Below are 113,973 nucleotides of genomic sequence, written 5' to 3'. Positions count from 1 at the left end.
GAGCAGGAAAGTCTTGCCCATACGCGGGATGGCGCCGATGATGCCCGCGATGTACATGAGCGTGACCTCAACCCAGCGTCCGCGCTGGTCGGTGCCGTAGGCGACGGGCTTGAACAGGTTCACGCTGCCGCTGGTCAGCAGCGGCCACTTGGGCTTGCGGGACGTCGACATGTCCTGATCGCCGACCCACAGCACGAGATGGCCGGTGTGCTCGTTGGGGACCGCCTCGGGCCACACGCAGCCCAGTGGCCGGCGCAGGCCGGAGGCGAGCCGGTCGCGACGCTCGATGACGTCGGTCACGGTGACGCCGTAGGGGAGGTTCCCCTCCGCGCGCCATCCGGGACCGTCGCGGGTGATGGGGGCGGTGAACTCGAAGCCGTCGCGGCCCTTGCCCTGTGCCTGGTTGATGGCGGGGATGCCGAGCGAGCCGAGCGCACGCAGCACGATGTCACTGGTGAGCTTGACAGCCGTGGGCAGCTCCACCGCCCGGTGGATGACCGGGTCGTCCGCCTTGCGGCCTGCGGCCCCGAGCGCCATCACGACCGCGCCGGCCGACAGGGCCTGAAGCCAGTCGGGGGCGAGGACGTAGATGGCGAGTGCGGAGCCGAGCCCGATGAACATGGCGAGCACGGCAACGAGGGTGCGGAGTCGGACCCGTCCGTCGCGCTGCCGCGACAGTTTCAGGTACTCGGCTGCGTCCTCGCGTCGGACGGCGGCGAGTCGGACCGGCTCGCCCTCGCGGTCGGCCATCCACCGCATGGTGCCGCCCACGAACTTCGCGGCACCGGACGGCGCCTGAAGCGTGAGGCGTGCGGCGTAGACCGGGGAGCGCAGCGCGTGGTAGCCGACCGAGTGGGCGTAGTGGCGCGCCACCCATCCGGTGGCGGTCTTCAGCTCCGCCACGGACTGAAGCCAAGGCGGAACGACCGGACGGCGCTGTGCGGCGAGCAGCCGACCGAGGTAGCCCGGACCGGTCGCCTTGGCGGTCGGAAGATCGACCATCACACGGGCGGTCGGGTCGCCCGACTCGGCACCCGACCGGTCCGGCATGAAGTCGGGCGACGGGTCGGCGTCGGGTCGGGTGGTCGGATCGGCCGACTCGGTACGGGCCGACCGTGCCTTGTCGAGGTCGACTACCTCGCCCCCGGAGTCGGGTCGGAGGTCGGAGGTCAGTTCGGCTTCGAGCCGGTTGAACAGTTCGTTCTCGTCGTCGGGGTGCTTCACTGAGGGTCCCTTCCAAGGGGAGGAAAGGCGGGGTCCGGCCGTCGCTGTAGGAGGTGGGCGGACGGACCCCGCCGGATCGTCGTGCAGGGTGTTCAGGCGGCGCGCTGTTCCTCGGGGTAGGCGCAGGGCACGCACATGCCGAGCGAGGTCGGGATGACGTATCCCGCGTCGGTGCGGCACTGCGGGCAGGTACGGCGGGCGCACATCGCCTTGGCGAGCGCCGCCCGCTTTCCGGGCGTCATCGGCCGGACGGGCTTGGCACGGTCGACGCGGTAGAGGTAGGCGACCAGCGGGCCGCGCCGGTAGCGCGGTCGCAGCACCTGAGCCGCGATCGGCTGACCGCCCGGACGTAAGCCACGGGCCCGCAGTTGGCGGCGCGTGGCGAGCCCGTCCGGGGCGTAGCGCCACGGGTAGGTGGGGATGCCGAACTGGCTGCCGGTCGGGTCGTAGCACTTGCTGAATGCCACGGCCATCAGGCGGCCTCAGCCTCGGACCCCTCGCCCTCCGCGTCGTCCACGGAGTGCAGCGGGCGGCCGTCGGCCCGCTCGGACTTCAACGCGTCACGCAGGTTGCGGGCGTTGGCCTGCGAGACGTGCACCGCCGTGCGGATGCGGTCCGCGGTCAACTCCGTGTCCGGCCACTGTGCGGTGACCGTGCGCGCCTCGGTCAGCAGTTCCTCGAAGGTGCGCTGTGCCTTGGGCTTGCCCTTGGCGGGGGTCCGGCGGCGCGGGCGCGGCTTGGCCTCGACCGGGGGCGCCGGCGGAGTCTCCGCCGGGGGCGGTGCGGGTATCTCCTGTTCGGTGGCGGGGGCAAGGTCGCCCATGCGCAGCATCACGCGCTCGCGCCGCGGGGTCTTCGTCCGCCACTGGCGGCCGTAGCGCTCGCGCAAGTCCGCACGGGCCAACTGCCGTTCCTTCTCCCGTGTCAGCGCCTCGGAGTAGGAGGTGACCTCCCACAGCGTCATGCGGCGCCACAGCGCGAAGGTGGACGGGAACGCCAACAGCCAGCGGGAGAACCGGATCTTCTCCATCCGGCGACCGGTGGCCGCGCCGATCCGCACGGCGTAGACGTGCGCGCCGATCTCGGAGAAGACGACCCACAGCAGCGGCATCGTGCCGTGCGCGACCTTCGCGGACAGGGAGTGTCCGGCCGCGATGTTCAGCCCGCACGTGATGAGCGTCAGCACCCAGGGCACGAACCGCACCCAGGCCAACGCCATGTCCATCCGGATCAACAGGAGATTGGCGACGGTGAACACCGGGATGGACACGTCGATGCCGACTGGCAGCATCCACGGAGCGGAGAATCCCCAGCTCGCCGCGGCAGCGGACACCGCGTCGAAGGAGGAGATCAGACCGAGCGCGCCGACGCCGGCCGCGGCGAGCGCGCCGATACCGGCGAGGCCCATTTCCGGGCGGGTCAGCGGCGGCACCCCGGTCGGCTGGGCTTCGGGGGCGGGGGTCGTGGTGGTCATGCCGCTGTCTCCGTTCCGCCGTGTGTACCCGGGCGTCCGGCGCGGCGGCCGTTGGCCGTCTCGCTCTGCGGGGTCAGGTCCAGGGCGGTGAGCCAGTCGGCACCGGAGCGCTTGGCCGCGTACATCTGCTCATCCGCCAGGCGCAGCAGCGTGGACAGGTCCACCTCGTCGGTACGGGGGTCGTAGGCGACCGCGCCCACGGAAGCACCCACCGTGAGGGAGCGGCCGTCGACGGTGACCGGCTGCTCGATGGCACGGGTCAACTCACCCAACGTCCACGACAGATCAGCCAGGCTGAACACACGGGCGACTGCGGCGAACTCATCGCCCCCGAGGCGCACGACGATGCCCCCGTTGACGTCGGCCCATTCTGCGAGCCGCCCACCGGTGGCCGCGATGACCGCGTCCCCGGCAGCGTGCCCATAGGTGTCGTTGATCCCCTTGAACCTGTCGAGGTCGAGGACGTAGACCGCACTGCGACCGCCCGCCAACACCTTCGGGGCACGCTCAGCGAACGCGTCACGGGTGAACAGGCCCGTCAGCGGGTCACGGCGCGCGGCCTCGATACGGCGGCGCAGGCGTACCGCGTGCAGGGACCATCCGGCTGCCGTCGGCAGTCCGGCCGCCGCGGCAATCAGCAGCTCGCTCATGCCGCACCCCCCTGGAACGGCGGGTTGACCAAGCCAGTCAGGGCGGCGATCTCGTCGCCGGTCAGCACGGTGTGTTCGTCCATGGCGTGCGCCACGGTGCGGATCTCCCGCCACAGGTAGCCGATCTTGCGGCGTGCCATCCCGCGCACCATCCCCCACGACTTGCCGCCCTCCGGGGCGGCGCAGCGTCCGAGGCGGTAGCCGAACTGGGCGAGCACGTCGATAGCCAGCTCACGGTCATGGTCGGCGGCGCACGCGGCGGCGCGCTCCGGGGTCCACAGCCCGTAGGTCATGAGGTACTGCGCGTGCGTGATCTCTCCGGCCGCGCACTGCGCGGCGTAGTGCCAAGGCGGGGTGTCGTGCGTCTGATGCTTGGTGCTGCCGGTGACGGCGAACATGCCGGGTTCCGGCTCCCACGCGATGACCTCGGACGTGATGATGTGCATGCCGTAAGCCATGGACAGCACGGCGTGCCCAGCCTCGTGAAAGGCCATGCCCAACCGGGCCTGTTCGTAGGTCAGCGGCATGTCGAGGATGGGGCGCGGCTTGCCGGTGTGGTCGGTCAGTTCCTCGGGAGCGGGGGCGGTGTTCCTCATGCCGCAACCCCCCTGCGTGCCGAGCGGCGGCGGGCGGGACGGGCCAGCGGGATGACGTCGAACAGGTCCGGGTTGTCCTCGATGACCTGCGCGGCCATGCGGACCAGGTCGTCGGCAAGGTCCGGGCTGTCGGCGAGGATGTCGCGCGCCGCGTCCAGGCGGGCGGCGCGCTCTTCGTCCGTCTCACCGTCGACCCCGAGCCACAGTTCAACCGGGGTGCCGAGTGCGAGTTCCGCGAAGTCCTCAGTAGAGATGGCCTGTTGGCGGCCGATGAACGTGCGCATGGCGGTTCTCCTGACATCGAAGGGATGCCGAGGCGGTCGCGGTCTTGGGCGAGAGGCGACCGCCCCGGATGAGCACCCCGGGCCGCGCGTGCGGCGGGGTAGTGCCCCGTCCGGGAGTCGAACCCGGCTTGGCCATCGGGGCGCTTGAAGGAAGAGGGCGTCAGCGCTGGACGACGGGCTTGTCCAGGTCGCGGTGGTGGACGGTGACGCTGTGTCCGGCCGCGGCCAGCCGCTCGGCAAGCGCGCGAGCGAAGGTGGGGGCGCGGTGACGGCCGCCGGCGCAACCGTCGGCGACAGTCACCGTTCCGGCGCTGGGACCGGACACGAACGCGGCGACCGCCGTGGCGGTGGCCTCCACCAGGTCCGTGATACCGGGCGTGTTCAGGACTGCCGTGCGGACCGGCTCGTCGTTCGCGGTCATGTACCGCAGCTCTGACGACACGTGAGGGTCGCGGAAGTGGTGGCGCAGGTCGATGGTCAGGTGTGTCGCGGGCGGCTCGTCGTGCAGGTAGCCGAACGACACGATTTCAACAGCAGCGCTCATGAGGACTCCAGGAAGCGAAGGGATGTTCCGGTTCCCCTCAGCCCCGCTCGTACGAGACGAGCGGAGGAGGCAACCGGCCGCCGCAGGAAGCGCGGCGGCGAGGTGAGGTGGTGCGCTGTCTCCTTCGGGAACACGAGCTCCCGTTACAGGCGTATGGAGACGTGACCTTTCGGTCCAAGCCCTCCGGACTGCCAAGGGGTCCGGGTCCCTCGCCCCCGCCGTAGCGGGGCCTCATGACCCCTCTCGGGGCCCTTTCCGTGCGCTCGTTCGGTTCACCGAAGCGACCCGAGTGAGAGGAACATGTATTACGTGTTCCTCATCTTGTAGAGAGGAGTTCGCCCCGTCAAGCCCTTCGACTGTTTGGAGTTCGGCAAGCCCTCGCGCTCGATGTACCTACAGACTGGCGTCGGCGCCGACGACGATCGACTTCGCGGATGTACAGCTCGGGTCGTACTTGGCTACCGTGAAGTCGTACCAAGTCGTCCCAACGAGGCGGGGGTTGGACGTGGCGAATGAGCGACTGCGCGGCGCGATAGTGGACTTGGGCCTGACGCTCGATGAGGTCGCCCAACGGCTCGGGGTCGCGGCCAAGACGGTCGAACGATGGATCAACGAGCCTGAACGCAAGCCATATCGCCGCTTCCAGTACGCGACCGCATCGCTTTTGAAGTGCGAAGTGTCGTACCTGTGGCCGGACGAACGCACATCAGCCGAGGTCACTGCCTCTGGCAACGCGGAGTTGGTCAGGCTCTATCCGCACCGGTCGGTCGTGATGCAAACCCTCTGGACGAACCTCTACTCCAAGGCGACACGTCAGTTTGACCTGTTGGTGTACTCCGGGTTCTGGCTCACGGAAGATGCGTCGTTCCACCGCATCGTGAAAGAGAAGTCAGCCGACGGAGTGCCCATCCGCTTCATCCTGGGAGAGCCCACCTCGCCGGCCGTAGCGGTGCGCGGCGAGGACGAAGGGATCGGTGCGGCGATGGCAGGCAAGATCCGGAACGCCCTCATCAACTACGGCCCGCTCTTCGGCCTCCCCGGGGTGGAGTTCCGGTTGCACGGTACGACTCTCTACAACTCGATCTACCGGGCCGATGACGAGATGCTGGCGAACGGGCACCTCTACGGCGTCGGCGCCTACATGGCCCCCGTGCTACACCTGCGGCGCGTGCCCGGCGGTGAACTCTTCGACGCATACGCTGAGAGCGTTGAGAAGGTCTGGGAATCGGCCCGCCCGATCTCTTCACCTGCCGATTGGGAAGGCACTGCCTGATGAGCCGCATCGACTACTTCCGCGACCCGAACGCCCCTCAGGCAAACTCGGTGGTGCCCTCGGTCACCGCGGTCGTCCGAGACGACACGGGGCGGTTGCTGCTCATCCACAAGACGGACAACGATCTGTGGGCACTGCCCGGTGGCGGCCACGACATCGGCGAGCGCATCGGTGACACCGCCGTCCGTGAGGTCGCGGAAGAGACCGGCATTGACGTTGAGGTAGACAGCATCGTGGGGCTCTACACCGACCCTGAACACGTGCTGGCGTACGACGACGGAGAGGTCCGGCAACAGTTCTCCATCTGCTTCCGAGCCCACCCTGTCGGGGGTTCTCTGCGTACGAGCAGCGAGTCAAAAGAGGTCCGTTGGGTTGACCCAACGGACCTTGACGGGCTGGACATTCACCCGTCGATGATGCTGCGCATCCGCCACGGGCTCGACGACTCGCGGCGAGAGCCCTACATCGGCTGACCCTCCGCAGAGACCTGCGCCAACCGGACCTCAACACGATTCGCAGCCGCATGGATCTCGGGGGCCGCGCGCTGAATGAACCGCCCGACGATCGTGTCCGGGCCGTACCGCTGCACGATCTCGTCCAGCCGCTCGGCCGGCGTGGTTTGCGTCCCGTCCGGCGTCGTCGTCATGTCGCAGTACAACAGGGCGTCGACCAGGTCCGGACGCTCTAGCTCGAACTCCCCCTCTAGCTCCTGCCTCAGTCCGCGCTCCTCGGCTTCCAGCAGGGCGCAGGAGTGGTGGGCCACGAGACGAACGACCCGCCCGTCTGCCTTCTCCTGGTCCCGGAGGAACCGCGCACCGTCCAGGGGGTGAAAGCCGGTCGTGGCGATGGCCGGCGAGTACCCGATGTCATGCAGCACCGCGGCAGCTTCCAGCAACTCGGCATCGTCACCCATGATCGGGCCCAAGGAGCGAGCGCGCTTGGCCACCCCCAGCGAGTGCGCCCACCGACGCGGCAGCGGATCGGACAGCAGCGATTCGGAGAGCGAGTACGCCCACTCAGTCAGTCCCATGGCGGCCAAGACTACGGCCGGGTTGTGGGGGTCGGGAGAGCGCGCACGGTTCGCCCCTTGCCATGAACGGTGGCCAACAGGCCGTTTCCCTCCATCTGAGCAAGGACACGACGCACGGCGGTGCGGGAGGCGCCGAACCGCTCGCAGAGCTTCGCTTCGGATGGGTACGTGTCGCCGACTGAGAGCGAGCCCTCTGTGATCACGTCAGTCATCCGTTCCGCGAGGGACCGGCGGTCACCACTCCGAGCAACGCGCCACCCGATCCCGGGAGCAGACTCAACAACCCCGTCGACTTCGAGAACCTTGAGAGCGCGACGGATCGTGTTGCGGGAGACCCCGTGCGAGCTCATCAGGTCAGCCTCTGACGGCAGGACGTCGATACCCTCCCCCTCTTCGATCTCGTTTCGCAGCGCCTCCGCAATGACCAGGTAGGTTCCACGCGGACTGGCCTCCGGCACTTCGGCTCCTCTCGTGTCGCTCCATCGCTCGACGCCAAGGATCCCACGGGCCACGCGGCACGCGTATGGATCTCTCTCAACCAGTCACGATGACTAGTCGGTAACCCGTGACCGCCCTTGCCTAACTTAGGCGGAGCCCGTGCCTGACTCTGCGCGACGGCATCAGGGACTGACCACCTACCCAGGTGGGCCGCCCCTGTCCATCGAATCTCGCTTCCCGGGGTCACTAAAGCCGCTACTCTGCCTATCTGCGGACGTCCGAGGACTGCCCTGCCTCGCATGCACCACAACACCGCTAGGTAGAAACTTAAGGTGAAGCATGGATCGCATTACCCAAGGACTTGTCAAGCAATTCCAACAGGAGCGAGGACTTCGGAACCTTACAGAATCTGAGTCTTTTGAAGATTTTGCAGGATTTTGCGTAATCAGTAGCTACTTTGAGGACGAATTTGACCCCGAAGAATTCCGAATGGGCGCAGGGGGCGACCTTGGCGTAGACGTCGCCGCGATCATTATTAACGGCGACCTCCTCTTGGATGCAGCCGACGTTAGAGCCGCCGCAGCCCAGGCCAGGACACTTGATGTCAGATTCATTATCGTTCAAGCCAAAACAACTCAAGGCTTCGAGGCAAAAGTCTTCACCGACCTAGCAGACAACCTTGTTGAATTGTTCACATCGGACACCCTTGATTATCCCGCATCACCAGAGATCGCGAATCTGCGAGAATGTATCGATGCGATTTATTCAGACCTAGGAAAACTTTCCCGCGGTCTACCTGCCCTTTCCGTCCGGTATGCCTCAACAGGCACAGTGGGCGACAACATGCTTGAGGCAAAACGAAAGACTGCGATCAAAAGACTGGACCGGACCAACTTTTTTAGCGAGGTTGACGCAGCACCGTTCGGGGCACGAGAATTGCGCGATCTGTACCAGCGCGCGACGTCAGCAGTTTCTGCCGAGTTCTCTATGCCAAAGCGAATCACCCTCCCCAAAATGCCGCTCGTGGATCAGGCATTTCTCGGAATTTTGCCGGCGACAGATCTGGTGAGAGTCATCACTGACCCTGGGGGAGGCATCCGAAAGACCCTCTTCTTTGAGAACGTTCGAGATTTCCAGGACTACAACCCCGTAAATCTGGAGATCCAGCAAACGGTTAGGGATCCGGAGAATCGTGATCGCTTCGCTGTCCTGAACAACGGCATCACCATCGTTACGCGAGAACTTACACTCGCGGGCGACGATATCCACATCCGCGACTTTCAAATCGTGAACGGCTGCCAAACATGCCATGTCCTATTTGACGAGAAGACCAACTTGACTGAAGGTATCCACGTCAATGTGCGGATCATTCAATCCCGAGAAGAGAATGTAATCACGGGAATCACAACTGCCACCAACAGGCAGACAGCCGTAACCGACGAGGACCTTCAAGCCCGAGAAGTCTTCCACAAGGAGCTAGAGGGACTTTTTCAGTCATTCACAGAAGGTGAGCGACTCTATTATGAGCGGAGGTCTCGCCAGTACAGCTCTCAGCAGACCGTGGAGAAGACACGGATCATCACCAGGTCCCTTCTAACTCGAACATATGCATCCATGTTCCTGAATGAACCATCGCGCGCAGGTCGCTACTACAAGGAACTCAAAGAGACTCGCGAATCTGACCTGTTCCAACCGACTCAGAGCGCACTCGCCTACTACACAAGCGCAGCCACTTCATACCGAGTTGAATGGCTTTTCCGAAACAAGAGGATCGACCGCAAATATGCACCGAGCAAATATCAACTCCTAATGGCCGTCAAGGTCTACCTGCTAGGGGCAGGAGATTTGCCACAGGGCAACAGGCTAGCCGACCGCGAGTGCAAAAAGATTCTCGACGTTGTGTGGGATCCGATCGCATCTGAGGAATTGATTCAGAGGCTCCTTCCTGCCGTAGACCAAGCAGCCTTGGGAGAAGACTCCAGCGGGGTAATCACCCGTGACACGGTCCGCACTCAGCGATTCGCTGAGACCCTTCGCCGTGAGGTTCAGCGGTTGGACGGTGCCAAGGGAAAATGAGGGATGTCCACCGAGGCCTGGGGTCGCCCGAGAGCCGTCGCCGTCTCCTGGAGAGAGGAGACAGCGACGGCTCTTGCATCGTGGAGGAGGGATCCTCGCCGGCAATCACCGATCGCTGGCGTTCGCCCCGCCAGGCGACAAGCCATCAGGGTTCCTAAGTCGCGCTTTGAGCATCCGCGTCAAATCGGATTGGCTGCGCTGCCGATCGTCCCAAGCTCGAATGAAGTCCTCAGGTGCTACAGGGATAGGTTCTTCGCGCTGCCACGCACCCAGGCACTCGATTGCATGAGTTGCAAGAGCCTGAGCAGTCCACTGCCGACGTATCGGCGTCTCCCTGACAAGCTCGCGCCAGTCCTCCAAAAGATCCAGTGTGCGGATTAGTCGCTCGCGCAATCTGGCATCACGGATGACATGAGCCGCAATCTTCGCTGGCCCCAAGGAATCGCCCAGGACGGGACCCCACTCACGCGCACTCCTGGAGTAAGCGTCTCGCGTCTCTTCGCTGATCGGATCAGGCGCTGACTCTGGGGGCAGGTCTGGTTCCCAGGGCATGGTGCGCAGGTGCCTTTCGATCTGCACAAATGCTTCGGCGAGTGCGGCAACGGCCGCGTCTTGCCGAGCTTCCAGTCGCTCGCCTTTGGCCCGCTTCGCCTCCCAGAGGTGCGCGAGATAGCTGGCTCCAAGCGAAACGCCAGCACCAAGCAGCACAAGCCAAAACTCCGTCATGTGCTCAGTGTGGAACCGCCCGCGATGTTTGGTCTACACGGGCGCGCGCCTACCCCTGTGGCCGCGTCGCTCGCGACCACCCCGACGTGCAGGGCAGACACAGCAACAGAGTCACGCAGGGGCACCGTGCAAGGTATGCGATAGAGATCGATGCTTCGTCTGGCACCGTAGGGAGAACATCCAGGTCAACTGGGTTTTGGTGACGAGTCTAGGCATGCTCTCCGGAGCCGTGTGCGCAGGTTCGAATCCTGCCGGGGGCACCCTTCACACGGTGCCCAAAGACCCCGTCACCAGCGGAAACGCTGAGGCCGGGGTCTTCGCGTATGTGCAGGCGGATGCCGCCCGGAGCGGACGTATCTCGGGGTCCGTGGACGAGGCGTGGACGGGATCTTGGAGCATCGCCGCGGGTGGCGCGTCATCTGGACGCCATGCCGCCGCCCTCCCCGCTATCTTCGTCCCGATGTCGGACGGTGCTGGGGTGGGGAGCCCAAGCCTTGATGCGCCTGTCACGCCGTCTTAGGCCGTCGCAGGCGGATGAATGGACGAGTTGGGGGATCTCGTGGACGTGACCACGCTTGCCGTCGCAGTCATCGGAGTTGTGGGAGCACTGGGCGGGACCCTCGGTGGGGCAGTGCTCAGCCAGCGCGTCACCCGCGAGCAGCACCAGCGGGCCGATCGTGAACGGGCAGAAGACCGACACGACCGAGCGCAGCAGGCACGACGGGATCTCTATGCACGATTGAACACCACGGCTCGCGCCTACCGCGTCGCTGCCCGAGACGCAGTCCGAGCGGCCGAGCGCGGTCAGGCCGCGGAACCCGCAGTCCTTGACGCTGCCAAGGACGCTTGGTTGGAGAACTACTCGGTGGCACAGATGGCTCTCCCGAAAGACGTCCATGAGATCGCCTCGGCCCTCAACCGGGCGCTCGGAGTCGGGTACACCGTCGTAAAGCAGTTACCGACCAGTCCCGATCTCATAGCGGCGTACACCCGTGCCGGAACGTGGTTCAGCGGTCCGCTGTCCGACGGCGTGTACCTCCTGCGGGTCACTCTGCGCCATGACCTCGGTGTCGAAGTCCAGCCCGACTTCGCGCAAAGTAGCTCTCGGATGCTTGCTGAGCTCAATAGCGAGCGAAGGAGCCTTAGACGTCTGCTCACCTCGGAGCAAGCCCAGGCCACTCGCTCGGCTTGACGGCCCAGACAAACGACGACGCCCCCCGGCACCCTGCCGAGGGTGTCGATGCCCTTGGCCGTGCCGAACACCTTCAAGTGGGCGCGGAGCATGGCCACGAGTGGCGGGGGATCGGGACCGGTCGGTCTTCCTTGGGCTCCTTCGACTTCAGTCGACGCTTGTCGTTGCGCTCTCCGCCTTCTGTCCACTGCTTACCCGACACGGTGTGTGCCGTGTGCCGGCCGACGAGGAACCGGGCCACTCCGAACGCCTGGGATCCGGCGCGCGATTCGGCGCGCGCACGATGACGAGTCCGCGCTTCAGGCCGGTGCATACGTACCGCTCGGTGTGGCGGCAGCCGGAGGCAACGGTCCCGGTCCCAGTCGATGTCGACGCGGTCGGGGACGGAAGCGACCACGCGACCGAGGTTCTGCAGCTTCGGCGCGATGGGCACCGGCGCTGAAGAGCGCTCCGGGACGCGTGTGAACCTGGCTGACAGGGGGTCAGCCGGCACCGCTCAGTTTCCAGCCATCACCGACGTCACGGGGCCGGCCGCACCGCAGTCACGAGTCATCTGTGCAGCCACTGCCAAGACCACCAGGAAGGCATCCAGCAGTCGGATCAGCGACGCGCGGTGAGGCAACTCATGGGAGGGAACACGCCACTTCACCCGGTACTGCGTTGCGTCTGCAACCAAGGATGCGACAGGATGTTCGACGGACTGTGAGGCGGGTGTGACGCACGGGCACACTGTGGTGGCCGAACAGTCGTGGCACACAACAGACTTACGGGGGTGGGTGGATGAAGTTCGACATGGGGTCGTCGACCCTGGCGGATCTCGGCAGGAGCACGCTCGGGTCGACTGACGACCTGGGCACGCTGATCGGGTGGCTGGTGCTGGCGGCGGAGCCGCTGGAGGGGAAGTTCAACGGGGCGGGCAAGGCCGCGTTCGACTCGTTCAAGAACCATGCGGACGAGATCACCGACGCGCTGAACGGATCGCTGGGCGCGATCCTCGGCGGCCAGGGCGGTATGGACAACGCCTTCGGCACCGGTGACGTCGAGCAGCAGGACAACGCCCACCAGAACATGGGCCAGGCGAACTTCGACGCAGCCCGCTTCGGCGCCCGGTAACAAACACACAGGGGGAATGTGACCATGGGGCAGAACCAGGACCGCCGCTCGTACGACACCGCTGCCTCCACCGAGGTGCAGGGCAGCCTGCAGGGCATCATCGGGCAGCTGGAGCGCGTCCTCGGTGACCGCGACCGCGCAGTGAAGGCCGCGATGGCCGAGTTCCAGGCCGACGGCGTCTCCGACGAGTACCACGGCAAGGAAGTCCGCTGGAACCGCGCGGCCAACGAGGTCCGGGACATCATCCGCCTCGTACGCACCACCCTGGAGCAGAACGACGGCACCGCGCAGTCGACCCTCGCCAAGGCGCGCTCCGCGGTCGACAACATCGGCTGACCGGCGTCACCTGCCGAGATGAGAAGTACCGGGCCGCGTTGCGAGTTGGCAACGCGGCGTACGGGGCTACGGGGCTACGGGGATCAGGGGGCTGTTCGTGAGGGGTTGGGACGTCACTGCGTCCGGGGTCGGGGCGGTGGTCTCCCAAGTGGGAGACGTGATGGGGGTTCTGGACGAGATCATCCAGGCGTACTGCGGTGACATGGAAGGCGCGGCCACAGCTGCCGGCACCATCGCCCCGGGCGGGGCGAGCGGTGACGGCAAGGCACAGGGCGGCCTGGTGGCCGCGGCGCTGGCCGAGTTCATGGAAGGCACCGCGAGCGAGGTGCAGTTCATCGGGGTGCGCCTGGGCAAGTCGCTCACCGGTGCGGTGGAGGCCACTACGGCCTATCAGGCCGGCGATCTGGAGATGGCGGCCGAGGTACAACAGCGGGCTGCCGGCGTGGTGGAGCCGGACATGCCGTCGGGCTGGAAGCGGGGCCGGCTGTGATCAAGCCGGATGACATTCCGCAGTTCACCGGCGACCTGGGGCAGTTGGAGCAGCACATCTGCGCCCTGCGGAGCGAGGCTGACGGCATTCGTCAGGCCGGAGCTGCGGCTCACACCCGTTTCCAGGGACTGTCCGCGTTCTATCAGGCGCCCGAGGCGGACGATCTGTTCGCCTCCACGGCTCCGGTGCGCGACGGGGCCGACGGCTTCGCCGACAAGGTCGCCACCATCGCCGGCGCGCTGACCACGTATGCCATCGAGGTCACGCCGGTCATCGCGCGGCTGAAGAACCTGCAGAGCAAGGCAGCCACCTTCGTGGCCGGTCAAAGGACCAGCAGCGGAGCGTTCGACGACGACTGGATGCGCGACCAGGACAAGGTCGACGAGCACGCGGCGCTCATGAACGACGTGGCGGCCGCACAGGCCGCGTTCACCGCCGCCGAGATCGCCGCCAACAACACGATCACGGCGCTGGTCGGCGGCACGCAGTACGTCATGAACACCGGCGACAAGCAGTTCATCCCACGTGGCGCCGAGCTCTACGGCTACAGCGCCGAGGTACTGCAGCAGGCCCAGGAGCTGCCCTGGGGGACGCCGGTCAGCACGTCCCACCGCTGGTGGGATCCCGATGACCTCGGCTACTACTCCAAGAGCTTCCTGTGGGACGGGCTGATCGTCGACAACGTGTGGGGCACCGTCGACGGCGTCGCCACCCTGGTCGGCCTCAACGGCGCCGACGCCGCCTCGGGCGCCTGGACGGGCCTGGTCCGCGGCCTGCTCGGCGCGGAAACGTATCTCATGGAAGCCGACGGGCGGAAGCCCACCGGCTTCCTGGCCAGTGACTACGTCCAGGACAGCAAGGTGTACGCAAAGGAGTTCGGCAAATCCTTCGTCGCCTGGGACACCTGGAAGGAGAACCCGGCACGCGCCGCGGCCACCGTCGTCTTCAACGGTCTGACCCTCGGTGCCGGACCGCTGAAGATCGCCTCCGCCGGACGGGTGGGCACCGCCGCCAAGGTCGCCTCCGTCACCGCCAGGATCGGCGACGCCATCGACCCGGTCAGCGCGGCCGCCAGGGTCACCACCAGAGGCATACCCAGGATCGCCGAGGTGACAGCCAACCTCCGCGGTGTGAACGACATTCCCGACCTGCGCACCCCGCACAGCGTGCTGGAACTCGCCGATGGTTCCAAGGTCCGCATCGAGGACGGCACGTTCATTCCCGTCGACAAGCATGGCCACGTCATCCATGACGCGCCGCACCAGGAAGCCACCGCGCAAGCGCGGGCCACGCCGGAGGAGACACCTGCGCGGCAGCGGGAGCCCGCCGGAGTCGGCGCCGCCTCACGCACCCCCGGGGCCACGGCTCACGTCGGGGAAGCATCCGGCAGGGCCGGAGCCTCGCGCCCCGTCGGCCCTGGGACCCCGAGGTCCGGTGCCGGGCCGGCCGGCAACGGCCATGCCGGCACGGGCTCCGGCAGCCACGGAGGCGGTGGCTCGGATGACCTCGGTCGGTTCGGCGACGAAGCGCTCGGGGACGGAGTGAACGGCGCAAACAGGCCGGACGGTGACGTCCCTGGTCAGCGTACTGGGATCGAACGCCCCAGTTTCATGCGTGAGGGAGCCGATCCTTACGGACATCGCGGATCGCTCACGCTGGAGCAGATCGAGGACATCCAGGTCTACCGGGCCAACCACGAGCCCGGTTACTTCGAGCACTACTACCGCAAGGACGGCACCCGAAGGCTCCTGGAGCGCTACGACGAGAGCGGACATACCCCGCCGCAGCTCACGCGGCTGTCCGATGACGCACCACTCACCCGCGCCAAAGACGCACCGGCACCGCCCAAGCCGCATTTCCTCGACGACGATTACATCTCCGCGAGGTCCGACACCGTCACGAACAAGGCACGGCGTCGGATCCTGGAGGAGGCTGCACGAATCCGCCACTTCGCCATCAAGTGGGACAACCTCGTCTCGGACTGGAAGAGGGAGACGGGCAAGGCCCACGAGCTTCACGGAACCATCGATTCTGCCGCGCAGTGGGGTGAGGCCCGGGGCGCGTACAAAGAATCCCACACCCTTATGGGGGAAAAGGCCGAAGACTTCGGCGAGACAGCGGCCGAGTACCACTACATCGCCGAGAACCACCCGGACTTCACGAAAGAGACCCTCCTCGGCCCGAAGAGCGGAAACGACCAGTTCGACCAGGTGTGGACGCATGAGGACGGCCGTGTCGTCGTCATCGAGGCCAAGAGCAGCCCCACCACTGAGCTGGGAAGACGTACCCTGCCGAACGGTCGCCAAGTCTCGCAGGGGAGCAGGGAGTACTTCTTCGACATCATCGAGGCCATGAGGAAGCGCGGCGAGCGGGGGCTCGCCACAGATCTCAGAAAGGCGCTTCGCGACGGCAAGCTGGAATACGTGGTCGTGAAGGGAGGCAAAAACACCGGAACATACACTGGCTACGAGTACCGACGTTTCGACATCAGCAAGGGGACTCTCCCGTGACAGTGAACATTGCCCGGCATATTGCACCGCGTCCTGATGCCGTGCAATTCGCGGAGCAGTTGGGTGACGACCTGGCCGAAGAGATCGACGATCTTGAGAGTTCGCCGGAGATGATCGACTTCACGCTCAACTCCGCGGTCATGAACCTGCGTGCGCGGTGCGTCGTCGACCCGCGAGCGGCGGCTGTGGAGACATGGGAAGCCGCGGTCACCGCGATGCAGCTGGGCTCTGCGCTGTTCGCCGTGACGGGCGCCAGCGAGGGCATCATCGAGTCTCGTATCGACCGCAAGATGCGTAGTCTGCCCGCCATTGGCGAGCGTTCCACCGCCGACGCCGGCAACTGGCTGACGGCGTTCTGGCTGGCTGTCATCTGCCGCGAACAGGACCGGATGACGCAACTGTGCGAGATCCCACTGGAGCGCCTGCGTGCGCCGGAGGGGCAGTACGACGAGTACATCTACCACTGGGTGGACACCCTGCAGACGTACTGGCTGCGACGACCGGGGCTGGTGGAGAAGCTCACCGCCACATTCGAGGCGTCGAACTCCTCGGTGGCGCGGATCGCCCCGCGCGACCTGCTGGACGGCGTGCTCTACCCGCCGATCAACCTCTTCTATCACTTCGTACGCAAGGACGAGGAGGGCTTCAGCCCAGCCTTGGTGGAGGCGCTCAAGCTCCACAGGCTGTACTGGACCTTGAACGAGGACCGGGAGGCGGACATCGACGGCAGCATCGCCCTGGGCCCGCTGGCCATCGCATGCCTGGCCTACGACGGAGAAATTCCCATCGAGGTCGAGTCCGACTACCTGCCCAAACACCTGCTCCAGCACAGCTGGCTCGGCGAGTTCCCCACCTGAGAACTGAAACGGACAGCAAATACCTGTGGCAGCCCAGGATTACGACAGCCAATTGCTGGAGTCGGTGTCGGTTCGGCGCCGGCGGCTGCGGGATGCCGTGTTGTTCGGAACGCAGCGGCAACGGCGGTCGGTGGATGAGCGGTTGGGGAAGGTGTTCGCCGGGATCGTGGTCGCGGCGGTGTTGTGCGCGGGGTGTGTGGGCTGGTCGTTCGTTTCGCACCGGGTCATGGGGAAGAGCCCGTACGGCAGCCCTGTGCCCTCTTCCTCGGCTTCCGCGGCGCCTTCGGCGACACCGGCGCCTTCGGTGACACCGGCGACACCGGCGTCTGCGTCCTCGGCGTTCTCGGCGTCGTCGGCGTCCTCCACCCGATGACCGAACGACTCGATGATAGGTTCGAACGCGTGATATCTGCGGGGTCCCTGAGCCGTACGGCGTCGAACCGGACGGCTTTGAGCCGGGTCACTCTGATCGGCGAGCGGCGACGCGTTGATCTCGTCCTCCCCTCTCAGGAACCCATTGGGCTGCTGCTGCCCGAAGTGATGCGGCTGCTGGACGACCGGGTGTCCGTCCGGCCCGAGTTGCGGCATCTCGTCACTGCGGAGGGTTCGGCGCTCGCGCACGACAGCACGCTGGAATCGGCCGGGGTTGCGGACGGCGCCGTCCTGCGCCTCGTGCGGCTGGAGGACGCCCCCACGGCGCCCGTGGTGCACGACGTCACCGATGAGGCCGCTGACGATCTGAATGTACGTCCGTGGCGGTGGAGCCCCGCGTCCCGCCGCGTCGTCGCGGGAGTCGCGACGGTCGGATGGGCCGTCGCGGCCGGGTTCCTGGCGCGTGGCGCGTTCACGCTGTCGGCGGTGGGAAGCGTACTGGCGACCGTTGCCGCGGTGGCCGCACTCGCCGGGGCGCTCTTCGGGCGGGCCGGGCAACGAGGCCTGGCCACCACGCTCCTCGTCACCGGAGGGGCCCTTGGTGCGCTCGGGGCATGGACCGCGGCTGACGCCCATGCCTGGTCCGGCGCGGTGCGGCTGGCCGCCGTGGCGGTCGCTCTCGTGGTGGCGCTGCTTCTGTTGGGCTGGTTCACGGCACTGGGCCGCGGTGGGCTCGTCGGTGCCGCCGCAGTGGCCGGCTGTGTCGTCTGCTGGCAGGTGGCGGTGGCGTTCCAGTCGGGCGCCGGTACGCCGGTGGAGCAGGCCCGTGCGGGTGCGTTGCTGAGCGTCGTCTCGGTTGTCGCCCTGGGTGTGCTGCCGCGGCTCGCGCTCATGGCGTCCGGTCTGTCCGGGCTGGACGACCGGCGATCCAGCGGCACGTCGGTCAGCCGGTATCAGGTGAGCACCGCCCTGACCGCCACTCATCGTGGCCTGGCACTCGCCACGATCGTCCTGGCGGTCTCGGCCATGGCGGCGGGGCTTCTCGTACTGCGCGCTCCCTCGACATGGACCGTGCTGCTCGCGGTGGCTGTCACGGGCGTTCTGGCGCTGCGCGCACGTGCCTTCCCGCTCGTCCACGAGGTCGTGGCGCTGTTCGGGGCCGGTGCCGTGGTCGCCGTCCGGCTCGTCGGGGTGTGGCAGGAGCACTCCGGCGCCGCGGGACCGCTGGCTGCGCTCGTCACGCTGTCCGTCCTGCCCCTGCTGGTGCTGGCGGTGCAGCCCGCCGAGCATGTGCGGGTGCGGCTGCGGCGCTTCGGCGATGTGCTGGAGTCGCTGGGAGTCATCGCCCTGTTCCCGCTCGTCGTCGGGGCGTTCGGCGTGTACGGGCGTCTGCTCGGCACCTTCGCGTAGGGGTAGCTCATGGCTCAGGGAGGGGACTGGCAGCAGGACGTGCTGCGGCAGTTGGGGCAGCACGGTACGCCGGACGAGGCGACCAGACCCGTCTCCACCTCGGCCGAGCCCACAGCGCCCCGGCTGCCGTACTCCGCCCAGGAGCCGCCCGCTGACGCAGCTGGCGCTGCCGGCCCGGATCGCCCTCGGCGCACCACCCCGGCGCCGCAGTCGGAACCCGCCGTCCGAGCGCCTCGCACCGTCCGCCTCCCCCTGCACACCCCGGAATCCGTACCGACCGTCGACCCCCGCCTGGCACACGCCCTGGGGCGCCCCCAGCACGGCGATTCCCTGCCCCGCCGGACCGGACGCACGCTCCGCGGGCTTGCCGCGTCAGCCTCCCAGGATGTCGCCGAAGGGACGCGGATCGCACGGGAGTTGCAGCAGCCGGTCACCACCGGACGGGTCATCGCGGTGACGTCCATCCGGGGCGGGGTGGGCAAGTCGACCGTCTCCGCCCTGCTGGGCCGCACGTTCAACCACTACCGCCACGATCCGGTGCTCACGTTGGAGGCAGACGCGGCACTCGGCACGTTGCCGGTTCGCATGGGGGCGGAATCGGTGCGCTGGTCGTGCGCCGACCTCGCGCAGATACTCACCCCCGCGATGCAACTCACCGACGTCACCGGCTACTTGGTCCCGGTGACAGATGGCGGCTGGCTGCTGCCCGCGAGCCAGGGCCGGGTCGGCGCGCCCATGGACGTACGCACGTATCGCACGGTCACGCTGGCGCTGCGGCGCTACTTCGCGGTGACGGTGGTGGACTGCGAAACCCTGCCGGGCGAGGTGGCCCGTACGGCGATGGACACCGCGCACGCCCGGGTGGTGGTCGCCCCGATGACCGCGGAGGGGGTCAGCGGGACCCGGCAGGTGCTGGACTGGCTGGCGCAGCTGCCGCATTCCGCCCTGGCCGACACCGTGGTGGCGCTGTCCGCGAGCTCCCCCGACACCACGCTCGACGAGAAGACGGCCGCCGCGCACCTTCGGGAGACAGGCGTGATCGTCGTCCCGCTCCCCTATGACCGGCACCTGGCCCAAGGGGGCCCCATCCACACCGCCATGCTGGGCCGGGCCACCCGCGATGCCGCCGTTCGCCTGGCCGCGGAAGCGATGCACCGCGCGGCGCGGGTGCGATGAACACAAGCCAGGTGATCACGCCCCGAACCGCCGCGGCTACAGGACCCGTTCAAGAGAAGGCCCGTCCGTGACCCAGCACCTCGTCCACCGGCCCGCGCGCTCCACCCGCCCCCTCGCCTCCACCCCACCGCGCACCATCGAGCCGCCGCCGAACCTGCCGGAAGGAAAGACCGGCAACGCGGCCACCGCTCTGCTGCCGATGGCCGGCGTCATCAGCTCGGTCGTGATGATGACCGTCATCCGCAACAGCCAGTTCGCGGCGCTCGGCGCGATCGTGCTGGTCTTCGCGCTGCTGGGCGCGGTTGCGCTGTTCCTGTCACAGCGAGGCAAGGCGCAGCGCACCCGGCGTACCCAGCGCGAGCGCTACCTCGAATATCTGGAGGAGTTGCGCGAGGAGCTCGGCACCGGTGAGCGGGAGTGGCGCCGACAGTCCCAGCTGCTCGATCCGCCGCCCGAAGCCCTGTACGACCTGGTGCGGGATCCGGCACGGCTGTGGGAGCGGCGCCGCCAGGATGCGGACTTCCTGCGGGTGCGGGTGGGCACGGGGGACGTACCGGTGCAGGAGCTGGCAGTCGGGCAGAACGGTGCCGGTGGGGTGCTGACCCCGCCGGACCCGTTCATGCTCAACGAGGCCCGCGCCCTGCAGCAGCGATTCGCTACCGCGACGGACTTCCCGCTCACTGTGCCGCTGGACCGGGCCGGCAACGTCAGCGTCGTCGGGGACCGCGATGGCGTGCTGCGGGTCGCCCGTGCGCTGCTGGTCCAGACGGCGGTCACGCACGCACCGGACGACGTAGCCGTCGCCCTCGGCATACCGGGCGAGCGGCTGGCCGAGTGGGAGTGGGCCAAGTGGCTTCCCCACGTACTCGATCCGAGCCGGCACGACGGTCCGGTCGCCGCCCGCCGGATCGCGCCGAGCCTGGCCCAGCTGGCCACGCTGTGCCGTCATGAACTGCGGCAGCGCGCCTCGTACGCCGCGGAGGTGCGGCGCGGGCTGTCGGACCGGGGCGCGCTGCGGATGACCGGCCGGCTGCTGGTCGTCAGCGATGCGTACGGCGGGACAGCCGCCGAACTGCCCCGACCGGACACGGCAGTTGGCCTGTCCGACATGGGCGTCACGGTGCTGCACCTGTTGGAGCAGCAGGTGCACGAGCCGGACCAGGTGAGCGTCCGCATCACCGTCGACGGCGAAAGAATCAGCGTAGAGGAGCTGCGTGCGCAGCCTGTCGCTCACGGAACGTCGGACGCGGTCGGCGTCGCGGGCGCGGAGGGAATCGCCCGCCTGCTGGCCCCGCTCAGGCTGTCGGCCGAGTCCGCGGCCGAGGGGGCCCCTGTCTCCGGCCCGGTGGACTTCCCGGCCCTGCTGGGCATCGAGGACCCTGCGGCACTTGACCTCGAAAGGCTGTGGGCACCGCGCAGCGAGCGTGAATTCCTGCGCGTACCCATTGGCTTGACGGATCGTCATGAACCGGTGCTGCTGGACCTGAAGGAATCCTCCGAGCTCGGCATGGGCCCGCACGGGCTGTGTGTGGGCGCGACCGGCTCCGGCAAGAGCGAACTGCTGCGCACCCTCGTCCTCGCACTCACCGCCACCCACTCCCCCGAGGACCTGGCCCTCGTCCTGGTCGACTACAAGGGCGGCGCCACCTTCGCCCCCTTCACTGAACTGCCGCACGTGGCCGGGGTCATCACGAACCTGGAGAACCAGGCCGGACTCGTCGAACGCGTCCACAGCAGCCTCGCCGGCGAGGTCAGGCGCCGCCAGCAGGTACTCAAGGACGCGGGCAACATCGCCGACACCGGCCACTACGCCGCCCTGCGCGCCACCGGTCGTCCCGACCTCGAACCCCTGCCACACCTGTTCGTCGTCATCGACGAGTTCGGCGAACTGATCACCGCCAAACCGGATTTCATCGACCTGTTCCTGTCCATCGGCCGCATCGGCCGTTCCATCGGCGTCCATCTGCTGCTGTCCAGCCAGCGCATCGAAGGCGGCAAGCTCAAGGGCCTGGACACCTACCTCTCCTACCGGCTCGGGCTGCGCACCTTCTCCGCCGACGAGTCGCGCACCGTGCTGGACACCACCGACGCCTTCCACCTGCCACCGCTGCCGGGCTTCGGCTACCTGAAGGTCGACACCTCCACGTACGAGCGCTTCAAGGCGGGCTACGTCTCCGGCGCCTACCGCGGCCCGGCCCCGCACGACCAGCAGGACGAAGAGCCGCTCGCCTGGCCCTACCCGACGTACAACACGATCGACGGGACCCAGGGGGACGCGGCCGAGGAGCCGGCGGCCACGAAGCGCGAGACCGGACCGACCGTGATGTCCGTGATGGTGGGCCAACTCGCCACCGCCGCCCCGCCGGTGCGCCGGATCTGGCTGCCCCCGCTGCCGGACACCATCACCCTCGACACCGCGGCCGGGCCTCTCCGAGCCGACACGGAAGGCCTCCGGCTCGCCCGTCGCGAGGGCCCGATGTGCGTTCCGCTGGGCATCCTGGACGACCCGGCCAAGCAGTGGCAACAGCCCTGGCTGCTGGACCTGACCGTCGCCGGCGGCCACACGGCGGTCATCGGCGGCCCGCAGTCCGGCAAGACCACCCTGCTGCGTACCCTCGCCCTCTCCCTTGCCCTCACCCACACCCCCTACGACGTCGCCGTCTACGGCCTCGACCTGGTCGGCGGCGGCCTGTCCGCCCTCGCCGGACTGCCGCACGTCGGAGGCATCGCGGGGAGGGCGGACCACGAGCGCGCCGCGCGCACCGTCGCCGAGGTCCGCGGCATGCTCGGCGAACGCGAGGAGCTCTTCCGCACGCACGGCATCGACTCCGTCGACCAACTGCGCCACCTGCGCGCCCAGGGCCGGCTGCCTCAGCTCAGCTCGACCGACATCGTGCTGCTCGTCGACGGATTCGGCGCGCTGCGCGACGAGTTCGCGGAACTCGACGACGCCATGGCCGACCTGCTCAAGCGCGGCGGCGGTTACGGCATCCACGTCGTCGCCGGAATGCTGCGCTGGAACGACGTCCGCATCGCAACCCAGTCCGTGTTCGGCACCCGTGTCGAACTGCGCCTCAACGACCCGGCCGACTCGTCCATCGACCGCAAGCTGTCCGAGACGCTGTCCCCCGACACGCCGGGACGGGCCCTGACCGACGGAAAGCTGTTCGCTCAGGTCGCGTTGCCCCGTATCGACCACCGCCCCGGCACGGGTGACCTCGCAGCCTCGCTCGAACGGACCGCCCGCACGATCCGGGCCGGCTGGCACGGTGACGTCGCCGCCCCGGTCCGGGTGCTGCCCACCCACCTGCCCGCCGCCAAACTCCCGTCCCTGGCCGCCGAGCCCCGGACGGTCCCCATCGGCGTGGACCAGGACGCGCTCGCTCCCGCTGTCCTGGACCTTTTCGGGAGCGACCAGCACCTGCTGATCCTGGGCGACACCGAGTGCGGCAAGACCAACCTGCTCAAACTGATAGCCCGTCAACTCGTCGACCGGTACGGCGAAGAGGAGCTGGTCTTCGGCGTCTTCGACCCGCGGCGCGGGCTGCGCGGCGTAGTCCCGGAGCCGTACCGCGGGGGCTACGCCCACAACGCGAAGCTGGCCGCCGCGCTGTCCACCGGTATCGCCACGGAACTCGAGAAGCGCCTGCCGGAGACGGCCGACCCCGACGCGGTCGGCGCGGAGCCTTCGTTCACCGGACCGCGGATCGTGATCCTGGTCGACGACTACGACATTCTCACCGCCGCCGGCCAGCAGCCCCTGGCCCCGTTCCTGCCGTACATCTCCTCGGCCCAGGACATCGGCTTGCACTTCGTCATCGCCCGCCGCACCGCCGGTTCCTCCCGCGCCCTGTACGAACCACTGCTGACCACGCTGCGCGAGACCGGCACCACCGCCCTGCTCATGACCGGCGACCGCGCCGAGGGCCAGCTCTTCCCGGGTCTGTACGCCTCCGCACAACCGCCCGGCCGGGGCACCCTCGTCCGCCGCGGCCGCCGGCACCAGCTCATCCAGACCGCCCTGACCGACACAGCAGACGAAGAGCCGGGATCCGCTCCGTGACCAAGGACGTCATCGCCCTCACCCCCAAGATGCCGGACCTGCGCACACTCCTCGCGGGCCTCTACGCCGGCGGCCCCGACCTCGGCGTGAACACCTTGGCCGACGGCGCCGTAATCCAGCTCTGCGCACCCGACGGCCGCCCCCTGGTCTCCGTCGAGGCGCCGGTTCTCGTACAGGTGCCGGGCGAGGCCTTTCGTCTCCTCGGCAGTGATGTGCCCGTGCCGTTCTGGTGGACCGAGGCCCGCGCCTCCACCGCCGTCGCGGAGGGCGGCCGGCTGGCGGGCTCCTTCGCCGGACGCCTCGCCACCGTCCTGGGCGGCGCGGTCTGGCCCCCGGAAGCTGCCTCCACCGATGTCGTCCCGCTCACGACCGACGTCTCGGCGGTCCCTGTCCCCACCACGTCGGCCCCGGCGGTGGACGTCCTCACCGCCGAGGCAGCAGTCGTCATCCAGGACCGCCCGCTCGTCGCCATGACCAGCTGGCTCACCGACGCCCTCCGCGACGCGACCGCCGCCGACCGCGCCCTGCAGATCGTCACCCCGCCCACCACCCGCCTGACCCTCCCCACCCGCACCGCCCTCCACGGCCACCCCAACCGATGGGTCATCCAGGACCCGGAGCACGGCTTCTACGACGGCCTGTCCGGCGCCGTACTCCACTGGAAGGGCGGAACCTTCATCCCCGTCCTCGACGAGAACGACGCGGCCTCCGTCGCCGAGGCCTTCACGGCTGCCACCCCCGCCACCGGCGAACGTCAGCTCGTCCTCTCCCTGCGCACCCGGCACCCCGCCGACGCGGACCTGGTCCTGGGCCATGCCCTGGAAACCGCCTGGCAGCATCTCACCGGGGCCCCGCCCGCCGGCTGGAGCACCGCCGAACCCGTCAACCTCCCCTGGTCGACTCGCCAGTTGACCGACCTCGCGCGCACCCGCGCACCCCGGCCGACCTGGCTGATCGCCGTCGGCCACCCGGACCGCCCGGCCATCGCCACCCTCCGCGTCACCCGCACCCCCGCCGGCGTCGAGGAAGACATCACCCTCACCCTCGGCTACGGCAAGGACGAGACACCGCCCCTCGACACCATCGAGCCCCTCGCCGCGGCTCTCTGCGCCGAGCACGGCCTGACCAGCATGCTCACCTCGCTCCGGACCGCCCACCGCGACCTGACGATTCCCCCACACTTCGGGACCCCGCCCATCCCGGTCTCGTTCACGCTGGGCCCCGAACCGGTCCAGGACATCGGCCCCGACCAGGCCCTCCGCCCACTGCACAACCTCTCCCCCACCCGACTGGGCCCTCCATCGCAACCCGCCCTCCACTACCTGCTCGGCGACGGAACCGACCCACGTACCTGGAACACCTTCCAGCAACTCACCCAGCACCTGAAGCCCTCATGAACGCGGACTTGGACGACGCGGCACCAGGCGCCCGCAACACGGTTCGCCTGCGATGCCCGACGCAGCCGGAGGCAGCGTGGCGGCCGGAAGCAGCGTCGCGGTGACGGCCCGGAGGCAGCGTCGCGGCCACGGCCCGGAGGCAGCTCGCGGCCGCCGGCCAGGAACGCCAAGCCTTCGAGCCCGCCCCCGACAACTTCGCCGGCCCCGAACACGCGGGGCCGTGGCACGGCTGCGAGCGTCACTCCGTTCGGCGCAGCCGGAGGTGCGACCGGCTCGCCGGGATGGTCGGCTGGGCCTGACTCTGCACACCTGCGCGCGAGGGAGCCCAGCATGGCGATCATGGCGGTCTTGGATCAGCCCGGAATGACTCAGGCCCAGTACGAGCAAGTCGCCGACAAGGTGAACGGCGGTCGTGGCCTGGTCGAGAAGAGCACGGACTGGCCCGTACCAGGTCTCATCTCGCACACCGCTGCCCCCACTCCCGACGGCTGGATCGTCGTCGACGTCTGGGAGTCCGAGGAGGCGTTCCGGCGGTTCGGTGAAGTCCTCCTGCCGATCCTGCGTGAGGCCGGTACTCCAGAGGTGGAGCCGAAGATCTACCCGGTCTTCAACCTGGTGACCCCGTAGCCGTCGGCCTTCTGCAGCGCGATGTGCCGAGGATGACCTACAGCGGTGTTCGAGGGGGTGCCCCGGCGCCCCCTCAACGCCCGTCCTCCAGGGAACGCCGCGACCTCGACGCGGGGGCGCCACGGACGCGGATCCGCAGAACCACGGAGACGCCGCTCGCGCAAGGGACCCACGATCCGTCGGCAGTTCCGATCTGGCACGACACCGGACCCGGACATACACCAGCGACTCTGTCCGGCAGCCGTCGCACGTGACCGGAACTGTGGCTTCCATCATGGCCGATGTGATCTTGTTCTGGTGAGATCACCGGATGCTCGGTTTCCTCCTGCGTCTCCTGCCGTTCTGGGTTCGCGAGCCCCTGCTCATCGCGCTCGGGGCTGTTCTCGGCGTACGCATCCTGTATCTCGCCGGCCGCGACCACGATCGGGTCGCGGCCGGTCTCGGCGTGGTGTTCCTCGTGTTCACCGCGATACGCGTCCACACGGTGATCCGGGCCCTGCGCGCACGCCGGAACCCGAGCCCGACAGCCTCCTCCGCAGACGGGGCGGAAGTCGATGCTGCCGCCCTGCCCCAGGCGCAGGTCCAGCTTCAGGCCCAAGCCCAGCCCCAGGTCGAGCTTCAAGCCCAGCCCCAGGCCCAGGCTCAGGTCGAGGTCGGGACCGGGGCCGGGGCGCGTCCCAGGCCGGGCACGCCGGAGAAGGAGCACAACCCATGGAGCCAGGCCGTCGCGGCCGTGGCCTTGTTCGGGGCCATCGCGGCCGCGCTGTGGCTGGGCCCGCGCTTCATGCCGTCCGTCGACAGCGCCCCGCAGCCCGCCTCGTGTTCGGACAGTGCGCACGAGAAGCTTCCGAAGGCCTACAAGGACACGCCCCGGTCTGTGACCGGTGAAGAGCTGTGCCAGGCGCTCAACCGGCCAGACCTGGCCGAGCTCCTGGGAACGCCGGGAGAGACCGCGACCACTGTTTCCAGCACCAACAACACCGCTCCTCTGACTGACGGGAAGGTCGCCCAGCCGGAGGCCGAGGTCACGTTCGACACGTACACCGTGAACGTCTCGGCCACTTACAACGAGCTGACGACCGACCAGTACGTGAAGCTGATGAAGTACGGGGACGAGCGGGACATCAAGACGCTTACGGTTCTCGGTCGGCCCGCGGTCTTCTCCTCGGATCACACCATGAGGCTCGAGATCGATCTCGGGAGTGGCGGATCCGGTGGACCGGTCGAGGAAGGCCCACTGGCCAGGACGCTGTCCGTGGCCCTCGACCGCAAGGACCGGGGCGGCTCCTGCGACATCACCGTGTGGAGCTCGTCCGGAACCCTCCCGGACGACAGCGTGCTTTTCAACATCGCCGAGAAGGTTCTTCCGAGGATCCCCGAACGACCTGTCCGGTGAGACGCCGAAAACATCCCGGTGACAAGATCGTTGATCTAGGTATACAGACCTGCGTCTTCCCGCACCTTGCCCCTTAAACTGATCACGCGAGATGCTGGTGTGCCTCCGTTGCACCCATGGCCCACCGAATAAGCAGTCCGAGGCAATCAACTCTCGCGAGACGGGGACCGCCTATGGAAATCCTCATGGGGCTTTTTACGGCATTACTCGGTGGCACCGTGTGGGAAGGATGCAGAGCCCTTTTCATAGCCAGCGGCGAGAGGAACGGCACCCTTGCCGGGCATTGGTACCAAGTTACTTATGATCCGGACGACGAGGGGCGGATCTGGTCGATCGAGTGGGTTGAAGTAAAGCATCGCAAGGGGTCTGTCAGCGGAACCATGTGGCGGGTCTACTCCAGAAATTTCGACCGCAGATGGAAATTTGAGGGTCGATATTTGGATTCTTTTGTCATTTCCTCGTACTGGGCCGACCGCGGTGATGGAAAGAACGGGTCCATGCTTCTTTACCGACACAACCATTCGGGTTGCATCGGAAGATTCATGCAGGCACAGCCGAGGAATATCGACTTCAATCTCCGGCATGACGGGTTTTCGGCCCATGTGGAGTGGATTCGACTGGGCAGCGACTCAGAAGTCCTCGTACTCGGAGTGCTATCCGACGTGGACCGTGAACAACTTCGCCACCATCTCCCCGCCAGAATATATAAACGCCTCGTGCGTCAATTGGCCCTGGAGGCCGAACCAAGCGAATTTTGGCGGAGCCTGTCGTACGGGTCGGCATTGGTTGATCTCTCTGGCCCCCTGGCGGCGGAAGAGGAAAGGCGTCGACTGCGCGACGGCGGGGACGGGGATCGTGACTGACTGGCCAACCCCTCCCCCAGTTGAACGTGCCCGGCCCGCCCCTGGACGCGGGCGCGTTCCATCGTTCGGTTGAACGGGACTTCAATCTCCAGCGCGTTGGCCGCTCCGTACGGGCGACGCGCGGGGTCTGTTGGCGGGATCAGAATCAGGGATGACCATGGCGCCGTGGTCTGTGTGATCTGAACTTTTCCCTCAGAGAGGTGCCCGGAGTGTCTCGCTTGTTCAGCAGACGACATGTACTTGCCACCGGTTCCGCCCTCGGTCTCGGCGTGCTCGGTGCCACCGCGGCCCCCGCCGCCGCGGACTCGGCCGCACGGTCCGCGCCCGGTGCCGGGACGGGGGCCGGGACCAGCGCCGGTGCCGGTGCCGGTGCCGGTGCCGGTGCCGGTGCCGGTGCCGGTGCCGGTGCCGGTGCCGGTGCCGGTGCCGGTGCCGGTGCCGGTGCCGGTGCCGAGGAGACCAGGACGCTCGACGAGCTCTATCAAGCCGCGCTGGCCGAGGGCGGCAAGCTTGTCATCTACGCCGGCGGGGACACCCAGGCGCAGCAGGAGTCCACCAGGGAGGCGTTCCGCGGCCGGTTCCCCGACATCGACCTGACGCTGATCGTCGACTACAGCAAGTTCCATGACGTGCGCATCGACAACCAGTTCGCGACCGGCACACTGGTCCCGGACGTCGTACAGATGCAGACGTTGCAGGACTTCCCGCGGTGGGACGAGCTGGGGCGCCTGCTGCGCTACAAGCCGGCCGGTTTCTCGAAGGTCCATGACGGTTTCAAGGACGCGAACGGCGCCTGGGTCGCCATTCAGACGGTCGCCTTCAGCTTCATCTACAACATCGCCGAGGCCGGTTCGGACGTACCGAAGACCCCGCTCGATCTCATCGACCCGAAGTGGAAGGGCAAGCTGGCGGCGCGTTACCCGCACGACGACGACGCGTCCCTCTATCTCTTCACGCTGTACGTGGAGAAATACGGCAGGGACTGGGTGGCCGCGCTCGCCGCACAGGACGTCCAGTTCCAGCGCGGCACTCTGCCCGCGGACGCGGTCGCCGCCGGTCAGCGCACGGTCGCGATCGGCACGGGCGGTACCCCGCTCTCCTCCACCACGTCTCCGACGGCGTGGGTGCTGCCCGACGGCCACCCCTTCATGTCCTGGGGCACGCGGGCCGCGGTCTTCAAGCAGGCCAAGAACCCGACCGCCGGCAAGCTCTATCTGAACTGGCAGCTCTCCCGGCAGGCGACCGTCAACGGCTGGTCCGTACGCACCGATGCGACGCCTCCCGCGGGGCTGAAGCCCCTCTGGGAGTACCCGAACGCGAACATCGACGGCTTCCGCCAGTTCATGTCGGACCGCGCCGAGGTCGAGCGCTGGAAGCAGACCTTCGCCCTGTACTTCGGCGAGGTGACGGGCCCTGACACGGCGGGTTGGCTGGGACTGCACCCCGGGGCCCGGTAATCGGCTCCGGATTGCCGGGCTGTTGGTCCCCGTACCTGACCGGGGGGACCAACAGCCCTGCTCTTCACGCGAGTCATACACACGGCCGATAAACTCAGGCGCCTGACCGATCGGGTGAGTCCGCCGGAGGGATGTGCCGTGCCCGACAGCGCTCAACCGGCCGTTCGTGGCAAGAGGCTCTCGCTGGAACACGTATCGCATGTCGTGTTCTTCCTCGTGCTCGGCGGCGCTCTCGCGCAACTCGCGCGGCTCCACCACCCGTTGTGCTGGTATCTGGTGACCGTCAGCGCGCTGCTGGCTCTGGTGTACGCGACCGGACTGGCGCTGCTCGACCGGCTCGGTCCGCTCGGCCGGGGGGCCTGGGTCCCGTCGCTGCTCCTGCTGTGGGGCGTCCTCGTCTTCATCTCTCCGGCGCCGCTGACGCCCGCCTACGGGTGGTGTTCCGTCCCGCTGGCCTGTGCGGCACTGCGCGTGCTCGGTCGCCGCTCCGCGCCGGCGGCCGTGGCCGCGATCACCGTCGTACTCGGTGGGGCGTTGCTCCGCTCCGAGGGCTGGTCCGGCCTGGAGGCCGTGCTGGTCCCCGTCGCGGCCGTCTGGGGAACCGTCGCCCTCTACCGGGCCCAGCAGCGCGATGCCGCGGCCCGTCAGCGCCTGGTCGAGGAGCTGCGGGACACGCGCGATGTGCTCGCGAAGCAGCAACGCCAGGCGGGCGTTCTGGCGGAGCGGACCCGTATCGCCCGCGATCTGCACGACACGCTGGCCCAGGAACTCGCCGGCAGTCTGATGCTGTTGCAGGCCGCCGAACGGGACTGGGAGAAGCGGCCGGAGGTGGCACGGACCCGCGTCCGCGCCGTGACCGAGGGCCTGGACGGCAACCTCGCCGAGACCCGGCGGATCCTCCGGGACCTGACCCCGGCCGATGTCGCGGAGGCGGGTCTGGACAGTGCGCTGCGTCTGCTGTGCGCCCGTTTCCCGGGGGACGGGACCGCGGCCCGGGTGCAGTTCCGGTCGGTCGGCGAGCACCGGCCCGTCCTCGACGAACACGCGGCCGGCGCCCTGTTCCGTGTCGCGCAGAGCTCGCTGGCGAACGTCCGCGAACACTCCCGTGCGGTGAACGTACTGGTCACGCTCCGCCGGCAGCCGGGCCAGGTGGACCTCGAAGTGTCCGACGACGGAATCGGTTTCGACCCGGCCGAGGTCTTCGCCGCCGCCCCGCGGACGGGCCGCGGTTTCGGTATGCCCGCTGCCCGGGCCCGACTTCGCGAATACGGCGGTGATCTCGAGGTCAGCAGTTCCCCGGGGCAGGGCACCACCATCCGGGCCTCGGTCTCGGTGGGGGCCGGCCTTCGGGCCGCCGCGCAGGTCACCCAGGTGACCGCCGGATGACCGCCGTACGTCTGCGCGTGCTGATCGCGGACGATCACGGAGTGGTACGGGCCGGGCTGCGCGCTCTGCTGGAGGGTGAACCGGATCTCGAGGTGATCGCCGAGGCCGGCAGCGGCGAGGAAGCCGTCCGTCTGACCGCCGGCCTGATGCCCGATGTCGTGCTGATGGACCTTCGGTTCGGGGGGTCGGGGGGCGGGATCGACGGCGTCGAGGCCACCCGGCGGCTTGCCGTCGCGGCGCCGGAGGTGGCGGTGGTGCTGCTGACCAGCTACGCCGGACGGGCCGATGTCGTCCGCGCGCTGGAGGCGGGCGCCCGCGGCTACGTGCCCAAAGCCGGGCCGCCCGAGGAGCTGTTCCGGGCGGTCCGCACGGCGGCGAGTGGTTCCGTGGGGCTGGCACCGGAGGTCATCGGTGCTCTCGTCGGCCAAGTGGTCAGCCCTGACCATGAGTTGACCGGGCGCGAGATCGAGGTCGTCCGGCTGATGGCCGAGGGCCGCAGCAACCGCGCCATCGCCGAAGCGCTGGTTCTCAGCGAGGCCACGGTCAAGACCCACCTCGTCCGCATCTACCGCAAGCTCAAGGTCGACAACCGGGCGGCAGCCGTGTCGGAAGCCGTACGCCGGCACATTCTCGAACTCACCTGAGGCGCAGCGCCACTTGAGAACGCCGGTCCATGTGAGAGACCGGCCCGAGCACAGGGGCCCGGTCCAGGTCCATATGGGACCACTTGTGCCGACGGATCCGGGCGACCAGCCCGACGGCCTGCGGGCGCCGAGGGTTGTGGGCGAGTGCGGAGGCAGGCACGCGGGCATCGAGGCCGGCGAGCGGGCGTCGAGTAGCCGGCGCGCGGGCGTCGAGTAGCCGGCGCGCGGGCGTCGAGTAGCTAGCCCGAGTTGCCCGGGTTGACCGACTTGCCCGAGTTAAAGATCCGAAATGCCCGGATCGTGATATTCGGCACACGCGTCGTGCGGCTTGGCACTGAAATGGCTTCGGGGTGCGGCCAGTTGGGTTATTTGCGGACCGGGAGACGTAAGCGGGGTATTGCGCGCGCGAGGCACACTGCAATTTCCGCTCTCTTTCCTCCCCCACATGGAGCAGCACGTCATGCGCCATTTCTCGGAAACCCCCGTCCAGCCCCATTCCGTCAGCGCCGCCGAGGTAATTCCCGGTGATCTTCTCGCGCTCTCCGAAAAGGACGTCGCCGGAGACCGCTGGTACGTCGTCATGCACACCGTGCCCGAAACGCCGGAGCTGATTCGGGTCACCTTGCGGCCGCCGCTCGGGGGGACGGACCGGGACGAGGTCCTGGGGCGGGCGCGACAAGTGACCGTTGCCTGCCGGCGGGTGGACATCGCCCGGATTCCCGAGATCGTTTCCGACGATCTCGGCACGGTGGAATTCCGTGACGGGGATCAGGTCTCCGTCCTGCGCGTCGTGGATCCGGAGGCCGCGGAGGTCTCGTACGCCCGGCGCTGGGGGACCTGGCACCGGGCTCCGGCGGGCCTCGCCGAGCAGACCGTCTCCGACGAGGAGCTGCGGGCCCGGGCCTCGGGGGACGCCCGGCACGAGTACGTCGTCCGGCACCGGCCTCGGGCCGCCGCGGAGCCCTCGGTGCGGGGGCCGCGGCGGGTCGTGGTGACCGGGCTCGGGGCCCTCACCCCGCTCGGTGCCGGCGTCGGGGAGCTGTGGGAAGGGCTCCTCGAGGGGCGGTGCGGGATACGGGAGTTGGAGGGCGAGGAGTTCGCGGAGCTGCCGGTGCGGGTGGCGGGGACCGTGCCGGTGGACCCCATGGAACTGCTGCCGCGGCCGCAGGCCCGGCGGATGAACCGGGCCGCCCAGTTCGCGGTGCTCGCCGCGCGCGAGGCCTGGCAGGACGCCGGGTTCGACGAGGCGGGTACGCGCGAGAGCGGGCTGGATCCCGAGCGGGTCGGGGTCTGTGTCGGTGCCATCCTCGGTGACGCCTCCGTGCTCGTCGGCGGCGACCGGCGGCTGCGCGAGAAGGGGCCGCGGGGCGTCTCGCCGCTCACCACGCCGATGACCGTGCCCTCGCAGGCCGCGTCCCAGGTGTCCCTCGCGCTGCACATCACCGGCGAGGCGCGCACCGTGACCAGCGCCTGCGCCTCGGGCACCGAGGCCATCGGGCAGGCCATCGACCGGATCCGGTACGGCCGTGTCGACGTCGCCCTCGCCGGCGGTGCGGAGGCCGTCGTCACGCCCGCGATCATGGCCTCCTTCGCCGCCATGAAGGCCCTGTCGAACCATCCCCTCGGGTCGGGCAGTCCCTCCCGGCCCTTCGCCGCGGACCGGGACGGGTTCGTGAACGGGGAAGGCGCCGGTTTCCTGCTGCTGGAGTCGGAGGAGCACGCCCGGGCGCGGGGCGCGCGGATCTACTGTGAGGCCGCCGGCTGGGGGCTGTCCGCGGACGCGCACCACATGGCCGCGCCGGATCCGTCCGGCAGCGGGGTCGCGCTCGCGCTGCGGCGGGCCGTACGGGACGCGGGCGGCCGCATCGCCGACGTCGTGCACGTCAACGCCCACGCCACTGCCACGATCGACGGCGACCTCGCCGAGGCGAGCGCGCTGCGAGCCGTACTGGACGGGCCCGTTCCGGTCACCGCGCTGAAGGGGCACCTCGGGCATCTGCAGGGAGCCGCCGGCGGGGTGGAGGCCGTGGCCACCGTGCTCACGCTGCACCACGGGATCATCCCGCCCACCATCGGCTGCGAGGAGCAGGACGACGCCATGGGACTGGACGTCGTGACGAAGACCCCGCGGCCGCTGCCGGCCCTGGGTGACCTCGCGCTGAGCAACTCCTTCGGCTTCGGCGGCCACAACGCCGTACTGGCGCTGCGCCGCGTCGGGTAGCCGCACGCGCGGCCGTACTCCCACCGCACCCCGTCACGCAGCCGCGCTCGCAGCCGCGCTCTCGGCGCACCACGTCGGTCAGCCGCACCGCAGCGGACAGTCCCACCACGGCGCACAGCCGCACCGCGGCGGGCACCGCTCAGGCGGACGCCCGCTTGCGCGGTGCGGCCTTCTTCGCCGTGGTCTTGGCCGACGTCTTGGCTGCCGTCTTGGCCGTCTTGGCGGTGGTCTTGGCCGTGGACTTCTTCGCGGTCGTCTTCTTGGCAGCGGCCGTCTTCTTCTCCGTGGTCTTCTTCGCGGACGCCGTCTTCTTGGCCGCCGTCTTCTTCGCCGCGGAGGTGGACTTCTTCCCGCCGACCTCCTTGGGGGCCGAACGGGACGACTTGCCGGCGGCCTGCTTGCGGGACCGCAGGGGCGTGACCTCGGCGGACGTGTCGTCGTCCGCGGAGCCGGCCGCCCCCTCGGCCTCCTCGCCGCGGGACTCCTTCGCCGCGCGCACGCTCTTCTCCAGGGCGGCCATCAGGTCGAGGACCTTGCCGCCGGTCTTCTCCCGGGCGGGCGGGCCGGGCGCCTCCTCGCCGGAGGCCTTGGCCGCGATGAGTTCCTCGACGGCCTCGCGGTAGTCGTCGTGCAGCTCTTCGAGGTCGACCTCGCCGAGGGTGTCCATCAGGGCGTCGGCGAGGTCCAGCTCCTGGTCGCGCACGGTGACGTTCGTGTCGGGGGCGACGCCCTCGGGCACCCGGATCTCGTCCGGCCACAGCAGCCCGTGCATGGCGATCACGTCGTCGACGACGCGCAGCATGCCGAGCCGCTCGCGCCCGCGCAGGGCGAACTTGGCGATGGCGACCTTGTTGCTGCGCTTGAGGGCCTCGCGCAGCAGGGTGTACGGCTTGGCGGCGGGGACGCCGTTCGCGGAGAGGTAGTACGCCGTGTCCATCTGGAGGGGATCGATCCGCTCGGCCGGGACGAAACCCACGATCTCGATGGTCCTGGCGGTCGGAATGGGCAGCTGGGACAGGTCGTCGTCCGTGATCGGGATGATCGTGCCGTCCGCGTCCTGGTATCCCTTGCCGATCTCGGACGTCGTGACCTCGCGGTCCTCCAGCTCGCAGACCTTGCGGTAGCGGATGCGGCCGCCGTCCTCCAGATGGATCTGGCGGAAGGAGATCGAGTGGCTCTCGGTGGCGTTCACCAGCTTGATCGGGATGCTGACCAGGCCGAAGGAGATGGCGCCGTTCCATATCGATCGCACGTGCCGCACCTTTCCGATCGGTATCACCCAGTTTCGTGGGATTGTCATCGTATGACGCCGATCACCGAGGTGGAGGGGCGGCGGCTCGCGCTCAGCAATCTGGAGAAGGTCCTGTATCCGGCGACCGGCTTCACCAAGGGCGAGCTGCTGCACTACTACGCGACGAACGCGGGCCCCCTGCTGGCGCACCTGCGCGACCGGCCGCCGTCCTTCCTCCGCTATCCGGACGGGCCGGACGGTCAGGTCTTCTTCGCCAAGAACGTGCCGCCCGGTACGCCCAGCTGGGTCACCACGACCGAGGTCCCCCGTTCGGAGGGGCCCGCGCGCATGGTGCTGATCCAGGATCTGGCCAGTCTGATGTGGGCGGCGAACCTCGTCACCGAGTTCCACACCCACCAGTGGCGGATCGGGGAGCCCGGTGCCGCCGACCGGATGGTCTTCGACCTCGATCCAGGAGCGCCGGCGACGATCGTCGAGTGCTGCGAGGTGGCGCTGTGGCTGCGGGAGCGGCTCGCGGCCGACGGGATCGAGGCGTACGCGAAGACGTCGGGGTCGAAGGGGCTGCACCTGCTGGCGGGGCTGGTGCCCACGCCGTCCGAGGACGTCACGGCGTACGCGAAGCGGCTGGCCGTGGAGGCGGAGGGGGCGTTGGCCGGGCTGGTGACCCATCGGATGACCAGGAGTCTGCGGCCGGGGAAGGTGTTCGTCGACTTCAGCCAGAACGCGGCGCGGAAGACGACGGCCACTCCTTATACGTTGCGGGCTCGGGCGGAGCCGACGGTTTCGGCGCCGGTCACCTGGGACGAGGTGCGCGACTGTACGGACCCGGGAGGACTGGTGTTTCTTGCCGGGGACATCGAGGGGCGGCTCGAGCGGTACGGGGATCTTTTGGCGCCGTTGTTTGATGCCGGGCAGGCGGGGTCACTCCCCTGAGCCCCGGCACCCGGCACCCGGCACCCGGCACCCGGCCCATGAGCCCCGGCACCCGGCTCGTGAGCCCCGGCACCCGGCTCGCGTGGGCACGCTCCCCCGGCTCGCGTGGGCACGCTCCCCCGACTCCCGTGGCGCCCGGTGCTGGTGGGTCGCCGAGCCCGTCACACCCGTGACCACGTCCCCCGGTCGCGGGCCATGGCGTGGAGGGCCTCGACGTCGGCCGGTTTGAGGACTCCGCCCTGGCGGGACAGGGTGGCGATGTCGGTGTCCTGGAGGACGCGGACCGCTCGGACGGGGGCCGGGACGGACAGGTCGGCGGGGCCGGACAGGGCGAGGACCGGGTGGACCTCGGCCGTGAGGGCGTACGAGGCACGGTCGGCGTCCGCGCGGACGCGCCGCAGCAGCGGATACGGCTCGCGTCGCCCCAGCGTGACCATCGGGTCGCTGACGAGAACCCGCTGCTTACGGGCGTACAGCGTATGGACGCAGAAGAGGCCGCCTGGGCCGATGACGAGGTGGTGGATGCGGTCGCCGCCGGGCAGGGGCAGCGAGTGCAGCGTGTGCCAGCCCGCCCCCTCCAGGGCGTCGAGGGCCGCCCCCACCGTCTGCTCGGCGACCAGTGCGCGCCGGCGCGGATCGGGACGCAGCCGGTGCGGTGCGACCGGATCGCGGTCGAGGGCGATCAACAGCGCCTCGCCCGGCCGGTTCGGCGCCAGGTCGTCGTCCGGATGGAGCGTGAGCCGGGCCAGCTCCGCCGGTGTGGGCACGGGCGGCGGTCCCACCGTCACGCGCCCGGTCAGAAAGGGGCCGAGCGCATCGAGCACGTCCTCGCGCCGGTCCTCGCTGAGCAGATTGACCCTGGCCGTCTCCCTGTCGTACCAGGCGACGTTCCTCCCGTCGGTGAGACAGACGTACAGCCGCTCCTGGCCGTGCCGCCAGGTCGGTATGACGCGCAGTCCGGTCATGCCCCATCACCCCATGACCATGGGAACAGGCAGGGTGCTCCAGGGGCAAGAACCCGGTTACCTTTGGGAGGACTTGGCAGGGGCGCTGAGCTGGACGCGTCCCGGGGGGAGGCGTTGTTGCGGGCCCGCAGGAAGCTACCCGACGTGCCGGTTCCGGACGACCCCTGGAACGAGATCGTGCCCGGCCTCTGGATGGGCGGTCATGAGTTCAGGGGAGACTCCGGACAGACGGAATTCGCCGTCGTGCACGATGAGTTCGACCTGGTCCTGACGTTGCTGCGGCTTCCGGGGCACGGTCCGGACCCCGGGGTCGAGCACCATGTCTGGCCGGTCCCGGACGGCCCTCTGGACGGTACGCAGCTGACCGGTGTGATGCGTCTCGGGCAGGCCGCGTGCGACGCGCTCGACGAGGGCCGCCGGGTGCTGGTGCGCTGTTTTCACGGCTACAACCGCTCGGGGCTCGTCGTGGCGCACGCCCTCATTCGCGCCGGTCGCGCCCCCGACGACGTGATCCGGCTCATCCGCGCTCGCCGCTCGCCGTGGGCCCTGCACAACGAGCTGTTCGTGGACTATCTGCGCACCGGCCTCCCCACGGCCCGTCTCCTGGAGGAGCTCGCCGAGTAGGGCAGGCACGCGTCACGGCGTGGGCCGCGCCACCGCCCGGCCCACGCGAACAAAAAGGACTTCCCTACGAATATGGTGTACGGGGCGACCGACCGCCCCCAGCCGTGCCCGCGCCCGACCGTCCGGGGGCGGGCCCGGCCGGGACGGTCACCGCGCCGACGGCAGCAATCTCCACGCCGGCCTCGTGCACCGAGCACTCCGAGGGCGAGACCGGCCCGTACGCAGGAGCGCAGTGACCCCGAGCCGCCCCCGCCGCCCCGAGTCCCCGGGAAGTCACCCCGCACCCGGGGCAGGCCCCCGTACCGCCCTCGCCGCCGCGGTCGCCGCCGTCCTGCTGGCGACCGTGGCCGGCTGCGGGGACGCCGGTGACCTGCGGGGCGCCGGCTCCACGCCGACGGCGGTCGGGCCGGCCACGCTGTGGCCCGAGGTGTCGCCCGCCTCGACGCCCGCCCTCGACTACGGGGAGGCGGACACCGAGACGGTCAAGGGGATCACGGCACCCGGCGACGACATCCACCGCGTGGACCCGCTGGACGTGGTGCGCGCCGAGGTGGCCGCGCATCCGGACGACTACAGCGGCCCGCACGCCCTGTACGCCGAGACGGCCGACCAGCTCAAGGACTGCGGCGACAAGGGCGCGCGCGGCGGCAGGTGCCCGCTCCTCCAGGCGTACTACCGCGACCTGACCGGCGACGGGAAGGACGACATGGTGCTCGGCATCCGCTTCCCCGACCACCAGCTGGCCGTGCGCGTGTACACGTTCCTGCACCACCGGCTGGTCCAGATCATGGGGACCTCGGACAGCACGATCAGCGTCGAGCTCGCGGGCCGTGACGTGATCATCCGCTCGCCGTCGACGCTGCCGGGGTACGAGTACCGGACGGTGTGGACGTGGGACGCGCACCAGCACGCGATGCTGGCGACCCGTGACGAGATCCTGCGCGTGGGCACGGCCCCTCCGTCGACGTCCCCGGCACCGACCACGACCCCGCCGCCCGGCACGTCCCCGGGGCCCACCACGACCGCGGGACGCACCGGCTCCCCGTCCACGAGTGCCTCATGAGAGCGAACCTCCCGCAGTGGACCGCCGCCCTCACCTGGAAGGCGGCCGCCTTCATCACGGTGATGTGCTGCGCCCTCGCCGCCCTTCTCGGCCTGCTGGTCCATGTCTCGGTCACCGACCAGACCGTCGGCGAGGCCCGCGACCGCGCGCTCACCCGGCTCACCGAGGTGACGGAGTCGTACGAGGCCGGGGACCGGCTGCCGCCCGGCGCCGGTGTCGATCTCACCGGGCTGCCCGTGCGCCTGAAGAGCCTCGCGGCGCACGGGCAGCGCGGCACGATGGTCGGCGATCACGACCCGCACCCCACGATGTGGGCGGCCGGGCCTGCCGACGACGGCCGCGCGCTGGCCGTCCAGGTCGACTACGCGCAGGGCGCCCACACCATCGACGCGCTGGACGGGGCGATCCTGTGGTCGTCGGTGCCGGCCATCGGCGCGACGCTGCTCGTCGGGGCGTTCGCGGTGACGCGGGTGACCCGGCGGCTGCACGCGACGGCGCGGGTGGCCCGGCGGATCAGCGCGGGCGATCTGGACGCCCGGGTGAACGATCCCCGTACGAAGGATCCGACGCGGCCGCAGGACGAGGTGGCGGCGGTCGCCGCGGCCCTCGACACGATGGCGTCGACGCTGCAGGGCAAGCTGCTGAGCGAGCAGCGTTTCACCGCGGACGTGGCGCACGAGCTGCGTACCCCGCTGACGGGGCTGCACGCGGCGGCCGAGCTGTTGCCGGCGGGCCGCCCGACCGAGCTGGTCCGCGACCGGGTCGCCGCCTTGCGGACACTCACCGAGGACCTGCTGGAGATCTCCCGTCTCGACACCGGCGGCGAGCGGCTCGACGTGGCCGAGGTGCTGCTCGCGTCCCTGTCCGAACGGGTGGCGCGGGGCTCGGGCACCGAGGTCCGCGTCGTCCGGGACGTGTGCGTGGAGACCGACCGGCGACGGCTCGAACGGGTGCTCGGGAATCTGGTGGCCAACGCCCACAAGCACGGCCGGGACCCGGTGACGCTGACCGTCGACGGGCCGGTCGTCACCGTGCGGGACCACGGCGACGGCTTCCCGGACTACCTCGTGGCGCACGGGCCGCAGCGGTTCCGTACGGAGGGCGGGGCGCGCGGGCACGGGCTGGGGCTCACCATCGCGCTCGGCCAGGCCGAGGTGCTGGGGGCGCGGCTCACGTTCGACAATGCCCCGGACGGCGGAGCGGTGGCGACGCTGACGCTCCCTCAGACCGGAAGCGCCGTGACCGGGAGCGCCGCGGTCCCCCAGACGGACGGCACGCCCTCCGGGCCCGGGAGCACACGTCCGCGGGACGGGGCCGCGCCCCCGGAGACCGGCACCGGCACCTAGGCAACCCCACCGGGCCCTGGCCAACCGCTCTCGCGCCCGTTCAAACCTGGTCGAGCCGGAACGGAGTAGCCGCGCCTCCCGATGGCGCAGTGTGGCGGGCGTGCCACCGGGCCCGCTCCTAATGTGGCGATTAGTCAGCTTCGCCCCTTCCCTGGAGGAGCCCCTCATGACCCTGCGGTCCACGCTCACCCGCCTCGGCATAGCCGCCGCCGGCGGCGCCCTCGCCACCCTCGCCGCCACCACCCCGGCCCTCGCGGACGACGACTGGGAGTCGGACGGCTCCGCCGAGAGCTACAGCAACAGTCAGGACTGGAACAACGACAACCAGGACGGGAACAACGACGGCCGCGACTGGGACCACCAGAACAACCACAACCCCCGCCTGTACAAAGGCCGCGTCGTCGCCCGCGGCGGTCTGACCCTGCGCGACGCGCCGACCCGCGGCAGCGCGGTCATCCGCGTCGAGCCGTACGGCTCGATCGTCCACATCTTCTGCAAGACGAGCGGCCAGCGGGTCGAGGGCAACAACCTCTGGTACCTCCTGACGGACGGCACCTGGGCCTGGGGCGCGGCGTTCTACATCGACAACATCGGCCCGGCTCCGCGCTGGTGCTGAGCGGGCGCCGAGCCCGGTGGTGAGCCCGATGCCGGGCCGGTGCTGAACCAGTGCGCGAGCCGTCGCCACGAGCACACCATCAGGTCCACCGCAATGGCCCGATTGTCGCGAAATAACGGGACATCAGGTGTCCTGCTTGCTACGTTCCGGACATGACCAAGGCCGGAACGACCGTGGCGGCGGACCCGAGCCCGCCCGCTGTCCGCCTCCCCCGGCGCCGTGGCATCGAGTTCAGCCTCATCGTGGTCGCCGTCCTGCTCTCCGTGTACGGCTACTGCGCTGTCGGTCTCGCGAAGAGCGGCACCGTCCCGCCCGGCGCCGCCGGTTACGGCGCCGGGCTCGGCGTGCTCGCGCTGCTCGCCCATGCCGCCGTGCACTTCCGGGCGCCGTACGCCGATCCGCTGCTGCTGCCCATCGGCGTCCTCCTCAACGGCCTGGGCCTGGTGCTGATCTACCGGCTCGACCTGGAGACCCCGGACGACCAGGCGGCCCCCACCCAGCTCGTCTGGTCCACGCTCGGGATCGCGTTCTTCATCGTGGTCGTCGTCCTGCTGCGCGACCACCGGCTGCTCCAGCGCTACACGTACGTCTCGGTCGTCGCCGCGCTCGCGCTGCTCACCGTGCCGATCTTCTTCCCGTCCGTGAACGGCGCCCGGATCTGGATCCGGATCGACGGATTCTCCTTTCAGCCGGGCGAGTTCGCGAAGGTGCTGCTCGCGGTCTTCTTCGCCGGCTATCTGGCGGCCAACCGGCACGCCCTCACCTACTCGGGCCGGCAGATCTGGCGGTTCAAGCGGCTGCAGCTGCCCACCGGACGCGTACTCGGCCCGATCGTGGCGATCTGGCTGCTGAGCGTGGGCGTCCTGGTGCTGGAGCGCGACCTCGGCACCTCGCTCCTGTTCTTCGGCCTGTTCGTGATCCTGCTGTACGTCGCCACGGGCCGTACCGGCTGGATCGCGGTCGGCCTGCTGCTCGCCGTCGTCGGCGCGGTGGCCGTCGGCCGCCTGGAGCCGCACGTGCACAGCAGGGTCGAGGACTGGCTGCACCCCTTCGCCTCGATCGACGCGGGCCAGGGACCGAACCAACTCGCCCAGTCGCTCTTCGCGTTCGCCGCCGGCGGCATGCTCGGCACCGGCCTCGGGCTCGGCCACTCGATCCTCATCGGCTTCGCCACCAAGTCGGACTTCATCCTGGCGACCGCGGGCGAGGAGCTGGGCCTGGTCGGCCTCTGCGCGGTCTTCCTCCTGTACGCCCTCCTCGTGGAGCGCGGCTTCCGGGCGGGCCTCGCGCTGCGCGACCCCTTCGGGCGGCTGCTGGCGATCGGCCTCGCCTCGATCGTGGCGCTGCAGGTCTTCGTGATCGCGGGCGGGGTGACCGGCCTGATCCCGCTGACGGGCATGGCGATGCCGTTCCTCGCCCAGGGCGGCTCCTCGGTCGTCACCAACTGGATCATCGTGGCGCTGCTCATCCGGATCAGTGATTCGGCCCGCAGCCAGTACGACGGGACGGCGGGGCCATGACCCGGTACATCCGCAGGGCGACCGCACTGTGTGCCGTGCTGCTCGTCGCCCTCCTCGTGAACGCGGCCCGCGTCCAGGTCTTCCAGGCCGGCTCGTACGACGACAACCCCGCCAACCGCCGCGGGACGATCGCCCGTTACGGCCAGCCGCGCGGGAACATCGTCGTCGGCGGCAAGCCGGTCACCGGCTCCAAGGACACCGGCGAGCAGCTGCGCTACGAACGGACCTACCGCAACGGGCCGTTGTACGCGCCGGTCACCGGCTTCGCCTCGCAGGTGTACGGGACGAGCCTGCTGGAGAACACCGAGGACGGCGTCCTCGCGGGCACCGACCCGATGCTGGCCCCGCTCCCCCTGTGGAACGACGTCACCCGGGCGCAGAACCCGGGCGGCCGGGTCGTCACCACCATCAACGCGGCCGCGCAGCAGGCGGCCTACGAGGGGCTGGGCTCGCGGCGGGGCGCGGTGGCGGCACTCGAGCCGGCCACCGGCCGGATCCTGGCGCTGGTCACCGCTCCGTCGTACGACCCGCAGACGCTGTCCGGGACGGGCTCGGCGGTCACGGAGGCGTGGTCGCGGCTGAACGGGGACGAAGCGAAGCCGATGCTGAACCGGGCCATCCGGCAGACCTATCCGCCCGGTTCGACGTTCAAGGTGGTGACGGCCGCCGCGGCGCTGGACTCGGGGGTGGTCGCGGATCTCGACGCATCGACGAAGTCACCGGACCCGTACCCGCTGCCCGGTACGGACACCCGGCTGACGAACGAGGTCGACGGCTGCGAGAACGCCTCTCTGCGCTTCGCCTTCGAGTGGTCCTGCAACACGGTGTTCGCGAAGCTCGGCGTGGACGTGGGACTGCACGACATGACGGACTCGGCGGCGCGCTTCGGCTTCAACGACCGGGGGCTGCGGATTCCGTTCGCCGTTGCGCCGAGCAATTTCGACACCCGGCTGGACAAGGCACAGCTGGCGCTGTCGTCCATCGGCCAGTTCGACACCCGGGCGACGCCGCTGCAGATGGCGATGATCTCGGCGGCGGTGGCGGGCGGTGGCTCGGTCAAGTCGCCCTATCTGGTGGAGCGGACGACCACGAGGGCCGGCACCACGGTGGCCACGAAGGGGACGAAGACGCTGCATCAGGCGATGCGGCCCTCGACCGCCGTGCAGCTGCGGGAAATGATGACGAACGTCGTGAAGGAGGGGACCGGCGCGAATGCCGCGATCCCCGGGGCGACGGTCGGCGGCAAGACCGGCACCGCCCAGCACGGCATCGGCAACTCCGGTACGCCGTACGCCTGGTTCATCTCCTGGGCGCAGGCGGACGACGAGATGCAGCCGGCGGTGGCGGTCGCGGTGGTGGTGGAGGACGCGGCGGCGCGCCGGGGGGACATCAGCGGCGGCGGGGACGCGGCACCGATCGCCAAGGCGGTGATGGAGGCGGTGCTCGACTCGTGAGCCCCGGCCGCGTGCGGGCCGTTGCCCGGTGTGTGAGACGGGGGTGGAGGAACGGGCCCGGACCGACCTAACGTTCCGTGCATGACGGAATCCGCCGCGTCGCCGGCAGCGTACGAGCTGGCCCAGGTCAACATCGCCCGCCTCAAGGCCCCTCTGGACTCACCGCAGTTGAAGGACTTCGTGACGGCCCTCGACCCCGTGAACGAGGCCGCGGACCTGTCGGACGGCTTCGTCTGGCGGCTGCAGAGCGACTCGGGCAACGCGACGGACGTCCCGGTCTTCGGGGACGACTGGCTGATCATCAACATGTCCACCTGGCGTGATCCGGAGGCCCTGACGGCCTTCATGTACGAGGGGCAGCACCGCGAACTGCTGGCCCGCCGCCGCGAGTGGTTCGAGCGGCTGCGGGAGGCGGTCACCGCCCTGTGGTGGGTGCCCGCGGGACACCGCCCGACGGTCGCGGAGGCGGAGCAGCGCCTGGTCCATCTGCGCGCGCACGGGCCCACGGAGTACGCGTTCACCCTGCGGACGTCGTTCCCGGCGGGGGTGGCCGAGCCGGTGGCCGTGTAGCGGGTGCCGCCCGGCAGCGACGAAGGGGGGCAACAGGCTCGGAGTTTCCGGGAATTGCAGGGCCGAACAGCCGATTCATTTGCGACTGGACGGGTGAACCGGCACATTGACCGCGCTGCGGTCGGGATGTGACGACGCGGGCCGCCGAGAATTCGACGTACGCCCTTGCGGCGCCCTCAACCGACCTCACTCAGCGCTAGGCGGAATCAATGAAGTTCACGTACCGTATCGCGGCCGCTTGTGTCCTCGTCATGGGATCGTTCGGAATGGGCGGGGAGGCCGTGGCCGCCCCGCAGGACACGACGAACGGTCCCGTGTCGACCTTCTGCAACAACCCCGTCAACCTCAGCCTGGTCGCCTCTCCCGGCGGCAGCGGGCTGCTCGGGGAGGCGCTCGGCAGCCTCGGCCTCGGCGGTCTGGGCCTGGAGGGCACCGGCGGCTCGGGAAGCAGCACGCCGTCCGCGGACGGCACGGCCACCGGCGGCGAGGGCGGCACGGCCAGCACGTCCAGCGACCAGCAGGCGAACTACAACCGCTGCGGCAAGAGCGTGGACGTCGACAAGAGCACCACGGTCAACGACGACTGACCACCTTGGTCCAAGTCCGGCCGGCCCGTGGTGCGGAACAACCCACGCGCCGGCCGGCGGTGTGTCCGGAGCCTGCCGGCGACGGTGCGTCCGGGCACACTCCACGGCCGTACGGCTACGACCCGGCGCCCGACTCGATCGCCGCCGTCACCTCCGCGACCCGCTCCTTCTCCTCCGCCGCGAAGCGCTCGGCGTCGAGCTGCTCGGCGATCTCCTCGTCCTGCGCCATGAGGAGATCGAGATTCGAATTCCCCATCTCGAAGACGCCCATGTCCACGTATGCCTGCTGGAGGCGCTTTCCCCACAGTCCGATGTCCTTGACGCAGGGGACAATGCGGCTGAAGAGCAACTGACGGAACAGATGCAGGAATTCGGACCGCTCACTGTATTCTTCCGCCTCCGCCTTGGGGATGCCGAAATTCTCCAGGACCTCGATACCGCGGAGGCGGTCCCGCATCACATAGCAGCCCTCGATGACGAATTCCTCGCGCTCGCGGAGTTCGGCGTCGGAGAGCTGCTGGTAGTAGTCGCGCAGGGCCATGCGGCCGAAGGCGACATGGCGGGCCTCGTCCTGCATGACGTAGGCCAGGATCTGCTTGGGCAGCGGCTTGTCCGTGGTGTCGCGGATCATGCCGAAGGCGGCGAGCGCCAGGCCCTCGATGAGCACCTGCATCCCGAGGTACGGCATGTCCCAGCGGGAGTCGCGCAGGGTGTCGCCGAGCAGCGACTGCAGGTCGCCGTTGACCGGGTAGACCATCCCGATCTTCTCGTGCAGATAGCGGGTGTAGATCTCCGCGTGCCGCGCCTCGTCCATGGTCTGGGTGGCGGAGTAGAACTTGGCGTCCAGGTCGGGGACCGACTCGACGATCCGGGCCGCGCAGACCATCGCGCCCTGCTCGCCGTGCAGGAACTGGCTGAACTGCCATGAGGCGTAGTGCCGGCGCAGCTCGCCCTTGTCCCGGTCGGTCATCTTCGCCCAGTGCGGCGTCCCGTACAGGTTCAGCGCCTCGTCGGGTGTGCCGAGCGGGTCGTAGGGATCGACTTCGAGCTCCCAGTCGATCCGCTTGTTGCCGTCCCACTGCTTGTCCTTGCCCTTCTGGTACAGGGCCAGCAGCCGGGCGCGGCCGTCGTCGTACTCCCAGCTGAAGCGCGCCGCCCCCGAGGCGGGCACCTGCCAGAGGGGGTCTCCCGGGTCCATGGCGTAGAGCTCATGTGTCGGCATACCTCGCAGGCTCACACGAGGTAGACGCGGGGTCAACAAGTCGCGCACGAGGGATTGACGAGCTTGCTGACAAGCAGTCTCATAAGACATGACCGCCGGTAACTCGCAGGTGTCCGGCCCCTGTCCATCCGGTACGACGAGGTGGGAACAGTCATGACGACCGTCACGGAAGACGGACTGATCGATGGTCTGCGCGATGCGCTCGGCCTGCTCAAGGACCGGGAACAGGTGGCCCAGCGCCTGCTCGACTCTTCCGCCAAGCACTCCTTCGACCCGGACAAGGAGCTGGACTGGGACGCTCCGTTCGAGCCGGGCAAGTGGTTCTGGCCGCCGGAGCTGGTGTCCCTGTACGGCACCGCGCTGTGGAAGCGGATGAGCGAGGAACAGCGGATCGCCCTCTCGCAGCACGAGGCCGCGGCACTCGCCTCGCTCGGCATCTGGTTCGAGATCATCCTGATGCAGCTGCTGGTACGGCACATCTACGACAAGGCGGCGACGAGCGCGCATGTGCGGTACGCGCTCACCGAGATCGAGGACGAGTGCCGGCACTCGAAGATGTTCGCCCGGCTGATCAGCCGGGGCGGAACTCCGTACTACCCGGTCAGCCGGGCCCACCAGAACCTGGGCCGCCTCTTCAAGACCGTCTCCACCACGCCCGGTTCGTTCACCGCCACGCTGCTCGGCGAGGAGGTGCTCGACTGGATGCAGCGGCTGACGTTCCCGGACGAACGGGTCCAGACCCTGGTCCGCGGGGTCACCCGCATCCACGTCGTGGAGGAGGCCCGCCATGTCCGGTACGCCCGTGAGGAGTTGCGGCGCCAGATGGTGACGGCGCCGCGCTGGTCCCAGGAGTTCACCCGGGTCACCTCGGGCGAGTTCGCCCGGGTCTTCTCGCTCGCGTTCGTGAACCCCGACGTCTATCCGAACGTCGGCCTCGACAAGCGCGAGGCCATCGCCCAGGTGCAGGCCAGCGGCCATCGCCGCGAGGTGATGCAGACCGGTGCGAAGCGGCTGACCGACTTCCTGGACGACATCGGAGTCCTGCGAGGCGTCGGACGACGGCTGTGGAGGTCGTCGGGGCTGCTGGCCTGAGCGGAGGCGCGCGACCGGCCCGAGCCGAGGGTCCGAGCGGACGTGAGCGAACGGTCCGGGCTGACGTGAGCGAACAGTCCAGGCCACACCCTCGCCACCCCGCAGCCGGGCCGGGCTACGCTGCCCGACATGACCTCGCAGGCTTCCACCCCGGCGTACCGGCGGCTCAGCGTCGAGGAGCGGCGCAGTCAGCTGCTCGACGCGGCGCTGTCCCTCTTCGCGCACCGCGCGCCCGAGGAGGTCTCGCTCGACGACGTGGCGGAGGCGGCCGGGGTGTCGCGGCCCCTGGTCTACCGGTATTTCCCGGGCGGCAAGCAGCAGTTGTACGAGGCCGCGCTGCGGTCCGCCGCCGAGGAGCTGGAGCAGTGCTTCGCGGAGCCCCCGGAGGGTCCGCTGACCCGGCGGCTGTCGCGGGCGCTGGACCGGTATCTCGCCTTCGTCGACCAGCACGACGCCGGGTTCAGCGCCCTGCTGCAGGGCGGCAGTGTGGTCGAGACGTCGCGGACCACGGCCATCGTGGACGGGGTGCGGCGGGCGGCCGCCCAGCACATCCTCAGTCATCTGGAGGTGGCCGAGCCCGGCCCGCGGCTGCGCATGACCGTGCGGATGTGGATCACGGCCGTCGAGGCCGCCTCGCTCATCTGGCTGGACGAGGACAAGGAACCCCCGCTGGACGAGCTGCGCGACTGGCTCGTCGAGCAGTTCGTGGCGGTGCTCACGGCGAGCGCGGGCCGGGATCCGCAGGCCGCCGCCGTGGTGCGGGCCGCGCTGGCCCTGGAGTCCGCGGACGGTCCCGTGGGCTCGCTGGTCCGGCGGGTGCTGCCCGTGGTCGGCGACGCGGCGCACCTGCTGTGACACTGGAGACGTGAAGAGCCAAGACACCCCCTTCGAGGGCGGCCCCCTGGACGGCCGTGTACTGCCCGTCCTGCTCGGCCTGACCGGGCACCCGCCGAAGGTCTACCGGGTCCCGGTCCCGGACGCCGCGGGCGGCCCGGCGACCGTCCTCGTCTACCGCCGGGTCCAGGCGAAACAGAGCCGGCTGGGACTGCACCAGGGGTGGAAGTACACGTTCGACCCGACAGGCAAGCAGGGCGGCGGCCTGAAATGGCCGTGGTCCAAGCCGGACCGCGAAGAGGGCACCGTGCACGGCGCCACGCCGACCGGCAAGCCGGACGACGCCGACGAGTGACCTGGTTGGGCCGAAGGGCCCACCTTCCGCGCGCGGACCGCGCGCAGGCATCTGATCCTCACGGTGCGGGACGGAGATTCCGTCCCCGCTCCGGAGGTGATGGCGTGTCAGCAAGGCTTCTGCGTCTGGTCTGTACGGCGGCGGTGACGGCCGGGACGCTTCTCGCGCCCACGCCCGCACTGGCCGTACCGGAACCCGATGCCGCCTCGTCCGCGGTCCTCGGCGCGCCCGGCGGCCGGTCCGTCGCCGAACTGCTGACGGAGCTTCAGAAGCTGTACCGGGGCGCCGAGCAGGCCACCGAGACGTACAACGCGACCGAGGAACTGCTGAAGAAGCAGCGGACCGAGGTCGCCAGGCTCGACGGGGAGCTGGCCAAGGCGCGGCTCTCCCTGCACGACAGCCGGGGCGCGGCCGGCCGGCTGGCCCGGCAGCAGTACCAGAACAGCAGCGAGATCTCCCCGTACGTGCGGCTGCTGCTCGCCCGCGATCCGCAGCACGCGCTCGACGAGGGGCATGTGATCGGGCAGGTGGCGCAGGAGCGGGCCGAGACCGTCGGCCGGCTGGTGGGCAACGAGCGGACGACCGACCGGCTCGCGCGTGCGGCACGCAAGGCACTGGACGGGCGGCTCGCCCTCGCCGCACGGCAGAAGAAGGACCGCGACGCGGTGCGCGAGCGGCTCAAGGAGGTCGAGGAGCTGCTCGCCTCGCTCACCGCCGATCAGCTGACCAGGCTGGCCGAGCTGGAGAAGGCGGGGACGGCGAAGGCCCAGAAGCGGTTCATGGCCTCCGGCGCGCTCAGCAGCCGGCGCACCCCGTCACCTGAGGGCGGCAAGGCACTGCGGTATGCGGTACGTCAGCTCGGCAAGCCCTACGAATGGGGTGCCGAGGGCCCGAAGTCGTACGACTGCTCGGGGCTGACGTCCCAGGCGTGGGAGCACGCCGGGCGGCCCATCCCCCGCACCAGCCAGGAGCAGTGGGCACGGCTGCCGCGGATCCCGCTGAGCAAGCTGCGCCCCGGGGACCTGGTGATCTACTTCCCCGAGGCCACGCATGTCGCCCTGTATCTGGGCGACGGGATGGTGGTGCAGGCGCCGCGGCCCGGCGCGCGCATCAAGGTGTCGCCGATCGCGGCCAATCCCGTACTGGGCGCGGTCCGGCCCGACCCGGCCGGGAAGCCCCTGCGGCGGTACGCGCCGCCGAGGCTCCCGCGGGCGGCCGCGGACGGATCCGACGAGGGCTACGCCCTGACCGAACCCGCCACGGACCCGAGGTAGGCCTCGGTCCTGGCCGGCTCGTAGAAGAAGTTCTCGAAGTCCGCCGGGTCGTTGAAGCCGTTGGCGAACCGGTCGGCGACCGGCTGGAGTTCACCGGCGGCGCCGATCAGGTTCAGGACGTGCTCCGGCGGCACGCCGAGCATCGCGTTGGTCCACTTGGTGACGTGCTGGGCGGTGTCCCAGTAGCGGTCGAAGGCCGACCGCATCCACGTCTCGTCGAAGGGCTTCTCGCCCTGCTCCAGGATCGAGGCGAGGTACGAAGCGGCGCACTTGGCGGCCGAGTTGGAGCCCTGGCCGGTGATCGGGTCGTTCGCCACGACCACGTCCGCCACACCCAGGACCAGACCGCCGCCGGGCAGCCGGCCGATCGGGTTGCGGACGGTGGGGGCGTACCGGCCGGACAACGTGCCGTTGGCGTCGGTCAGTTCGACCTTGGTGGCCCGCGCGTACTCCCAGGGCGTGAACCGCTCCATGAGTTCCAGGGTCAGGGAGAGGTGTTCGGCCGGGTCCTTGACGCCCTGGAAGACGTCCAGCGGGCCGCCGGGTATGCCCTCCCAGAACAGGATGTCCGCGCGGCCCGAGGTGGTGAGGGTCGGCATGATGAACAGCTCGCCGACACCGGGGACGAGATTGCAGCGGACCGCGTCGTACTCGGGGTGCTCGGGGCGCGGGCCGAGGCCGTGGACGTAGGAGACGGCCAGCGCGCGCTGCGGCTCGGTGTACGGGGAGCGCGCGGCGTCCCGGCCGAACATGGAGACCAGCTCGCCCTTGCCCGCCGAGACGAGCACGAGGTCGTACGTACGGGCGAAGTAGTCGAGGTCGGAGACGGCGGCGCCGTGGATGACGAGCTGGCCGCCGCGCTGGGCGAACGTCTCCATCCAGCCGGCCATCTTCACTCGCTGGTCAACGGACTGGGCGTACCCGTCCAGCTTGCCGACCCAGTCGATGACGCGCTGGGACTCCGGACCGGCGACCGAGACGCCGAGCCCTTCGATCTTCGGGGCCTGGGACTCCCAGAAGTTCAGCTGGAGATCGCGCTCGTGCTGGAGTGCCGTGTCGAACATGCACTGCGTCGACATGACCCGGCCGGTCCGGATCTCGTCCGCCGTCCGGTTGGACATCAGGGTGACCTCGTACCCGTGCGACTGGAGGCCGAGGGCGAGCTGGAGTCCGGACTGACCGGCTCCGACGACGAGTATCTTCCGCATGCGGGTCCCTAACTGTGCGGCGGTGCTGAGGCGTTATTCGGGGCTGACGTCGAGGGCGTGGCCGACCAGGGCCAGCAGGGTCTCCACGACGGAGATCCGGCGCCGCGCGTCCATGATCATGACAGGTATGTGTGCGGGCACCGTGAGGGCCTCGCGCACGTCGTCCGGCTCGAACCGCTCGCTGCCGTCGAAGTGGTTGACCGCGACGACGTACGGCAGACCGCAGCTCTCGAAGTAGTCGAGCGCCGGGAAGCAGTCGGACAGCCGACGGGTGTCCGCCAGGACCACCGCGCCGATCGCCCCGCGCACCAGGTCGTCCCACATGAACCAAAACCGCTGCTGGCCCGGTGTGCCGAAGAGGTAGAGCACCAGGTCGTCGTCGAGCGTGATGCGCCCGAAGTCCATGGCGACGGTGGTGGTCAGCTTCTGGGGGGTGGCGCTGAGGTCGTCGGTGTCCTCGCTGGCCTGCGTCATCAGCGCCTCCGTCTGGAGGGGCGTGATCTCGGAGACCGCGGTGACGAGGGTGGTCTTGCCGACGCCGAAGCCGCCCGCCACCACGATCTTCGTGGCGATCGGGGCGCGCGTCCGGTCCGTCTGCCAGGCCTTCAACTCCTCGTCGGGTTCGATGAGCCGGGAGACGTCGGGGGTGACGTCCGGGGAGACACCAGTGGTGGCGTCAGAGACGGCGGAGTCCACTCAGCACCCTTTCCAGCAGAGCGCGGTCCGGCTGTCCCGGGCCGTGACCGGTTCCGTACACACGGATCTTTCCCTGGTCCGCCAGGTCGCTCAGCAGTACGCGGACCACGCCGAGCGGCATCTTCAGCAGCGCGGCGATCTCGGCCACCGTGCGCATCCGGCGGCAGATTTCGACGATGGCCCGCATCTCGGGCATCACCCGGGTCTCGAGCGAGCCGTTGGTCAGCTCCCGGCGCTCCTCGGGGGCTTCGAGTGCCGCCACGAACGTCTCGACGAGCAGCACGTGCCCGAAGCGGGTGCGGCCACCGGTGAGCGAATAGGGGCGTACGCGGGCGGGTTTGCGGTCGCCGCCGCGGACCGGAAGCCTGGACGTACTCATCGGGCACTCCCCGTCGACTCGGTCTCCAGGGATTTTCGGAGTTCGCTGCGCAGTTCGGGGGTCAGCACATGTCCGGCGCGGCCGACGAAGAGCGCCATGTGGTACGCCACCACGCTCATGTCGCAGTCCGGGGAGCCGTGCACACCGAGCAGGGAGCCGTCGCTGATCGACATGACGAAGAGGCTGCCCTCGTCCATCGCGACCATCGTCTGCTTGACGCCTCCGCCGTCCATCAGCTTGGCGGCGCCGAGGGTGAGGCTGCCGATGCCGGAGACGACGGTGGCGAGGTCGGCCGCTGATCCCTTGGGACCGGTCGGGCGGTCGACCGGGGCCGTCCGGGCCTCCGCGTTCCTCCCGGGGTCGGAGGAGATCAGCAGCAGGCCGTCGGAGGAGACCACCGCGACCGACAGCAGGCCCGGCACCTCCTCGACGAGATTCGTCAACAACCAGTGCAGGTTGCGGGCTTCGCTGCTCAGTCCGAAGGTACTGGATGCGGTCAACTGCTTGCCTCCTCGACTGTGCCCCCCGTGACTGGTACGTCTGCTGCCGTGGACACGGCGTCCGCCTCGGGCGCCTTCGTCTGCGACGTCTCTTCGGCGATCTCCGCCTCGACGTCGCGGCGGCCTTCCTGTGCACCGCGGTGGAACCCGCCGAGCCTGCGGCGCAGGGCTTCGGCGTCCACGCCACCGGCGCGCGGTCTCGGGGCCGGCGCGGGTGCCGAGATCTTCGGCGTGCGCTTGGGCAGACCCTTGGCGGTGATCCGCTCCGGCTCGTCCTCGACACGGTCGTGGGTGTCGGGGCCGATGGCGTAGGGATCGGTGGTGGTCTGGGCGGGAAGGCCGACGCCCGTGGGGGGCTCGGGGCCAGCCTGCGGAGCGGGCCCGGCGTCGGCGACGGGTCCGGCTTCGCCATCGGGAGCCGTTCCGGCACCGGGGGCGTCGGGGTCGTCCGACGGCGGCTCCGGGGCCAGCAGCTCCATGGTGGTCTCGGCGGGCGTCTCGAACGCGGGGGCGGTGTCCGCGCGTACGGCCTCTTCGCCCGGGCCCGGGGTGCCGGTGGCGGGGTCGGGTCCGTCCTCGGCGTGCGCGGGCACGGCCTGTTCGCCCGCGTCCGCGGTGCCGGTGGCGGGGTCGCGTCCGTCCCCCGCGTCCGCGGGCACGGCCTGTTCGCCCGGGCCCGCCGTTCCGGTCGCGAGGTCGCGTACGTCCTCCGCGGGCACGGCCGGCTCGCGTTGCTGCGGGGCGGCGGCCGGCTCGCGTACGGCGTCCTCGTGCGCACCGCGCTCCCGTACCGCCTGCTCGGCGGCCGCGATCAGCGGGTCCGTGTCGGTGGCGCCGTCAGCCGGGTCCGCAAAGTCACCGCAAGCGGCCGGTTCCGGGGCTGCCGCCGTCGAACGGCCGTGCAGGACATTGGAGTTGGCCTCGGCGTCCACTCCCGGCAGGGACAGCGCGGGCGCGCCCCCGACGACGGGCGTGGCCACGGGCCCGGCAACACCCGGCGCGGCGGCCAGCAAGCCCTTGGGCAGGACGACGACCGCGGCGACACCGCCCTGCTTCTGCTCGCGCAGCCGCACCCGTACACCGTGCCGGTGGGCGAGGCGGGCCACCACGTACAGGCCGAGCCCGAGCCCGTCGCCGCTCTCCTCGTCGTACGTGTCCTCCGGATCGAAGCCGGCGAGCCGGGTGTTGAGCTGGTCCATGCGCTCGGCGGTCATGCCGATGCCCTCGTCCTGCACGGAGAGCATCACCTCGCCGCTCTCCAGGAGCCACCCGGAGACCTCGACGGTCATGTCGGGCGGCGAGAACGAGGTGGCGTTCTCCAGCAGTTCGGCCACCAGGTGGCTCAGGTCGTCGGCGGCGAACCCGGCGAGGTGCGCGTGCGGCGGCAGCGCGGAGATCCGGACCCGCTCGTACCGCTCGATCTCGCTGACCGCGGCCCGGACGACGTCGACGAGCGGGACCGGGCCCGCGTGCTGCTGGATGTGCTCGGCTCCGGCGAGGACCAGGAGGTTCTCGCTGTGCCGGCGCATCACGGTGGCGAAGTGGTCGAGCTTGAAGAGGGTGGAGAGGCGGTCCGGGTCCTGCTCGCGCTCCTCGAGGTGCTCGATGACGGCCAGTTGCCGCTCGACGAGACCGAGGGTGCGCAGCGCCAGGTTGACGAAGGTGCCGTGGATGCTGTTCCGCACCTGCTCCAGGTGAGCGGCGGCCGCGGCGAGTTCGCTGCGCAGCCGGTCCCGCTCGTCGGCCATCGTCTGCCGCTTGCCTATGAGGTGCTTGCGGTCGGTCTCGAGGGTCGTCAACCGCTCGTGGAGCGCGGCGGCATGGGCGTGCAGGGTGTTGACGGAGCGCACGACCTGGGCGAACTCGTCGTTGCGGCCGGTGAACTTGACGGGTTCCTCGGCGGCCGGGTCGCCGGCGAGCCGGGCCGAGCCGATGCGCAGCACGGCCAGCGGGCGGGTCAGGGTGCGGGCCATGGCCGTGGCGACGCCGAGGGTGACGAGCAGCAGCGCGCCGAGGAGGGCGACACGGAGCTCCAGCGCGGTGACGTCGTCGTCGCGGAGCTGCGCGAGGTCCTTGGTGCGGCGGTCGTTGAGCGAGGCCTCGGCGCCGCGCATCAGTTCGACACGGGCGGACAGGGCCGCGTCCAGCTTCTTGGTGCTGGTGCCCAGTTCGGCGTCCGAGAGGGTCGGCTGGTCCGTGAGAGTGGCGAGGTACTTGTCCGCGTCGGTGACGTCGGGCCCGTTGACCGTGGAGTCGTACGAGGCGCGGGCGGCCTTCGGTGCGGTCTCGCGGAAGCCGGACAGGGCCGCGTCGGAACGGAGCCGGGCCTGCTGGGCGGCGGAACTGAGCGCGTTGCGCTGCTTGGTGTCGGCGTTCGACGAGCTGCTCGTGGTGGTCGGCAGACCGGTGGCCGGGTCGATGGCGGTCTGGGTGGACCGCGGGACGCTGAGGGCCGCGAGCAGCAGTCCGCGGGCGGCGGCGGCCTGCTGGACGGCGGTGTCGAGCTCCGCCTGGGCGTACGCGCCGGAGCCCGCGCGGGGCGGCAGCCGCTCGGCCAGTTCCTCGGCGAGGTTGTGGAGTTCGGTGATGGCGAGGGAGTACGCCTGGTGCGCTTCGAGAGCACTGCTCTTGCCGGTGAGCGCCGCTCTGCGTACGGCGGCGATGGAGTCGAGGTCCTTGCGGAGCGCGGCCGGGGCGTCGGTGTCGGCCCGCAACTCCTCGACCTGGCGGTCCACTCGGGCGCTGCGCTGCTCGGAGGGCGCCTTGGTCTTGGGCCGGCCGGCGGCGATGTACGAGGTGACCTCGTCCCGTTCGTCCGCCAGGGAGTGGGCGAGGGTCAGGGCCTCCTGCGTCTCCCGCGCCAGCGTCACCAGGTCCTGGGAGTCGCTCAGTTGGCCGGAGGCGGCGAGGACAGTCGGCGCGCCCGCGCCGGCGACGGCGGCCGCCACGACGGCCACGGCGACGATGAGCCGGTTGCGTACGTGGGCGGGGCGGCCCTTACCCGCGGAGCCTGCGGCGTCGCCGGTGGCGCCCCCTGTCGAGGCCGTCTGCTTGCCTGTGCGCCGAGGCCGCATTTTCTGCACCGGTGCTCGCATTCCTGACTCGTGTACCCATGGGCCCGGGTGACGTTCCGTCAACTGAGGCGTCCGGCCTCCCCCAGGCTTCCGACTTCGCTCCATCAGGGGGGACCCCCATCGGCTCCCGACCCTCCCAGTGCCGGTGGGCAGTGGTCCCGCATCGTCCGAGCCGCCACCCGAAGGAGTGAACATCGGCAGGGAGTTGGCGGGCAAGTTCCTCCGGCGCGTGCCACCGGCCCACCCGGCGGGCCGGTTGGACGTCGGCGACGCGCTTTGGCAGTATTCGCCGCCACGCATCCCCGGAGTCGATCATTCCATGCCAAACCCGGCGCGCGGCGTCCCGGTCCGCAACCATCCGGCGACCGATGCCGACCTCTCGTGGATCTTGTGAAGGCCTCGTGCAGACTGGCTGGATGCGTACGGAACTCGTCACCGAGCCCAGCGACCGCGACCGCCCCAATGAGGACTTCGCCTCGGTCGCTCTTCCGGCCTCAGGACTGGGCGGTGCACTGGTCGTGCTGGACGGGGTGACTCCCCCGAAGGGGGACGACGGCTGCGTGCACGGGGTGCCCTGGTTCGCGACACGCCTGGGCGGGACGCTGACCGAACTGTCGGTTTCCCTACCGGATGTGACGCTGACCGAGGTGCTCGCGCGGGCCATTCGGCGCACGGCCGACGCCCACGCCGGGACCTGTGACCTTTCTCACCCGCGCACACCGCAGGCAACCGTCGTCCTCGTCCGCTGGTCCGCCGACACGGTCGAGTACCTGGTCCTCTCGGACTCCGCACTGCTGCTGCAGTCCCCTCCGGGTGTGGTCACGCCGGTGCTGGACGACCGGCTCTCCCGCGTCCCGCGCACCTCGCTGGCCTCGGACGCGATCGCCGACGCGACGGTCCGCAACAAGGAGGGCGGCTTCTTCACGGCGGCGGCGGACCCCTCGGTCGCGGAGCGCGCGGTGACCGGCACGGCGGCCCGCGCGGACGTACGCGCGCTGGCCGCCCTGACGGACGGGGCGACCCGCTGGACGGAGAAGTTCCACGAGGGCGACTGGGCCGACCTGTTCACCGTCGTGCGCAAGGAGGGCGCCCGGGCCCTGGTCGAGCGCGTACGGGAGCTGGAGGCGGCGGACGCGCAGGAGCGGAAGCACCTGCGCCGCAGCAAGACCCACGACGACGCGACGGTGGCGTACGTGGAGCTGTAGCTTCACGCGCGCGCTCGTTGGGCGCCGGGGCCGCGAGCTGTCGTCAGTGGTCTCGCCGGGAGGCGCCCATTCCGGCCACCCCGCGATCGCCTCCGGAGGGCCCAGGTCGTATCCGTAAAGTCCCGTCTGCCCCCCGGCGGACGACGGGACGTTGCGGACACGCCCTAGCTGCCCTCTCCCCCGCGGTTCAACTGGTGCAGCAGCCGGGCCAGTTCGGCGACCTCGCGCGGGTCCCAGCCCGCGAGCTGGCTGACGTAGCGCGCCCGGCGGGCCTCCCGCACGGCGGTGAAGCGCGCCCGTCCCTCCTCCGTGAGGTGGACCAGCCAGGCGCGGCCGTCGGCGGGGTCGGGTTCGCGGGCGACGAGACCGAGGTCTTCGAGGGCGCGCAGCTGGCGGGACATGGTGGCCTTGCCGACACCGATGTAGGCGGCGAGCTCGGTGGCCCGCTGGCGCCCGCACTCCTCCAGCCGGTAGAGCAGCCCGTAGGCGGAGGACTCCAGGTCGGGGTGGACCTCGCGGGCCATCTCGCCGGAGGAGGCACGAGCCCGCCGCAGGAACACGGTCAACGCGCGTTCCAGCGACAGGAACTCCTGGTTTACACCACTCCCCGCGACCGTGGATTCGCCACGCCGCCCCTCGCCGTTTGCGCCCTCGTGCACGTCAGCACCCCTGACCCGGTTTCCCGATCCTGAAAGTTTCCGCCACAAGTGGCCATTGCCGCAGCTCCGCCAGTATTTCGCAGGAGTAGACCAACGGCAGCCTCCGGGCCCTCTTCCCACCCGGTCTTCTACGTGCGTAGCTTCTTTACCAAGCAATTACCGGCATGGCCACGCCACCGACGGGTCGACGAGGACCTGTCGCCCCGAGCGCGTGCGCCGGCCGTCGGCTTTCTCCGCAGTCCCCCCACCGAGCATCACCGCGCACCACCGAGCCCTTCGGAGGCACGCCATGCCCGTGCACAGATCCGGAATCACCCGCCCCCGGCGCCTCACCAAGCGTCTCCCCACGGCCGGGATCCTGCTCGCCGCGTTCTCCCTTCTGTTCACCCTGCCGGCCCAGGCCGCCGACACCCCCGCCCGCGGTTCCGCCCACATGGGCATGGGCGTCGTCGCGCACGACGGCCAGGCCGGTACTCCGTCCACCGGTGACGCCACGCAGACCGAGGGCGTGGACGTCAGCAGCCACCAGGGCAACGTCGCCTGGTCGACCCTGTGGAGCAGCGGGGTCAAGTGGGCCTACTCGAAGGCGACGGAGGGGACGTACTACACGAACCCCTACTTCGCCCAGCAGTACAACGGCTCGTACAACGTCGGCATGATCCGCGGCGCGTACCACTTCGCGACCCCCGACACCACGAGTGGCGCCACTCAGGCCAACTACTTCGTGGACAACGGCGGCGGCTGGTCGAGGGACGGCAGGACGCTGCCGGGCGCGCTCGACATCGAGTGGAACCCGTACGGCGCGGCCTGTTACGGCAAGACGCAGAGCGCGATGGTCACCTGGATCCGTGACTTCCTCAACCAGTACAAGGCGCGCACCGGCCGGGACGCCGTCATCTACACGGCCACCACCTGGTGGACCCAGTGCACCGGCAACTCCAGCGCCTTCGCGGCCGCCAACCCATTGTGGATCGCCCGCTACGCCGCCGACCCGGGCACGCTGCCCGCGGGCTGGGGTTTCTACACGATGTGGCAGTACACGTCGTCGGGCCCGACGGTCGGCGACCACAACAAGTTCAACGGTGCCCTCGACCGTGTGGTGGCACTGGCGAACGGCTGACACCGGCCGGGCCCCGAGGCGACCAGGCGGACGGGCCCGTCGGCAACGCGACACGGGAAGGCCCGGGTCCCTCGCAGGGCCCGGGCCTTCCGCTACCGGCAGCGTCCGTCACGCCGCTACCGGAACCTCCGCACTCGCTCCGTTCGTCGCCGGGGCGAGGGCCAGTTCGAGGACCTGGCGGACGTCCGTGACGGCGTGCACGTCGAGCTTCTCCAGGACCTCGGCCGGGACGTCGTCGAGGTCGGGTTCGTTGCGCTTGGGGATGATGACGGTGGTGACGCCGGCCCGGTGCGCGGCGAGCAGCTTCTGCTTCACACCGCCGATGGGCAGGACCCGGCCGGTCAGGGAGACCTCCCCGGTCATCGCCACGTCCGTACGGACCTGGCGGCCGCTGAGCAGCGACGCCAGTGCCGTCGTCATCGTGACACCCGCGCTCGGCCCGTCCTTCGGGACCGCGCCCGCCGGGAAGTGGATGTGCACACCCCGGTCCTTCAGGTCACCGACCGGCAGCTCCAGTTCGGCGCCGCGCGAGCGCAGGAAGGAGAGCGCGATCTGTGCCGACTCCTTCATCACGTCACCCAGCTGACCGGTCAGGGTCAGACCCGCCGCGCCCGTCTCCGGGTCGGCCAGCGACGCCTCGACGAAGAGGACGTCACCACCCGCGCCGGTGACCGCGAGCCCGGTGGCGACACCGGGCACCGCCGTACGGCGCTCCGCCGGGTCCTGGGCGGACTCGGGCACGTGGTGCGGCCGTCCGACGAGCCCGCGCAGGTCGGCGTCGGTCACCGTGAACGGCAGCTTCCGCTCGCCCAGTTCGTGCTCGGCCGCGACCTTGCGCAGCAGCCGCGCGACGGCCCGCTCCAGGTTTCGTACGCCGGCTTCCCGGGTGTACTCGCCCGCGAGCTTGCGCAGTGCGCTCTCGTCCAGCGTGACCTCGTCCTTCTCCAGACCGGCCCGCTCCAGCTGGCGCGGGAGCAGGTGGTCACGGGCGATGACGACCTTCTCGTCCTCGGTGTAGCCGTCGAGGCGGACCAGCTCCATACGGTCGAGCAGGGCCTCCGGGATGGCTTCCAGGACGTTCGCCGTCGCGAGGAACACGACGTCGGAGAGGTCGAGTTCGACCTCCAGGTAGTGGTCGCGGAAGGTGTGGTTCTGCGCCGGGTCGAGGACTTCGAGCAGCGCCGCGGCCGGGTCGCCCCGGAAGTCGGAGCCGACCTTGTCGATCTCGTCCAGCAGGACCACCGGGTTCATCGACCCGGCCTCCTTGATGGCCCGGACGATCCGGCCGGGCAGCGCGCCGACGTACGTACGCCGGTGGCCGCGGATCTCGGCCTCGTCCCGCACGCCGCCGAGGGCGACGCGGACGAACTTGCGGCCCATGGCGTGCGCGACGGACTCGCCGAGCGAGGTCTTGCCGACGCCGGGCGGGCCGACGAGTGCGAGCACGGCGCCCCCGCGTCGTCCGCCGACGACACCCAGGCCCCGGTCGGAACGCCGCTTGCGCACCGCCAGGTATTCGGTGATCCGCTCCTTCACGTCCGCCAGGCCGGAGTGCTCGGCGTCCAGCACCCGCTGGGCGCCCCTGATGTCGTACTCGTCCTCCGTGCGCTCGTTCCACGGGAGTTCGAGCACGGTGTCGAGCCAGGTGCGGATCCAGGAACCCTCGGGCGACTGGTCGCTCGCGCGCTCCAGCTTCTCGACCTCCTTGAGAGCGGCCTCGCGGACCTTCTCGGGGAGATCGGCGGCTTCGACGCGCGTCCGGTAGTCGTCGGACTCCTCGCCGTCCGCGGAATCGCCGTTCAGCTCGCGCAGTTCCTTGCGTACGGCTTCGAGCTGCCGGCGCAGCAGGAACTCGCGCTGCTGCTTGTCCACGCCTTCCTGTACGTCCTTGGCAATGGACTCGGCGACATCCTGCTCGGCGAGGTGCTCACGCAGCTGCTCGGTGGCGAGCTTCAGCCGGGCGACCGGGTCGGCCGTCTCCAGCAGGGCAACCTTCTGCTCGGTGGTCAGGAAGGGTGAGTAACCGGAATTGTCAGCAAGGGCGGAAACATCGTCAATGGCCTGTACGCGGTCCACGACCTGCCAGGCGCCGCGCTTGCGCAGCCAGCTGGTGGCCAGGGCCTTGTACTCCTTGACCAGGTCGGTGACCTGGCCGGGCAGGGGGTCGGGCACGGTCTCCTCGACCCGGGTGCCCTCCACCCACAGTGCGGCACCGGGACCGGTGGTCCCCGCGCCGATCTTCACGCGCCCACGGCCGCGGATCAGCGCGCCCGGGTCGCCGTCGGCCAGCCGGCCGACCTGCTCGACGGTGCCGAGCACACCGGTGCCCGGGTATGTCCCGTCGATGCGTGGCACCAGCAGCACCTTCGGCTTGCCGGGCTCCGAGCGGGCGGCGGCCTGGGCAGCCTCCACCGCGGCACGGACGTCGGCGTCGTTCAGGTCCAGCGGAACCACCATCCCGGGCAGCACGACCTCGTCGTCGAGCGGCAGCACGGGCAGGGTGAGCGGTGTGGACGTCGAAGCCATGATCTCCCCTTCGGCAGTCAAGTTGAGCTATGTCGACTCAATGCCCGGGGCCCCTTGATTGTTCCCGGGGGACTGTTCGCTGTGAGCGATCACCGCCGCCGACCTTCGTGACCGGGCCGTTTCGCGGGAGCGGCACCGGGCCGGGGACCCCGGACAATCCCGCCGGCCGCTGCGGCGGAACTGCCAGGATGGGCGCCATGACTGCCTCGTACGACATCCCCGTGGTCATCGATCGCCGGGAAGGCCCCTACGGCGAGGTCGTGCTGCGGCGCCACGGCGCGCTGCTGCAGATCATCGCCAACGGGTGCTTCCTGATGGACACCTCCGACGGCCGCTCGGAGCGGCTGCTGATCGACGCGGCGCGCGACGCCCTGGGCGGACGGGTGCGGCCGAGCGTGCTGATCGGCGGCCTCGGCGTCGGCTTCTCCCTCGCGCACGCGGCCGCCGACGACCGCTGGGGACGCATCACGGTCGTGGAACGGGAGCCGGCGATCATCGGCTGGCACCGCGAAGGACCACTGTCCGCACTCTCCGCCCCCGCACTCACCGACCCCCGGACGGAGATCGTCGAGGCGGATCTGGTCGCCTACGTCAATGAGACTTCCGCCACGTACGACGCGCTCTGCCTGGACATCGACAACGGACCCGGCTGGACGGTCACGGAGGGCAACGAAGGCCTCTATTCACCGGCCGGACTGACCGGCTGCGCAAGGCTGTTGACCCCCGGCGGAGTGCTCGCGGTGTGGTCTGCGCAGCCCTCTCCGGAATTTGAAGGAACCTTGCGGAATGCCGGTTTCCAACGGGTGCGTACCGAAGAGATCCCGGTTGCCCGGGGCGTTCCGGACGTCGTGCATCTCGCAGTCAGGGCTGGATAGCCGATCAATGGTGCCTGCCCGTACTCTGCTTGCCTGACGCGGATCATTCAAGCGTCAAGCGCAGTCATGGGATCACCCCACGGATTCCGGAAAGCACACCTCAGGGGCGGGCGATGGAGCAGACACACACCTCCCAGAACGGCGCGGCGGCGACTCCCGGCGCTCAGCGACGGGTCCTGGTCGTCGAGGACGACCAGACGATCGTCGACGCCATCGCGGCCCGCCTGCGCGCCGAGGGATTCCTGGTGCAAACAGCGGGCGACGGTCCGGCCGCCGTCGACACCGCCGAGGCCTGGCAGCCCGACCTGCTGATCCTCGACATCATGCTGCCCGGCTTCGACGGCCTGGAGGTCTGCCGCCGCGTGCAGGCCCAGCGTCCGGTGCCGGTGCTGATGCTCACCGCGCGCGACGACGAGACCGACATGCTGGTCGGACTCGGCGTCGGCGCCGACGACTACATGACGAAGCCGTTCTCCATGCGGGAGCTGGCCGCCCGGGTGCACGTCCTGCTGCGCCGGGTGGAGCGTGCCGTGGTGGCCGCCTCGACGCCGCGCAGCGGCATCCTGCGGCTCGGCGAGCTGGAGATCGACCACGCGCAGCGCCGGGTGCGGGTCCGCTCCGAGGACGTGCATCTGACGCCCACCGAGTTCGACCTGCTGGTCTGCCTGGCGAACACCCCGCGTGCGGTGCTCTCGCGCGAGCAGCTCCTGGCCGAGGTCTGGGACTGGGCGGACGCGTCCGGCACCCGGACCGTGGACAGCCACATCAAGGCGCTGCGCCGGAAGATCGGCGCCGAGCGGATCCGTACCGTCCACGGTGTCGGCTACGCGCTGGAGACCCCGACCCCCTGAGCCGGGGTTGTGGGGACCTGTTGAGGGGGCTGCTGTGATGAGCGGGTTCGGGGAGCGCAAGAACGCGGGTCCCTGGGGTGGTCTGCGCCCCTTCTCGATCAAGACGAAGCTCGGCACGCTGGTCGTCGTCGCGGTCTTCATCACCACGGGTCTGCTGATGATCGCGGTGCGCACCGAGACCGAGGTGCGCTTCATCACGGTCTTCTCGATGATCGCCACACTGCTGATAACGCAGTTCGTGGCGCATTCGCTCACCGCGCCCCTGGACGAGATGAACACCGTCGCCCGGTCCATCTCGCACGGCGACTACACGCGCCGCGTCAGCGAGGGCCGCCGGGACGAACTCGGCGACCTGGCCCAGACGATCAACCTGATGGCGGACGAGCTGGAGGCCCAGGACCGCCAGCGCAAGGAGCTCGTGGCGAACGTCTCGCACGAGCTGCGCACCCCCATCGCCGGCCTCCGCGCGGTCCTGGAGAACGTCGTCGACGGCGTGTCCGCGGCCGACCCGGAGACGATGCGTACGGCCCTGAAGCAGACGGAGCGCCTGGGACGGCTCGTCGAGACGCTCCTGGACCTGTCCCGGCTCGACAACGGCGTCGTACCGCTGAAACGGCGCCGCTTCGAGGTCTGGCCCTATCTGTCCGGCGTCCTGAAGGAGGCCAACATGGTCTCCTCCGCGCGCGCGGGCATCGCCTCGGGCTCCGGGAGCCACACGCGTACGGACGTCCATCTGCACCTCGACGTGTCCCCGCCCGAGCTGACCGCGCACGCGGACCCGGAGCGGATCCACCAGGTCGTCGCCAACCTCATCGACAACGCGGTCAAGCACAGCCCGCCGCACGGCCGCGTGACGGTGAAGGCGCGCCGGGGTCCGTCCCCGGAGTCGCTGGACCTGGAGGTGCTGGACGAGGGTCCGGGCATTCCGAAGTCGGAGTGGCACCGCGTCTTCGAGCGGTTCAACCGCGGCGGTGTCCCCGCGCCGCACGGACCGGGCAGCGACGGCGGTACGGGTCTGGGGCTCGCCATCGCCCGCTGGGCGGTCGATCTGCACGGCGGCCGGATCGGAGTGGCCGAATCCCAGCGGGGCTGCCGGATCCAGGTCACCCTTCCGGGCCTGCCTTCACTGCCGAGTTGACGTAGGGTTCGAAGCGGAGCCACAAGATCCATGAACGTCCGCACTGACGGACACGTGTGATCAGGGAGAGGCCCGCGCCTGCAGGGCCGTGGGGTCAGGTCGACGTACCCGTTCCGCATCGGAACCCCGCTTGTTTCCCGCCATTTCAACCCCCGAAACACGCTTTCCGATGTGACTTACGCGACGATGACCGGCCCGGTCTGACTTCCCCGGCCTGGGAGGCGTAGCCTTTATTCCCGCTGTCCATCACCTTGTGAAGCGGAAGAGGGCGGTTGCCGCCGTGTCGCCACAGTCCCCCAGTAACTCGAGCATCTCGACCGATGACCAAGCCGGGAAGAACCCCGCCGCTGCGTTCGGTCCCAATGAGTGGCTCGTCGACGAGATCTATCAGCAGTACCTCCAGGACCCGAATTCGGTAGACCGAGCCTGGTGGGACTTCTTCGCCGACTACAAGCCGGGCGGCGCGGCCGCCCCGGCTCCGTCGGGTACTGCGGCCGCGGGGGCCGCAGGTACCGCCACAGCGGCTCCTGCCGCGCCCGCAGCACCGGCCCAGGCCGCACCGGCGGCGCCCGCCGCTCCGGCTCAGGCCGCTCCGGCCCCCGCCGCACCCGTCGCACCCGCGGCGCCGAAGCCCGCGGCTGCCGCACCGGCTCCGGCCAAGGCCGCCCCGGCTCCCGCGAAGGCCGCTCCGGCCGCCGCGAAGCCGAAGGCCGCGCCCGCGACCGAGGCCGCCGAGGGCCCCGAGTACGTGACACTGCGCGGACCGGCCGGTGCCGTCGCGAAGAACATGAACGCCTCGCTGGAGCTGCCCACGGCCACGTCCGTGCGCGCCGTCCCGGTGAAGCTGCTCTTCGACAACCGCATCGTCATCAACAACCACCTGAAGCGCGCCCGGGGCGGGAAGATCTCCTTCACCCACCTCATCGGCTACGCGATGGTGCAGGCCATCAAGGCCATGCCGTCGATGAACTGGCACTACGCGGAGAAGGACGGGAAGCCCACCCTCGTCAAGCCGCCGCACGTCAACTTCGGCCTCGCCATCGACCTGGTGAAGCCCAACGGAGACCGCCAGCTCGTCGTCGCCGGCATCAAGAAGGCCGAGACGCTGAACTTCTTCGAGTTCTGGCAGGCCTACGAGGACATCGTCCGCCGGGCCCGTGACGGCAAGCTGACGATGGACGACTTCACCGGTGTCACGGTCTCGCTGACCAACCCCGGCGGCCTCGGCACCGTCCACTCGGTCCCGCGTCTGATGCCCGGCCAGTCGGTCATCATGGGCGTCGGCTCGATGGACTACCCGGCGGAGTTCCAGGGCACCTCCCAGGACACCCTGAACAAGCTCGGCATCTCGAAGGTCATGACGCTCACGTCGACCTACGACCACCGGGTCATCCAGGGCGCCGCGTCCGGCGAGTTCCTGCGGATCGTCGCGAACCTCCTGCTCGGCGAGAACGGCTTCTTCGACGAGATCTTCGAGGCGCTGCGCATCCCCTACGAGCCGGTCCGCTGGCTCAAGGACATCGACGCCTCGCACGACGACGACGTCACGAAGGCCGCCCGCGTCTTCGAGCTGATCCACTCCTACCGGGTCCGCGGCCACGTCATGGCCGACACCGACCCGCTGGAGTACCGCCAGCGCAAGCACCCCGACCTGGACATCACCGAGCACGGTCTGACGCTCTGGGACCTGGAGCGCGAGTTCGCCGTCGGCGGCTTCGCCGGCAAGTCCCTGATGAAGCTGCGCGACATCCTCGGTGTGCTGCGCGACTCGTACTGCCGCACCACCGGCGTCGAGTTCATGCACATCCAGGACCCCAAGCAGCGCAAGTGGATCCAGGACCGCATCGAGCGCTCGCACACCAAGCCGGAGCGCGAGGAGCAGCTGCGCATCCTGCGCCGGCTGAACGCGGCAGAGGCTTTCGAGACCTTCCTGCAGACGAAGTACGTCGGCCAGAAGCGCTTCTCCCTCGAGGGCGGCGAGTCCGTCATCCCGCTGCTGGACGCCGTCCTCGACAGCGCCGCCGAGTCGCGCCTCGACGAGGTCGTCATCGGCATGGCCCACCGCGGCCGGCTGAACGTCCTCGCCAACATCGTCGGCAAGTCGTACGCGCAGATCTTCCGCGAGTTCGAGGGCAACCTCGACCCGAAGTCGATGCACGGCTCCGGTGACGTCAAGTACCACCTGGGCGCCGAGGGCACCTTCACCGGTCTCGACGGCGAGCAGATCAAGGTCTCGCTGGCCGCCAACCCCTCGCACCTGGAGGCGGTCGACCCGATCCTCGAGGGCATCGCCCGCGCCAAGCAGGACATCATCAACAAGGGCGGCACGGACTTCACGGTCCTGCCGGTCGCCCTGCACGGTGACGCGGCCTTCGCCGGCCAGGGCGTCGTGGCCGAGACGCTCAACATGTCCCAGCTGCGCGGCTACCGCACCGGTGGCACGGTCCACGTCGTCATCAACAACCAGGTCGGCTTCACCGCCGCCCCGGAGTCCTCGCGCTCCTCGATGTACGCCACCGACGTGGCCCGCATGATCGAGGCGCCGATCTTCCACGTGAACGGCGACGACCCCGAGGCCGTCGTCCGCGTCGCTCGCCTGGCCTTCGAGTTCCGCCAGGCGTTCAACAAGGACGTCGTCATCGACCTCATCTGCTACCGCCGCCGCGGTCACAACGAGTCGGACAACCCGGCGTTCACGCAGCCCCTGATGTACGACCTGATCGACAAGAAGCGCTCGGTGCGCAAGCTCTACACCGAGTCCCTCATCGGTCGCGGCGACATCACCCTGGAAGAGGCCGAGCAGGCTCTGCAGGACTACCAGGGCCAGCTGGAGAAGGTCTTCACGGAGGTCCGTGAGGCGACGTCGCAGCCGGGCGAGGCGCCCGTCTCCGACCCGCAGGCCCAGTTCCCGGTCGCCGTGAACACCGCGGTCTCCGCGGAGGTCGTCAAGCGCATCGCCGAGTCCCAGGTCAACATCCCCGACCGGGTCACCGTCCACCCGCGTCTGCTGCCCCAGCTGCAGCGCCGCGCGGCGATGGTCGAGGACGGCACGATCGACTGGGGCATGGGCGAGACGCTCGCGATCGGCTCGCTGCTGCTCGAGGGCACCCCGGTCCGGCTGTCGGGCCAGGACTCCCGCCGCGGCACGTTCGGCCAGCGCCACGCGGTCCTCATCGACCGTGAGACGGGCGAGGACTTCACGCCGCTGCTGTACCTCTCCGAGGACCAGGCGCGCTACAACTGCTACGACTCGCTGCTCTCCGAGTACGCGGCGATGGGCTTCGAGTACGGCTACTCGCTGGCCCGTCCCGAGTCGCTGGTCATGTGGGAGGCGCAGTTCGGCGACTTCGTCAACGGCGCTCAGACGGTCGTCGACGAGTTCATCTCGTCGGCCGAGCAGAAGTGGGGCCAGACGTCCGGCGTCACCCTGCTCCTCCCGCACGGCTACGAGGGCCAGGGTCCCGACCACTCGTCGGCCCGCCCGGAGCGCTTCCTCCAGCTGTGCGCGCAGAACAACATGACGGTCGCCATGCCGACCCTGCCGTCGAACTACTTCCACCTCCTGCGGTGGCAGGTGCACAACCCGCACCACAAGCCGCTGGTGGTCTTCACGCCGAAGTCGATGCTGCGCCTCAAGGCGGCGGCCTCGAAGGCGGAGGAGTTCACGACGGGTCAGTTCCGTCCGGTCATCGGCGACGCGTCCGCCGACCCGGCCGCGGTCCGCAAGGTCGTCTTCTGCGCCGGCAAGGTCTACTACGACCTGGAGGCCGAGCGCACCAAGCGCGGCGTCACGGACACGGCCATCATCCGCATCGAGCGCCTGTACCCCCTCCCGGGTGCGGAGCTCCAGGCGGAGATCGCCAAGTACCCGAACGCCGAGAAGTACCTGTGGGCCCAGGAGGAGCCGGCGAACCAGGGCGCGTGGCCCTTCATCGCCCTCAACCTGATCGACCACCTGGACCTGGCGGTCGGCGCGGACGTCCCGCACGGCGAGCGCCTGCGCCGCATCTCCCGCCCGCACGGGTCCTCCCCGGCGGTCGGCTCGGCGAAGCGCCACCAGGCCGAGCAGGAGCAGCTGGTACGCGAGGTGTTCGAGGCGTGAGCCTCTGAGCACCGCTGAGAGGCGCGAGCCTCTCGGCCCAGCCCGATGGATCAAGGGGCCGGCCCCATCGCCTTGTCGAGGCGGTGGGGCCGGTTCTGTTGTCCGGTACGGGATCCGGGCCGGCACGGGATCCCGGCCGGTACGGGATCCCGGCCGGTACAGGGTCGTCCGGTACGGGGTCCGGGTGGGTGCGGCGCCGGGCACCGGGCCGCATAACCTGGAGGGGTACGACCCGTGGCCGGCAGGCCCAGCCCCAGGAGAGCATCCGTGTACTTCACCGACCGTGGCATCGAGGAACTGGCGAAGCGGCGCGGCGAGGAAGAGGTCACCTTCGAGTGGCTTGCCGAGCAGCTGCGTACGTTCGTCGATCTCAATCCGGACTTCGAGGTGCCCGTCGAGCGGCTCGCGACCTGGCTGGCGCGGCTGGACGACGACGAGGACGAGGACGAGTAGGGCTTCGAGCAGGGCTTCGCCTCCGGTGAGGTCACGCGCGCGTGAGCCGGCCCCCAAGGTGGGCGGGTGTCAGTCGAAGGCGCGTACCCGGTCGTACGCGAATCCCAGGGCACCGTGGGTCAGGAGCAACGCCCCCGCCGCGATCCAGCCCATGCTGCGGCGGCGTACTCCGTAGAGCGTGACGGGCAGGCCCGTGGCCAGCTGGGCCGTGGTCAGTGCACGGGCTCTCGGGCCGCGGGTCCAGGGGCCGAGACTGCCGTTTTGGACTACGTCGAGCTGCGCGCGGGCGGCTTCGCGCCGGCCGGACCAGGAGACCGGGCGGGTGCCGGGCAGCTCCCGGGCTGCCTGCAGGAGTCGGTCGGCGGGGGTGCCCGGGGCGAGACCGGCGGGGAGGGCCATCCCCGCGCGCGTGAGGACGGCGAGCAGTCCGCGCAGCCGGGCCCGGGCGTCGGCCGCGGAGTCGGGTTGCGTCAGCTGCTCCAGGTCCTGCATGTCCAGCACGGGATCGAGGCCGAGGCGGGCGGCGAAGGTGCGCATCGCCTCGTCCTCGCCGACCGGTGTGCCGTTCGCGAGCCATTCGTAGCCGACGGTGCGGCGGAATCCGGAGGCGAGGGTGCAGCCGCTGCGGTCGGCGTCCCACCACAGGGCCAGTACGGGCCAGGGGGCGCCGACGGCGAGGGCGGCGGCCCAGCCGGTCAGGACGCGGTCGACCGGTTCCTCGCCGTTCAGCCACGGTCTGCCCTCGGGGACGAGCACGCTCCAGTCGTCGCCCGCGCCGGTGAGCAGCATCCCTTCGCGCAGCAGCTGGGCGGCGGCGCCGACGGCCTCGGGCTGCGCCCGGCACAGCAGCAGCGCGCCGGCGGCGGCCGAGGCGGAGGGTTCGTCGCGGAGGGTCGGCATGGTCATACGTTAGGTCGGCTTCGTCGCCACATGCCCCTTTTATTCACGCACTTGCCACCGGATCGAGTGTCTTGACTTTCCGTATCCGCGATATATCGTGTTCATTGGAAGACGCGATATGGCGCGTCGTGTTCCGTCCGGCCGAGGAGGTCTGCCCCATGCCCGAGTGGTCCGTCGCAGAAGCGAGGAAGCTGACCTTCGACGCCCCCGTGACGGCACTCCACGTGCGCATCGTCAACGGAACGGTGAACGTGGTGGGCACCGACGAGAGTTCCGCCCGCCTGGAAGTGTCCGAGCTGGAGGGGCCGCCGCTGATGGTGTCCCAGAAGGGCGGCACGCTGACCGTCGCCTATGAGGACCTGCCCTGGAAGGGCTTCCTCAAGTGGCTCGACCGCAAGGGCTGGCGCCGCAGCGCGGTGGTCTCGCTGGCCGTCCCGGCGAGCACCCGGGTCGAGGTCGGCGTGGTCGGCGCGGCGGCCGTGGTCTCCGGCACGGACGAGCGGGTCGAGGTGAAGGGGGTCACCGGTGACACGACGCTCGTCGGCGTCTCGGGACCCGTCCGCGTGGACACGGTGTCCGGGAATCTCGAGGCCCAGGCCGTCACCGGCGACCTCCGCTTCAACTCCGTCTCCGGCGATCTGACCGTCGTCGAGGGCTCGGGCTCCTCCGTGCGGGCCGAATCGGTGAGCGGCTCGATGATCGTGGACCTGGACGCCACGGGCACCCCCACCGACGTCCAGCTGTCGAACGTCTCGGGTGAGATCGCCATCCGCCTGCCCCACCCGGCGGACGCGGAGGTGGAGGCGAACACCGCGTCCGGCACGGTCTCCAGCGCTTTCGAGGATCTCCGGGTCGGCGGGCAGTGGGGCGCCAAGAAGATCACCGGCAGGCTCGGCGCGGGCAACGGAAAGCTGAGGGCCATGACCGTCTCCGGCTCCATCGCCCTGCTGCGACGGCCTCCCGCGGAGGAGGATGCGCCGGCCGGCGGCCCGGTCGGGTCCTCGGCCCGTGGACCCGCCGATGGCCCGGCCGGTGCCGCCCCGACCGACAAGAAGGTGCTCTGAGATGCCCCCCGTCTTCGCCCATGGCCGCCTGCGGCTCTATCTGCTGAAGCTGCTCGACGAGGCGCCACGCCACGGGTACGAGGTGATCCGGCTCCTGGAGGAGCGTTTCCAGGGGCTGTACGCACCCTCGGCCGGCACCGTCTACCCGCGGCTGGCCAAGCTGGAGACCGAGGGACTGGTCACGCACACCACCGAGGGCGGCCGCAAGGTGTACGCGATCACCGACGCGGGCCGTGCCGAACTGGCCGACCGCAGCGGTGAGCTGGCCGACCTGGAGCTGGAGATCCGCGAGTCGGTCGCCGAGCTGGCCGCCGAGATCCGCGCCGATGTACGGGGCGCGGCGGGCGACTTGCGGCGCGAGATGCGGGCGGCCGCCGTGGAGGCCCAGCGGGGCCCCACGGGCGGCACCGGGTCCCCGACCCACGACGGCCCGGCGGGCGGAGCCGGCACCTTCGGCGAGGAGTCCTGGCGGATCGCGAAGGAGGAGATGCGGCGCGCCAAGCAGGAGTGGAAGGAGCAGGCCCGGCGCGCGAAGGACGAGAGCCGGCGAGCCCGGGACGAGGCCCAGCGGGCCCGGCGCCAGGCCAAGGAAGCGCAGGAGAAGGCGCGCGTCCAGGCTCAGGAGGAGATGCAGCGCATGGCCAAGCGGGTCCAGGAGCAGGTCCAGGACCACTTCGTGCGCGGCGACTGGCCGACGGGCGTGCGCGAGGGACTGAGCGAACTCGCCAAGGAATTCGGCGAGTTCGGTAAGGACTTCGGAAAGGACTTCAGCAAGGGACTCGGCAAGGACTTCGGCTTCGGCCGCACGGGGACGACCACCGAGCCGACAGCGGAGCACGAGTACGGGGCCGGGGCCGGGGCGGAGCCCGAGTACACGGTCACCCGCGAGGACTTCCCCGCGGCGTACGAGCCGTCCTGGGCCCACGAGGACTCGACCGGCGACCCCAGCCGCGATCTCGACCGCCTCCTGGACCGTTTCCGCGACGACATCCGCGACGCGGCCCGCGACCACGGGGTGACCGAGGACCAGCTCCGCGAGACCCGCCGCCACTTGTCGACGGCCGCGGCACACATCGGGGCGGCCCTGCGCACCCCGAAGCCGTGACAGCCACTTGACGGGTGGGCGCGCCCTGGGGAGCGCCGTTGCCCTTCACCGGGGACGGTTGGCCTCCCGGGCAGGGTTGGCCCTTCCAGGCGCCGTTGGCCCTCCCGGGGACGGTTGGCCTTCCCAGGCACCGTTGGCCCTCCCGGGGACGGTTGGCCTTCCCAGGCACCGTTGGCCCTCCCAGGCACGGTTGGCCTTTCCGGGCACGGTTGGCCCTCCCAGCTCCGTTGGCCCTCCCGGGGACGGTTGGCCTTCCCAGGCACCGTTGGCCCTCCCGGGCACGGTTGGCCTTCCCAGGCACCGTTGGCCCTCCCAGGCACGGTTGGCCTTTCCGGGCACGGTTGGCCCTCCCAGCTCCGTTGGCCCTCCCGGGCACGGTTGGCCCTTCCAGGCGCCGTTGACCCTCCCGGGCACGGTTGGCCTACCCAGGCGCCGTTGACCCTCCCGAGCACGGTTGGCCCTTCCAGGCACCGTTGACCTACCTAGGCGCCGTCGCCCCTCCCGCCGTCGCCGCGGGCGGCCGTGGAGGGGCGAGCCCTTCGGGTGACGGGGCCTCAAGACCCCGTCGGTCGCGAGTCGACCGCGCCCCGCCGGCGCCCCCATCGCGCCACCGCCGCGCCCCGCCACACCCCCACCCCCGCCCCGGCTTCACCCCGCCTTCGCCGCACCCCCGCCCCACAGCACCCGCCGCACGCCGTCGTACGTCACCCCGTGATCGGCGAGCACCTCGGCGGGGACGCCGGGGCGGGCCGTGAGGGCGAGCAGAAGGTGCTCGTCGCCGATGTGCCGGTCGTGGTGGGCGATGGCGATCCGGAGGGCCTCGGCGAGGAGATCCTTGGCCCCCTGGGAGAACGGGCGACGCCCGGACCACCGGCCGCCGTCCTTGCTGCCGCCCGCCAACGCGCCGGCCCCATGGGCCTCTTCGACCCGGGAGATGATCTCGGTGAGGTCGATGCCGAGCCCGGACAGGGCGTCCGCGTCGGCTCGGGAGAGCCCTCCGCGGCGACGCGCCTCGGCCAGCGCCCCGGCGACGGAGTCGCGACAGTCGGCCGGCCCGAGCGAGGCCAGGGCGAAGGAAGCGCGGCTCCCCTCCCGGTCGAGAAGGGCGAGGAGCATGTGCGCCTCCTCGACCCGGGTCTCCCCCGACCGCTCTCGGTGCTCGACCGCGCCCATGACCACGGCGCGGGCATCCTTGGTGAAGCGCTCGAACATCACTGCCTCCCGTACTTCTTGTGCACGGCCTGTCTGCTGACACCGAGTTCCGCGGCGATCTCCTGCCACGACCACCCCTGATGGCGCGCACTGCGCACCTGCACGGCTTCCAGCTGCTCCAGCAACCTCCGCAGCGCGGAGACCGCCCGCAGCCCGATCCGCGGATCGCGGTCACCCGCCCGCTCGGCGAGATCCGTAGCTTCGGTCATGACGTCAACCTACGTTGACACCAAGATCATGTCAACCATAGTTGACATGCCGGGGTGGGGACACGCGAACGGCGGGCCCGGTGAACCGAACCCGCCGCGCACGAAGAAGCAGACCGCCGGAGAACAGGCAGCCGGAGAAGCAGACCGCCGAGGAAGCGAACAGCCAGACAGGCAGACAACCGCCAGCCCGTCGTCAGCCCGTCGTCAGCCCGTCGTCAGCCCGTCGTCAGCCCGTCGTCAGCACGATCTTTCCGAACTGGTCACCCGACTCGATCCGTTCGAAGCCCTCCCGGGCGCGGTCGAGCGGAAGCACCTCGTCGATGACAGGTCGTACGCCGGTCGCGGCACAGAAGGACAGCAGGTCCTCCAGCTCGTCCTTGGTGCCCATCGTGGAGCCGACGACCTTGAGCTCGAGGAAGAAGATCCGCGTCAGTTCGGCGTGCGAGGGGCGGTCGCCGCTGGTGGCGCCGGAGATGACCAGAGTGCCGCCGGGACGCAGGGACTTGACCGAGTGTGACCAAGTGGCCGCGCCCACGGTCTCGATGACGGCGTCCACACGCTGCGGCAGCCGCGCGCCGGACTCCAGGGCTTCCACGGCGCCGAGTTCGACGGCCCGCTTGCGCTTGGCCTCGTCACGGCTGGTGGCGAAGACCCGCAGACCGGCGGCCTTGCCCAGCACGATCGCGGCGGTCGCGACACCGCCGCCGGCGCCCTGCACGAGGACGGAGTCGCCGGGGCGTACACCCGCGTTGGTGAAGAGCATGCGGTACGCCGTGAGCCAGGCCGTCGGCAGGCACGCGGCCTCTTCGAAGGAGAGCTCCCTGGGCTTGGGCAGGACGTTCCACGTCGGTACGGAGACCTGCTCGGCGAAGGTGCCCTGGTAGCGCTCGGTGAGGATGGAGCGGGGCTCGTCCGGGCCGACGCCGTGGCCGGTCTGGCCGATGACCGAGTGCAGGACGACTTCGTTGCCCGCCTCGTCGACGCCGGCGGCGTCGCAGCCGAGGATCATCGGGAGTTTGTCCTCGGCGAGGCCGACGCCGCGCAGGGACCACAGGTCGTGGTGGTTGAGGGAGGCGGCCCGGACGTTCACGGTCGTCCAGCCGGGCCTCTGTCCGGGGGCCGGGCGCTCCCCCAACTCCAGACCGTTGAGCGGCTGGTCACGGTCGATTCGGGCGGCATAGGCAGCGAACATGACCTTGACGATAGGCTCCGCCCCTCCCCGACGGAACCACGTCCCCGTGTGACACGCGTCCCGTACCTGGCGCTCCGCCCCCAGACCCCCCGTATCGCGCTTCGCGCTCGTCCTCAAGCGCCGGACGGGCTGAAATCTTCCCCCGCCCGGAACGAAAGAGCTCACCGCCCGCAGGCAAAGAGTCGCGGGGGCACGATCCAGCCCCTCCGGCGCTTGAGGAGCGGGGTCTGGGGCGGAGCCCCAGGTACGGGACGGGCAGGGGCGGAGGGGGCGAAAACCACCCGCCCGGACGACCCCCCGGGTAAAAACTCGGCGGACCCCCGAAGCAAAAAATGGCCCCGCCGGAGAATCCCGGCGGGGCCATTGGAGCCAAGGGCTCAGCGACGAGCCACACCCTCCGCCCGCGCGGCCGCGGCCACCGCCGCGGTCACCGCCGGAGCGACCCGCTCGTCGAACGGCGAGGGGATCACATAGTCCGCCGCAAGGTCGTCCCCGACCACCGCGGCCAGCGCCTCGGCCGCCGCGATCTTCATCGTCTCCGTGATCCGGGAGGCCCGGACCTGGAGCGCACCGGCGAAGATGCCGGGGAAGGCGAGCACGTTGTTGATCTGGTTCGGGAAGTCGGAGCGCCCGGTCGCGACCACGGCCGCGTACTTGTGGGCGATCTCCGGGTGCACCTCGGGGTCCGGGTTGGCCATGGCGAACACGAACGCGCCCTCGGCCATGGAAGCCACCGCGGGCTCCGGCACCGTACCGCCGGAGACGCCGATGAAGACGTCCGCGCCGGCCAGCGCCGATTCCAGCGACCCCGAGATGCCGGCCTTGTTGGTGATCTCGGCGAGCTCCCGCTTGACCGGCGTCAGGTCGTCCCGGTCCCGGGACACGACGCCCTTGCGGTCCGCGACGGCGACATCGCCGAGGCCCGCCTCCAGGAGGAACTTGGCGATGGCGACTCCGGCCGCACCCGCGCCCGAGATCACCGCGCGCAGCTCGCCCAGCGACCGTCCGGTCAGCCGCGCGGCGTTGCGCAGGGCCGCCAGGGTGACGACGGCGGTCCCGTGCTGGTCGTCGTGGAACACCGGGATGTCGAGGCGCTCCTGGAGCTGCCGCTCGATCTCGAAGCACCGCGGTGCCGAGATGTCCTCGAGGTTCACCCCGCCGAACGACGGCGCCAGCCGGACCACGGTCTCGACGATCTCGTCGACATCCGTGCAGGCGAGCGCGATCGGCACCGCGTCGACCCCGCCGAACTGCTTGAACAGAATCGCCTTGCCCTCCATCACGGGGAGCGAGGCCTCCGGGCCGATGTCACCGAGTCCGAGCACGGCCGTACCGTCGGTGACGACGGCGACGACGGACGACTTCCACGTGTAGTCGTGCACCAGTTCCGGCTGCTCGGCGATGGCGCTGCACACCTTCGCGACGCCGGGCGTGTACGCCAGGGACAGGTCGTCCTTGTCACGGACGGGCACGGTGGCCTGCACGGCCATCTTGCCGCCACGATGCAGCGCGAATGCCGGGTCGAAGGAATCGAGGGGCTCCGCCCCGCCGTCCTGATCCGTACTGCTGTCGCTGCGAGGATTGACGATCTCCGCTGCCACTTTGTTTTACCCCTTAAGTCTTCAAGGTTTGAGGGTGACCACTCCTGGTTGAGGGGTGGGCGGGCACCGCGTAGGCCCTGCCGCCGTGGTTGCGTACGGGCGGCTACGCGACGGGCGCGCCGCACACGCGCCCTGAGCCCCGGATGAGGGGTGTAAGGATCCTTCTTACCGGACGGACCGTGCCGGGGACGAGTCCATAACGCGAAGGTCACATACCGGAGACCTGACTCATCACCGAATCTGCAGACACGTCCTCGAATGCTCCTCAAGCGCCGCAAGTGCGCAGAAGCGGCCGCCCGCAGGGCGGGATACACCGAAGATCTTCCGGCCGGAAGGAGGGATTCCCGCACAAGGTCCGGCCTTGATGTACCGGCATGGTGCGGTTCGACGGTCACCCGTTATCCGATTTTGACATAGCTGGTCACCTGAATGCCTAAGTCCGAATGGCAAGATGCCGTCATCACACGAGGTCGCGACACCCGAAGGTGTGTGTTCTCGTCGACCCATCGGCAACTCCCTCATCCGCCGGAGGAACCCACCATGACCGCAAGCACCACCCGTCGTACCCCCGCCGCTCGGTCCCGGATAGCAGCGGTCGGTGCGATCGCGGTCGCCGGCGCCCTGCTGCTCACCGGTTGCGGTGACCAGACCAAGGACTCGGGCTCGGACAGCACGAAGACGAGCTCCGCCCCGCTGGCGGACAAGCTCCCCCAGGCCATCCGGGACAAGGGCGTCATCAAGGTCGGCTCGGACATCGCGTACGCGCCGGTCGAGTTCAAGGACAGCTCCGGCAAGACCGTGGGCATCGACCCCGACCTCGCGGACGCTCTGGGCAAGCAGCTCGGCGTGAAGTTCCAGTTCGAGAACGGCACGTTCGACACCCTGCTGACCGGCCTGCGCTCGAAGCGCTACGACATGGCGATGTCGGCCATGACGGACACCAAGGACCGTCAGGAGGGCATCGACTCCGACACCGGCAAGAAGGTCGGCGAGGGCGTCGACTTCGTCGACTACTTCACCGCGGGCGTCTCGATCTACACGCCCAAGGGCAAGACCGAGGGCATCAAGACCTGGTCCGACCTGTGCGGCAAGAAGATCGTGCTGCAGCGCGGCACGGTCTCCGAGGACCTCGCCAAGGCCGAGTCCAAGAAGTGCACCGGTGGCAAGAAGATCGCCATCGAGGCCTACGACAACGACCAGCAGGCCCAGACCCGGCTGCGCGCCGGCGGCGCCGACGCCGGTTCCTCCGACTTCCCGGTGGCCGCGTACGCCGTGAAGACCTCGGGCGGCGGCAAGGACTTCGAGATCGTCGGCGACCAGGTCGAGGCCGCGCCGTACGGCATCGCGGTCGCCAAGTCCAACACCCAGCTGCGGGACGCCCTGAAGGCCGCGCTCGACGCGATCATCAAGGACGGCTCGTACGACAAGGTCATCTCCAAGTGGGGTGTCGAGGCGGGCGCGGTCAAGACGGCCACGATCAACGGCGGCAAGTGACCGCGACTGCAGCGGCGCTGAAAGGCAACATCCGTGACTGCTGACATCGACAAGACGACGGACCCCGAGGACACTCCCCCGGCCGGACCGGAAGCCATCAAGGCCATCCCGGTCAGGCACTACGGGCGCTATGTCTCCGCCGTCATCGCGATCGCGATCCTGGTCTCGATCATCTACGCGTTCGGCCAGGGCAAGATCAACTGGCATGCCGTACCGGACTACTTCTTCGATCACCGCATCCTCACGGGCGTCGGCAAGACGCTCCTGCTGACGGTGCTGTCGATGCTGATCGGCATCGTCGGCGGCATCATGCTGGCCGTGATGCGGCTGTCGAAGAACCCGGTGACGTCGTCCATCGCCTGGTTCTACATCTGGTTCTTCCGCGGCACCCCGGTCCTGGTCCAGCTGATCCTCTGGTTCAACCTGGGCCTGGTCTTCGAGTACATCAACCTCGGTCCGATCTACAAGGACTACTGGTCGAGCTTCATGACGCCGCTGCTGACGGCGCTCCTGGGCCTCGGCCTGAACGAGGCCGCCTACATGGCGGAGATCTGCCGCGCCGGTCTGCTCTCGGTCGACGAGGGCCAGACCGAGGCGTCGCACGCGCTCGGCATGAGCCACAGCAAGACCCTGCGCCGGATCGTGATCCCGCAGGCGATGCGCGTGATCGTGCCGCCCACGGGCAACGAGGTCATCAACATGCTGAAGACCACCTCGCTGGTGTCGGTGGTCCAGTATCCGGAGCTCCTGCGCTACGCCCAGGACATCGGCCAGACCTCCGGCGCACCGGTGGAGATGCTCTTCCTGGCCGCCGCCTGGTACCTGATCATGACCTCGGTCCTCAGCATCGGGCAGTACTACGTCGAGCGGTACTACGCACGCGGCTCCAGCCGGAGTCTGCCGAACACACCGTTCCAGAAGATCAAGGCCAACATGCTGTCGCTGGGCCGTCCGAGGGGAGGCACGGCATGACCGCCAACGTGACCAAGGCGGACGCCGCCACACCGATGGTGAAGTCCGAGGGTGTCCACAAGTCGTTCGGCGCCGTGGAAGTCCTCAAGGGCATCGACCTGGAGGTGAAGTCCGGCGAGGTCTTCTGCCTCATCGGCCCCTCCGGCTCCGGCAAGTCGACCTTCCTGCGGTGCATCAACCACCTGGAGAAGGTCAACGCCGGCCGCCTGTACGTCGACGGGGAGCTGGTCGGCTATCGCCAGAAGGGCGACAAGCTGTACGAGCTCAAGGACAGCGAAGTCGCCCTCAAGCGCCGGGACATCGGCATGGTCTTCCAGCGCTTCAACCTGTTCCCGCACATGACGGCCCTGGAGAACGTCATCGAGGCGCCGGTCCAGGTCAAGGGCGTCAGCCGGGCCCAGGCGCGGGAACGCGCGGGTCAGCTGCTGGAGCGCGTCGGCCTCGCCGACAAGGCGAAGAGCTACCCCTCTCAGCTCTCCGGCGGCCAGCAGCAGCGGGTCGCGATCGCCCGTGCGCTGGCGATGGACCCGAAGCTGATGCTCTTCGACGAGCCGACCTCGGCGCTCGACCCGGAGCTGGTCGGTGACGTCCTCGACGTCATGCGCGACCTCGCCGAGTCCGGGATGACGATGATCGTCGTCACGCACGAGATGGGCTTCGCGCGCGAGGTCGGCGACTCGCTGGTGTTCATGGACGGCGGTGTGGTGGTCGAGGCCGGCAACCCCCGTGACGTACTGACCAATCCGCAGCACGAGCGGACGCAGTCGTTCCTGTCCAAGGTGCTCTGACCTGTCCGGAGTGCTCTGACGGTTCTCCTCGAAAGGGCGGTACGGGATCCCCGTACCGCCCTTTCGCGTTGCGGGTACCGCCCTTTCGCGTGTGCCGGTACCGGCCTTTCACGTGTGCCGGCCCCAGGGGGCACAAGGCGGAGGCGGTACGGGGATCCCGTACCGCCTCGAAGTCCCTTGCCGCTACGCCTACTTGACCGCCAGGACCAGCGCGTCCGAGGGCGAGCGCCACACCGTGCGGGCCTCGCCGAAGCCCTTCTCCCGCAGGACTCGCGCGTGCCACTCGGCGGACGGGGTGTCACCGTCGGCGTGCTCCCCGTAGATCTCGAAGCGCCGGGCGGTGGGGGCGGCGAGGACGGGGTCCTTGCCGGCCAGCTCCCACCATTCGGCCCAGTCGAGGGCGCCGTTCTTCTTGGCCTGATCCATGCGCACGTGCCGCTGCGCGCGCTCCGCCTCGTTGATCCGGGGCGTGCTCTCGTCGATCATGTGGTCGGCGTTCATGAAGACACCGCCGTCGCGGACGATTCCCGCGATCCGGCCGTAGAGGACCGCGAGGGGTTCGCTGTGCAGCCAGTGCAGGGCGGTGGCGGTCAGGACGGCGTCGTACGTGTCGTACGGCAGCCGCGAGGTCCACTCCGGGTCCTTCAGGTCGGCGGTGACGAAGGAGACCCGGTCGTCGCCCTCGAAGGTGCCCCGGGCGATGGCGAGCAGCGCCGGGTCGAGGTCGACACCGGTGCTGGTGGCGTTCGGGAAGCGGGCGAGCAGCCGGGCCGTGATGGTGCCCGTGCCGCAGGCGAGGTCGAGGACCCGGGGCGCGGTGCCGGCCAGCGCCTCGACCATGTCCAGCATCACCCGGAAGCGCTCCTCGCGGTCCGGCATGTACCACTCCTGCTGCCGGTCCCAGCTCTCCTGCCACGCCTGCCAGTCGGTTCTGGCCGTCGTCGTGTCCGTTCCGGTCCCGCTCGTCATGGCAGCCCCTTCTTCACTCCGCCGCGTAATACCCTGTAAGCACAGTCATCTGTTACTCGACCGCAGTCACGACGATAGAGCGCCCCAGTAAGGACTACAAGTGGAACTGGCCTATTACTCGGATTACGCCGTACGCCTCGTCAACAGCGAGGAGCCGGCCCGGGGCAAGGACGCGCTCACCTCGGTCGAGGCCATCCGTGACCTCTTCGTGGGGAACACGCTGGCGGCCCGGCGGGCCTCGGACGCGGACGTCACCCGCTTCCGTTCCGTACGGGCCAGGCTGCGCGCGGTCTTCGAGGCGGCCGACTCGGGCGACGAGACCCTCGCCGTGGACCTGCTGAACTCGCTGCTCCTGGAGTTCCCGGTGAGCCCCCAGATCTCGGGCCACGACTACCGGGACGACAACGGGCGCCCGCTGTGGCACATGCACCTGGCGGACCATCCGTCGAACGTGACGGCCGGCTACGCGGCGATCGCCGCGATGGGCCTGGCGTTCCACCTCACCGAATACGGCGTCGACCGGCTCGGCCTGTGCGAGGCCGCACCCTGCCGCAACGCCTTCCTGGACACCTCGACGAACCGCTCCCGGCGCTACTGCTCCGACCGCTGCGCCACCCGCGCCAACGTGGCGGCCTACCGCGCCCGCAAGCGCCTGGAGGCGGACCGGTCCGAGAGCACGGGCCTGGCCGCGGACCAGGCCCAGCGGGCGAGCGCCAGCGGCGAACGCTGACCGCGCCTCAGCGGGCGGTAGCGAAAGCGCACCTTCGCGAGCACCAGGTCCTCGGGCACGGTGCCGTAGTCGGTGCTGTCCCCGCCCGCGAACGCGTTGTCGCCGAGGACCCACCAGCCGCCCTCGCGCCGCTCCGCCACCCGCTTGACCACGAGCAGGTCCTGCTGGAACGGATGGCGCAGCACCACCACGTCACCGGGCCGGACCCGCGCCCCGTACTGCACGACGAGCCGGTCCCCGTGATGGAGCGTGGGCACCATCGACGGGCCGGTCACCTCGGCCGTCCCGAACGGCAGGACGGCCCTCCCGCCCTCGGTCTCCTGCGACAGCTCCGGCATCGCCGGCACCTCCCCGGTCCTATCCTCCACCAGTCCCAGTCTCACCCTGGACTTTTGTCCTAAGCCCCTGGGGGCACTCGCGAAATCCCTTCTCCTACGGAGTAATGTCCCACCTGAGAAGACGATCACGAGGAAGGACAGCTGAATGCTTTCCCGCCTGTTTGCCCCCAAGGTCAAGGTCAGCGCGCACTGCGACCTGCCCTGTGGCGTGTACGACCCGGCCCAGGCCCGCATCGAGGCCGAGTCGGTGAAGGCCGTCCAGGAAAAGATCGCCGGAAACGACGACCCGCACTTCCAGGCCCGCGCCATCGTCATCAAGGAGCAGCGCGCGGAGCTCGCCAAGCACCACGTGTCGGTGCTCTGGAGCGACTACTTCAAGCCCCCGCACTTCGAGAAGTACCCGGAGCTGCACCAGCTGGTCAACGACACCCTCAAGGCCCTCTCGGCCGCGAAGGCGTCCACCGACCCGGCCACGGGCCAGAAGGCGCTGGACTACATCGCCCAGATCGACAAGATCTTCTGGGAGACCAAGAAGGCCTGATCTTTGATCACACCACCCGGCCTGCGGCTTCTTCCGCCGCCCGGTCTGCCGGTCCGCACCCGGTCCGCATGCCGCCGCTCCTGGCGATCATGACGGACCGGGTGCGGCCTTCTTTCCGCGGCCGAGGCATCGGTCGAGTCGGGCCCCCGAGTTCCTGGGTCCGCCCCGGAGACCGGCGGCTCCATGGCATCCTGAGGACGTGACGCTGGAGGACCTGGCCCGGCTGCGGCGGGCGCGTGACCGGATGGACCGCGAGTACGCGGAGCCGCTGGACGTACCCGGGATCGCGCGTACCGCGCTGATGTCACCCGGCCACTTCCAACGCAGCTTCCGGGCGGCCTTCGGCGAGACGCCGTACAGCTATCTGATGACCCGTCGCGTCGAGCGGGCCAAAGCGCTGCTGCGGCGGGGCGACATGACGGTCACGGAGGTCTGCTTCGCCGTGGGGTGTACGTCGCTCGGGTCGTTCAGCTCCCGCTTCACGGAACTGGTGGGCGAGACCCCCAGCGCGTACCGGGCCCGTCCGCACGACCACGGGGCCCCGATCCCGTCCTGCATCGCCCAGCGGCTGACCCGCCCGTCCCGGCACCGCCGCCACGAAGGCGAACCGGGCTCGCGGCTCTAGGTCCCTCAGTGCCCCGAACGCCCAGGCAGGCCCTAGCGTGAGCGCATGGATCTCAAACTGTCTCAGTGCTTCATCGCCGTGGACGACCATGACAAGGCGCTCGCGTTCTACCGTGACGTGCTGGGTCTCGAAGTGCGCAACGACGTCGGCTTCGAGGGGATGCGCTGGGTGACCGTCGGCTCGCCGCTCCAGCCGGACGTGGAGATCGTCCTGGAGCCGCCGGCGGCGGACCCGGACACGTCACCGGCCGACAAGCAGGCGATGGCCGAGCTGCTCGCCAAGGGCGTCCTGCGGGGCGTGATCTTCTCGACCACCGACTGCGACGCCCTGTTCGAGCGGGTCCGGACCTCCGGCGCCGAGGTCCTCCAGGAGCCGATCGATCAGCCCTACGGCGTGCGCGACTGCGCCTTCCGTGACCCGGCGGGCAACCTGCTGCGGTTCAACGAACGCCGGTCCGGCTGAAGGGCTCCGAGCCCGCGGTCCGCTCTCCGGCCCCGTACCCGCTCAAGGACTTCAGCCCGTACGGGGCTGGCCGCGGTCCCACTCCTCGACGTCCACGACGGCCGTCACCGGGATCGGCCCGTAGATGTGCGGGAACTCCTCGGCGCCGGGCTCCGGGGCCTCGTAGCGGATCGGGGCCGCGAGCCGATCGGGGTCGATGACCAGCACCACCAGGTCGTCGGGCCCGGTGTAGGAGCCGTACAGGAATGCGGCCACGGCGGGGAGCTGGCGGCGCAGCGAGCAGTGGATGAAGCCCTCCTCCTGGAGGGTGCGGCCGCGGGTGGACATCTCGTACGTGCCCCAGGCGGTGGCCGCCTCCCACAGGGAGCGTTCGGTGATGTGCAGCAGAGGTTCGGACATACCGACACGCTACGGCTTCAGGCGCGCCGCCCGCGCCTGCAAATAGCGCTGTTCCGGAAGGCTGAGGGTCTTGCCGGCCGCCGATTCGTAGGCGGCCCGGGCCGCCGTCGTCTCGCCCGCGCGCTCCAGCAGATGTCCGCGGACCGCGTCGAGGCGGTGGCTGCCCGCCAACTCGTCCTCCAGAAGGTCCAGTTCGGCGAGTGCGGCGCGCGGGCCGTGCACCATGGCGACGGCCACCGTGCGGTTCAGGCGTTCGACGGGGCCGGGGACCTGGCGGACCAGGATGTCGTAGAGGCCGAGGATCTCGCGCCAGTCCGTCGCCTCCGGGGAGGACGCCTCGTCGTGGACGGCGGCGATCGCGGCGCGCAGCTGATACGGGCGGGCCCTCCCCCAAGCCAGCGCGTCCGTGACCAGCGCGACGCCCTCCTCGACCGCCGCCCTGTCCCACAGCCCGCGGTCCTGCTCGTCGAGCGGGATCAGTTCCCCGTGCGATCCGGTGCGGGCGGCGCGGCGGGCGTCCGTGAGCAGCATCAGCGCCAGCAGGCCGGTCACTTCGAGGTCCTCGGGGAGCAGCCGGTGGACGGTGCGGGTCAACCGGATGGCCTCGCCCGCGAGTTCGGAGCGCTGGAGGGCGGATCCCGAGGTCGCCGTATAGCCCTCGTTGAAGATCAGGTAGAGGGTCCCCAGGACGGCGGGCAGCCGGTCCTCCCAGTGGTCGGGACGGCCGAACCGGACCCCTCTCACCCGCTGTTTGGCGCGGCTGATCCGCTGCGCCATCGTCGCCTCGGGCACCAGATGGGCCCGCGCGATCTCCGCCGTGGTCAGACCGCCGACGGCGCGCAGGGTGAGGGCGATCTGGGCGGGCGGGGTGAGATCGGGGTGGCAGCACAGGAAGAGGAGGCTGAGGGTGTCGTCGTCCTGCGGCGCCCGGCCGAGTCCCGGCGCGGGCGCCGTGAACGCGTCCCGCGCGGTGAGCGCCGCCGCCTTCTCCTCGCGCAGCCGCCGCGCCTCCTCGCTGCGCAACGCGTCGGTCAGGCGCCGCGAGGCGACCTTGATCAGCCAGCCGCGCGGATTGTCGGGCACCCCCGCCTTCGGCCACTGCCCGGCCGCGGCGAGCAGCGCCTCCTGTACGGCGTCCTCGGCGGCGTCGAAGTGCCCGTAGCGCCGGACGAGCGCGCCGAGGACCTGCGGCGCGTGCCGGCGCAGCAGGTCCTCGATGCCGGTCGTGCGACGCACGGGGCTCAGATGTCCCCGGCGCCGTCGAGGATGGGCCGGATCACCACCGGGTAGTCGGTGATCCCCTCGGGGCCGGGACACCGGGTCACGCGCGCGGCGATCTCGGTGACCCGCTCCAGGCTCTCGCACTCCAGCACCCAGTAACCGGCCATCAGCTCCTTGGTCTCGCTGTACGGGCCGTCGGTGATCACGGGTTTGCCGTCCTCGCCGGCCGTGACCAGCCGGGTGCGCGCGGGCTCGGCAAGACCCTGCGCGTCGACCAGTTCGCCGGTCTCGGAGAGGTCGTTGCTGATCGCGCCCATGTAGGCGTACATGGCCGCCAGTTCCGCTTCGCTCCAGGCCGGGGAGCCCGGGGAGGGCTTGCCCCGCATGCCCTCGTAGTCGGCCTGCGTGCCCTGAACCATCACCAGGTACTTCATGAGTCCGCTCCTTCGGCTTCCTCGTCCGGGCCGCCCGGTCGGGCGGCTCTCACAGGGGACGTCGGAGCCGGACCGCGCTTCTCTACACGATCGCGGGAACTCCGTCAGGATTTCTTCGTGGCCGGTGCCCCGGCTGTCTTCCGGGGCTCCTCGGCGGACTCGGCTTCCTCGGCGTACGCCGCGCACGCGCGGTTCCCGCAGGGTCCGGGCCCCCATACGGGAACCCAGGCGCCCAGGGTCTTGTGGCGCCGCACGACCGTGGCGACCGGCTGCCCGCACGCGGAACAGACATGCTCATCGGTGCCCATGACTCCAGGGTAGGACGAGCGGCGGTTCAGCGCTTCCTGCCGTACGTCGTCACCAGCACCCCGTTCTTGAAGGCGCGCACCCCGTCCAGGGTGAACCCGGTGAGGGCGAACCCGGAGGTGAACATCGGCGTGGCCCGAACCGAGCACCAGCGGGTACGTCTTGATGACGAGCTCGTCCACCTCGTCGAGCAGCCGGCCCGCGAGCTGCGAGCCGCCGCAGAGGTAGATGCCCATCTCGCCGTCCTCGGCCTTGAGTTCGCGGACCTTGCCGAGGACGTCGTCCGCGACGATCTCCACGTGCGGGTCGGGCGACTCCCCGAGGGTGCGTGAGGCGACGTACTCCCGCACTTCACCGGACGCGACGACCTGCTGCGCCAGATCGACGAGCGACTGCACGTGCGGCTCGCACCGGACCCCGGCGTGCTCGCCGAGCTGATGGCGGCGCCGAAGGACCGCGCACTGGTCACAGCCTTCATGCACGACCTGCTGGGCCGCGCCTCCTGGAACACCTGACCCTGCCGGGGGTGCTGGACGGCGTCCTGCCCGGCGTCTCGGTTCCGGACGCGCTGGTGGAACGGATCGTGGCGACGATCGTGCCGGAGGAGTGACGGGGCGCGCCTCCTCGGGGCCCGTGAAAACCCGGGCCCCGAGGAGGCGGGCCAGGCCCGGTCCAGGAAGAAGCGGGTCGGACCCGAGCCCGTGAACAGACGGGTCAGGCCTGGGGCTCGCGCCACATGGGCCACATCGGCGGTCCGCCGGGCAGGTCGACCGCGGGGCTCCTGAAGACGAAGCCGAGGCGCTCGTACAACCGGCGGCTGCGGGTGCTGCTCGCCTCCAGATACGCGGGCAGGCCCTCGCGGTCGCAGCGGTCGAGCACGGGCTGCATCAGCGCGCTGCCGAGCCCCTCTCCCTGATGGCCGGGAGCCACGGCGATCATCCACAGGTACTCGTGGGCGCGGCCCGCCGGGTGGATCTCGTTCGTCAGCCGGCCCACCAGCTCGACGCGTTCATTGTCCGGGTCGACCGCCTCGCGCAGCCGCACCGGCCCCTCGTCGTCGTCCGCGTGGCCGGCGTCCGCGGGCACCGACAGCCACATCGCGCACGCCGTCCCGTCCTCGGTGACGTCGACGCGGCCCTCGGCGAGCACGATGTCGAGGAAGACCGCCATCAGCTTGGGGTGCGTGGCGCGGCGGTCCGCCTCGTCGGGGAAGATCCAGCTGCTCACCGGGTCGTTCTGGAACGCCTGGTCGAGCAGTCGGGTCACCAGCTCCCGGTCCCCCTCGCCCGCCGTCCGGATACCCACGCCCATGTCCCGCCCCTTCGCGTCAGCAGTCTCAACCGCCGCTGATCGTACGGGGGTTCGACCCGGGTGCGGGTGCGGGGCCGCACGTCCACGAAGGAGAGCGGGCCCCGCACACCGTGGGGATGTGCGGGGCCCGCCCGGCCGGGATCCCGGTGCCGTACGGAGGTCAGGTGCCGTACGGACCCGGTGACCCCGGGGTCTGCGATCCCCGGAACGCTGCCCGTCTGAGGTGGGTCGCGAAACCACCGGCGCGCCGCCTTCGGCCGGTGGGCCGCTTCCACTTCTGCCGGACAGCGACTCCGGAGGCGCTCAGGTGGTGCGTCTGGTCACGAACTCTGCCAGCGCGAGAAGGCCGCCCGCCGCCTCCGGTTCGGGCACCGCCCGGGACAGCTCGTGCATCGCCCGGGACATCCGGTCGGCCGCCTGGCTCTGCGCCCAGTCGCGTCCGCCGGCCCGCTCGACGGCCAGCACCGTGCGCTCCAACTCCCCTTCCTCGTAGGGAACTCCGTACAACTCGGCCAGTTCGTCGGCGGCCGGGGTGCCGGAGGCGAGCGCGGCGACCACGGGCAGGGACTTCTTGCGGGCGATGAGATCCGCCCCGGCCGGCTTGCCGGTACGGCTCGGGTCCCCCCAGATCCCGATCACATCGTCGATCAGCTGGAAGGCGAGCCCGGCCTCCCGGCCGAACGCGTCCAGCGCCTCGACGTCCTCCTCGTCCGCTCCCGCGTACAGCCCGCCGAGTGCGCAGGCGCAGCCGAGCAGTGCGCCCGTCTTGGCCTCCGCCATTTCGAGACACTCGTCGAGCGTGACCTCACGGGGGCCGCGCTTCTCCATGGCCGTGTCCGTGTGCTGGCCCGCGCACAGCTCGACGACGCAGTCCGCGAGCCGGGCGGCGGCCGCCGAGGACGCCGGGTGCGGATCCTCGGCGAGCAGCCGCTGGGCGAGCGCCTGCAGCGCGTCCCCGGCGAGGATCGCGTCGGCGTCGCCGAACACGGTCCAGGCGGTGGGGCGGTGCCTGCGGGTGGTGTCGCGGTCCATGACGTCGTCGTGCAGCAGCGTGAAGTTGTGGATCAACTCCACCGCGGCCGCCGCCCGGACGGCGGACGCCTGCTGTCCGCCAAGCGCCCGGGTGGCGGACAGGACGAGGGCGGGCCGGATCGCCTTGCCCGCGTTGCCCGCCGCCGGGGTGCCGTCCGCGTGCTCCCAGCCGAAGTGGTAGAGCGCGATCCGGCGCAGCGATCCGGGCAACGACTCGATGGCCCTGCGCAGTTCGGGGTCGACGGACGCCCGGGCGCGCTCCAGGATGGCGGCCGCCTCCTGCCCGTCGGGCGGACTCGGCGGGCTGTGCCTTCCGGCGGGCGGTACCCGGAGCGGCCCTTTCCTTTCGATGGGGCTGCGCCTTTCGCGTGTCTCGGTCGGACCCTGCTGCGTCTCCGTCATGAACTCACCCACTGGGATCGCCTCGGAGAGCTCCCGGACGGCGGCGCCTGCGCGCCGCCACCGGGCGTATACCCCCTGGGTGTACCCGCCCGGGAGGGCGGGAACACGGCGTCCGGTGCGCGGAGGGTCACCGCCAGCGGCCGATCTCGACGTTCTCCAGGATGCCGAGGGCGTCCGGCACGAGCACCGCCGCCGAGTAATAGGCGGTCACCAGGTAGGAGATGATCGCCTGTTCGTTGATGCCCATGAAGCGCACCGACAGGCTCGGCTCGATCTCGTCCGGGATGCCCGCCTGCTGGAGGCCGATGACACCCTGCTCGGCCTCGCCGGTACGCATGGCGATGATCGAGGTCGTACGGGCGTCGGTGACCGGGATCTTGTTGCACGGGTAGATCGGGACTCCGCGCCAGGTCGGGATGCGGTTGCCCGCGATCTCGACGCTCTCGGGGACGAGTCCGCGCTTGTTGCACTCGCGGCCGAAGGCGGAGATCGCGCGCGGGTGGGCGAGGAGCAGCTTGGTGCCACGCCTGCGGCTGAGCAGTTCGTCCAGGTCGTCCGGGCTGGGCACGCCGTCGTGCGGCTGGAGCCGCTGGTCGTACTCGCAGTTGTTGAGCAGTCCGAACTCCCGGTTGTTGATGAGCTCGTGCTCCTGGCGCTCCTTCAGCGCCTCCACGGTCAGCCGGAGCTGCTGCTCGGTCTGGTTCATCGGCTGGTTGTAGAGGTCGGCCACGCGCGTGTGCAGACGCAGCACCGTCTGGGCGATGCTCAGTTCGTACTCGCGCGGTGCGGACTCGTAGTCGACGAAGGTGCCGGGGATGTCCGGCTCACCGGAGTGGCCGGCCGCGAGGTCGATCTCCTTCTCGCCGTACTTGTTGGTGCGCTGCGAGGGGATCGAGCACATCTCCGCGAGGTGGGTCCGCAGCGACTCGGCGCGCTCCGCGACCTGTTCGAGGTCCTGGCGGGGCAGCACGAGCACGGTGCACGCGGTGACCGCGCGGGCGGTGTACTCCCAGATGGCCTCCGGGTCGATCAGCGCCTGCTCACCGAAGTACGCGCCGTCGGCGAGCACACCGAGCACCGCGTCGTCCCCGTACGGGCCGGTGCCGGTCTTCTCCACCTTGCCGTGCGCGAGCAGGAACACCCCGTCGGCGGGGCTGCCGAACTCGGTGAGCACCGATCCCGGCGCGAACTCCCGCTGCTGGCAGCGCTGTGCGAGCTCGCCGAGCACCTCCTGGTCCTCGAACGTCCGCAGGATCGGCAGCTCGCCGAGCTCCGCGGGGATGACCCGCACCTGGTCACCGGTCTTCACGAACGTGACCCGGCCGTCCCCCACGGAGTAGCTCAGCCGCCGGTTCACCCGGTACGTACCACCCTGCACGTTCACCCACGGCAGTGTGCGCAGCAGCCACCTCGAGCTGATCTCCTGCATCTGCGGTGCGGACTTGGTCGTGGTGGCCAGGTTCCGCGCGGCCGATGTGCCGAGACTCTGCTGCGGCCTGTCCTGACCTGCGCGGACCTCTTCGCCTACCGACATGAAAATTGCCCTCCCGGTCGTGCACTGATCTGCGAGGGCAACCCTTTCATCACGGAGCGTGTCGGTGCTATTACACGAATGAGCGGGAATGGATCACCGGCTAACTGGGCACGCGGCCCCCAGCGGAGCGGGGAACTCCAAGATCCGGCCATCCGTTGGATGCACGACCGGACCCTCGACGGACTAGGACGGGAGAGGGCAATGGCAGGATTTCTGGATCGCGCCAAGGAGCAGGCCCAGCGGGGCCTGACACAGGGCAAGCAGAAGATCGACGACGTACAGGCGCAGCGCACCGGCGGCGACCTGCTGAAGAAACTCGGCGCCGCGTACTACGCCGAGCGCCGGGGCAGCGGCTCCCCCCAGGCGACACAACAGGCCCTTCAGGCCCTGGAGAGCCACATCGCGGCGAACGGAGACGCGTTCCTGCGCGCCTGAGCGGGCGCCGGCCTCCTGTTCGGCACCCGGCACCGCGGGTGCCGCCCAGCGCTCCACGCAGTGCCCTCCCGCAGTGGCCGGCCGTCGTGACGCGCGGCCGGCCGTCACGGCGCCCCGCTGACCGGATCGGCTCGCACGCTGTGCGAACGGCTGGCCCAGGTCGCCGGGTTGCGGGTACAAGCAGCGTTATGAGGCGGCCGTGACCCGTGGCCGTCGCGCAGCGCGAAGGAGACGGCCATGGCCCCACCCATGTCCGCGGGCAGCTTCCTCGACCGGCTCAGGGACGAAGGTGTCACCGTCGTCGAAGTGGGCGACTGGGAGCACCACAACCGCAACGCGAAGGGCCCCTGGGGGCCGGTGCACGGCGTGATGATCCACCACACGGTCACCTCGGGCAGCGAGGCCACGGTGGAGCTCTGCCGTGACGGTTACGCCGCGCTGCCCGGCCCGCTCTGTCACGGCGTCATCACCAAGGACGGCGTCGTCCACCTCGTCGGGTACGGCCGCGCCAACCACGCGGGCCTCGGCGACGACGACGTCCTGCGCGCCGTGATCGCCGAGAAGGCCCTCCCGCCGGACAACGAGGCGAACACCGACGGCAACCGCCACTTCTACGGCTTCGAGTGCGAGAACCTCGGCGACGGCGAGGACCCCTGGCCCGAGGTCCAGCTCGACGCCATCGAGCGGGTCGCGGCCGCCATCTGCCGCCACCACGGCTGGACGGAGCGCTCGGTCATCGGCCACCTGGAATGGCAGCCGGGAAAGGTCGACCCCCGCGGCTTCACGATGGCCTCCCTGCGGGAGCGCGTCCGCGACCGCTTGAAGTGAGGCGGGCCGCTTCGGCCTGCGGTGACGCGCGGACCGCCGGCGTGGCCTGCGCGGTCACCGTGCTCCGGCCGGACGGGTCCGCCCTCGCGCGGCCCCTCCCGCGTGCGTGGACGACAATGGCCGGGTGGCCGGTACCGACACCTCTGATGCGCTCGACCTGGACGATCTGCGTCCCCGGTTGCCGTCGCCGGTGGCCGAGGTCGCGGACGAGCGCTTCGGGCGGCACGGGGTGCGGCTGCTGCTCAAACGGGACGACCTGATCCACCCGGAGCTGACCGGCAACAAGTGGCGCAAGCTGGCCCCGAACCTGACGGCAGCGGCGGGCCGCACGGTGCTGACCTTCGGCGGGGCGTACTCGAACCACCTGCGCGCGACGGCCGCCGCCGGCCGTCTGCTGGGCCTGCCCACCGTCGGTGTGGTCCGCGGCCAGGAGCTGGCCGACCGCCCCCTCAACCCCTCTCTCGCCCGGTGCGCGGCCGACGGCATGCGACTCCACTTCGTCGACAGATCGACGTACCGCCGCACGACCGAACCGGAGACGCTGGCCGGGATTCTGCGTGCGGTGGCCGCCGAGGACGCGTACGTCGTGCCCGAGGGCGGCAGCAACTCCCGTGCCGTGCGCGGCTGCCGGGCGCTCGGCGAGGAGCTCGGCACCCACGCCGATGTCGTCGCCCTCGCCTGCGGCACCGGCGGCACCCTCGCCGGCCTGGCCGCCGGCCTCGCCCCGGGCCGCCGCGCCCTGGGCATACCGGTCCTGAAGGGCGGCTTCCTGACCGCCGGTATAAGCGCCCTCCAGCACCACGCTTTCGGCGGCCCCCGCGGCGACTGGTCCCTCGACGACCGCTTCCACTTCGGCGGTTACGCCCGTACCACCCCCGAACTCCACGCCTTCGCCGAGGACTTCGAGCAGCGCCACGGCCTGCCCGTGGAACGTCTCTATGTCGCCAAGATGCTGTACGGACTTGTCGCCCTGGCGGACGAGGCCGCCTTCCCCCGCGGGACGACGGTGGCGGCCGTGATCACGGGAGCACCGCTCTAGCGGGCCGGCGCCAGGCCCGTACACGCCCGCACGGTCCGCGTCACTCCGTCTCGCGGAACGCCGCCGCCTCCTCCAGGTCCAGCCGTCGCAGCAGCGTGCGCAGCATCTCGTCGTCGAGGTAGCGCAGGTCCCGCAGCCTCACGAAGACCTCGCGTTCGGCGCCGATCATCTCGCGCGAGAGGCGGCGATAGGTGTCGTCATGGGTCTCCCCGGTAACGGGATTGACGGCGCCGAGCCGCTCCCAGACGGAGTTGCGGCGCCGCTCCAGGACGGAGCGCAGCCGGTCGGCGAGCGGCTCCGGCAGGTTGTTGCGCTCGTCGGTGAGGAGAGCGTCGAGCCGCTTCTCGGCGGACCGGGACGCCTGTGCCTGCGCGTTGGCCTCCGCGAGCGTCTCCGCCTGCGCGTTCCGCCCCGGCAGCTTCAGCCACCGGATCAGCGGGGGCAGGGAGAGCCCCTGCACGACGAGCGTCCCGATGACGGTGGTGAAGGTCAGGAAGAGGATGAGATTGCGCTCGGGGAAGTCTTCGCCGCCGTGCACGGTCAGCGGGATCGAGAAGGCGATGGCGAGCGAGACGACACCTCGCATGCCGGCCCAGGCGATGACGAACGGGCCCTTCCAGCCCGGGTTCTCCTCCCTCCCGCGGATCCGCGCCGACAGCAGACGCGGCACGAAGGTCGCCGGATACACCCAGACGAACCGGGTCGCCACGACCACGAGGAAGAGGAGCACGGCGTACCAGGCGGCCCGTCCGCCCTCGTACGCGCCAAGACCCTTCAGCACCAGCTGCAGTTGCAGACCGATGAGTGCGAAGACCGCCGACTCCAGCACGAAGGCGACCATCTTCCACACGGCCTCCTCCTGGAGCCGGGTCGCGAAGTCGACCTCCCAGGAGCGGTGTCCGAGGTAGAGCGCGACGACGACCACGGCGAGCACCCCGGAGGCGTGCACCTGCTCGGCGACCCCGTAGGCGACGAACGGGATCAGCAGGGAGAGGGTGTTCTGCAGGAGCGCCTCCCCCAGGTGCATGCGCAGCCAGTGCAGCGGCACCATCAGGACGAGTCCGACCACGACGCCGCCGACCGCGGCCAGCAGGAACTCGCGGAGTCCGCCCGCCCAGGTCGCCCCTTCGCCGATCGCGGCCGCGAGGGCCACCTTGTAGGCGGTGATCGCGGTGGCGTCGTTCACCAGGGACTCGCCCTGAAGGATCGTGGTGATCCGCGAGGGCAGCCCCACCCGCCGAGCCACCGCCGTCGCGGCGACCGCGTCCGGCGGCGCCACCACCGCGCCGAGCACCAGCGCCGCGGTCAGCGGCAGGCCCGGCACGATCAGATACGCGGCATAGCCGACGACGACGGTCGCGAAGAGGACGTAGCCGACCGAGAGCAGCGCCACGGGCCGCATCTGGGCCCGCAGGTCCAGGTACGAGCTGTCCGCGGCCGCCGTGTACAGCAGCGGGGGCAGCACGAGCGGCAGCACCACGTCGGGGGCGAGGGTGTACTCGGGGATCCCGGGGACGTACGAGACCACCAGGCCCACGGTGACGAGCAGCAGCGGTGCGGGCACGGGCGTACGGCGGGCCGCCCCGGCCACCATGGCGCTGCCGGCGACCAGCAACAGCAGTGGCAAAACGTCCATCGTCTTCCGCCCGCCCTCTGTTTTCGCGCGGCTTCCCGCACACCCGTCGTAACCTGGCAATCATGAAACAGTGCACGCACCTCGACGCGCTGCCGCACCCCGAGCCCGCGCCCTTGAGCGAAACGTGTCTCGAGTGCCAGGCCGCAGGCACCAATCCGGTTCAGCTGCGGCTGTGCGAGGTGTGCGGGCACGTGGGCTGCTGCGACTCCTCACCCCTGCGTCACGCCACGGAGCATTTCAAGGAAACCGGCCACCCGGTCATGCGTACGCTCGAAACCGGCGAGAGCTGGCGTTGGTGCTTCGTCGACCACGTACTCGTGTGACCCTGGACCCGAACGGTTCGACGGTCTGACGTCTGGGTACGTCAACCCGGCGCACGCTCTTCCTATTTGGGCCCGCAGACCCCTAGCCACTGTCCGTACTCATATGCTTACTATGAGTGACAGCACGGGGGCGGGGTCCCCGGGACAGGGAACCTGGGAGCGCGATAGCGTCACCGCTGAACCACGTAGCGCGTTACCCGGGGGGCGACCCTCGGCCCCCGAAAGAGCTTGTACCACCTTGGAGGTGAGGGTGTCCCAGATCGCAGGCGAGCCCGCGACCCAGGACTTCGTGGAAGTCCGGCTGCCGGCTGCGGGTGCCTACCTGTCGGTGCTGCGGACGGCCACGGCCGGCCTCGCGGCGCGTTTGGACTTCACCCTCGACGAGATCGAGGACCTGCGCATCGCGGTGGACGAGGCCTGCGCGATCCTGTTGCAACAGGCCGTTCCCGGCTCGGTCCTCAGCTGCGTCTTCCGGCTGATCGACGACTCCCTGGAGGTCACCGTCTCGGCGCCGACCACGGACGGTCACGCCCCCGCGCGCGACACCTTCGCCTGGACCGTCCTGTCGGCTCTCGCCGGCCAGGTCGACTCCTCCGTCGCCGAGGACAAGACCGTGTCGATCAGCCTCTACAAGAAGCGCGGCGCGGGACCCGGGCCGGCGTGAGGGACGGGGACGGGCCGGTGCGGGACGAAGAGCGCGGCACACGGGAACTTCCCGCCGAGGGCGCCCGCGGTCCGGGCGGGCCGCGGCCCCTGGCGGACAGCGTCGACGGCATCCCCGAGCAGGCCCGGCCGCACCCGGAGGACGACGCTTCCCCGGCGGCGGCCGACACGTCTCAGCAGGGGGATCTCCCCGGTTCGAGCGCGGCCGAGACCTTGGCCGAGGAGCCGAGGGCTCGGGGAATGGTGACGGGCGGGATTATGAGCGAGCACGAGCGGCACGACAAGCCGGAGGCGCAGAGCGTGCAGGGCGCGCAGCACGGACCCAGTGCCCAGTACGTCCGGCACGACCCCCAGGACCGCAGCGGGGCGCGGACGATGTTCATCGAGCTGCGCAAGCTGCAGGACGGCAGCGCCGAGTACGCGGAGCTGCGCAACCAGCTGGTCCGCATGCATCTGCCGCTCGTCGAGCACCTCGCGCGCCGTTTCCGCAATCGCGGCGAGCCGCTGGACGACCTCACCCAGGTCGCCACCATCGGCCTGATCAAGTCGGTCGACCGCTTCGACCCGGAGCGCGGCGTCGAGTTCTCGACGTACGCGACCCCGACGGTCGTCGGCGAGATCAAGCGGCACTTCCGCGACAAGGGCTGGGCGGTGCGGGTGCCGCGGCGCCTGCAGGAGCTGCGTCTCGCGCTCACGACGGCGACCGCGGAGCTCTCGCAGCAGCACGGCCGCTCCCCGACGGTCCATGAGCTGGCCGAGAAGCTGGGCATCTCGGAGGAAGAGGTCCTGGAGGGCCTGGAGTCCGCCAACGCGTACTCCACGCTGTCCCTGGACGTCCCGGACACCGACGACGAGTCGCCGGCCGTCGCGGACACGCTGGGCGCCGAGGACGAGGCGCTGGAGGGGGTCGAGTACCGCGAATCCCTCAAGCCGCTCCTCGAAGACCTTCCGCCCCGAGAGAAGCGGATCCTGCTGCTGCGCTTCTTCGGCAACATGACGCAGTCGCAGATCGCCCAGGAGGTCGGCATCTCCCAGATGCACGTCTCGCGCCTGCTGGCCCGCACCCTGGCGCAGCTCCGGGAGAAGCTCCTCGTCGAGGAGTAGGCCGTACCCGTCGAGGAGCAGGCCGCTCCGGCTGCTAGTTCTCGTCCTGTACGCGGCCCGGTCCCCGGATCCCGAGCGCCCGGGTCGTCGCGGAGCTCACGAGCAGCACCAGCGCCGCGATCGCGATGGCCGCCAGGGCGATTCCGGCGGGGATGGCGATGCTGTCGGCCTGCAGCAGGCTGTAGGCGACGGGCAGCGCCATGATCTGGGTGATCACCGCCGGGCCCCGGCTCCAGCTGCGGCGCAGCAGCAGACCGCGCGCCGCCAGCAGCGGCAGCAGCGCGAGCACGATCAGGGTGATGCCTCCGGTGACCGACTGCTGCCGGTCGCCGCCGTCACCGGTGCCGCCGAGAAAGAGCATGTAGACACCGCCCGCGACCAGGGCCAGCCCCTCCAGCGCGGCGAGCGCGGCCGCGGCGGTCAGCCGCCCGGGGCGGGGTTCGGCGGTAGGGGTGCCGGTGCTGGGGTTCTGCTCAGGACTCACCCCTGAAGAGTAGCCCGCGGCCCCCTCCTGCCGGCCGGCCCCCGGCCCGCCCCGCCTTCGCTCCGGCCCGGCGGGCGCCCCCTGCTCTTACCTGATCCCTACCTCGGTCTGGGCCGAGTACCACCCGGTAGGTACCCTGCCTGTCATGCGTGCACTTCTCGTGGTCAATCCGGCGGCAACCACCACAAGTGCGCGTACGCGTGACGTATTGATCCACGCATTGGCCAGCGAGATGAAGCTGGAGGCGGTCACCACCGAGTACCGCGGACATGCGCGGGACCTCGGCCGGCAGGCCGCGGAGAGCAAGGACATCGAGCTGGTCGTGGCCCTCGGTGGCGACGGCACGGTGAACGAGGTCGTGAACGGCCTGCTGCATCACGGCCCCGACCCGCAACGCCTCCCGCGCCTCGCGGTGGTCCCCGGCGGCTCGACCAACGTCTTCGCGCGCGCCCTCGGCCTTCCCAATGACGCGGTGGAGGCCACCGGCGCCCTTCTGGACGCCCTGCGCGAGAACCGCGAGCGCACCGTCGGCCTCGGCCTCGCCGCCGGCACCCCGGGCACCGAGGACGAGGCGGTGCCGTCCCGCTGGTTCACGTTCTGCGCGGGGCTCGGCTTCGACGCGGGTGTGATCGGCCGGGTCGAGCAGCAGCGCGAACGCGGCAAGCGCTCCACGCATGCTCTGTATTTGCGCCAAGTGGTACGCCAGTTTTTGGACGAACCTCACCGCAGGCACGGAACGATCACCCTGGAGCGGCCCGGCCAGGACCCGGTCCGGGATCTGGTCCTGTCCATAATCTGCAACACCTCGCCATGGACGTTTCTCGGCAATCGTCCGGTGTACGCGTCACCTAAGGCCTCGTTCGATACCGGGCTCGACGTACTCGGCCTCAGCCGCATGTCGACGGCCTCGGTTGCCCGGTATGCCACCCAGTTGCTCACTTCGTCCCCCGAACGCGGACCCCAGGGCAAACACGCGGTGTCCCTGCATGACTTGACAGACTTCACCTTGCATTCGAAGGTCCCACTCCCCCTTCAGATGGACGGCGACCACCTGGGGCTGCGGACTAGCGTGACGTTCACAGGCGTACGCCGTGCACTGCGTGTGATTGTGTGAGTGGAAGGGCCCAAAGTCCTTTCACTCGAACGTTTAGACCAGGGTCCACCCCATGGAAGTACGGCTGTGACCTAGTCGACACCGAGGAATCAAAAAAAACTTTCCTGAAGGGGTTGTATCCGCCGCTGAGGTTTGCGAGTCTCTACGTGGCGCTCGGGGCGGCCCGCACAATCGGCCCCCATGGAGAGCCCGAACCCCTCCTCAATCCACAGGACCACGTCAGTCCGTCTGACGCTCGGCCCTTCACTTGTTGAGGGATTCGTGAAAGCGTTCACATTCACAAGCAATCTGCACGTAATACCAAGGAGAGGTAGCAGCCATGGACTGGCGTCACAACGCCGTTTGCCGCGAGGAAGACCCCGAGCTCTTCTTCCCCATCGGCAACACCGGTCCTGCGCTGCTGCAGATCGAGGAAGCCAAGGCCGTCTGCCGTCGCTGCCCCGTCATGGAGCAGTGCCTGCAGTGGGCGCTTGAGTCCGGCCAGGACTCCGGCGTCTGGGGTGGCCTCAGCGAGGACGAGCGCCGTGCGATGAAGCGCCGCGCCGCCCGCAACCGGGCCCGTCAGGCTTCCGCCTGACACCCCACCCCACGACGAGCCTGAGCTTGGCGGCGCGTATAGCGAGTACGCATCTCCCGCCCCCGAGCCGCAGCGCGCAGTACCCCCGATGCGCATAGCACGAGCTTTCAGCCCCGGACCACGCGATGGTTCGGGGCTCATCGCTGTCCGCGGCCCATTCGCGGACCTGGTGCGACCGACGGCCACCGGGTTGCGCGGCTTCGCCTTCGACCCATGGCGGACGGCTTCGTCACTGAGCGTGTGTGCTTCGCGTAAGTGACGGGTGTGGACCGTGTGTCGGATTACTTGGGGACCCGCACCGGGATGTCCAGGATCACCTGCGTGCCGCGCCCCGGGGCGGGGACCATGTCGAACGTTCCGCCCAACTCGCCTTCCACCAGCGTCCGTACGATCTGCAGGCCGAGGTTGCCCGAGCGGTGCGGATCGAAGCCCTCGGGCAGACCGATGCCGTCGTCCTGGACGGTGACCAGGAGACGGGACTCCTTGCTGGTGCCACCGCGGACGGCCGAGACCTCGACCGTGCCCCGCTCGCCCTCCCGGAAGCCGTGCTCCAGCGCGTTCTGCAGGATTTCGGTGAGGACCATGGAGAGCGGGGTGGCGACCTCGGCGTCCAGGATTCCGAAGCGGCCGGTGCGCCGGCCGGTGACCTTGCCGGGCGAGATCTCCGCGACCATGGCGAGCACCCGGTCGGCGATCTCGTCGAACTCCACGCGCTCGTCCAGGTTCTGGGAGAGCGTCTCGTGCACGATCGCGATCGAACCGACCCGGCGCACGGCTTCCTCCAGGGCCTCGCGGCCCTTGTCCGAGTCGATGCGACGGGCCTGGAGGCGGAGCAGTGCGGCGACCGTCTGGAGGTTGTTCTTCACCCGGTGGTGGATCTCCCGGATGGTCGCGTCCTTGGTGATCAACTCGCGCTCGCGGCGGCGCAGTTCCGTCACGTCACGCAGCAGGACGAGTGAACCGACGCGGGTGCCCTTGGGCTTGAGCGGGATCGCGCGCAGCTGGATCACCCCGTCGACGCTCTCGATCTCGAACTCGCGGGGCGCCCAGCCGCTCGCGACCTTGGCCAGCGCCTCGTCCACCGGACCCCGGGACGGGGCGAGTTCGGCACTCGTCACGCCGAGGTGGTGACCCACCAGGTCGGCGGCCAGGCCCAGCCGGTGGTACGCGGAGAGGGCGTTCGGAGACGCGTACTGGACGATGCCGTCCGCGTCCAGCCGGATCAGGCCGTCGCCCACGCGCGGCGAGGCGTCCATGTCGACCTGCTGGTTCGGGAACGGGAAGGAGCCCGCGGCGATCATCTGGGCGAGGTCGGAGGCGCTCTGGAGGTACGTCAGCTCCAGCCGGCTCGGGGTCCGCACGGTGAGGAGGTTGGTGTTGCGCGCGATGACACCGAGGACGCGCCCCTCCCGCCGTACCGGAATGGACTCGACCCGGACCGGGACCTCCTCGCGCCATTCGGGGTCGCCCTCGCGGACGATCCGGCCCTCGTCCAGGGCGGCGTCCAGCATGGGGCGGCGGCCGCGTGGGACGAGGTGGCCGACCATGTCGTCCTGATACGACGTCGGGCCGGTGTTGGGCCGCATCTGGGCGACGGACACATACCGGGTGCCGTCGCGCGTGGGGACCCACAGGACGAGGTCGGCGAAGGAGAGGTCGGAGAGCAGCTGCCACTCCGAGACCAGCAGATGCAACCACTCGAGGTCGGAGTCACCGAGGGCTGTGTGCTGGCGGACGAGGTCGTTCATGGAGGGCACGTGTGCGAGCGTACCCGGCGGCTGTGACAGGCCCCGAAAAACGGTCTGCGCACGGGCCCCGAAGACGGCCTGCGCCCGGGCCCGGAGACACCCGCGGGCCGCGGCGCCTGGGAGGGACCCTCAACCCTCCCGGCACCGCAGCCCGGAGCAACAACGGCCACGGGGTGTGCGGTCCCGATCGGCCGAAGGAGAGGAGCCGGAGCAGTCAGGGCAGAGAGCGCCGGTTCCTCGGTCCGTCTTCCTGTGCGGGGAAGACGGAGGCTTTTCGTGCACATGCCGCGATTCAGGCCGGCACGCTTTACCCAAGCATTGTGGACTAGACCATGCTCCTGCGTCCATGAGCCGCTGTCCATGCGTTGGCGGATGTTTGTTGTTGTCTCTTTATGCAACATCCGCCGTCGGCCCATACGCAGAGTAGCCCGCTTCGGCACGCGCGTGGGGCCGGATCTCAGGAGCGCGGCCAGATTGCCGTGGCCAGTTCCGCGAGGGCCTCCAGCTCCGCCCTGGTCGCGCCGTCGCGCGCCTGCTGCGACATGCCCTGGATCATCGCTCCGGTGTGCCGGGCCAGGGCGGCCGCATCAGTGTCCGCGGGGAGCTCGCCGGCCGCGATCCCCGCCCTGATACGGCTCTCCAGGGCCGCGATGTTGGCATTGCGCTGTTCGCGCAGCGAACGCTCCACCTCGGGCGATGTGCAGTTGGTGGCCGCGTGGACGACCAGGCAGCCGTGCGGGTGGGCCGGATCGGTGTACTCCGCCGCGGCCTCGCGGAGCATTCGCTCGACCGCGGCGCGGGCGGTGGGCTCCTCGGCGAGGGCACGGTCGCCGAAGGCTCCGTACGTCGTGCCGTAGGCGCGCACGACCTCCTCGAAGAGCGACCGCTTGTCGCCGAACGCCGCATACAGGCTCGGCGCGCCGATCCCCATGACGCGGGTGAGGTCGGAGACGGAGGTCGCCTCGTAGCCGTGCTCCCAGAACGCGAGGACCGCCTTTTCCAGGGCGGTCTCGCGGTCGAAGGAGCGGGGGCGGCCCCGCTGCTTGGCCGGGGCCTTCGCCGCCGCGTCCGCCGGCCGGGTCCGCGTGCCGGTCACCTCTCCGGTGCCCTGCTGCCTGCTCATCGCCTGCTCACCATGGGGTGGATTTTATAGCGGGTGCTAGAGAAATGTCGGTGGGCTGTAGTACGGTTTTTTTCTGTAGCGACCACTAGACAAATGCGAAGGGGGGCGCCGGTATGGGCGTGCTCACCGGCAGGACGGCACTCGTCACGGGCGGCGGCAGGGGTATCGGGCGGGGCATCGCCGAGCGGCTCGGACGGGACGGCGCGCGCGTGGCCGTGCACTACGGGAGCAATGAGGCGGCGGCGAAGGAGACGGTCGCCGCGATCGAGACGGCGGGCGGGTCGGCGTTCGCCCTGCGGGCGGAGCTGGGCGTGCCGGGAGACGCGCAGGCCCTGTGGGAGGCCTTCGACCGGGAGGCGGAGGGACTGGACATCCTGGTGAACAACGCCGGGATCGGCACGTCGAAGCCGTTCGCCGAGATCGGCGAGGCGGAGTACGACCGGGTCTTCGCGGTGAACGTGAAGGCGCCGCACTTCATCGTCAAGCACGCCACCGGCCGCCTGCGGGACGGCGGACGGGTGATCAACATATCCTCGGGCCTCGCCCGCACCGCGGCGATGCCGGATCTCATGGCGTACGCGATGGCCAAGGGGGCCCTCGACGTCTTCACCCGGGACCTGTCCAAGGTGCTCGGCCCCCGCGGCATCACGGTGAACTCGGTGGCGCCCGGCATCATCGACACCGACGTCAACGCCGCCTGGCTGCGCACCAGCGACGAGGCGTGGGCGGCCGCCGCGGCGCGGTCCGCCCTGGGCCGGGTCGGGACCCCGGCGGACGTCGCGGACGTGGTCGCCTTCCTCGCCTCGGACGCGGGGCGCTGGGTCACCGGAGCCTGGCTGGACGCGACGGGGGGCTCGCTGGTGTAGGTCCGCCCAGGGGCCCTGGGCGTTCAGCGGGTCTGCGTCACCTTCGCGGGGGGAAACCGGGAAGGTGAGACCCGCCGAGCGATGGACACCGGGGCCCTCGGGGCGGCGGGGGTCAGGGCCGGTGAGTTGTGTGGCGTTGGGCGCGACCGAGCGGCGGGGCTCTGCTAGATTGGTCTATACCACATGTGTCCCCCATCGGGTTCCAGTTGAGTCCCCTCTCCAGATCGGCAGGCCCAGCGTGGAAGTTGTCATCGTCCCGGACGCCAAGGCGGGCGGCGAGCTCATCGCCGAGGCCATGGCGGAGCTGCTCCGGCGCAAGCCCGGCGCCCTGCTCGGCGTGGCCACGGGCTCGACCCCGCTGCCCATCTACCAGGCGCTGGCGGCCAAGGCGAGCGCCGGTGCGGTGGACGTCTCGCGTGCGCGGATCGCTCAGCTCGACGAGTACGTGGGGCTGCCGGCCGAGCACCCGGAGTCGTACCGGTCGGTGCTGCGGCGGGAGGTGCTCGAGCCGCTGGGGCTGGGCATGGACGCGTTCACGGGGCCGGACGGCACCGCCGAGGACGTGCAGGCCGCGTGCGAGGCGTACGACAAGGCGCTGGCCTCGGCCGGCGGGGTCGACCTCCAGCTCCTCGGCATCGGGACGGACGGCCACATCGGCTTCAACGAGCCGTGCTCCTCGCTCGCCTCGCGGACCCGGATCAAGACGCTGACCGAGCAGACCCGGGTCGACAACGCGCGCTTCTTCGACGGTGACATCGAGCAGGTCCCGCACCACGTCATCACACAGGGCATCGGCACGATCCTGGAGGCGCGGCATCTGGTGCTGCTCGCGACGGGTGAGGGCAAGGCGGACGCCGTAGCGGCGACCGTGGAGGGGCCGGTCGCCGCGGTGTGCCCCGCCTCGGCGCTCCAGCTCCACCGGCACGCCACCGTCGTCGTGGACGAGGCGGCGGCCTCCAAGCTGAAGCTGGCGGACTACTTCCGGCACACGTTCGCCAACAAGCCGGACTGGCAGGGGATTTAACGAGCCCCCGACCCGACCTGTACGAAGGCGCCGGGGCCCCTGCTGGGGCTCCGGCGCCTTCGTGTGTCCGATGGGCGGGCGCCGCGTTCCGGCACCGGCGTTCGCACCCCCGCCCGCCTGCGCCTACGTATGTCCGAGAGCGGGCGCCTTCCGGCACCGCCGTACACGCCCCCACCCGCCGGCGCCTACCTGTGCCCGATCAGCAGGCACGCCTTCCGGCACCGCCGTACACACCCCCACCCGCCGGCGCCTACCTATGCCCGATCAGCAGGCACGCCTTCCAACACCGCCGTACACACCCCCACCCGCCGGCGCCTACCTATGCCCGATCAGCAGGCACGCCTTCCAACACCGCCGTACACACCCCCACCCTCCGGCGCCTACCTATGCCCGATCAGCAGGCACGCGTTCCCGCACCGCCGTACACACCCCCACCCGATCGTCAGTTCCCCGCGATGACCTCCGCCGCCGCGCGACCGCATACGCGGGCCGCGCCGTGGGTCGCGATGTGCAGGGCTCCCCGCGGCGGTGCCTGGGGGATGCCCATTTCGACGACGATCGTGTCGGGGCGGGCGGCGAGGAGGGTGTCGAGGGCCGCGGCCATCCAGGGGTGGCGGTGTTCGTCGCGGACGACGGCGACCACGCGGCGGCGGCCCGCGGCGGCGAGGGCGGCGGCGGCCGCGTTCTCGCCGGTGAAGCTGCCGGTCTCGGTGCCGGGCAGCAGCCGTGACAGCTCGGCCGCGACACCCCACGGGGTCTCGTCCCCGACGGCGATGTTGGCGACCGGGGTGAGCGCGGCGACGTAGGGCGCGTCGCTGAGCGGGGCGTACGTGTCGGAGTGCGTGACGGTGAGCGCGCGCCGGGCGGCGACGAGTCCCACCTCGACAGCGCTGTCCGGGCCGCCGCCAGTGCCGGCGCCGGGCGCGCCCCCCGGGCGCCCGGTGCCGTTACCGCCGGCCGTCGCGGACCCCACGGAAACCGCAGAGCCCACCGACCCCCCGTCGGCCGAGGACCCCGCACCCCCCGCAGTCGCAGCCGCAGTCCCGGAAGCCGTCCACCGCGCCAGTGCCCGGACCCGGGCCGCCGCGTCCGCGAGGCGCTCCTCGGGGAGTTCTCCGGCGCGGACGGCCGCCACGAGGGCGTCGCGCAGCCGTCGTACCGTGTCGTCGTCCGCCAGTCCCCCGCCCACGCAGATCGCGTCGGCGCCGGCCGCGATGGCGAGGACGCTGCCGCGTTCGATGCCGTACGTCGCGGCGATGGCCTGCATCTCCATGCCGTCGGTGACGATGAGGCCGTCGTAGCCCAGCTCTTCGCGGAGCAGACCCGTCAGGATGCGGCGGGAGAGCGTGGCCGGGTGGTCGGGATCCAGCGCCGGGACCAGGATGTGCGCGCTCATCACGGCCCGGGTGCCCGCGGCGATCGCGGCCCGGAACGGGACGAGTTCACGGGCCGACAGCACCGACAGGTCGGCGTCGATGCGCGGCAGCGCGTGGTGCGAGTCGACGGCGGTGTCGCCGTGCCCGGGGAAATGCTTGGTGCAGGCCGCGACACCCGCGGACTGCAGGCCGGTGACGTAGGCAGCGGTGTGCCGGGCCACCAGGTCGGTTTCGGAGCCGAAGGAGCGTACGCCGATGACCGGATTGGAGGCGTTGGAGTTCACGTCGGCGGACGGCGCCCAGTTGAGGTTGACGCCGCAGGCGGCGAGGCGGCGGCCGAGCGAGGCGGCCACCTCCGTCGTCAGCGCCACGTCGTCCACCGCGCCGAGCGCGTGGTTGCCGGGGTAGGAGGATCCGGTGCGCACCTCGAGCCGGGTGACGTCGCCGCCCTCCTCGTCGATCGCGACGAGCACGTCGTCACGTTCGGTGCGCAACTGGGCGGTCAGAGCGGCGAGTTGCTCGGGCGAGGCGATGTTCCGGCCGAAGAGGCCGACCGACGCCAGTCCCTCGCCGAGCCGGCGCAGCAGCCAGTCGGGCGCACTGGTGCCGGTGAAGCCGGGCTGAAGGACGGCTAGCGCGTCGCGCGTGAGCGTGTCGGTACCACTGGCGAGTGTCGTCATCGGGTGGCGTTATCCCTTCACGGCGCCCGCGGTCAGACCCGCGGCCATCTTGCGCTGGACGAGGAGGAAGAGGACGACGACCGGCACGGCCATCATCGTGGAACCGGCCATCATCGGGGCGTACTCGGTGCCGTGCTTGGTGGTGAAGTTGCCGAGCCAGACGGTGGCCGTCTGGTTCTTCTGGCTCATCAGCATCAGGGCGTAGAGGTACTCGTTCCAGGCCTGGATGAAGGCGTAGACCGAGGTCGCGACCATGCCGGGGGCGAGCAGCGGGAAGACCACGCGCATGAAGGCGCCGGCGCGGGAGCAGCCGTCGACCATCGCCGCTTCCTCCAGCTCCTTCGGGATGTTGACGATGAAGCCGCGCAGCGTCCACACCGTGAAGGGGAGGATGAAGGTGAGGTAGGTGATGATCAGGCCGGTGAGCTTGTCGTACTGGCCGAGGTCGTTCAGCAGCAGGAAGACCGGGATGATCATGGCGACGAGCGGGACCATCTGGACGGCGAGGATGCCGACGATGACGATCTTCCGCCCGCGGAAGGCGAATCGGGAGATGGCGAGCGCGGCCAGCATGCCGACCAGGATGCCGATCAGGACCACCGAGAGCGAGACGATCACGCTGCGGCCGACGGGGCCCCAGAAGTCGGCGATGTCCAGCGCCCGGCTGAAGTTGTCGAGGGTGAGCGCCGTGGGCAGCATGCTCGGGTCGGAGTCGATGGCGTCCTTGGCGGGCTTGAACGCCGTGTTGAGCATCCAGTAGACCGGGAAGCCGGCGGTGACGAAGACCAGCAGGCCGAGCACGTTCCAGCCGAACTTGGACTTCCGGGGCCGGGAGACGGCGGGGGCCTTGCGGGAGGCGGCGGGACCCTTGCGGGCGGCGGCCGGAGCCGTAGTCGTGGTCACTCGACCTCTCCGATCTTGAGCATCTGGCGCATGTAGACGGCGACCACGCCCATCAGCAGGAGCACGGTGAGCAGGGCGATCGCCGACCCCTGCGAGTAGTCGTTGACCACGAACGCGCGGTCGTACGAGTACGTGGTCAGCAGCTGGAACTCGGCCTCGGGGTGGCCGCCGCGCATCACGAAGACCTGCGGGAAGACACCCATGTCCCAGATGACGGAGAGCGTCGTGAGCATCACGATGATCGGCTTCAGGATGGGCAGCGTGACGTAGCGGAACACGCCCCAGGCGCCGGCGCCGTCGAGCCGCGCCGCCTCCTCCAACTCCTTGGGCACCTGCGTCAGTCCGGCGCTGAGCGTGATGACGACGAACGGCACCGCCCCCCAGACCACGAGCAGCATGATGACGCTCAGGCCCTGGGCACCGCTGGCGAACCAGTTGTGGCCGACCATGTCGACGCCCGGCAGCTTGCTGAGCAGCGCGTTGAAGACGCCGTAGTCCGAGTCGAAGAGCCACTTGAAGACCGTGGTGGCCACGATGATCGGCATGCCCCAGCTGGCCACCAGCGCGATGTTGATGAGCATCTTCACCCAGCCGGAGACGCGCTGGAGGAGCAGCGCGATCATCATGCCGCTGACCATCGTGAAGATGACGGCAGAGCCGGCGAAGAGGACGGTGCGAAGGACGACCGCCCAGAACTCGCTGTCCCCGAGGATGTTGGTGAAGTTGTCGAAGCCGACCGACTCGGCCGGCTGGAAGCCCCAGAGCTGGGACTGCCCGAACTTCTGGAAGGAGAGGGTGACGAGCCGGACCATCGGATAGCCGAGGACCAGCGCGAGGATCAGCAGGCAGGGGGCGAGCAGCGCCCAGGGGACGGCTGCCCCGCTGAAGGTCCGCTTTCTGCGTGGCCGTTCGGGGGCGGCGGTCGGTGGTGGTGACTGCCGCGTCGGCGGCACTTTGGCAGTGGTCGTATCAGCGGCACTCATCCGCGCGCTCCTCAGCGGTCCCTCAGGTCGTACGGGAAGCGGGTCCCCCGTCCCCGGCCAGGTCGCACGGGAGACGGGCCCCCGTCGCCGACCAGGTCGCGGGGGAAGCGAGCCGCCCGCTCCCGGCCAGGTCGTACGGAAAGCAGGGCCCCGCCGACAACGGGGCCCTGCCTCAGGTCACTTGGTGTTGATGACCTTGTCGATCGCGGTGTCCGCGTCCTTGGCGGCTGCCTCGACCGACTTCTTGCCGGTGCCGATGTTCTGCAGCATGGTCTGCAGGACCTGGGCCTTCTCGACCTGGCCCCAGCCCGGCGCCATCGGGACGAACCAGTTGCTCTCGGCCGCGGTGGCGGGGACCTCGGTCTTCGGGTCGCTCTTCAGCGTCGCGAGGTCGGTCTTGTTGTTGGGCAGGTTGCCCTTGGCGATCAGGCCCTTCTGGCCCTTGGCGCCGGTGAGGGCGTTGATCCACTCGCTGGCGACGCCCTGCGCCTTGGACTTCACCGGGACGGCGAGGTCGGAACCGCCGAGGAAGACGGGGAGGTTCTTGCCGGAGGGGCCGGGGACCACGAAGTTCTCGAGGTTGCCCTTGAGCTTGCCGGTCTTGTCGTTCTTCGGGTCCTCGGCGGTGGCGCCCTCCCAGGCGGCACCGAAGATCATGCCGGACTTGCCCTGGCCGTAGACGATGTAACGGTCGGACTCGTCCTTGGTCTTGTCACCGTGCATGTACTTGTCGATGACGTTCTTGTACTCCTTGAGTCCCTTGATGGACTCGGGGGAGGACAGGTTCGCCTTCCAGGTGTCGCCGTCCTGCTTGGCGATGGAGCCGCCGGCGTCGTAGACGAAGGACATCGCGGCGTACCAGTCACGCGTCGGCTGGTACCAGGCGCTGAACTTGCTGCCCTCCTTCTTCTGGATCTTGTCCAGGTCGGAGGTGAGCTCCTCGTACGTCTTCGGCGTGGACTTGACGCCGGCCGAAGCGGCCACGTCCTTGCGCCAGTTGCCGACGCGGCCACCGGCGTAGTACGGCACGCCGTAGGTCTTGTCCTCGTAGGTGACCGAGGCCTTGAGGCCGTCGAGCCACTGGTCCGAGTTGTCGAACTTCGACGTCTCGAGGGGCGCGAAGGCGCCCTTGACCATGTAGCCGAGCATCTCGGTGTTGCCCATCTCGACCACGTCCGGCGCCTTGTCGGTGGCGAGGACGGCGTCGAGCTTGGCGTTCTTGTCCGGCCAGCCGTAGTACTCGTGGTTGATCTTGATGCCGGGGTGCGCCTTCTTCACCGTGGCGTCGGCTGCCTTGACCAGCTCGGGCCAGTTGTTCTGCGCGTCCACCGTCAGCCAGACCGTGAGCTCCTTGGCGTCCGCCCCCGCGCCGCCGCTCCCGGACTTGTCGTCACTGTCCCCGCACGCCGCGATGGAAACCATCATGCCCGCGATACCGATCGCGGCTATGAGTTTGCGCTTCACGCCACCCTCCTCAGGGATGCCATAAACCCCCCTGCCCACCGCGGTGACCTATACGAGTACTGCCCGTGGGGCTGGGACCTGGACCAATGGTGTAGACCAGTAGGGGGGAGCTTGGCCTAGACCTAGGGGGGTGTCAAGGCTGAATAAGTCGCTTCCGTCGTCCGTTACGGGACCGACATATGCAGGGACCTTTCATTGCGCAACCGGCAGAACGGACAGGGTCGTTCCGGAAGGGCCGGCGGATCCGTTCGCGCCGCCGATGGCCGCGGCTCGGGGCGATGGACTAGACCAACGGGAACCCCAACGGTATATAGAGGGGATCACGGAGCGTGCGGGAGGACACTCGTACGCGAAGCCGTGCCACGATGTGAGCCGTGGCCGATCGGGTAGGTCGGTCGCTTCGGCACCCGGAGCCGGGAAGGCAGAGCATGAGCACCGACGTCAGCAGTGCGGAGAACGAGGGTGGGGCCCCCATCCGTACCGCGCGCGTGCCCAAGTACTACCGCCTGAAGAAGCATCTGCTCGACATGACGGAGACGCAGACGCCCGGCACGCCGGTGCCGCCCGAGCGCACACTCGCCGCGGAGTTCGACACCTCCCGCACGACCGTGCGCCAGGCCCTGCAGGAGCTGGTCGTCGAGGGCCGCCTCGAACGCATCCAGGGCAAGGGCACGTTCGTCGCCAAGCCGAAGGTCTCGCAGGCGCTGCAACTCACCTCGTACACCGAGGACATGCGCGCCCAGGGCCTCGAACCCACCTCGCAGCTCCTGGACATCGGCTACATCACCGCCGACGAGACCCTCGCCGACCTGCTCGACATCACGGCCGGCGGCCGGGTCCTGCGGATCGAGCGGCTGCGCCTGGCGAGCGGCGAGCCGATGGCGATCGAGACGACCCACCTGTCCGCGAAGCGGTTCCCCGCCCTGCGCAGATCGCTCGTCAAGTACACCTCCCTCTACACCGCGCTCGCCGAGGTCTACGACGTCCATCTCGCCGAGGCCGAGGAGACCATCGAGACCTCGCTGGCCACCCCGCGCGAGGCCGGCCTGCTCGGCACCGACGTGGGCCTGCCCATGCTGATGCTCTCCCGGCACTCACTGGACAAGGACGGCCAGCCGGTCGAGTGGGTGCGGTCGGTGTACCGGGGCGACCGGTACAAGTTCGTGGCCCGGCTCAAGCGGCCCACGGACTAGAGCACCCGGCAGCGCTCGGCCACGCGCCCCTGCAATCAATCCACTTGAGGTACTGCACGTGGTGTAGCGCAGCTCCCTTTACTGTTCTACGGTCCTCCCGTCACCCATGGACGGGAGGACGCCCCGTGCGCACGCAAAGCCCTGAGCCGGCAGCCCCTGAGCCGGCAGCCCCTCGCAAGGCAACGCCCCGGACCGTCGTCAGCTGGACCCTCGTCGCACTGGTGGGCGCCGCGGGCTGGTCCGTGCTGGCGCTCTCGCGGGGCGAGGACGTCTCGGCGGCCTGGATGGTCGCCGCCGCCCTCGGCTCGTACGCCCTCGCCTACCGCTTCTACGCGAAGTTCATCGCGTACAAGGTGCTCCGGGTCGACAGGACCCGGGCGACCCCGGCGGAGCGGCTGAACAACGGCATGGACTTCCATCCGACCGACCGGCGGGTGCTGCTCGGCCACCACTTCGCGGCGATCGCCGGCGCGGGCCCGCTGGTGGGGCCCGTACTGGCCGCGCAGATGGGCTACTTGCCCGGCACGATCTGGATCATCGTCGGGGTGATCTTCGCGGGCGCGGTCCAGGACATGGTGGTGCTCTTCTTCTCCACCCGCCGGGACGGGCGCTCGCTCGGCCAGATGGCCCGCGAGGAGATCGGCCCGTTCGGCGGCGCCGCCGCGCTGGTCGCCGCCTTCGCCATCATGATCATTCTGCTCGGTGTGCTCGCCCTGGTGATCGTGAACGCGCTGGCGCAGTCGCCGTGGGGCACCTTCTCCATCGCGATGACCATTCCGATCGCCCTGCTGATGGGCTTCTATCTGCGGGTCCTGCGGCCGGGCCGGGTCAGCGAGGTCTCGCTCATCGGGGTCGCCCTGCTGCTGCTCGCGCTGGTCGCCGGGCGGTGGGTCGCCGAGTCCTCGTGGGCCGGCACCTTCACCCTCGCGCCCGCCACGCTGGTCGTGTGGCTGGTGGTGTACGGCTTCGTGGCCTCCATCCTGCCCGTGTGGATGCTGCTCGCGCCGCGCGACTACCTCTCCACCTTCATGAAGATCGGCACGATCGCCCTGCTCGCGCTCGGTGTGGTCGTCGCGCTGCCGACGCTGAGGATGGACCCGGTCACCGACTTCGCCTCGCACGGCAACGGCCCGGTCTTCGCCGGCTCGCTCTTCCCCTTCGTCTTCATCACCATCGCGTGCGGCGCGCTGTCCGGATTCCACGCGCTCATCTCCAGCGGCACGACGCCGAAAATGATCCAGAAGGAGACGCAGATCCGGATGATCGGCTACGGCTCCATGCTGATGGAGTCGTCGGTCGCCGTGATGGCGCTGGTCGCGGCCTGCATCATCGACCCGGGCCTGTACTTCGCGATGAACGCCCCCGCGGGAGTCATCGGGACCACCGTGCAGTCCGCCTCGGCGGCGGTCGGGCACATGGGGTACGTCATCTCGCCCGAGGACCTGGCCGCCGCGGCCCGGGGCGTCGAGGAGCAGACCCTGCTCTCCAGGACGGGCGGCGCGCCCACGCTCGCCATCGGCGTCTCGGAGATCTTCTCCAAGGTGACCGGAGGAGGCCTGCGGGCGTTCTGGTACCACTTCGCCATCATGTTCGAGGCGCTGTTCATCCTGACCGCGCTGGACGCGGGCACGCGCGTGGGCCGGTTCATGCTCCAGGACATGCTGGGCAACGTCTACCGGCCCTTCAGGAACGTGAGCTGGAAGCCGGGTCTGGTCATCACCAGTGCGCTGGTGACGGGCCTGTGGGGCTACTTCCTGTGGGTGGGCGTCCACGAACCGCTCGGCGGGATCAACCAGCTCTTCCCGATCTTCGGCATCGCCAACCAGCTGCTCGCTGCGGTGGCGCTCGCCATCTGCACGACCCTGCTGGTCAAGTCCGGGCGCCTCAAGTGGGCCTGGATCACCGGGATCCCGCTCGCCTGGGACGCCACGGTGACGCTCACGGCCAGCTGGCAGAAGGTGTTCTCCAGCGACCCGCGCGTGGGCTTCTTCCAGCAGCGCAGCGTGTACCAGGACGGCATCGACGCGGGCAAGGTCCTGCCGCCCGCCAAGACGATGGACGACATGCACACCGTCGTCACCAACTCGACGGTCGACGGCGTCCTCTCGGCGGTCCTCGCCCTGCTCATCGTGATCGTGATCCTGGACGCGGCCCGGGTCTGCGTCCGGCACGTGCGGCGCCCGGCGCTCTCCTCCCTGAGCGAGGCGCCGTACGTGGAGTCGAAGATCGTGGCCCCGGCGGGGCTGATCCCGACCAGGGCGGAGAAGGCGGAGGAGGCGGAGCGCGATGCGGTCGGCGCTGCACGCGATTAGCCGCGCCGGACGCGGACTGCGCTGGTACGTACGGGAACTGACGGACGAGTCCGCGTACGACCGCTATGTCATCCACGTCCGCAAGGACCACCCCGACGCGTCCGTGCCGTCGCGGCGCGACTTCGAGCGGATACGGACGGCCCGTCAGGAGGCCGATCCCCGGCAGGGGTTCCGCTGCTGCTGACGACACGAAGACCGATATGCGGACAGGGGTTCCGTTTGGCCGACACCGTCGCCTAGATTGCCTGCGCGTTACACAGGTGATCAGAGAGTGGACGGAGTCACGAGATGTCCGAAGAGTCAGAAGTGAACAGAGCGGTGGTGACCCCCGCGCGGGTGGTCATCGCCCTCTGTCTCGTGGCGCCGTTCGTGGCGATGCTGTGGGTCGGCTCGTACGCCAAGATCGATCCCACCTTCATCGGCATCCCGTTCTTCTACTGGTACCAGATGCTGTGGGTGATCATCTCCACGGCGCTGACGATGACCGCGTACAAGCTGTGGCAGCGTGACCAGCGCGCCCGCACGTCGCAGGGCGGGGGTGCGTCGAAGTGAACGACGGCGTGAACGGAGTCGCCCTCGGCGTCTTCATCTTCTTCTTCCTGGCCGTCACGGCCCTGGGTTTCGTGGCCGCGCGCTGGCGCCGGGCCGACAACGAGCACACGCTCGACGAATGGGGCCTGGGCGGACGGTCGTTCGGCACCTGGGTCACCTGGTTCCTGCTCGGCGGCGACCTCTACACGGCGTACACCTTCGTCGCCGTACCCGCGGCCATCTACGCGGCGGGCGCGGCCGGCTTCTTCGCGGTGCCGTACACCATCCTCATCTACCCGCTGATCTTCACCTTCCTGCCGCGGCTGTGGTCGGTGTCACACAAGCACGGCTATGTGACCACGTCGGACTTCGTGCGCGGGCGCTTCGGCTCCAAGGGGCTGTCGCTCGCGGTGGCCGTGACCGGCATCCTCGCCACGATGCCGTACATCGCGCTCCAGCTGGTCGGCATCCAGGCGGTCCTCGACGTGATGGGCGTCGGCGGCGGCGAGAACACGAACTGGTTCGTGAAGGACCTGCCGCTGCTCATCGCCTTCGGCGTGCTGGCCGCGTACACGTACTCGTCGGGTCTGCGCGCCCCCGCGCTGATCGCGTTCGTGAAGGACACCCTGATCTACATCGTGATCGCGGTGGCCATCATCTACATCCCGATCAAGCTCGGCGGGTTCGACGACATCTTCAAGGCGGCGAACGACAAGTTCACGACGGCGGGTGCGGGCGGAGTGGTGCCCGCCGAGGCCGGCCAGTGGACCTACGCCACGCTGGCGCTCGGCTCGGCCCTCGCGCTGTTCATGTACCCGCACTCGATCACCGCGACGCTGTCCTCGCGCAGCCGTGAGGTGATCCGGCGCAACAGCACGATCCTGCCGCTGTACTCCCTGATGCTGGGCCTGCTGGGCCTGCTCGGGTTCATGGCGATCGCGGCCGGGGTGAAGGTGGACAACGGGCAGCTGGCGATTCCGCAGCTGTTCGAGAACATGTTCCCGGACTGGTTCGCGGGGGTGGCCTTCGCGGCCATCGGCATCGGCGCGCTGGTGCCGGCGGCCATCATGTCGATCGCGGCCGCGAATCTCTTCACCCGCAACATCTACAAGGACTTCATCAAGCCGGACGCGACGCCGAAGCAGGAGACCCAGGTCTCCAAGCTGGTCTCGCTGCTGGTGAAGGTGGGCGCGCTGGTCTTCGTCCTCACCATGGACAAGACCGTCGCGATCAACTTCCAGCTGCTGGGCGGCATCTGGATCCTGCAGACCTTCCCGGCCCTGGTCGGCGGCCTGTTCACCCGCTGGTTCCACCGCTGGGCGCTCCTCGCGGGCTGGGCGGTCGGCATGGTGTACGGCACGCTCGCCGCGTACGGTGTCGCGTCGCCGACGCAGAAGCACTTCGGCGGCAGCTCGAAGGAGATCCCCGGCCTCGGCGAGATCGGTTACATCGGTCTGACGGCGTTCGTCATGAACGTCGTGGTGACCGTCGTCCTCACCTTCGCCCTGCGGGCCTTCAAGGCGCCGGACGGCATCGACGAGACGTCTCCGGAGGACTACACGGCGGACGCGGGCGACACGGGTGTGCAGGTCGAACTGCCGCCTGCCACCGCGGGCACGGCCCACTGATCCGGCCCCCGTACCTGACGACGGGCCGCCGCTCTCGTACCCGAGAGCGGTCCGTGGTTCTCGTACCCCTCGACGGGCCGCCGAGAGAAATTCGGCGGCCCGTCGTCGTGCCCGTCCGGCACACTCCCCGGCATGGACATCGTCATCAGGCGGGCGCGGCCCGAGGAGTACACAGCCGTCGGGGAACTCACCGCCCAGGCCTACCTGGGCGACGGTCTGCTCGATTTCGGGGAGAGCGACGCGTACCTCGGGGAGCTGCGGGACGTGGCGAAGCGGGCGGCGGCGGCCGATGTGCTCGTCGCCGTCGAGGGCGCCCGGGTGCTCGGCGGAGTGACCTTCGTGCCGGCCGGCGGGCCGATGGCCGACATCGCGCGGCCGGGCGAGGCGGAGGTGCGGATGCTCGCCGTATCGCGGGAGGCCCGGGAGCGCGGCGCGGGCGCGGCCCTCGTCCACGCGTGCGTCGACCGCGCACGCGAAGTCGAGGGCTGCGTCCGCGTCGTGCTCTCCACCCAGCGGACCATGCACGCCGCCCACCGCCTCTACGAACGGCTCGGCTTCACGCGCTGTCCCGCGCGCGACTGGAACCCGATCCCGGACCTCGACGACATCCTGCTGCTCACCTATGAGTTGACGCTCTGACACGCTCTGCGAACGGCGCGACACAAGATGTGGGGGTGCCACCGCAGCCCGGCACAAGATGTATGCTCGTGCTCGCTGTCGTCGCAGGGGAATCCGGTGTGAATCCGGAACTGTCCCGCAACGGTGTACTTGTGCGTGTAT

General features: G+C 70.0%; 107 protein-coding genes, 2 pseudogenes and 1 riboswitch (2 of these 110 cut by a window edge). Of the genes and pseudogenes, 67 read left to right on the top strand and 42 right to left on the bottom strand.

Annotated features, from left to right (window positions below; translation table 11 throughout):
- The 7 genes from ACFVYF_RS21480 to ACFVYF_RS21450 form a co-directional block, all read right to left on the bottom strand.
- Positions 1-1,224, bottom strand: partial view of a cell division protein FtsK gene (locus tag ACFVYF_RS21480; protein ID WP_389457531.1) — the 5' portion only. Its footprint begins 1,014 nt before the window's first position; only the first 1,224 of its 2,238 coding nucleotides appear in the window; its start codon is at positions 1,222-1,224; the stop codon falls past the left edge of the window.
- 92 nt (positions 1,225-1,316) lie between these two features.
- Positions 1,317-1,697, bottom strand: coding sequence for an RRQRL motif-containing zinc-binding protein (locus tag ACFVYF_RS21475; RefSeq protein ID WP_389457529.1), 381 nt, complete (start codon positions 1,695-1,697; stop codon positions 1,317-1,319).
- Positions 1,697-2,698 (bottom strand): DUF2637 domain-containing protein, encoded by a 1,002-nt coding sequence (locus ACFVYF_RS21470; RefSeq protein ID WP_389457527.1) that lies wholly within the window; start codon positions 2,696-2,698, stop codon positions 1,697-1,699. Before ACFVYF_RS21470 ends, ACFVYF_RS21475 begins: the two co-directional genes overlap by 1 nt.
- A complete protein-coding gene (locus ACFVYF_RS21465; protein WP_389457525.1) occupies positions 2,695-3,348 on the bottom strand; it encodes a GGDEF domain-containing protein in 654 nt (217 codons plus the stop codon). The genes ACFVYF_RS21470 and ACFVYF_RS21465 overlap by 4 nt, the downstream gene beginning before the upstream one ends.
- The gene (locus ACFVYF_RS21460) at positions 3,345-3,944 is read right to left on the bottom strand and encodes a hypothetical protein (RefSeq protein WP_389457523.1); all 600 of its coding nucleotides are present in this window, start codon (positions 3,942-3,944) and stop codon (positions 3,345-3,347) included. Before ACFVYF_RS21460 ends, ACFVYF_RS21465 begins: the two co-directional genes overlap by 4 nt.
- Entirely contained in the window at positions 3,941-4,228 is a 288-nt protein-coding gene (locus tag ACFVYF_RS21455; RefSeq protein WP_389457521.1) for a hypothetical protein, read from the bottom strand. The genes ACFVYF_RS21460 and ACFVYF_RS21455 overlap by 4 nt, the downstream gene beginning before the upstream one ends.
- Positions 4,229-4,388: 160 nt before the next feature.
- Complete coding sequence (locus ACFVYF_RS21450) at positions 4,389-4,772, bottom strand: ATPase (protein ID WP_389457519.1); 384 nt, start codon at positions 4,770-4,772, stop codon at positions 4,389-4,391.
- A 505-nt stretch (positions 4,773-5,277) separates the two neighbouring features.
- On the opposite strand from ACFVYF_RS21450, the gene ACFVYF_RS21445 reads away from it, so the two are divergent.
- Positions 5,278-6,045 (top strand): helix-turn-helix domain-containing protein, encoded by a 768-nt coding sequence (locus ACFVYF_RS21445; protein WP_389457517.1) that lies wholly within the window; start codon positions 5,278-5,280, stop codon positions 6,043-6,045.
- A complete protein-coding gene (locus ACFVYF_RS21440) occupies positions 6,045-6,518 on the top strand; it encodes an NUDIX domain-containing protein (protein ID WP_389457515.1) in 474 nt (157 codons plus the stop codon). Before ACFVYF_RS21445 ends, ACFVYF_RS21440 begins: the two co-directional genes overlap by 1 nt.
- Here the strand turns inward: ACFVYF_RS21440 and ACFVYF_RS21435 are convergent.
- Positions 6,506-7,075 (bottom strand): HD domain-containing protein, encoded by a 570-nt coding sequence (locus ACFVYF_RS21435; RefSeq protein ID WP_389457513.1) that lies wholly within the window; start codon positions 7,073-7,075, stop codon positions 6,506-6,508. The genes ACFVYF_RS21440 and ACFVYF_RS21435 overlap by 13 nt on opposite strands.
- A gap of 11 nt (positions 7,076-7,086) precedes the next feature.
- Positions 7,087-7,533, bottom strand: a complete 447-nt coding sequence (locus ACFVYF_RS21430; protein ID WP_389457692.1) for a GntR family transcriptional regulator — start codon at positions 7,531-7,533, stop codon at positions 7,087-7,089.
- A gap of 319 nt (positions 7,534-7,852) precedes the next feature.
- Between ACFVYF_RS21430 and ACFVYF_RS21425 the strand changes: the two genes are divergently transcribed.
- The 19 genes from ACFVYF_RS21425 (at position 7,853) to ACFVYF_RS21335 (ending at position 33,825) form a co-directional block, all read left to right on the top strand.
- Positions 7,853-9,589, top strand: a complete 1,737-nt coding sequence (locus ACFVYF_RS21425) for an AIPR family protein (protein WP_389457511.1) — start codon at positions 7,853-7,855, stop codon at positions 9,587-9,589.
- A 1,264-nt stretch (positions 9,590-10,853) separates the two neighbouring features.
- Positions 10,854-11,507 carry a hypothetical protein gene (locus ACFVYF_RS21420; RefSeq protein ID WP_389457510.1) on the top strand — a complete coding sequence of 218 codons (654 nt, stop codon included), beginning with the start codon at positions 10,854-10,856 and terminating at the stop codon, positions 11,505-11,507.
- A gap of 780 nt (positions 11,508-12,287) precedes the next feature.
- Positions 12,288-12,620 (top strand): hypothetical protein, encoded by a 333-nt coding sequence (locus ACFVYF_RS21415; RefSeq protein ID WP_389457508.1) that lies wholly within the window; start codon positions 12,288-12,290, stop codon positions 12,618-12,620.
- A gap of 24 nt (positions 12,621-12,644) precedes the next feature.
- Complete coding sequence (locus ACFVYF_RS21410; RefSeq protein WP_389457506.1) at positions 12,645-12,956, top strand: pore-forming ESAT-6 family protein; 312 nt, start codon at positions 12,645-12,647, stop codon at positions 12,954-12,956.
- Between the two features lie 97 nt (positions 12,957-13,053).
- Positions 13,054-13,446 carry a DUF6507 family protein gene (locus ACFVYF_RS21405; protein WP_389457504.1) on the top strand — a complete coding sequence of 131 codons (393 nt, stop codon included), beginning with the start codon at positions 13,054-13,056 and terminating at the stop codon, positions 13,444-13,446.
- Positions 13,443-15,956 carry a hypothetical protein gene (locus ACFVYF_RS21400; RefSeq protein ID WP_389457502.1) on the top strand — a complete coding sequence of 838 codons (2,514 nt, stop codon included), beginning with the start codon at positions 13,443-13,445 and terminating at the stop codon, positions 15,954-15,956. The genes ACFVYF_RS21405 and ACFVYF_RS21400 overlap by 4 nt, the downstream gene beginning before the upstream one ends.
- Entirely contained in the window at positions 15,953-16,813 is an 861-nt protein-coding gene (locus ACFVYF_RS21395; RefSeq protein WP_389457500.1) for an immunity 49 family protein, read from the top strand. The genes ACFVYF_RS21400 and ACFVYF_RS21395 overlap by 4 nt, the downstream gene beginning before the upstream one ends.
- Positions 16,814-16,838: 25 nt before the next feature.
- Complete coding sequence (locus ACFVYF_RS21390) at positions 16,839-17,186, top strand: hypothetical protein (protein WP_389457499.1); 348 nt, start codon at positions 16,839-16,841, stop codon at positions 17,184-17,186.
- A gap of 29 nt (positions 17,187-17,215) precedes the next feature.
- A complete protein-coding gene (gene eccD / locus ACFVYF_RS21385) occupies positions 17,216-18,595 on the top strand; it encodes a type VII secretion integral membrane protein EccD (protein ID WP_389457498.1) in 1,380 nt (459 codons plus the stop codon).
- 9 nt (positions 18,596-18,604) lie between these two features.
- Positions 18,605-19,771: a hypothetical protein gene (locus ACFVYF_RS21380; protein WP_389457496.1), complete on the top strand. Its 1,167-nt coding sequence runs from the start codon at positions 18,605-18,607 to the stop codon at positions 19,769-19,771.
- 67 nt (positions 19,772-19,838) lie between these two features.
- Entirely contained in the window at positions 19,839-23,834 is a 3,996-nt protein-coding gene (eccCa, locus tag ACFVYF_RS21375; protein WP_389457494.1) for a type VII secretion protein EccCa, read from the top strand.
- Positions 23,831-25,231 carry a DUF6177 family protein gene (locus tag ACFVYF_RS21370; protein WP_389457492.1) on the top strand — a complete coding sequence of 467 codons (1,401 nt, stop codon included), beginning with the start codon at positions 23,831-23,833 and terminating at the stop codon, positions 25,229-25,231. Before eccCa ends, ACFVYF_RS21370 begins: the two co-directional genes overlap by 4 nt.
- A 339-nt stretch (positions 25,232-25,570) precedes the next feature.
- Entirely contained in the window at positions 25,571-25,858 is a 288-nt protein-coding gene (locus tag ACFVYF_RS21365) for a hypothetical protein (protein WP_389457490.1), read from the top strand.
- Positions 25,859-26,168: 310 nt separating this feature from the next.
- Positions 26,169-27,254 carry a DUF6215 domain-containing protein gene (locus ACFVYF_RS21360; RefSeq protein ID WP_389457487.1) on the top strand — a complete coding sequence of 362 codons (1,086 nt, stop codon included), beginning with the start codon at positions 26,169-26,171 and terminating at the stop codon, positions 27,252-27,254.
- A gap of 173 nt (positions 27,255-27,427) precedes the next feature.
- Positions 27,428-28,117, top strand: a complete 690-nt coding sequence (locus tag ACFVYF_RS21355; protein ID WP_389457485.1) for a hypothetical protein — start codon at positions 27,428-27,430, stop codon at positions 28,115-28,117.
- A 209-nt stretch (positions 28,118-28,326) separates the two neighbouring features.
- Positions 28,327-29,574, top strand: a complete 1,248-nt coding sequence (locus ACFVYF_RS21350; protein ID WP_389457483.1) for an ABC transporter substrate-binding protein — start codon at positions 28,327-28,329, stop codon at positions 29,572-29,574.
- Between the two features lie 138 nt (positions 29,575-29,712).
- Positions 29,713-30,960, top strand: coding sequence for a histidine kinase (locus ACFVYF_RS21345; RefSeq protein WP_389457481.1), 1,248 nt, complete (start codon positions 29,713-29,715; stop codon positions 30,958-30,960).
- Positions 30,957-31,604, top strand: coding sequence for a response regulator transcription factor (locus ACFVYF_RS21340; protein ID WP_389457480.1), 648 nt, complete (start codon positions 30,957-30,959; stop codon positions 31,602-31,604). Before ACFVYF_RS21345 ends, ACFVYF_RS21340 begins: the two co-directional genes overlap by 4 nt.
- Before the next feature lie 445 nt (positions 31,605-32,049).
- Complete coding sequence (locus ACFVYF_RS21335; RefSeq protein ID WP_389457478.1) at positions 32,050-33,825, top strand: beta-ketoacyl-[acyl-carrier-protein] synthase family protein; 1,776 nt, start codon at positions 32,050-32,052, stop codon at positions 33,823-33,825.
- A 139-nt stretch (positions 33,826-33,964) separates the two neighbouring features.
- On the opposite strand, the gene ACFVYF_RS21330 is transcribed toward ACFVYF_RS21335, so the two are convergent.
- Entirely contained in the window at positions 33,965-35,086 is a 1,122-nt protein-coding gene (locus tag ACFVYF_RS21330; protein WP_389457476.1) for a Ku protein, read from the bottom strand.
- 42 nt (positions 35,087-35,128) lie between these two features.
- Between ACFVYF_RS21330 and ligD the strand changes: the two genes are divergently transcribed.
- A complete protein-coding gene (ligD, locus tag ACFVYF_RS21325; RefSeq protein WP_389457474.1) occupies positions 35,129-36,010 on the top strand; it encodes a non-homologous end-joining DNA ligase in 882 nt (293 codons plus the stop codon).
- A 161-nt stretch (positions 36,011-36,171) separates the two neighbouring features.
- Here the strand turns inward: ligD and ACFVYF_RS21320 are convergent, their stop codons facing one another.
- Positions 36,172-36,975, bottom strand: a complete 804-nt coding sequence (locus tag ACFVYF_RS21320; RefSeq protein ID WP_389457472.1) for a nuclease-related domain-containing protein — start codon at positions 36,973-36,975, stop codon at positions 36,172-36,174.
- A gap of 117 nt (positions 36,976-37,092) precedes the next feature.
- Between ACFVYF_RS21320 and ACFVYF_RS21315 the strand changes: the two genes are divergently transcribed.
- The 8 genes from ACFVYF_RS21315 (at position 37,093) to ACFVYF_RS21280 (ending at position 44,755) form a co-directional block, all read left to right on the top strand.
- Positions 37,093-37,599 (top strand): protein phosphatase, encoded by a 507-nt coding sequence (locus tag ACFVYF_RS21315; RefSeq protein WP_389457470.1) that lies wholly within the window; start codon positions 37,093-37,095, stop codon positions 37,597-37,599.
- 232 nt (positions 37,600-37,831) lie between these two features.
- Positions 37,832-38,662 carry a hypothetical protein gene (locus tag ACFVYF_RS21310; RefSeq protein ID WP_389457468.1) on the top strand — a complete coding sequence of 277 codons (831 nt, stop codon included), beginning with the start codon at positions 37,832-37,834 and terminating at the stop codon, positions 38,660-38,662.
- Positions 38,659-40,008, top strand: coding sequence for an ATP-binding protein (locus ACFVYF_RS21305; RefSeq protein ID WP_389457467.1), 1,350 nt, complete (start codon positions 38,659-38,661; stop codon positions 40,006-40,008). The genes ACFVYF_RS21310 and ACFVYF_RS21305 overlap by 4 nt, the downstream gene beginning before the upstream one ends.
- Before the next feature lie 166 nt (positions 40,009-40,174).
- The gene (locus tag ACFVYF_RS21300; protein WP_389457465.1) at positions 40,175-40,624 is read left to right on the top strand and encodes an SH3 domain-containing protein; all 450 of its coding nucleotides are present in this window, start codon (positions 40,175-40,177) and stop codon (positions 40,622-40,624) included.
- A gap of 152 nt (positions 40,625-40,776) precedes the next feature.
- Positions 40,777-42,144 carry an FtsW/RodA/SpoVE family cell cycle protein gene (locus tag ACFVYF_RS21295; RefSeq protein ID WP_389457463.1) on the top strand — a complete coding sequence of 456 codons (1,368 nt, stop codon included), beginning with the start codon at positions 40,777-40,779 and terminating at the stop codon, positions 42,142-42,144.
- Positions 42,141-43,598, top strand: coding sequence for a penicillin-binding transpeptidase domain-containing protein (locus ACFVYF_RS21290; protein ID WP_389457461.1), 1,458 nt, complete (start codon positions 42,141-42,143; stop codon positions 43,596-43,598). Before ACFVYF_RS21295 ends, ACFVYF_RS21290 begins: the two co-directional genes overlap by 4 nt.
- Before the next feature lie 81 nt (positions 43,599-43,679).
- On the top strand, positions 43,680-44,168 hold the full coding sequence (locus ACFVYF_RS21285) for a DUF3291 domain-containing protein (protein ID WP_389457459.1): 489 nt from the start codon (positions 43,680-43,682) through the stop codon (positions 44,166-44,168).
- A 209-nt stretch (positions 44,169-44,377) separates the two neighbouring features.
- Positions 44,378-44,755, top strand: a complete 378-nt coding sequence (locus ACFVYF_RS21280; protein WP_389457457.1) for a hypothetical protein — start codon at positions 44,378-44,380, stop codon at positions 44,753-44,755.
- Positions 44,756-44,870: 115 nt separating this feature from the next.
- On the opposite strand, the gene ACFVYF_RS21275 is transcribed toward ACFVYF_RS21280, so the two are convergent.
- Positions 44,871-45,977, bottom strand: coding sequence for a ferritin-like domain-containing protein (locus tag ACFVYF_RS21275; protein WP_389457455.1), 1,107 nt, complete (start codon positions 45,975-45,977; stop codon positions 44,871-44,873).
- Positions 45,978-46,130: 153 nt separating this feature from the next.
- On the opposite strand from ACFVYF_RS21275, the gene ACFVYF_RS21270 reads away from it, so the two are divergent.
- From ACFVYF_RS21270 to ACFVYF_RS21255, 4 genes are all read left to right on the top strand, one after another.
- Positions 46,131-47,069 carry a diiron oxygenase gene (locus ACFVYF_RS21270; RefSeq protein WP_389457453.1) on the top strand — a complete coding sequence of 313 codons (939 nt, stop codon included), beginning with the start codon at positions 46,131-46,133 and terminating at the stop codon, positions 47,067-47,069.
- 129 nt (positions 47,070-47,198) lie between these two features.
- Entirely contained in the window at positions 47,199-47,924 is a 726-nt protein-coding gene (locus ACFVYF_RS21265; protein WP_389457451.1) for a TetR/AcrR family transcriptional regulator, read from the top strand.
- A gap of 10 nt (positions 47,925-47,934) precedes the next feature.
- Positions 47,935-48,258, top strand: coding sequence for a hypothetical protein (locus ACFVYF_RS21260; RefSeq protein WP_389457450.1), 324 nt, complete (start codon positions 47,935-47,937; stop codon positions 48,256-48,258).
- A 104-nt stretch (positions 48,259-48,362) separates the two neighbouring features.
- Complete coding sequence (locus ACFVYF_RS21255; protein ID WP_389457448.1) at positions 48,363-49,532, top strand: NlpC/P60 family protein; 1,170 nt, start codon at positions 48,363-48,365, stop codon at positions 49,530-49,532.
- On the opposite strand, the gene ACFVYF_RS21250 is transcribed toward ACFVYF_RS21255, so the two are convergent.
- The 5 genes from ACFVYF_RS21250 to ACFVYF_RS21230 are packed head-to-tail and all read right to left on the bottom strand — an operon-like array spanning position 49,496 to position 55,398.
- On the bottom strand, positions 49,496-50,740 hold the full coding sequence (locus ACFVYF_RS21250; RefSeq protein WP_389457446.1) for a styrene monooxygenase/indole monooxygenase family protein: 1,245 nt from the start codon (positions 50,738-50,740) through the stop codon (positions 49,496-49,498). The two genes, ACFVYF_RS21255 and ACFVYF_RS21250, sit on opposite strands and share 37 nt — an antisense overlap.
- Positions 50,741-50,773: 33 nt before the next feature.
- Positions 50,774-51,436: an ATP/GTP-binding protein gene (locus ACFVYF_RS21245; protein WP_389457444.1), complete on the bottom strand. Its 663-nt coding sequence runs from the start codon at positions 51,434-51,436 to the stop codon at positions 50,774-50,776.
- Entirely contained in the window at positions 51,417-51,815 is a 399-nt protein-coding gene (locus ACFVYF_RS21240; RefSeq protein ID WP_389457442.1) for a DUF742 domain-containing protein, read from the bottom strand. Before ACFVYF_RS21240 ends, ACFVYF_RS21245 begins: the two co-directional genes overlap by 20 nt.
- Complete coding sequence (locus tag ACFVYF_RS21235) at positions 51,812-52,315, bottom strand: roadblock/LC7 domain-containing protein (RefSeq protein ID WP_389457440.1); 504 nt, start codon at positions 52,313-52,315, stop codon at positions 51,812-51,814. The genes ACFVYF_RS21240 and ACFVYF_RS21235 overlap by 4 nt, the downstream gene beginning before the upstream one ends.
- Positions 52,312-55,398, bottom strand: coding sequence for a nitrate- and nitrite sensing domain-containing protein (locus tag ACFVYF_RS21230; RefSeq protein WP_389457438.1), 3,087 nt, complete (start codon positions 55,396-55,398; stop codon positions 52,312-52,314). Before ACFVYF_RS21230 ends, ACFVYF_RS21235 begins: the two co-directional genes overlap by 4 nt.
- Positions 55,399-55,805: 407 nt before the next feature.
- Between ACFVYF_RS21230 and ACFVYF_RS21225 the strand changes: the two genes are divergently transcribed.
- Complete coding sequence (locus ACFVYF_RS21225) at positions 55,806-56,594, top strand: protein phosphatase 2C domain-containing protein (protein ID WP_389457437.1); 789 nt, start codon at positions 55,806-55,808, stop codon at positions 56,592-56,594.
- Between the two features lie 164 nt (positions 56,595-56,758).
- Here the strand turns inward: ACFVYF_RS21225 and ACFVYF_RS21220 are convergent, their stop codons facing one another.
- Positions 56,759-57,253 carry a MarR family winged helix-turn-helix transcriptional regulator gene (locus ACFVYF_RS21220; RefSeq protein WP_389457436.1) on the bottom strand — a complete coding sequence of 165 codons (495 nt, stop codon included), beginning with the start codon at positions 57,251-57,253 and terminating at the stop codon, positions 56,759-56,761.
- Between the two features lie 289 nt (positions 57,254-57,542).
- Between ACFVYF_RS21220 and ACFVYF_RS21215 the strand changes: the two genes are divergently transcribed.
- Positions 57,543-58,373, top strand: a complete 831-nt coding sequence (locus ACFVYF_RS21215) for a lysozyme (protein ID WP_389457434.1) — start codon at positions 57,543-57,545, stop codon at positions 58,371-58,373.
- Positions 58,374-58,481: 108 nt separating this feature from the next.
- Here ACFVYF_RS21215 and lon read toward each other — a convergent pair whose 3' ends face one another.
- The gene (gene lon / locus ACFVYF_RS21210; RefSeq protein ID WP_389457432.1) at positions 58,482-60,899 is read right to left on the bottom strand and encodes an endopeptidase La; all 2,418 of its coding nucleotides are present in this window, start codon (positions 60,897-60,899) and stop codon (positions 58,482-58,484) included.
- 197 nt (positions 60,900-61,096) lie between these two features.
- On the opposite strand from lon, the gene ACFVYF_RS21205 reads away from it, so the two are divergent.
- From ACFVYF_RS21205 to ACFVYF_RS21185, 5 genes are all read left to right on the top strand, one after another.
- Positions 61,097-61,774, top strand: a complete 678-nt coding sequence (locus ACFVYF_RS21205) for a spermidine synthase (protein WP_389457431.1) — start codon at positions 61,097-61,099, stop codon at positions 61,772-61,774.
- A gap of 113 nt (positions 61,775-61,887) precedes the next feature.
- The gene (locus ACFVYF_RS21200; protein WP_389457429.1) at positions 61,888-62,625 is read left to right on the top strand and encodes a response regulator transcription factor; all 738 of its coding nucleotides are present in this window, start codon (positions 61,888-61,890) and stop codon (positions 62,623-62,625) included.
- A 37-nt stretch (positions 62,626-62,662) separates the two neighbouring features.
- A complete protein-coding gene (locus ACFVYF_RS21195; RefSeq protein ID WP_389457427.1) occupies positions 62,663-63,763 on the top strand; it encodes an ATP-binding protein in 1,101 nt (366 codons plus the stop codon).
- Positions 63,764-64,043: 280 nt separating this feature from the next.
- Positions 64,044-67,865: a multifunctional oxoglutarate decarboxylase/oxoglutarate dehydrogenase thiamine pyrophosphate-binding subunit/dihydrolipoyllysine-residue succinyltransferase subunit gene (locus ACFVYF_RS21190; RefSeq protein WP_389457426.1), complete on the top strand. Its 3,822-nt coding sequence runs from the start codon at positions 64,044-64,046 to the stop codon at positions 67,863-67,865.
- Positions 67,866-68,132: 267 nt separating this feature from the next.
- Positions 68,133-68,318, top strand: coding sequence for a DUF6104 family protein (locus ACFVYF_RS21185; RefSeq protein WP_351218853.1), 186 nt, complete (start codon positions 68,133-68,135; stop codon positions 68,316-68,318).
- Positions 68,319-68,387: 69 nt separating this feature from the next.
- On the opposite strand, the gene ACFVYF_RS21180 is transcribed toward ACFVYF_RS21185, so the two are convergent.
- Entirely contained in the window at positions 68,388-69,218 is an 831-nt protein-coding gene (locus ACFVYF_RS21180; protein ID WP_389457424.1) for a hypothetical protein, read from the bottom strand.
- A gap of 158 nt (positions 69,219-69,376) precedes the next feature.
- On the opposite strand from ACFVYF_RS21180, the gene ACFVYF_RS21175 reads away from it, so the two are divergent.
- Positions 69,377-70,282, top strand: a complete 906-nt coding sequence (locus ACFVYF_RS21175; RefSeq protein WP_389457422.1) for a DUF4097 domain-containing protein — start codon at positions 69,377-69,379, stop codon at positions 70,280-70,282.
- 1 nt (position 70,283) lies between these two features.
- On the top strand, positions 70,284-71,387 hold the full coding sequence (locus tag ACFVYF_RS21170; RefSeq protein WP_389457420.1) for a helix-turn-helix transcriptional regulator: 1,104 nt from the start codon (positions 70,284-70,286) through the stop codon (positions 71,385-71,387).
- 648 nt (positions 71,388-72,035) lie between these two features.
- Here ACFVYF_RS21170 and ACFVYF_RS21165 read toward each other — a convergent pair.
- From ACFVYF_RS21165 to ACFVYF_RS21150, 4 genes are all read right to left on the bottom strand, one after another.
- Positions 72,036-72,599, bottom strand: a complete 564-nt coding sequence (locus ACFVYF_RS21165; protein ID WP_389457419.1) for a Clp protease N-terminal domain-containing protein — start codon at positions 72,597-72,599, stop codon at positions 72,036-72,038.
- A complete protein-coding gene (locus ACFVYF_RS21160) occupies positions 72,599-72,808 on the bottom strand; it encodes a helix-turn-helix domain-containing protein (RefSeq protein ID WP_148010429.1) in 210 nt (69 codons plus the stop codon). Before ACFVYF_RS21160 ends, ACFVYF_RS21165 begins: the two co-directional genes overlap by 1 nt.
- Positions 72,809-73,034: 226 nt before the next feature.
- Complete coding sequence (locus ACFVYF_RS21155; RefSeq protein ID WP_389457417.1) at positions 73,035-74,000, bottom strand: zinc-binding dehydrogenase; 966 nt, start codon at positions 73,998-74,000, stop codon at positions 73,035-73,037.
- Positions 74,001-74,377: 377 nt separating this feature from the next.
- A complete protein-coding gene (locus ACFVYF_RS21150) occupies positions 74,378-75,601 on the bottom strand; it encodes an NADP-dependent malic enzyme (protein WP_383279489.1) in 1,224 nt (407 codons plus the stop codon).
- A 540-nt stretch (positions 75,602-76,141) separates the two neighbouring features.
- Between ACFVYF_RS21150 and ACFVYF_RS21145 the strand changes: the two genes are divergently transcribed.
- Genes ACFVYF_RS21145 through ACFVYF_RS21135 form a run of 3 tightly spaced genes read left to right on the top strand, consistent with a single transcriptional unit; the run spans position 76,142 to position 78,855 of the window.
- Positions 76,142-77,095, top strand: a complete 954-nt coding sequence (locus ACFVYF_RS21145) for an ABC transporter substrate-binding protein (RefSeq protein WP_389457415.1) — start codon at positions 76,142-76,144, stop codon at positions 77,093-77,095.
- Positions 77,096-77,128: 33 nt separating this feature from the next.
- Positions 77,129-78,067, top strand: coding sequence for an amino acid ABC transporter permease (locus tag ACFVYF_RS21140; RefSeq protein WP_389457413.1), 939 nt, complete (start codon positions 77,129-77,131; stop codon positions 78,065-78,067).
- Positions 78,064-78,855, top strand: a complete 792-nt coding sequence (locus ACFVYF_RS21135) for an amino acid ABC transporter ATP-binding protein (RefSeq protein WP_389457411.1) — start codon at positions 78,064-78,066, stop codon at positions 78,853-78,855. The genes ACFVYF_RS21140 and ACFVYF_RS21135 overlap by 4 nt, the downstream gene beginning before the upstream one ends.
- 189 nt (positions 78,856-79,044) lie before the next feature.
- Here ACFVYF_RS21135 and ACFVYF_RS21130 read toward each other — a convergent pair whose 3' ends face one another.
- The gene (locus ACFVYF_RS21130; protein ID WP_389457409.1) at positions 79,045-79,824 is read right to left on the bottom strand and encodes a class I SAM-dependent methyltransferase; all 780 of its coding nucleotides are present in this window, start codon (positions 79,822-79,824) and stop codon (positions 79,045-79,047) included.
- Positions 79,825-79,924: 100 nt separating this feature from the next.
- Between ACFVYF_RS21130 and ACFVYF_RS21125 the strand changes: the two genes are divergently transcribed.
- A complete protein-coding gene (locus ACFVYF_RS21125; protein ID WP_389457407.1) occupies positions 79,925-80,554 on the top strand; it encodes a CGNR zinc finger domain-containing protein in 630 nt (209 codons plus the stop codon).
- Here the strand turns inward: ACFVYF_RS21125 and sodX are convergent.
- A complete protein-coding gene (sodX, locus tag ACFVYF_RS21120; RefSeq protein WP_389457405.1) occupies positions 80,458-80,892 on the bottom strand; it encodes a nickel-type superoxide dismutase maturation protease in 435 nt (144 codons plus the stop codon). The genes ACFVYF_RS21125 and sodX overlap by 97 nt on opposite strands.
- A 145-nt stretch (positions 80,893-81,037) precedes the next feature.
- Here sodX and sodN point away from each other — a divergent pair, with 145 nt between their 5' ends.
- The 3 genes from sodN to ACFVYF_RS21105 all read left to right on the top strand — a co-directional run bounded on the left by sodN (position 81,038) and on the right by ACFVYF_RS21105 (position 82,520).
- The gene (gene sodN, locus ACFVYF_RS21115) at positions 81,038-81,433 is read left to right on the top strand and encodes a superoxide dismutase, Ni (protein WP_389457403.1); all 396 of its coding nucleotides are present in this window, start codon (positions 81,038-81,040) and stop codon (positions 81,431-81,433) included.
- Between the two features lie 199 nt (positions 81,434-81,632).
- Complete coding sequence (locus ACFVYF_RS21110) at positions 81,633-82,058, top strand: helix-turn-helix transcriptional regulator (protein ID WP_389457401.1); 426 nt, start codon at positions 81,633-81,635, stop codon at positions 82,056-82,058.
- A gap of 45 nt (positions 82,059-82,103) precedes the next feature.
- On the top strand, positions 82,104-82,520 hold the full coding sequence (locus tag ACFVYF_RS21105) for a VOC family protein (protein WP_389457399.1): 417 nt from the start codon (positions 82,104-82,106) through the stop codon (positions 82,518-82,520).
- A 51-nt stretch (positions 82,521-82,571) separates the two neighbouring features.
- On the opposite strand, the gene ACFVYF_RS21100 is transcribed toward ACFVYF_RS21105, so the two are convergent.
- The 5 genes and pseudogenes from ACFVYF_RS21100 to ACFVYF_RS21080 form a co-directional block, all read right to left on the bottom strand.
- Entirely contained in the window at positions 82,572-82,919 is a 348-nt protein-coding gene (locus tag ACFVYF_RS21100; protein ID WP_389457397.1) for a DUF952 domain-containing protein, read from the bottom strand.
- A gap of 9 nt (positions 82,920-82,928) precedes the next feature.
- Positions 82,929-84,155 carry an RNA polymerase sigma factor gene (locus tag ACFVYF_RS21095; protein WP_389457396.1) on the bottom strand — a complete coding sequence of 409 codons (1,227 nt, stop codon included), beginning with the start codon at positions 84,153-84,155 and terminating at the stop codon, positions 82,929-82,931.
- A 5-nt stretch (positions 84,156-84,160) separates the two neighbouring features.
- Entirely contained in the window at positions 84,161-84,574 is a 414-nt protein-coding gene (locus tag ACFVYF_RS21090; protein WP_389457394.1) for a YciI family protein, read from the bottom strand.
- A gap of 104 nt (positions 84,575-84,678) precedes the next feature.
- Entirely contained in the window at positions 84,679-84,882 is a 204-nt protein-coding gene (locus ACFVYF_RS21085) for a hypothetical protein (RefSeq protein ID WP_389457392.1), read from the bottom strand.
- Positions 84,883-84,908: 26 nt separating this feature from the next.
- Positions 84,909-85,230, bottom strand: a pseudogene (locus ACFVYF_RS21080) (dihydrofolate reductase family protein); the annotation flags it as partial.
- Between ACFVYF_RS21080 and ACFVYF_RS21075 the strand changes: the two are divergent.
- A pseudogene (locus ACFVYF_RS21075) lies at positions 85,213-85,490 on the top strand (TetR/AcrR family transcriptional regulator); the annotation flags it as partial. The pseudogenes ACFVYF_RS21080 and ACFVYF_RS21075 sit on opposite strands and share 18 nt — an antisense overlap.
- Before the next feature lie 104 nt (positions 85,491-85,594).
- Here the strand turns inward: ACFVYF_RS21075 and ACFVYF_RS21070 are convergent.
- The 3 genes from ACFVYF_RS21070 to ACFVYF_RS21060 all read right to left on the bottom strand — a co-directional run bounded on the left by ACFVYF_RS21070 (position 85,595) and on the right by ACFVYF_RS21060 (position 89,159).
- Entirely contained in the window at positions 85,595-86,191 is a 597-nt protein-coding gene (locus ACFVYF_RS21070) for a GNAT family N-acetyltransferase (protein WP_389457390.1), read from the bottom strand.
- 303 nt (positions 86,192-86,494) lie between these two features.
- Positions 86,495-87,625, bottom strand: coding sequence for a family 2 encapsulin nanocompartment cargo protein polyprenyl transferase (locus tag ACFVYF_RS21065; protein ID WP_389457388.1), 1,131 nt, complete (start codon positions 87,623-87,625; stop codon positions 86,495-86,497).
- Positions 87,626-87,752: 127 nt separating this feature from the next.
- Positions 87,753-89,159, bottom strand: a complete 1,407-nt coding sequence (locus ACFVYF_RS21060) for a family 2B encapsulin nanocompartment shell protein (RefSeq protein WP_389457386.1) — start codon at positions 89,157-89,159, stop codon at positions 87,753-87,755.
- Positions 89,160-89,360: 201 nt separating this feature from the next.
- Here ACFVYF_RS21060 and ACFVYF_RS21055 point away from each other — a divergent pair, with 201 nt between their 5' ends.
- The 3 genes from ACFVYF_RS21055 to ACFVYF_RS21045 all read left to right on the top strand — a co-directional run bounded on the left by ACFVYF_RS21055 (position 89,361) and on the right by ACFVYF_RS21045 (position 91,461).
- On the top strand, positions 89,361-89,594 hold the full coding sequence (locus tag ACFVYF_RS21055; RefSeq protein ID WP_383279437.1) for a hypothetical protein: 234 nt from the start codon (positions 89,361-89,363) through the stop codon (positions 89,592-89,594).
- 237 nt (positions 89,595-89,831) lie between these two features.
- Positions 89,832-90,422, top strand: coding sequence for an N-acetylmuramoyl-L-alanine amidase (locus ACFVYF_RS21050; RefSeq protein ID WP_389457384.1), 591 nt, complete (start codon positions 89,832-89,834; stop codon positions 90,420-90,422).
- A gap of 124 nt (positions 90,423-90,546) precedes the next feature.
- A complete protein-coding gene (locus ACFVYF_RS21045) occupies positions 90,547-91,461 on the top strand; it encodes a 1-aminocyclopropane-1-carboxylate deaminase/D-cysteine desulfhydrase (RefSeq protein ID WP_389457382.1) in 915 nt (304 codons plus the stop codon).
- 40 nt (positions 91,462-91,501) lie between these two features.
- Here ACFVYF_RS21045 and ACFVYF_RS21040 read toward each other — a convergent pair whose 3' ends face one another.
- Positions 91,502-93,097 carry a Na+/H+ antiporter gene (locus ACFVYF_RS21040; protein ID WP_389457379.1) on the bottom strand — a complete coding sequence of 532 codons (1,596 nt, stop codon included), beginning with the start codon at positions 93,095-93,097 and terminating at the stop codon, positions 91,502-91,504.
- A gap of 62 nt (positions 93,098-93,159) precedes the next feature.
- On the opposite strand from ACFVYF_RS21040, the gene ACFVYF_RS21035 reads away from it, so the two are divergent.
- The 3 genes from ACFVYF_RS21035 to ACFVYF_RS21025 all read left to right on the top strand — a co-directional run bounded on the left by ACFVYF_RS21035 (position 93,160) and on the right by ACFVYF_RS21025 (position 95,187).
- Complete coding sequence (locus tag ACFVYF_RS21035; protein ID WP_389457377.1) at positions 93,160-93,420, top strand: UBP-type zinc finger domain-containing protein; 261 nt, start codon at positions 93,160-93,162, stop codon at positions 93,418-93,420.
- Positions 93,421-93,670: 250 nt separating this feature from the next.
- Positions 93,671-94,084, top strand: a complete 414-nt coding sequence (locus tag ACFVYF_RS21030; RefSeq protein ID WP_389457375.1) for an anti-sigma regulatory factor — start codon at positions 93,671-93,673, stop codon at positions 94,082-94,084.
- On the top strand, positions 94,081-95,187 hold the full coding sequence (locus ACFVYF_RS21025; RefSeq protein ID WP_389457374.1) for an RNA polymerase sigma factor SigF: 1,107 nt from the start codon (positions 94,081-94,083) through the stop codon (positions 95,185-95,187). The genes ACFVYF_RS21030 and ACFVYF_RS21025 overlap by 4 nt, the downstream gene beginning before the upstream one ends.
- A gap of 34 nt (positions 95,188-95,221) precedes the next feature.
- Here the strand turns inward: ACFVYF_RS21025 and ACFVYF_RS21020 are convergent, their stop codons facing one another.
- A complete protein-coding gene (locus tag ACFVYF_RS21020) occupies positions 95,222-95,671 on the bottom strand; it encodes a hypothetical protein (RefSeq protein ID WP_389457372.1) in 450 nt (149 codons plus the stop codon).
- A gap of 145 nt (positions 95,672-95,816) precedes the next feature.
- On the opposite strand from ACFVYF_RS21020, the gene ACFVYF_RS21015 reads away from it, so the two are divergent.
- Both ACFVYF_RS21015 and ACFVYF_RS21010 read left to right on the top strand, forming a co-directional pair.
- Entirely contained in the window at positions 95,817-96,785 is a 969-nt protein-coding gene (locus tag ACFVYF_RS21015) for a diacylglycerol/lipid kinase family protein (RefSeq protein ID WP_389457371.1), read from the top strand.
- A 319-nt stretch (positions 96,786-97,104) separates the two neighbouring features.
- On the top strand, positions 97,105-97,362 hold the full coding sequence (locus ACFVYF_RS21010; protein ID WP_016639615.1) for a WhiB family transcriptional regulator: 258 nt from the start codon (positions 97,105-97,107) through the stop codon (positions 97,360-97,362).
- A gap of 281 nt (positions 97,363-97,643) precedes the next feature.
- On the opposite strand, the gene ACFVYF_RS21005 is transcribed toward ACFVYF_RS21010, so the two are convergent.
- Together ACFVYF_RS21005 and ACFVYF_RS21000 are read right to left on the bottom strand one after the other, a co-directional pair.
- Entirely contained in the window at positions 97,644-99,110 is a 1,467-nt protein-coding gene (locus ACFVYF_RS21005) for a sensor histidine kinase (protein WP_389457690.1), read from the bottom strand.
- A gap of 457 nt (positions 99,111-99,567) precedes the next feature.
- Positions 99,568-100,233, bottom strand: a complete 666-nt coding sequence (locus ACFVYF_RS21000) for a TetR/AcrR family transcriptional regulator (protein WP_389457369.1) — start codon at positions 100,231-100,233, stop codon at positions 99,568-99,570.
- Between the two features lie 113 nt (positions 100,234-100,346).
- Here ACFVYF_RS21000 and ACFVYF_RS20995 point away from each other — a divergent pair, with 113 nt between their 5' ends.
- Both ACFVYF_RS20995 and nagB read left to right on the top strand, forming a co-directional pair.
- Positions 100,347-101,099 carry an SDR family oxidoreductase gene (locus ACFVYF_RS20995; protein ID WP_389457368.1) on the top strand — a complete coding sequence of 251 codons (753 nt, stop codon included), beginning with the start codon at positions 100,347-100,349 and terminating at the stop codon, positions 101,097-101,099.
- Between the two features lie 238 nt (positions 101,100-101,337).
- On the top strand, positions 101,338-102,123 hold the full coding sequence (gene nagB, locus ACFVYF_RS20990) for a glucosamine-6-phosphate deaminase (RefSeq protein WP_389457366.1): 786 nt from the start codon (positions 101,338-101,340) through the stop codon (positions 102,121-102,123).
- A 442-nt stretch (positions 102,124-102,565) separates the two neighbouring features.
- On the opposite strand, the gene ACFVYF_RS20985 is transcribed toward nagB, so the two are convergent.
- The 4 genes from ACFVYF_RS20985 to ACFVYF_RS20970 form a co-directional block, all read right to left on the bottom strand.
- A complete protein-coding gene (locus ACFVYF_RS20985; protein ID WP_389457365.1) occupies positions 102,566-104,179 on the bottom strand; it encodes a glycoside hydrolase family 3 protein in 1,614 nt (537 codons plus the stop codon).
- 9 nt (positions 104,180-104,188) lie between these two features.
- Positions 104,189-104,980, bottom strand: coding sequence for a carbohydrate ABC transporter permease (locus ACFVYF_RS20980; RefSeq protein ID WP_389457688.1), 792 nt, complete (start codon positions 104,978-104,980; stop codon positions 104,189-104,191).
- A gap of 98 nt (positions 104,981-105,078) precedes the next feature.
- Entirely contained in the window at positions 105,079-106,065 is a 987-nt protein-coding gene (locus ACFVYF_RS20975) for a carbohydrate ABC transporter permease (RefSeq protein ID WP_389457363.1), read from the bottom strand.
- Between the two features lie 177 nt (positions 106,066-106,242).
- On the bottom strand, positions 106,243-107,529 hold the full coding sequence (locus ACFVYF_RS20970; protein ID WP_389457362.1) for an extracellular solute-binding protein: 1,287 nt from the start codon (positions 107,527-107,529) through the stop codon (positions 106,243-106,245).
- A gap of 428 nt (positions 107,530-107,957) precedes the next feature.
- On the opposite strand from ACFVYF_RS20970, the gene ACFVYF_RS20965 reads away from it, so the two are divergent.
- From ACFVYF_RS20965 to ACFVYF_RS20940, 6 genes are all read left to right on the top strand, one after another.
- The gene (locus ACFVYF_RS20965; protein WP_389457360.1) at positions 107,958-108,722 is read left to right on the top strand and encodes a GntR family transcriptional regulator; all 765 of its coding nucleotides are present in this window, start codon (positions 107,958-107,960) and stop codon (positions 108,720-108,722) included.
- A 125-nt stretch (positions 108,723-108,847) separates the two neighbouring features.
- Complete coding sequence (locus ACFVYF_RS20960) at positions 108,848-111,034, top strand: carbon starvation CstA family protein (protein WP_389457359.1); 2,187 nt, start codon at positions 108,848-108,850, stop codon at positions 111,032-111,034.
- Positions 111,009-111,218: a YbdD/YjiX family protein gene (locus ACFVYF_RS20955; protein ID WP_389457357.1), complete on the top strand. Its 210-nt coding sequence runs from the start codon at positions 111,009-111,011 to the stop codon at positions 111,216-111,218. Before ACFVYF_RS20960 ends, ACFVYF_RS20955 begins: the two co-directional genes overlap by 26 nt.
- 104 nt (positions 111,219-111,322) lie before the next feature.
- Positions 111,323-111,586 (top strand): DUF3311 domain-containing protein, encoded by a 264-nt coding sequence (locus tag ACFVYF_RS20950; protein WP_389457355.1) that lies wholly within the window; start codon positions 111,323-111,325, stop codon positions 111,584-111,586.
- The gene (gene mctP, locus ACFVYF_RS20945; protein ID WP_389457353.1) at positions 111,583-113,193 is read left to right on the top strand and encodes a monocarboxylate uptake permease MctP; all 1,611 of its coding nucleotides are present in this window, start codon (positions 111,583-111,585) and stop codon (positions 113,191-113,193) included. The genes ACFVYF_RS20950 and mctP overlap by 4 nt, the downstream gene beginning before the upstream one ends.
- A gap of 132 nt (positions 113,194-113,325) precedes the next feature.
- Entirely contained in the window at positions 113,326-113,832 is a 507-nt protein-coding gene (locus tag ACFVYF_RS20940) for a GNAT family N-acetyltransferase (RefSeq protein WP_389457352.1), read from the top strand.
- Positions 113,833-113,877: 45 nt separating this feature from the next.
- Positions 113,878-113,973: riboswitch (cobalamin riboswitch) on the top strand (it continues 46 nt past the right edge of the window).

The sequence above is a fragment of the Streptomyces sp. NPDC058274 genome (assembly GCF_042881375.1).
In the GTDB taxonomy this organism is placed as follows: Bacteria; Actinomycetota; Actinomycetes; order Streptomycetales; family Streptomycetaceae; genus Streptomyces.
Note: the sequence above shows the minus strand (reverse complement) of the source record. Positions and strands in the feature narration are given on the sequence as shown.

Coding starts and splice junctions, on each gene's coding strand:
- ACFVYF_RS21475 (WP_389457529.1), bottom strand. CDS start 1,697: ATGGCCGTGGCATTCAGCAAGTGCTACGACCCGACCGGCAGCCAGTTC.
- ACFVYF_RS21470 (WP_389457527.1), bottom strand. CDS start 2,698: ATGACCACCACGACCCCCGCCCCCGAAGCCCAGCCGACCGGGGTGCCG.
- ACFVYF_RS21465 (WP_389457525.1), bottom strand. CDS start 3,348: ATGAGCGAGCTGCTGATTGCCGCGGCGGCCGGACTGCCGACGGCAGCC.
- ACFVYF_RS21460 (WP_389457523.1), bottom strand. CDS start 3,944: ATGAGGAACACCGCCCCCGCTCCCGAGGAACTGACCGACCACACCGGC.
- ACFVYF_RS21455 (WP_389457521.1), bottom strand. CDS start 4,228: ATGCGCACGTTCATCGGCCGCCAACAGGCCATCTCTACTGAGGACTTC.
- ACFVYF_RS21450 (WP_389457519.1), bottom strand. CDS start 4,772: ATGAGCGCTGCTGTTGAAATCGTGTCGTTCGGCTACCTGCACGACGAG.
- ACFVYF_RS21440 (WP_389457515.1), top strand. CDS start 6,045: ATGAGCCGCATCGACTACTTCCGCGACCCGAACGCCCCTCAGGCAAAC.
- ACFVYF_RS21435 (WP_389457513.1), bottom strand. CDS start 7,075: ATGGGACTGACTGAGTGGGCGTACTCGCTCTCCGAATCGCTGCTGTCC.
- ACFVYF_RS21425 (WP_389457511.1), top strand. CDS start 7,853: ATGGATCGCATTACCCAAGGACTTGTCAAGCAATTCCAACAGGAGCGA.
- ACFVYF_RS21420 (WP_389457510.1), top strand. CDS start 10,854: ATGGACGAGTTGGGGGATCTCGTGGACGTGACCACGCTTGCCGTCGCA.
- ACFVYF_RS21415 (WP_389457508.1), top strand. CDS start 12,288: ATGAAGTTCGACATGGGGTCGTCGACCCTGGCGGATCTCGGCAGGAGC.
- ACFVYF_RS21410 (WP_389457506.1), top strand. CDS start 12,645: ATGGGGCAGAACCAGGACCGCCGCTCGTACGACACCGCTGCCTCCACC.
- ACFVYF_RS21380 (WP_389457496.1), top strand. CDS start 18,605: ATGGCTCAGGGAGGGGACTGGCAGCAGGACGTGCTGCGGCAGTTGGGG.
- ACFVYF_RS21365 (WP_389457490.1), top strand. CDS start 25,571: ATGGCGGTCTTGGATCAGCCCGGAATGACTCAGGCCCAGTACGAGCAA.
- ACFVYF_RS21360 (WP_389457487.1), top strand. CDS start 26,169: ATGCTCGGTTTCCTCCTGCGTCTCCTGCCGTTCTGGGTTCGCGAGCCC.
- ACFVYF_RS21355 (WP_389457485.1), top strand. CDS start 27,428: ATGGAAATCCTCATGGGGCTTTTTACGGCATTACTCGGTGGCACCGTG.
- ACFVYF_RS21340 (WP_389457480.1), top strand. CDS start 30,957: ATGACCGCCGTACGTCTGCGCGTGCTGATCGCGGACGATCACGGAGTG.
- ACFVYF_RS21335 (WP_389457478.1), top strand. CDS start 32,050: ATGGAGCAGCACGTCATGCGCCATTTCTCGGAAACCCCCGTCCAGCCC.
- ligD (WP_389457474.1), top strand. CDS start 35,129: ATGACGCCGATCACCGAGGTGGAGGGGCGGCGGCTCGCGCTCAGCAAT.
- ACFVYF_RS21320 (WP_389457472.1), bottom strand. CDS start 36,975: ATGACCGGACTGCGCGTCATACCGACCTGGCGGCACGGCCAGGAGCGG.
- ACFVYF_RS21305 (WP_389457467.1), top strand. CDS start 38,659: ATGAGAGCGAACCTCCCGCAGTGGACCGCCGCCCTCACCTGGAAGGCG.
- ACFVYF_RS21300 (WP_389457465.1), top strand. CDS start 40,175: ATGACCCTGCGGTCCACGCTCACCCGCCTCGGCATAGCCGCCGCCGGC.
- ACFVYF_RS21295 (WP_389457463.1), top strand. CDS start 40,777: ATGACCAAGGCCGGAACGACCGTGGCGGCGGACCCGAGCCCGCCCGCT.
- ACFVYF_RS21290 (WP_389457461.1), top strand. CDS start 42,141: ATGACCCGGTACATCCGCAGGGCGACCGCACTGTGTGCCGTGCTGCTC.
- ACFVYF_RS21285 (WP_389457459.1), top strand. CDS start 43,680: ATGACGGAATCCGCCGCGTCGCCGGCAGCGTACGAGCTGGCCCAGGTC.
- ACFVYF_RS21280 (WP_389457457.1), top strand. CDS start 44,378: ATGAAGTTCACGTACCGTATCGCGGCCGCTTGTGTCCTCGTCATGGGA.
- ACFVYF_RS21275 (WP_389457455.1), bottom strand. CDS start 45,977: ATGCCGACACATGAGCTCTACGCCATGGACCCGGGAGACCCCCTCTGG.
- ACFVYF_RS21270 (WP_389457453.1), top strand. CDS start 46,131: ATGACGACCGTCACGGAAGACGGACTGATCGATGGTCTGCGCGATGCG.
- ACFVYF_RS21265 (WP_389457451.1), top strand. CDS start 47,199: ATGACCTCGCAGGCTTCCACCCCGGCGTACCGGCGGCTCAGCGTCGAG.
- ACFVYF_RS21250 (WP_389457446.1), bottom strand. CDS start 50,740: ATGCGGAAGATACTCGTCGTCGGAGCCGGTCAGTCCGGACTCCAGCTC.
- ACFVYF_RS21240 (WP_389457442.1), bottom strand. CDS start 51,815: ATGAGTACGTCCAGGCTTCCGGTCCGCGGCGGCGACCGCAAACCCGCC.
- ACFVYF_RS21225 (WP_389457437.1), top strand. CDS start 55,806: ATGCGTACGGAACTCGTCACCGAGCCCAGCGACCGCGACCGCCCCAAT.
- ACFVYF_RS21215 (WP_389457434.1), top strand. CDS start 57,543: ATGCCCGTGCACAGATCCGGAATCACCCGCCCCCGGCGCCTCACCAAG.
- lon (WP_389457432.1), bottom strand. CDS start 60,899: ATGGCTTCGACGTCCACACCGCTCACCCTGCCCGTGCTGCCGCTCGAC.
- ACFVYF_RS21205 (WP_389457431.1), top strand. CDS start 61,097: ATGACTGCCTCGTACGACATCCCCGTGGTCATCGATCGCCGGGAAGGC.
- ACFVYF_RS21200 (WP_389457429.1), top strand. CDS start 61,888: ATGGAGCAGACACACACCTCCCAGAACGGCGCGGCGGCGACTCCCGGC.
- ACFVYF_RS21195 (WP_389457427.1), top strand. CDS start 62,663: ATGAGCGGGTTCGGGGAGCGCAAGAACGCGGGTCCCTGGGGTGGTCTG.
- ACFVYF_RS21180 (WP_389457424.1), bottom strand. CDS start 69,218: ATGCCGACCCTCCGCGACGAACCCTCCGCCTCGGCCGCCGCCGGCGCG.
- ACFVYF_RS21175 (WP_389457422.1), top strand. CDS start 69,377: ATGCCCGAGTGGTCCGTCGCAGAAGCGAGGAAGCTGACCTTCGACGCC.
- ACFVYF_RS21170 (WP_389457420.1), top strand. CDS start 70,284: ATGCCCCCCGTCTTCGCCCATGGCCGCCTGCGGCTCTATCTGCTGAAG.
- ACFVYF_RS21165 (WP_389457419.1), bottom strand. CDS start 72,599: ATGTTCGAGCGCTTCACCAAGGATGCCCGCGCCGTGGTCATGGGCGCG.
- ACFVYF_RS21160 (WP_148010429.1), bottom strand. CDS start 72,808: ATGACCGAAGCTACGGATCTCGCCGAGCGGGCGGGTGACCGCGATCCG.
- ACFVYF_RS21155 (WP_389457417.1), bottom strand. CDS start 74,000: ATGTTCGCTGCCTATGCCGCCCGAATCGACCGTGACCAGCCGCTCAAC.
- ACFVYF_RS21145 (WP_389457415.1), top strand. CDS start 76,142: ATGACCGCAAGCACCACCCGTCGTACCCCCGCCGCTCGGTCCCGGATA.
- ACFVYF_RS21135 (WP_389457411.1), top strand. CDS start 78,064: ATGACCGCCAACGTGACCAAGGCGGACGCCGCCACACCGATGGTGAAG.
- ACFVYF_RS21130 (WP_389457409.1), bottom strand. CDS start 79,824: ATGACGAGCGGGACCGGAACGGACACGACGACGGCCAGAACCGACTGG.
- sodX (WP_389457405.1), bottom strand. CDS start 80,892: ATGCCGGAGCTGTCGCAGGAGACCGAGGGCGGGAGGGCCGTCCTGCCG.
- sodN (WP_389457403.1), top strand. CDS start 81,038: ATGCTTTCCCGCCTGTTTGCCCCCAAGGTCAAGGTCAGCGCGCACTGC.
- ACFVYF_RS21105 (WP_389457399.1), top strand. CDS start 82,104: ATGGATCTCAAACTGTCTCAGTGCTTCATCGCCGTGGACGACCATGAC.
- ACFVYF_RS21100 (WP_389457397.1), bottom strand. CDS start 82,919: ATGTCCGAACCTCTGCTGCACATCACCGAACGCTCCCTGTGGGAGGCG.
- ACFVYF_RS21090 (WP_389457394.1), bottom strand. CDS start 84,574: ATGAAGTACCTGGTGATGGTTCAGGGCACGCAGGCCGACTACGAGGGC.
- ACFVYF_RS21085 (WP_389457392.1), bottom strand. CDS start 84,882: ATGGGCACCGATGAGCATGTCTGTTCCGCGTGCGGGCAGCCGGTCGCC.
- ACFVYF_RS21070 (WP_389457390.1), bottom strand. CDS start 86,191: ATGGGCGTGGGTATCCGGACGGCGGGCGAGGGGGACCGGGAGCTGGTG.
- ACFVYF_RS21065 (WP_389457388.1), bottom strand. CDS start 87,625: ATGACGGAGACGCAGCAGGGTCCGACCGAGACACGCGAAAGGCGCAGC.
- ACFVYF_RS21060 (WP_389457386.1), bottom strand. CDS start 89,159: ATGTCGGTAGGCGAAGAGGTCCGCGCAGGTCAGGACAGGCCGCAGCAG.
- ACFVYF_RS21055 (WP_383279437.1), top strand. CDS start 89,361: ATGGCAGGATTTCTGGATCGCGCCAAGGAGCAGGCCCAGCGGGGCCTG.
- ACFVYF_RS21050 (WP_389457384.1), top strand. CDS start 89,832: ATGGCCCCACCCATGTCCGCGGGCAGCTTCCTCGACCGGCTCAGGGAC.
- ACFVYF_RS21040 (WP_389457379.1), bottom strand. CDS start 93,097: ATGGACGTTTTGCCACTGCTGTTGCTGGTCGCCGGCAGCGCCATGGTG.
- ACFVYF_RS21035 (WP_389457377.1), top strand. CDS start 93,160: ATGAAACAGTGCACGCACCTCGACGCGCTGCCGCACCCCGAGCCCGCG.
- ACFVYF_RS21015 (WP_389457371.1), top strand. CDS start 95,817: ATGCGTGCACTTCTCGTGGTCAATCCGGCGGCAACCACCACAAGTGCG.
- ACFVYF_RS21010 (WP_016639615.1), top strand. CDS start 97,105: ATGGACTGGCGTCACAACGCCGTTTGCCGCGAGGAAGACCCCGAGCTC.
- ACFVYF_RS21005 (WP_389457690.1), bottom strand. CDS start 99,110: ATGAACGACCTCGTCCGCCAGCACACAGCCCTCGGTGACTCCGACCTC.
- ACFVYF_RS21000 (WP_389457369.1), bottom strand. CDS start 100,233: ATGAGCAGGCAGCAGGGCACCGGAGAGGTGACCGGCACGCGGACCCGG.
- ACFVYF_RS20995 (WP_389457368.1), top strand. CDS start 100,347: ATGGGCGTGCTCACCGGCAGGACGGCACTCGTCACGGGCGGCGGCAGG.
- ACFVYF_RS20985 (WP_389457365.1), bottom strand. CDS start 104,179: ATGACGACACTCGCCAGTGGTACCGACACGCTCACGCGCGACGCGCTA.
- ACFVYF_RS20975 (WP_389457363.1), bottom strand. CDS start 106,065: ATGAGTGCCGCTGATACGACCACTGCCAAAGTGCCGCCGACGCGGCAG.
- ACFVYF_RS20965 (WP_389457360.1), top strand. CDS start 107,958: ATGAGCACCGACGTCAGCAGTGCGGAGAACGAGGGTGGGGCCCCCATC.
- ACFVYF_RS20955 (WP_389457357.1), top strand. CDS start 111,009: ATGCGGTCGGCGCTGCACGCGATTAGCCGCGCCGGACGCGGACTGCGC.
- ACFVYF_RS20950 (WP_389457355.1), top strand. CDS start 111,323: ATGTCCGAAGAGTCAGAAGTGAACAGAGCGGTGGTGACCCCCGCGCGG.
- ACFVYF_RS20940 (WP_389457352.1), top strand. CDS start 113,326: ATGGACATCGTCATCAGGCGGGCGCGGCCCGAGGAGTACACAGCCGTC.